The following is a 115,343-nucleotide window of genomic DNA, read 5'->3' on the forward strand; positions in this document are numbered from 1 at the left end:
ATCGCTGACTCTCCTTCCTCCACAAACACGGGGAGCCACTCACGTATTTGACGGTACACATCATCCACCTGCTCAGACATCCCATAATGACCAAAGTAAATGCGATTTAGCTTGCGTGCTTCAAAACGGCTTAGAGACGCTAGCATGGCATCTGGGTCAAACTGATTCGGCGAAGTAGATGGCAGCACGAGGTGTATGCCATCCTTTTGAAGCTGTGGATAAAGTACACCTGCCGTATCCCCTGTGAACATGCCGCGGCTTACGGGATCGTAGATGCTGAAATGATGATTGGCATGTCCCGGCGAATCCACAAACTCTAACACGCAATTTTCTCCGATCTTCAGTGTATCCCCGTCGCCGCGAATCAAAAGCCTCTCCTCAGAAACTGCCACGATCGGATCGAACAATCGATCAAAATCATCGTGATAAACCGCTCTCGCCCCTGCGATCAGTCGGCTCGGATCTACGAGATGACGTGCACCTTTCGGGTGGACGACGACCTTTGCGTTTGGACAATCCTTCAAAAACAGTCCTACTCCTCCTGCATGATCCAAATGAATATGTGTCACAATGATGTATTTTACTTGTTCCGGCGTATAACCGAGCTTGGCAAGACCGGCCTTGATGTATGGGACGGAGGGGCTTGGTCCTGTTTCGACCAAAGTCAGTTCTTCTTCAGCGATGACATAAGTCCCCGTACGCTCTGGCCAGCCCATATCGAAACCGTCTATCAAATGAATGCGCTCCCCTAAGTAAATAGGCTGTGATGATTGCATGTAAATGCTCCTCCTTTTCAAAAATCATTTTGTTGCGAGAATATTTACACTTTATCACCTATTTGGGAGGCGCTGGTGAAAAACAACACAAAATCTTCATATTTTTATCGTAATATAAGGGCAGTAAAAAAATTCCATTACTTGGAGGGGTGCAAAAATGGGTCAGCTTTTTTCTGAGTTACGACCTGAGCATGAGACGTTTATCAAGAAGCAACGAATGTTCTTTGTTGCCTCTGCTCCAATGGACACAGATGGTCACGTGAATCTTTCACCGAAAGGGTACGATTCTTTTCGCATAATATCCCCTAATGAGGTCGCCTATTTGGACCTGACTGGAAGTGGAAACGAGACCAGTGCACATCTACAGGAAAATGGCAGGATTACGATCATGTTCTGTGCATTTGAAGGCCCACCTCTCATCATGCGCCTATTCGGCAAAGGAACGGTTATTCTCCCAGATACACCTCGGTGGGATGAGCTCGTAAATGACTTCCCGCTTCTGCCTGGTGCTCGTCAAATCATTACCGTAAACATACAGGAAGTAAAGACTTCTTGCGGCTGGGCTATCCCCTTCTATTCCTATTCAAAAGAACGCGAAACCCTTCAGAAATGGACTTTGGCTAAAGACGAGCAGGAGCTGCTTGCTTATCAAAAGGAAAACAACGTAGTCAGCATGGATGGCTTGCCAACACCCTTGGGACAAAAACTTTTCCCCGCAGTAGGTGGAGATAACGAAGCGTAAAACACAAAGAAGCTGCCTTTCTCGCAGCTTCTTTTTTGGAAACCTCTTTACTTGCTCGTATAAATCGCCACTGCATCGCGGAGAAACTCGGCTACACCTGGCTGCTCCTTGTCATAGTAAGCGGTAAAACGCGGGTCATCTACATACATCTGGGCCACACCTGCGTGGGCTTCCTTACTGTAGGTGTCCCAATAAAAACTCAGCCATTGACGGTGAAGATCTGCTGCTTTTTGCGCTAATTCATGAGCAGGATCACCTGTCGAAAATGCCTGCGCCAACGTCTCGTGCAGCTCTGCGTTCAATTTCTCCAGCGCGGCATATTGTTCTTCTGTCATGCCTTTGACCTTCTGATTCGATTTTTCGATTCGGTCACTTCCATATTTTGCACGAATTTCTTCTCCGTATTGCGCCTCGTTGTCGTCAATCAACTTTTGCTTGAAGCCTTCAAATTTTTGTTTGTCACTCATCGTTTTAGTCCCCTCTCTTTGTGCTAATGTCAAATCGACATTGGCGATTAACGCATCCAATTGCGCTCGCCTTTCCAGGAGCTTCTCGCGGTGCTCCAGCAGTGCCCGGTCAGCATCAAAGGTTGGTGAATCCAGGATCTCCTTGATTTCCTCCAAGCTCACCCCCAGCTCGCGGTAAAAAAGGATTTGCTGCAATCGATCAACCTCTTGCTGTCCGTAAATGCGATACCCTGACGAATTGATTCTCGCCGGCTTGAGAAGGTCAATTTCATCATAGTATCGGAGCGTCCGGGTGCTGACACCCGCCAGGAGTCCTAGCTTTTGCACCGTATATTCCATGTTCATTCCTCCTGACAAATTGATCGTACACATTTACGGACCGTCAATGTCAAATACATTTTCACAAAAATTGGCGTTACTTCATTTTCATTATTTGCTAAAATATAGGTAAAGCCATACAAGGGGGGACTTCGATGCTCTATATCATCGGCTTCATTGTAGCTATAGTCGGTGCCGGATGGGGATTAACAGGGCTGCTCAGTCTTAAAGCGAGAGATAAACATGCCATCACCCATTACACTGATGATGCTTATGCCCAGCAAACCTTGTTCCAGATGCATAACAACCCTACCCAAGGCATGTAAAGATAAAAAATGGCTGCCCGCATCGTGTGCATGGCAGCCACTTTTCTTTTTTACAGAGCTTGGAATGTATCAGTCAATACCGGTACGATTTGCTTCTTGCGGGAGACAACGCCCTTCAGAACAGCTTTGTTGTCCACCAATGTTACTTGATATGCTTTTTCTACTGCTTGTGTTGCACTGCCGAGTGCAATTGCAACAGAATCGTTATTCAAGATATCCGTTACAACAAACACGAACAGGTCCAAACCTTTTTCAGCGATGTTTGCGTTCATAGCTGCTTCCAGTTCGCTTTGGCGTGCAAGTACATCATTGACATCCACTGCATTAACTTGTGCGATTTCTACTTTCGCATTGCCCATTTGGAACTCTTTTGCATCCAATGTGAGCAATTGTGCGATTGTTTTGTCGCTCAGGTCTGCCCCCGCTTTGAGCATTTCCAGGCCGTATGCTTCCAGATTGACACCCGCGATTTCAGCCAGCTCATGAGCAGCCGCTACATCTTGCTCCGTGCACGTTGGGGATTTCAACAGCAACGTATCCGAAATGATAGCAGAAAGCATCAAGCCCGCCATCTCTTTTGGAATGTCTACGCCGTTTTCTTTGTACATTTTCTTCAAAATGGTAGTCGTGCATCCAACCGGCTCGGCACGGAAGTAGAGAGGATTGCTCGTCTCAAAGTTCGCAATACGGTGATGGTCAATGACTTCTACCACTTGCACTTGCTCAATGTCATTCGCGCTTTGTTGGCGCTCGTTGTGGTCTACAAGGATCACTTCATTAACTTCATTCGCCACTGTCTCTACGAGACGCGGTTCTTTTACTTGGAAGTAATTCAACACAAATGCCGTTTCGCTGCTGATTACACCCAGGCGTACAGGCTCTACATTTGCGCCCAGTTTTGTTTTCAAGTCAGCATACACAAGTGCTGAACAAATGGAATCTGTGTCTGGATTTTTATGACCGAAGATTAGTTTTTTTTCCATCATCCATACTCCTTAATCGTAATTTGGCTTCCAAATTATACCACATCTTAGCGGATATGCCCAAGATACATTATAGGTTCAAACTCGGTCGTTGGAAATAAGGTTTTGAAGAACAATCCGTAATGAATGGGAGGCGAAATAAAATGAGAGTGGCAGCTTTATATGACATTCACGGGAATGTACCTGCCCTACATGCAACATTGGCAGAACTCGAAGTTGTGAAGCCTGATCTTATTGTCATCGGGGGAGACACCATCTCAGGCCCAATGCCCGTCCAAACACTTGAAATACTCTTCCAATTGGAGACACCTGTGCAATTCATTCGTGGTAATGGCGATCGTGAAGTACTCCTCACTTTTGACGGTGAGGCTCAGGCCTTGGAAATGTCCGATTCTGTGCGGGAAATCACGTCATGGGTTGCGGAGCAATTGAGCCGCTCTCATCGTGACTTTCTGTCGCAGCTCCCTCTTACCTACACGTTAACACGCGAGAATTATGAGGACGTACTTTTCTGCCATGCCATTCCCACCAATGATGAAGATATTTTCACCCCACTCACTCCTGATACAGTTGTGGCCACTTACTTTGAGCGGACGCTGCAACGAATCGTCATCTGCGGTCATACGCATGTCCAATTTGAACATCGCCTTGGCGATCTGCTTATCCTCAATGCAGGAAGTGTGGGCATGCCGTTTGCCAACAAACCAGGGGCATATTGGTTACTTCTTGATGGTGACAGCTACGAGCATCGCTTTACACCCTATGACGTAGAGGCTGCTGCAAAACAAATCGCTTCCACGAACTATCCACAAGCTCAGAAGTTTGCCGAAGAGAATGTCCGAAAGATACCTACGGCTCAAGAAGCAATGGAATTTTTAGAGGCACTTGCACAAAAAAACCGGCCCTCTGTTTATTGAGGGTCGGTTGAGAAGGATAGCTGCCTAGATTAATCGTCCCAGTCTACATCCAATACAGCGCCTGTTGTAGCGGAAATCTCCAAATCGACTTCCTGTCCTTTAGCCGTTTTCACTTCTACTTCATACACATAGTGGTTATCATCATCATCCAGCTTCATGGATTTGATGGTGCCGTTCACTTTAGCCAGCGCGATTTTTTTCGCTTGTTCTACACTGATTTTCACCGGTTGTTTTTCCCACTGATCGTCGTTGTCGTCGTCATGATCATCGTCGTCATCGTGGTCAACTGTTTGCCACACATCGCCAGTCATCGCGTCGACGTACACATCAATCTCTTGCTGCTTATTTCTGATCTCTGCTTTGTATACGAGGAAACCGTCCTCTTCGTCCAGCGTCCATTCGATAATGGTACCAGGCTGTACATCCCGAACTTTTTTCAGTGCTTTTTCAGGCGTGATGCGCACGAGCTTCGCCCAGTTGTGTTTCACATCATCGTCGATTTGCAGGTACACGGCAGAAGTGTTCTTTTGCGGTACACTGTAGGATTGGTTGCTATGTGCAAAGGCTGTTACGCCAAGGCTCCCTACAATCAGTGCTCCTACCATGGTCATGACTACTTTTTTCATATGATCTCGCTCCTTTTTTCGACTGGGTTTGTTTGATCTCCTTTATCATAAAAAGGACAGATGAAGGAAAAAAAAGAGAGAGATTAGAATTTGATGAGAAAATAGAAGAGACCTCTCACAGCATTCATAATTGCCAGGGAGCCACAGCGATTAGCAAAAAGAGCGCGTGTTTTCTACTGGCAAAAACGAACCATACTGGCTTTAAATCGACGCAAATGAACCATTCGCGCTTTTGCGTGCTTTCCGCTTTTTTCCGTATAATGAAAGCAATCGAGAGGACAACAGTCGACTCGATGACATACGAAAGAGAGCGTGAATGGCAGTGTAATACATATCGTTTCTAATTACTTTCTATTTTTTCTTACATGAGAAGGAGAAACGATTTTTCCGTGGAATCACCACTTTTGAAAAACTTCTTTTTTTGAATCTATTTTTTCGTCACTTTGCATACGGTTGTCATGTCCGTTATGACTTTGGAAGTGAAAAACCCAGCACGTATTCAATTGGCATCACAAGCAACACAAGCTATCTCCTCTGCCAATACGGAATCAGGCAATCGGAAATGAAAAAAGGCACTCTACTAATCTTGTAGAGTGCTTCTTGTATGTTTACGCTAAACCAACATTCATGTAAAAAAGGAGTGACAGCAGGATGCGAAAAATGGAAGTACGTCCTTACGAAGCAAATTGGGCCAAATTGTTTAGAGACGAGGCGCTGTTGTTGCAAAGGATTTTCGGTGATTCCCCTATGATTCTGGCGGTTATGTAAAAGGGAAAGATTCACTTGCAAAAGCTCTGGAACAAAAAGCGCTTGTATGGAAATATTCTCAGAATGAGCAGCAGTAAATTTCTATTTTCCGAGATTGTTCTTAATGGCTTCCAATCCAGCGATTTCTCCCAGGAAGAACGTATCGCCTGCGAGTGTATCCATCGTGTAGACCTGGTTGTTTTTCACTGCTTTGAGGTTTTTCCAGACAGGATGATCCTTCCAGATATGAATCAACCCTTCTGGCTCCTCTGCTTTTGCTGAACGGCGGTTCTCCGCAATAAAGATATGATCGGGAGCAAGCTCACTCAACGCCTCGATTCCGATACGCCCTCCAATCTTGCCGTCCTCTGGCAATCCGGTTATCGGTGTTAATCCCACTTCCTTATAATAAATCGGGAAGTTTTTGGGATGCATTACCGTAAAATCCTTACCATTAGAAACGAGGAATAGCGCCGTTTCTCCTTTATGTTTGTCTGCTGCTGCTTTTGCTTCGCTTTTCAGCTTATTAAAATCGGACAAAACTTGCTTCGCCTTTTCTTCTTTACCAATTACTTCAGCGATTTTCATGAGGCGAGTGGGGACATCCACTGAGAAATCAATGACAATGGAATTAGCCATTTTGTTGAATTCCTCAAATCTGGAGCCTTTTCCGGTGCTAGTCATGACAATAACCTCTGGGTCCATCTCCAGCAAAGTCTCCAAATTCGTTTTTCCACCCAGATCCTTTACCGTTTTACCTTCCGCATACTTCGCAAAAATGGGTGACTTGCTTTTCGTCGACTCAAAGCCTTCCGATACAATCGGAGCAAAATCTAGCACGAGGAAGTAATCTGTTCCCATGATATCGACAGAAGCGACACGCTCCGGCTTTTTCTCCAATGTGACTTCCCCCATCGTATGCTTGATGGTTCGAGGATATACAGGCTCCCCAGCCCCAGCCCCAGCCCCTTTTGTATCGGGTTGTGATGCTCCTGCCTCAACCGTTTGCGCTTTATTGGCAGTGTTTGTGTCTGTAGTCGCCTGTCCTGCTCCGCACCCCGCCACGACGGCTGTGGCTAAGATTACAGACAAAATGCCTGATAATTTCTTTTTCATATCAATTGAACTCCTTTTATTCATCTCCTGATTTCAAACATGATTTACCCTTTTGTTCGGATCAACAAATACAGAAAATAAGGCCCCCCAATGAGGGAAATGACAATACCCGCCGGTACTTCTGTAACCGGCATAATGCTTCGCCCTATCGTATCTCCGGTCAACACGAGCAAGGAACCGACGAGCGCTGTAATGGGCAGCATGTATTGATGCTGGGGTCCGACCAATCTGCGCGCGATATGCGGGCCAAGCAAACCGATAAAGCCTATGCCTCCACCTGTCGCTACACTCGACGCAGCCAATCCAACCGCACCCGCCATCAAGGCCAGTCGCTCCCGTTGAAGAGATACGCCCAGGCTTGCTGCAATTTGTTCATTCATACTGAGCAGGTTCAGTACATTTGCCTTCCGATACACGTACGGCAGCAGGATCACCATCCACGGCATAAGCGCCAGCACGAACTTCCAATTGGAACCCCACAACGATCCCATCTGCCAAGTGACGACAAACTCGAGGTTTCGCGGATTCAACTGAAGTGTCAAAATAATGCTGATGGCGCTAAGTCCCGCCCCTACTGCAATCCCTGTAAGCAAGAGACGGGTAGGAGATATGCCGTGCCCTTTCTTGTATGCCAGCGTATAGATTATGGCTGCTGTGGCGGTGGCACCGATGAGTGCGAGAAACGGCATCAAAAAAGGCGGGGCCATATTCGTTGCGGGATATAAAGAGACGAACAACAATACGGCCAGTCCAGCACCAGAACTGATTCCAAGAATGCCAGGGTCAGACAGGCCATTGCGAGAGATTCCTTGCAGGATCGCTCCCGATATAGCAAGCCCCGCTCCAATCATGACCGCAATCACCATCCGAGGAAGCCTCAGCTCAAACAACACGAGACTCTGCTTTTTCGAACCCTCCCCCAGCAACGTTTGCAACACCTCGAAGGGCCCAATACTGTACGGTCCCGTGTTCAAGCTCAGGACAAAACCGACAAGCAAAAGCACTGCGAAAAGAAGGATCAGTCGGACACTACGGCATTTTCTTTTTTGGGAAAATTGATCGATGTCCACTACCACTCCCTCCTTTCCTTACGTGCCAGGTACAGGAAGAAGGGGACCCCGATAACAGCGATAATGGCGCCAAGCGGTGTCTCGTAGGGCATCGCTATCATTTTGGCTCCGATGTCTGCAAAAACAACCAAAACAGCTCCCAAGACTGCAGAGCATGGAATAATCCAGCGGTAATCAACCCCGACCAGAAAACGGACGATATGTGGGACAACAAGACCGACAAACCCAACACCACCAACTGTCGAGACAGAAGCACCCGCCAGCACCATGACGACAGCCGCCGACACCCCCTTCACCAGCCTTGTCTTTTGTCCGAGTCCCGCTGCGATCTCTTCTCCCAAACTTAAAATAGTAATGGAGCGAGATAGGATCATGGCCACAACGATTCCTCCGACAATCCACGGCATCATGACGGATACTTGAAACCACTCCGCTGTAGAGATCCCCCCTGCTGACCAGAATGCCAGATCGTAGTTGATCTGAAAGAGGAGAGAAATCGCCTGACTAATCCCTGATATGATTGAGCTGACGACTGCCCCTGCCAACGCGAGCCGCAAGGGGGTCAAACCGTTTTTGGAAAAATAGGCCAGACCATAAACAAGCCCTACCCCCAGACCCGCTCCGATAAAAGAAAAGAGAATAATAGACTCAAAAGGGAGTCCTGGGGCAAAAGCAAAAACGAGTACAAGTACGAATCCAGCCCCTGCATTAATGCCCATCAAGCCCGTATCCGCAATCGGATTTTTCGTAACCCCTTGCATGATGGCTCCCGCTACGGCAAAAGCGGCTCCCACCAGCGCTCCTGCCAAGGCACGCGGCATTCGCAGTGTTTGAATAATAACATGGTGCTCGTTGCTAGAATCATAATGAAAAATCGAATTCCAAACGGTAGCAAAAGAGATATTCGCCACTCCAGTGATAATGGATGAACCTAGTCCGAAAAGAATGGCGCAAATCCCTGCAACAATCAACACCGTGGCCATCCACGGCCTGGTTCGAAACGAAGCATTTTTAGTGATCGGCTGTGACAGTGACATTTCCCTTCTTATCCTCCAGAGCAACGTTCGAATGAATCACGGTCAGCTTGTCATTTGCAGCCGTTCTCGCTCGTGCTTCCGGGATGACCTCCGGAAAGCCAAGCTGAAGCATTCCTACGAGTTTTTCCTCCGCACGTACCCCTACCGCTTGCAAAAATCCTGCTTGATACGTGAACGGTTCCGTTTTCCAAACGACGCCCAAGCCCCGCTCCCACGCCGCGAGCTGAAAGTTTTGAATCAACGTGCAGGCTGCCGCATAATCCTCTTCCCGTTCTCTTTGCCGAGAGTCTTCATTTACGATAACCAAAAGATAGGCCGGGACGCGTAAAAGCAATTCCGGATCTCTTTTTTTCATGGCGTTTTGAAGAATGGCATCGACAACTACCCGCTTCCCTTCCTCCATATAAAGGACGAATCGCCAAGGCTCACGTAGTCCGTGGTTAGGCGCCCAGACAGCTACATCCAGCAACTCACGAATCAATTCCAGTGGAATCAGGTCTGGCTTGAATTTCTTTATGGTTCTGCGGTCTCGGATCGCTTGTGCAATCGGATACATTGATGGCTCCATCTCGTTCCCTCCAACAATAGTGATACTCATTCTCAATCATTATCACAAACTTGTGGGCGCAAGAAAATTGAAGAACCTGATTCCTTTTTTGTACATTCCTGTGACTCTGCAAGATGCGTGAGCGCCTCTGATATGGATTGCTCATGGCCGAGGGCGGAATAATGCAGCCAAGGATATACCCCAGCTCGATGTACATTTCCTTTTAATCGATGCTTGCGTACATCCGTTCGAATTTTCCTTTCGTCGAAAAGCAGAATATGATCAGCCTGAAAATCTTGAAGCTCATCCAGGCTCGCGATATCCAGAAAGGCAAAATAATCTGTTCCCACTGGAGGTCTTACCTGTAGGTCACCGTATAAAATATCGGAAATTTTCCGCCTTTTCGCACCAAATATACGGGCTCCACCATCCCACGCCCTCACTGCCATAACGGATTCATTTCCAATTTTTTTGCGGATACGCTCGCGAGCCGCAGCTGCTTTCAGATCATAATAATAGAGCCAACTGGTCGCCACCTCTGTAATTCCTAGCATGGCAGCTACCTGCTGCAAATGATCTCGCCAAGTCGTTGTTTTAAAGGGAATGAGCCAGGTCGGTGCAATGGTTTCCAATTGTTCAAGCCAAGGGGCAACCTGATCTGTTCCGACAATCAAATCTGGCTCCATCTGATGCAGACGGTACAAGTCAAATTCCAGTGTGGCTGCTTCCATCTGGGAGTACGGCCTCTTTTGCCGATGCTTTTCCCAAACAGGGATCAGATGTTGGATCGAAATCCCCAATGCGAGCAGATCACCGATGATTGCTGGATGGAGTACGGCGATTTTCTTTTGTAACGATTTCTTGAAGCGATAAGGGGGCACGCCAACGATCTTTTTAAACATCCGACTGAAATAGTACACATCCCGATAGCCCACTTCACTAGCTACCTCAGGAATCAGCACGTCCTGCGTCACCAGAAGCTGACAAGCCTTCTCCATTCGTTTCCGATTGATGAATTGCAAGGGAGTGAGCGAGGTGTACTCCTTAAACTGCTGGTAGAAAAGGGTCGGCGTCATTCCTGAGTAGCGAGCCATCTCCTCGATCTGAAAAGTCTCCTCACAATGCTGCTCCATATGCTCAGCGATCCCTTGAAGAAGTTGTTGACGATCTGTTTTTTTCTCTTGCAGCGTGATTCCAGCCATAATAGCTTGCCATAGCTTCAGAAAAAGAATCTGCATGGTTGCCTGATCGAAGCGATCTTTTCGCCATGCCAGATGCAATTGTTCGATGTGATGGTGAATTAAGGATATAGTTTCGATATGGTGCTTCCCCTGAATCGGTAGCATCACTTCGTTTATGAGCCACCCATCCCTTTCTTTTCTGGCATGAGCAGCAAAAAGCGCCACGTAACAAACATAGAGGTTCTCCGTAATGGGCAAGAGGGCGAGCCCTTCCTTCATATCCTCTGGAGATATGAACATGCAATCTCCCTGGTTAAGCATCCCTCCTGTCTTATCCAACCGAAACGATGCCCTGCCCTCTATTACCAAAATGATGATTTGTTCGCTTCTCTCTCTCGCTTCTACAAGCTTCCATTCTTTTGAAATGGACAAAACGTGCACATCATTTACAGTGATGACATTCGGATCACTAAATATGTCTGTTTTTCCCATAAATAACTCCTCTTGAATCATGATGCATCAAATGATAACAATTCTCACCAATTGTACGAGAGACTTGGCAAAACCGCAATTGCACTCGAGTGAGAAAAAGCAAAAAAACGCCAAGCGATCATCAAGATGACCACTCGACGTTTTCTCTTTCCACTTAAGTTATTCTCATGACACTCTTTGTAGACAACTATTTCTAAATGATCGTATATTTTAACAAAGCATCTCATATTTTCTACCTATGTTTCTACTAAAAAACTAACAGAAAGAGGTACAGGTATGCTGAGCAATCAAAAAGTAATCGTAACAGGAGCAGCTTCTGGGATCGGGAAAGCCGTAGTGATGCACTGCTTGCAAGAAGGGGCCGCTGTCATCGCGTGTGACCTCAATCAGGAAGCTTTGCTGGCACTGGAAGAAGAGATGGATCGAGCAGAAAGACTACATACGTATTGTGTGGATGTTAGCAAATATGAAGAGGTCGCGGCTTTTTTTGCGCATATCGAGGCAGAGCATGCGGATTGTACCAGTCTCGTCAATAACGCAGGCATTTACCTGGCGAAAAACATTCTGGACTACGACCTCGACACAATTGAAAAAGTGCTCGCGATTAATGTAAAAGGTTGCATTTATTTCTCACAGATGTTCGGAAAACTCCTTTTTCCTGCCCAAAAACGAGGAACGATCGTCAACCTGTCCTCTGTATCCGGAATTGAGGGCAGCTCGGATGCAGTCTACGGAACCTCGAAGGCGGCAATTCTCGGCTTGACGAAAAGCTGTGCAATGAACTTCGCTCCCTACATCCGGGTCAATGCGGTAGCACCCACTATGGTTGCTACACCGATGATGGACACCATTCCAGAATGGCGTCGGGCAGAATATCTCGCTCACGGCCTCATCGACAGCCCTGTAATGCCAGCGGACGTAGCAGATACCGTCGTTTTCCTGTTATCGGAGAAGTCCAAACACTACACCGGAGCGACTTTTGACATCAACAACGGTGGATATCTGCGGTAATAGCATGGCAAAGGGGCGTTTAGTGCCCTACCATCCAAGGGCGTTTGCCCCCACGACTGTGAGAATGTCCCCGCTGTGTCTGGCTACCGTGGTTATGGCTGCACCCTCCTCCTTCATGGGAATGCGAATGCTTCCGTACCACTTTTGGTTCCACGCCACGCTCAACACGTTGTCGCAGCGCTTGCGGTGTCATGATCAATCCTGGTGCGGCATACAAACGCTTTGACGGTAGCCGGCAATTGGGGCACGCAATGCTATCTGTAAGCTCGCTCATCTTCAGCCATTGTACAAATGGACCACATTCCTCGCACATGTAATCATATCTCGGCATCGTATTTGGCTCCCTCTTTCGCGTTCTTTTTCTTGGCTACTTCGGCAAGATATCTCGATCAAAAATGCTTGTCGGGATAGACAAGGTGCAGCATGCGTTCGGAATATCGACGATTCCCGCAATTCTTCCTTCCACCGGTGCCGTTCCCAGCAGCATGTACGCCTGCTCCCCTGTGAAACCCATCGCTGTTTTCAAATATTCGATGGCATTCAGGCATGCATTGCGGTAGGCAACATGCGCATCCATGTACAGCTGCTGCCCTGTCGTCTCGTGGACTGAAATTCCTTCGAAAACGAGGTATTCGGTATAGCGAGGCTCTACTGGACCCGGTTTGAATACAGGGTTGTTCACGATGTTATACTTGGCCATCCCGCCCTTGATGACGTCCACATGAAGATCCAGCCAACCAGCCATTTCAATACCGCCGCAGAAGGTCACTTCTCCGTCTCCTTGTGAAAAATGCAAATCGCCCATGGACAGCTTCGCTCCATTTACATAAACCGGAAAGTAAATGCGAGTGCCTTTGGACAAGTTTTTAATATCGCAGTTTCCTCCGTGCTCGCGAGGGGGGACAGTCCGGGCCGCTTCTCTGGCAATCCGATCAAACTCGGCTCCCTTTAGACTTCCCAACACGGCACTGTGCGGGGTCGGCAAATTCGCGAGTGGCGGCATTCGTTCAGGATTTGTCGCTACGAGGTCGCTCTCTCTTCGGTTCCAGCGATCCAACAGTTGGTGGGAAGGTGCGGTACCAATCAAGCCTGGATGAAGAATCCCAGCAAATTTGACTCCTGGCAAATGACGAGAAGTGGTGTAAATGCCGTGGAAGTCCCAGATCGACTTGGCTGCTTGCGAATAATGATCGACGAGGAAGCTCCCGCCGTTTTCTTTGGCGAAAATCCCGTTAAAACCCCATTCCGATTGAGGGAGTGCCCCGATATCGAGAATATCGACAACCAAGAGGTCGCCTGGCTCTGCTCCATTCACCCAGACAGGTCCACTGAGCACATGGACGCGATTGAGATTGACATCCCGAATGTCGGAAGGGTCATCGTTATTCGCGATCTGCCCGTCCGTCCAGTCCTTACATTCCATGCGGAAAACAGCTCCTGGATTCACGGAAACGGTTGCTGGAATGTCTGGATGCCATCTGTTGTGACCAGGTGTATCCTGCTCCTCCATCGGTTTGTTCAAATCAACTCGAAATAAAACTTCTGGCATGCTGCTTCCCCCTCACTTGTTCAAAATGCGTATGCCCTACATTCACAAAAAGAAGCAAATGACATGCCAATGCTTGCTGGACCTAATAAAAATTTGATAATACCGATTCTTTTGGCTACTTTCTCCTGTATACTTAATAGAAAGTGCTTGTCGCAAAACAGGTCATGCAGTTGATCTGCCCTTGACCCGGAAATGTCCCACCTCTCTTGTATCGCTTTCGTCATTGTGTGTCGTTTGTTTCCCTGCTTCCTTGTCGGACACCTGTCCCACGATCGAACAAACAAACTATAACAAGAAAGGGTGCGAGAACGATTTTTGAAGCCGGCATGCTACTCTCGTCTTTCGATTCTTCCTCCGTAACCGAGCGTTCCCATCATCGCGCGATCCCTCATGCTGTCTTTCACTCTCTCTATCAGCAATTACAGGCCTCCGCGAATCTTTCATCCTATGAATTTTCTCTGATTAGGGATGCGCTAATCCATTTGCTACAAAATGGCTCTTTGCCGCTTTTTCCGCTATCTCATTCCACTACGCGACATTCTTCTGCCCTTCAAACGAATCATGTGATTCCAGCACTCAGGCATCCCTCTCATTCTGTTCCCAATTGGAAGAGTCTTCTTTTCGCATGGGCGGAAAACAGCCAAGAATACCTCATCGCACTCAGTGACGAGCGCATCGTACTTTTTGCTAACAAGCGGGCACAAGAACGATTTTCGTTAGTTGAAGGCCTTGTGCTCGAGGCGGAATGGGAACAAGAACGCTTAACCAATTGGTATTTAGAAGAACTCGATCTGGGTGAGAAGACGTGGTATCGCCTTTTTCTTATTCGCCCAAGTATGTCAACCTTTTCAAAGACTACTAGCAGCGATTCTTTTTCAGAGATTCATACGAATAGCCCCCTCTATCAAGCTCAACTACATACAGCACGTATTGCTGCAAAATCGCTATCGAATACGTTATTGCTCGGAGAAACAGGCTGTGGCAAAGAAGTCCTGGCACGTGCCATCCACTCCTCCAGTTCGAGAAAAGACGGCCCTTTTCTTGCGGTCAATATCGCAGCACTTCCACGCGAACTGATCGCCAGTGAGCTATTTGGATATACAGAAGGAGCTTTTACGGGAGCAAAAAAAGGAGGACAACCAGGAAAATTCGAAGCAGCAAATGGAGGAACGCTATTTCTCGATGAAATCGGGGAAATGAGTTTGGAGCTTCAAGTGCTTTTGCTACGCGTCCTCGAAGAGCGCAAAGTGACGAGATTGGGCTCTCATGAAGAAAAGCCATTGGACATTCGGATTATCGCAGCCACCAATCGTTCTATAGAAGAACAGGTACAAAATGGGCAGTTTCGCGCAGACCTTTACTACAGGCTCAATGTCCTGCAAATACGCATCCCTCCTCTGCGCGAACGCAAGGAAGACATTGCAACCTTGGCTCACGAGTTCCTCCAGCAGCTACATACCCAATATGCTGGCGGTCCGACCGATATCTGTGAATCTGCCCTGGCGATCTTAAAGCAGCATTCATGGCCCGGAAATATTCGTGAGCTGCGCAATATCGTGGAACGGGCATTTTTACATGCGTTTGGTGATTCGTGGGTCACCTCTCACCATCTCCCGAGCGAATGGCAGCAGCAGTATGGGCTGCAAGAAGCATCCGGGGAACCTTTGCCATTATTGCGCGAATTAGAGCGACAGACGATCCAGCAAGCCATCACACAAGCTCCGTCCATCAGCGCCGCTGCCAAAAAGCTAGGTATTGCGCGAAGCACCCTTTATCGAAAAATGGAAGAGTTAGGAATCGGATAAGAAATTCGGGGGATGATCCTTAGCAGCTTGTCCCCCGAATCATTTTACAGATACCCTATTCGCCAGCGAGTGCTCGCCGTATCGTCATTCTTGCTTCCTCTGCTACTATCTCATCATTGTGATCAATGGCTTGCATCCAGAGCAGCATCGGAATGTACACCGCCATCATTCTCGCCAATATTTTTGTCTCTTCATCCACTTCTCCATACGTATGGAAAAACGATTGACGGGCTTGTGGCGGTAAAAAACTGTACGCCACATTTACATCCGCTCCTGGGTGACCTACATTGAGATCACCCCAGTCAATGATGCCTGATATCTGCCCGGCTTCATCTACCAGCATATTTTTAACATGCAAGTCTCCGTGCAGCAGCACTTCACGTGGACTTAATCGGTCGATCACGACTTGTCCTAAATAATTCGCGATCACATCCCGATCCTCTGCAGGAATATGTACAGCTAAGGTAGACAAAAACGTCTGCATCTTTTCTTTTCTCTGTGCAATGTCCAGGAGGTTCCTGTGATCATGCTCGATGCCGTTCTCCCGGGCACACTGGGACGGAAATGCATGCAAGCGTTTTAAAAACGTTGCAAGTGCCACTGCTGATGAAGCACGCTGCTCGTCGGTCAAGCCTTTTGGAAACGTTCCAGGCACATACGTGTACCCCAAGAAAGGGAATGGATAGTCGTTGGTTGGTTCCCCATAAAAAACCGGCTTCGGATACGGGATCGTCAGGAATGCCGCAAGCATTGGCAGCAGCACCCCTTCCTTCTTGATCAACGCAACAGCGACATTCCGCCTCGGAAAACGGAAGACATATTCGTCCCCCACTCGAAAGACCACGTTATCCCACCCACAGCCAATCAGCTTAATGGGCATGGAAGATAGCCGCGGAAACTGACGGAAAATGAGTGCACGTGCCAATGGTTCGGATACGTCCCAGTCAGCATCCCATGGATTCGAGTTGGTCATGATTTTCGTCCCCTCCCATTTGTCCTTTCATCTGCCGTGATGGGTGCTTACAGCTACGATTACGTAGATCGGATCTGATAGACACATCTCTTTCCGCCGATTGCCACGCATTCCGTCCGTTCTACGCTCGTCTGCAGTAACGCTCGGTAACAATTAAGCTCTCTTGCACAAATCATCTGATACCGATCTGCTACTTTAAAATAAGGACAATTGTGCTGCGTGATCACATATTCCTCATCACTGACCTGCTCCCATCTCGCCATAAATCCATTGTCATCTTGGATGCGCGCCATCTCTGCCACCTTTTCAGATAGCGCTTTTCCTTCCATCTGTCCCTCGTATTTCTGGATCATCTTTTCTTGTTGTCTTGCGAAAAATTGATCCACTCGGTCTTCCCCGTCTGCCAGCACGATATGCTCCATCAAATCCACGGCCAATTGCCCGTAATCATTCGGAAATTGTTCGTTGCCTTGCTGTGTCAACGAGTAGTAATGCATCGGTCTGCCTGCTTTTTGACGACCTACTCTGCACACAACAAAACCGTCTTTTTCCAAGTAGATCATTTGCCTGCTGACAGCTACCTTTGTGAGTTCCAGCCTGTTTTGTAAATCCTTTGTGCTGAGTTCCCCTTCCCTTTTCAGCAACAATAGAATGTATTCACGTGTTGACAGGTGTTTATATCTCTCCATTTTCTCTTCGCCCCTTTATTGGAAAAGAACGATACGCTCACAGTATATGTCCTTTGTATAACTAATTCAACAAACATGTTTATAAAGTGACCCTCTTTGTTCATCACAAAGGTTACGCAACTGCAATTTATTAAACATTTTAGTTGAATATATATAAATTAGTGCCTATACTATGATTGTAGTGCACGGTGTTTTTTTCCAAGAAGGATAGGTGAAAAGGATGAAAGCTGTATTCTCCCTTCTCCGTGAACGACAGGTCGAAGTGACTTATCAGGAGCCTTTAGCGGCACATACTACCTGGAAAATTGGCGGACCTGCGGATTTACTGATTATACCGAGCAGTAAATCTCAACTGATCATGGTCCTACAAATACTGAATGAACATCATGTCCCATGGATGGTGATGGGAAAGGGCTCCAACCTTTTGATCACAGACAAGGGGTATCGTGGCGCGGTCATTAAATTAAACAAGGCCTTGGACTATGCCCGAATCGTGGGCAATCAGATTTACGCAGGGGCCGGCTACTCCTTAATCAAGCTTGCAGCATTGGCAAACAAGCACAGACTCAGTGGCTTGGAGTTCGCAGGTGGAATACCCGGGTCTGTCGGCGGAGCTGTGTATATGAATGCAGGCGCCAACGGATCGGATATATCAGACATTTTCCATTCAGCTGAAGTGATCACACAAACCGGAGCCATTCGCTCCTTGCGTGCTGTAGATTTGGATTTTTCTTATCGCCACTCTTCCTTGCAAGATGCTAATGTAATCATCACGGAAGCGATTTTTGAACTGACTTTGCGCGATAGCGAAAGCATCAAGCTCCAATGGAACCAATATAAAGAAAAACGTTTAAAAACACAGCCTCTGCCGTTCGACTGTGCGGGCAGTGTATTCAGAAATCCACCGGGCCATTTTGCGGCAAAGCTCATCGAAGATGCTGGCCTAAAAGGTATGCGGTACGGAGGCGCGGAAGTATCGAGCAAACACGCCAATTTTATTATGAATACCGGCAATGCCACTGCATTTGATGTATGGACACTCATGAGACAGATTCAGGAAAAAGTTCACAGCCAATCTGGCATTCAGCTTGTTCCTGAAGTTGTAATCGTAGGTGAACTGTAAACATAAAAAAGGGAGGTCTCACGATGATTCAAATCAGCCAAGCTGCTGTCACTCGCATTCAAAATATGCTTGTACAAGAAAGCTCTTCTCTCTTCATTCGTTTTGGCGTGAAGGACGGCGGGTGTTCCGGAATGACCTACGGGCTCGGTTTTGATGATACTTATCAAGAGGGCGACTCCACAATCGAAATGGATGGCGTGAAGTTGGTCGTCAATCCGGAAAGTTATCCGTATGTCGATGGCGTCGAAATCGATTATAAAGAGACAGGAATGATGGGTGGGTTTACGATCCAAAACCCGAATGCGATTGCAACCTGCGGCTGTGGAAGCAGCTTCCGTACAGCCCTACATCGAGGACAAAGAGAAAAGTGTGAATAAATCACCAGACGAAAATGACTTGTCACCGATTGCAAACGAATGCTATTCTAGTGAAAAATTTCCCCCTATTACTTATGTAAGGTGACAATATGCTTTCATTTTCCAGACTAATCAAATGTAAACCCCCAATCCCGTAATCTCCCTCCTGCGCTGTTTGAGATTTTCGGAATGTAGGGGGAATGTACAAGTGAATACAAAAATCTCAACACCATCTTTGCTACTGTTGATCATTCTGGTGGGTTTTCCGCAAATTAGTGAAACGATCTACACACCTTCGTTACCTGATATCGCCAATAGTCTTCATGCCAGTAACAATACGATCCAGCTGACACTCAGTATTTACTTCCTCGGTTTTGCCTTTGGCGTGTTTTGTTGGGGAAGACTCTCTGACGCTATCGGCCGACGCCCTGCCATGCTCTGGGGAATTTTCGTTTACGGTCTGGGCAGCTTGGGTTGCTACCTCTCCGTTTCAGCTGACTGGTTGTTATGGAGCCGGTTCATTCAAGCTTTCGGTGCGAGTGCAGGATCGGTGGTAACCCAAACCATCTTACGAGAGAGTACCGATACCACCAAGCGTCATGCTGTTTTTGCTCAGATTTCAGCTGCTCTCGCTTTTACGCCTGCAATTGGCCCCTTAATCGGTGGTTGGGTGGATCAATCGTTTGGATACCAGGCTGTTTTCTTCACGCTAATTGCGATGAGCGTAGCGATTTTTGCTTACGCGTTTGTATCGTTGCCTGAGACCAAAACATTTACCGCTTCAAAGATAAACACGCTGGCTGTAGCCAAACGCCTTTTTACGGACAAAAGGATTTGGGCTTTTGGCTTCTTAATTGGGGCGACAAATGGCATGTTGTTCAGTTACTATGCCGAAGCGCCATTTATTTTCATTGCGTTTTTCGGCATGACGCCTGGTGTGTTTGGGTTCTTGGGGATTTTCGTAGCTTTGGCTTCTGTGATCGGGGCCATGCTCTCGAAAAAACAACTAACCAAATACCCCGCTGAGAACATTATCCTGATCGGCTCACTGGTGACAACGTTAGGAGCAGTATGCCTCACAAGTTTCACTTTGTATGGAGTGAGCCCGTCCGTTGTTTCGATGGCGATCATGGTAATCTCTATCTTTACCCTTTTGCTAGGGATTGGGATCATGATTCCAAACTGCCTGAGTTTAGCTCTTGTCCACTACAGCGATGTGCTCGGAACTGCTGGCGCTATTTTTGGTTTGATTTACTACCTCATCGTCAGTCTCATCACGAGTGGCATGAGCTATTTTCATAACGGCTCGCTGGTCACCATGCCAATCTACTTCTTGCTATTGGCAATCATGATGGTGCTTGTTAGTAAACAAATGACGGCCAGCCATACAACCAAATAGCCGATTCGCTCTTTTCAGCAACTTCAACACCAAAAAGCCGATTCTCTCATAGAGAAATCGGCTTTTTGCCTGTACTCGTCACTCCTCCCGCTTCGTCTCGATCGATAATCCTTCGACATGCTTGCGACTCATCATTTTACGTTTCTTTCGGTTCTCTTTTGTCTCAAAAACGATGTCCATGTCATAATCGGCCGGATACAGCTCTTTGCCCTCAATATGCAAGACGAGGCGCTTTTTGTTGATTTTATATTTCTGATTTTGAATCATGACGCCAACGATACCTTTGGAGTCCTCCGCAGCAAACACGATGCCGGTTCTCCCCAAATAGGAGATGAATACACTATCGCCAACAGCAAATGGTTTGTCACGCTTTGGCGTGGCTGGGGTATCTGCTGCTTTTTCGGAAATCTCCTGGGAAAGTTGCTCACGCGTTTCCTCTTCTACTGCCACTACCACTTCTTCCGGCTTTTCTATTATCCGTGACTCCACATAGCCTGGAGCCTCATACTCTTCCTGCTCGACGTCTTGGTATTGTTCCAGCCTCTCATTAGCGGCAGTCGTAGTCATGAATCCATTCCGAGTAATTTCCCGAGAACGCTGAATCATCTCAGACGGGATACCCAGCTTCAGTGCGATCAGGAATGCGTAGCTCTGGCCAGCTTCTCCGATTCGCAAGCGATACAGTGGCTGCAAGGTCTCCTCGTCAAATTCCATTCGTGCATTTTGGAAACCGGCAGTTGCGGAGGCAAAATTTTTGATTTCGTTAAAATGTGTATTCACGATTACTGTCGCGCCTCTTCGGTGCAGCTCCTCCAAAATCGCAATCGATAAAGCGACCCCTTCTCCTGGATCTGTACCCGTAGCCATCTCATCAATTAGAACAAGGGTCGAGGCGTCGGTAATCTTCAAGATTTCCAAGACATTATGAATATGCGCCGAAAACGTGCTTAACGCTTGCTCGATACTCTGCCCATCCCCAATATCTACAGCGATGTTGCGGAAAATGGAGAAACGACTGCCTTCCTGTACTGGTACTAGCAAACCTGACTGAACCATCATGGTTAACAGCCCAATGGTTTTTAGGGTCAATGTTTTCCCGCCTGTATTGGGACCTGTAATAATAAGCGATTTGTACTCTCGGCCAATTTTCAAATGCAGTGGCACCATTTTCGGACCGAGTAGCGGATGCCGTGCTTCCTTGACATCGAGGATTCCTTTTTCGTTTAGCTCGACGTTCGCGCCTCCGATTGCCAATGCGTACTTCGCTTTTGCGAAAAGGAAGTCATACATTCCAACGATCTCGACATTCGCGGTGAGTTCATGGGTATATTCTTCTGCGAACGCGGATAATTGCATCAGTACTTTTGTTACCTCGCGTTCTTCCTCTGCCTTGAGTGCTGTCAGCTCAAACTGTACGGCGCTGATCTCCGTCGGTTCCATATAGACGGTTTGACCGCTCGCCGACTCATCTAAGACACTGCCTGCCACTTGCTTGCGATGTTCTTTTTTGATAGGGATGACATAGCGTCCATTGCGTGTACTAATCACATTTTCTTGCATGATCGAACGATATTTGTTCATGATCGAATCCAATTGCCTTTTCAGGCGATCTTCAAATACGACAATTCGTTTGCGCACCTTCAACAAGTCTTTGCTGGCGGAATCGACAACTTGCCCATGACGGATGCACTGTTCGATTTCGTTCCTCAATTTTGTAGCGTCGTACATCGATGCTGCATAGGTGCTTACGCGTGGCGCCAATTGTGCTTTTGTTGCCATGTACTTCATGAGTTGTGAGCAACTCGTTAGGAACAAGTACAGATTCGTAAAATCGTTTACGCCAAATACATATCCCGTCCCTAGAAGAGAAAGGATCTTCTCCATCCCTTCCAGCGCGGGAATTGGTACACTAGCTCCATTTTGCAGGATGTTCTTGGCTTCAGCTGTTTCGTCCAGCTTACTACGCACTACTTTGACAGAGTCCATTGGCATCATTTGTTCTACATGCTTTTTCCCTGCGTACGATAAGGCGTATTCCATTACCTTTTCTTTGATCTTGTCGTATTCGAGACGCTGTAATGCTTTTTCATTCATGACTGATTTCTCCTTTTTATGAAAAATAAAAAAGGGCGAAGAATGAACAAATGTCATTCTCCGCCCTTTTTTTGGTATACCTAAACAAAACGCAACCAAATAAAAAACCGCGCTGAACACAGCACGGATTTTGGGCGCAATGATAGGGTTTTCACCTAAGGCATTGTATGATATCCGTTGTTCTTAACTAATTCCAAGGCCGATTATCACCCAGCACAAAGAAACTTTGCTACAGGGCAAAATTTCGAATGGTGAATCAAGACCTTTTGTATGGAATTGCTTTAGTTAAGAACGACCGCCGACATCAACATCTCTCCCTAGATATGGTTCCTTTCACTATAGCGCATGTGATCCTCTGCCGTCAATCCGCTTCGAATTTGTACAGCTTCACACCATAACCAGTAAAAATATCGTCAAGCTGTTTCCTCACCACATCCCAATCCCCGCCTGCTAATCCGCAGCCGATCCCGTATGGAATGGCGATGGTCAGATTTTCTTTTTTCGCGAGGGAGAGAACTTCTTCCAACCCTTTTTGCAGCATGTCATATTTCGTGTAGATTCCTTTTTTTCCATAACCGAGCTGTGCAAAAAGGTTGGCAATGTACTTCCCTTCCCCGACCTGGCAAAGTAGCACTTGTCCAAGGAGGTCGCCTCGTGCATCTGCATACTGCTCGCAATGACGCTTGTACTCCGTATAAACACTTGGATAGTTGGCCCTAATTTGCTTGGCAAGACCTGCCCCCATCACACCCATGCAGTTGACCTGCTGCACGATGATATTTTCTGTAGCTTCCAAAATATTTCCTGACACGACTTGTACCCATTCATTCATGGCACTCACTCCTTTTCCTTACGCTTCATGCAGGACTTTCTTTTTACGCCTAAAGAAGCGCAGACAAACAAAATAAAGCACAGATGCCGCTACGCCCAGGACATAAAACTTGAGAAGCAGCGTTAAGGTATGCATAACGATGAAAAAAAGCATCATCGTTGCGATGATTCCAGCTACGACGTACAGCATTGCTTCCAGTATGAGAAGGTGCCTTCTCTTGTTCAATGGCATTCGCTTCATGACCCAATCAATGATGATAGATTGCGGAATCCCTAACATAAACACCGTCGGGAACGTAAGCATCGCGACGGGAAGAACCGAGAATCGATCCTGAAAATACAGAAGGGCAGTTGCAAATGTAAATAAAAAACTCGCCACTATACCCGCCATAAACCTTTCAGCCATGCAGAACAATCACTCCTTCTTCCTGCTCACGAATAAACAGGTCTGGATAGTTCAGGACCAACCCATTTGTATCAACAGTGATGTTCTCCACGAATGTTCCAGCCTGGTATCGATAGACAGAAGAGTCCCCATTGCTTTCTAACAGCGTATATTGCTGCTGCACTTGTCTATACGTCAGCTCATGGGCCAAGAAATAGACTACTTGAATAGACTGTGGTTCCCATGGAGAATACGATAAACGGCGGATTGGCAGTGTATTTGTGAAAGGTGTACAAGAAATATCGATATCGATACAGCCAAAGAGCTCAGGAATGGGCTCACCCACCTCATTCGTCCAGTTTCCCTTGCCATCCGATGAGAGATGCAAAGCTCCTTCTTCGCCCATGATTGCCAGTGAAACCTCACGTGTGACCCAATTTGAATCCAGGACCATTTCATATTGGATTCTGGTTATACTAGCGTCATCCAGCCTTCCGATCACCATGCTATTTACGTGGATTCTGTTCGAGCCCTCCCGTATGCTCAAATGCTCATATCCTACACCTGTGGTTGGTTTCTAGATAACATTCGTTGGTAACATGCGAACCCCTCCGATCATTTGTTCCCCTTTTCTCATCCTATCATTTCTTGGATGAAAATGGTAGAGTCCTGTATAACCGGCTTGCACAACGCATACCTGAGTCATCTATGGAATAGGATCATAGTACCGGAAAATAATGGAAAGGAGACAATCGATGGATAATCCCTCCCTCTCCTTAACACAACCTGACATGCTGTCCATTATTCGCAATGGTCTCCCCAAAACCCACTCCCCCCTCCATATCATCATCGTCGGGGCTGGGATGGCTGGTCTTGTTTCTGCCTCGTTGCTAAAAGCAGCGGGACACAACGTAACGATTTTGGAAGCAGCAAACCGGATAGGGGGCAGAGTGTACACATTGCGCTCTCCATTTACCCATGGCCATTATCTGGATGCCGGGGCCATGCGTATTCCTCACACGCACGAACTTACCCTGGCATACGTGACGAAATTCGCTCTGCCCCTTCATCCGTTTATCAACAACTCTCCCAACGATATCCTCTCCGTAAATGGCATCAAAACAAGACGCTGGATCTATGAACGCAATCCTGACATCCTCCGGTTCCCTGTAGCCCCACATGAAAAAGGCCGTACTTTCAATGAATTAGCCGGGCAAGCCATTAAGCCTGTCATCGACTTCATCAATCTCAATCCAGCAACGAACTGGCCCATCATCGTCAAAAAATACGATCGATTTTCCATGGACCAGTTCTTGCGCTTCAATCCTGTTGGTCCTTCCTTATCCTCCCCCGCTATCGATATGATCAAGGTCATGACTGGCTTCGAGGGTTTCCCTGAGCTCGCCTTTCCCGAAATTTTACGAGACTTCATCCTGTTCGATCCTTCTACACGCTTTTACGAAATAGCAGGGGGATTTGATCAGCTACCACAGGCATTTCTCCCACAATTACAAGACAATATATATCTCCGGCATAAAATGACGCGAATCGTCAAGACGGGGAATCAAATGACCATTTCTGGCGTTCGTACCGACACAGACGAAATGTTTCAGATGACCGGCGATATCGCGATTATTACCATCCCTTTTACTGTCTTGCAGTTTGTTCAGGTCGAACCGTACGACCTGTTTTCCTATCAAAAATGGAAAGCCATTCGTCAACTCCACTATGTTTCTTCATCCAAAATAGGCGTTCAGTTTTCTCAGCGCTTCTGGGAAGCACAAGGAATAAGGAGCGGACAAACAGTAACGGATTCACCTATTCGCCTCTCCTACTTCCCCAATCACGGATTTGATCGGCCCGGGGGTGTCGTATTGGTCAGTTACACATGGGAAGATGACGACCTTCCTTGGCTCAGCATGCCGAAAGAAGTTCAAGTGATGCAAGCAGTAAAGCATCTGGCTGATATTCATGGAGAGCAGGTGTACAATACATTCGTTACGGGGGTCGCACATAATTGGGCATTGCAGCCCCATGCTGCTGGTGCCTTTGCCTTGTTCAAACCGTTGCAGGAGACGGAATTTGCTTCCCACATTGGTGCGCCTGAAGGAAAAATTTATTTTGCGGGGGAGCATATCTCGAATGAATATCACGGCTGGATTCAGGGGGCGATTGAGTCTGCTGTGCGCGTGGCTGTAGAGGTGGGCAGAAAATAAGCGGGGTTCTGTACGATAAAAGATTCCGTACATTCCCCGCCGTTTGTCGATTATGATTCTTTTACGAATTCCACTCATATTCTTTTCGAAGCAGCGCCAGCTTCACAAGATCAATGTACATCCCATTTTCAAATTCCGTTTCTCGATGGATTCCTTCCACCTGAAAGCCAAATTTTTGGAGCAAATGGATAGATGCCGTATTTCGTGTATCTGCATCTGCTTCTATTCTGTTTAGATGCATATGCGTAAACCCGTACGCGATAATGGGCCGCAGTGCTTCCGACATGATCCCCTTATTCCACCACGAAAAATTCAGATCATACCCAATCTCCGCTTTGTTATGTCCAGCATGATAATGTTTATAGCCGCAGCTACCAAGAAATTTTCCAGTGAAACGATCCGTGACCGCCCACCTGAGTCCCTGTTTTTGTTCAAATAAGTCTCGGTACCATCGAAGTTCATTTTCAGCATCTGCAATCGATTGAAATCTCGCTATTCCTACATATCTCGCCACATCTTCATGTGACAACACTTCAAAAATATCTTCTATGTCTTGTTGATCAGGTTGTCGCAGGATCAATCTGTCTGTTTCGATGACAGGGAATTGATCGAACATCGTCGAGCTACTCACGATAAGAACCTCCTCACAAACGTAGGACGGGACATTTTGGTTGCCTCATTCCCTTCCATAATCTAGTTCATGATATAGTTTATGATAGAAAGAAGCAATGTCTCGAATTGCTGAATCTGCTTGTGCGTTGCTCTTGTTGACGATGCCTTGATTCATATAGTTGTCGTGACAACTCTGTTCTACTCGTGGAGGATAGCAGAGTGATAATGCGTTCGTACTACAGCATCTTGCGAAAGTGATATTCCATCTCTCCAGCCATGGCTGCCGGAGTATCACCTGTTTCGCGGAAATCATGGGTATGAATCGTTTCAAACGGTCCAAAATCCGCTTGCTTATAAAACTCAAAACAAGGGAAGCCATCATGCGCTCCTTCGATCTGTACAAGACCATCCCTTTTCGCCGTAACTGATAATAAGTAGTCAACCGGAGGCGCATGCTCATTCAGGGGATTGCTCGCACTTGCGCTCATTTCAAAGCTCACTTCATCATCCGATTTCCATATCATATTCCTGCACAAAATGCCGTCCGTACTCGCTTTTCCCTTTCTCAGCTGAATCGAGCCATCAGGATTCGTGATCTTCTCTGTTGTGATTCCCGTGTTCTGATAGGTGAAAATTTCTTTTTTCATAAAGTCTACGACAACCTCTTGCTCCACTCTGGAACGCATGGCGTTAACTGCATGCGGGGTAAATTCACGCGAATCGCCTTCGAATTGAATGATTTTTCCTGTTTGCGAATCAGTTCTTGGTTCCGTCCATGACAGGGGGATAAATACACTCGCCCTGATTTTGATCAGGTTCACCATACCTTGGCACCTCCATGTGTCATTGTTCTTCTAAGACAAATATGTTATGTTTTGGTAAAAAAAGAACACCATGCAGATATCATCATTTCGTTGTCAACGCTGCTTATCATTACTTTCCGTGCAAAAAAATAGGATCTATCCTGATAAAGTAAGGTGGGATAAAGATGTTGCAAGAGAATGCCAATCTTCATGTTCCAGACAGATGTATCTTTCTCGTTACCGGGGTTATGGCTTCTGGAAAATCAACGGTAGCTCAGTTACTTGCTGAAAAGCTGAATCGAGGCGTCCATCTGCGTGGTGATTCGTTCCGACGAATGATTGTAAATGGCAGAGAGGAGTACATGCCTGAACCGTCAGAAGAAGCCATTCGACAGTTGCGGTTGCGCTACAAAATAGCAGCCTCTACAGCAGACACTTTTTTTGAAGCAGGATTTAATGTCGTTGTACAGGATGTTGTGATCGGCCCCTTTTTGGGCGAATTTGTTGAAATGATTCGGAACCGTCCGTTGTATGTTGTAGTACTCTCGCCAAGCGAAAAAGCAATTGAAGAGAGAGAAGCTTCCCGTTCCAAAACAGGGTATGGTGCTTGGACGATTTCCCACCTCAATAAAATCTTGCAAACCGAGACACCAAAGCTCGGCATGTGGATCGATTCTTCCGAGCAGGCACCTCAGGAAACGGTGGAGGAAATCTTACTCTCCATGAAAAAGCCTGAGTTCAGTGACATGCCGAACTCAGGCAACCAAATCGTCTAACTTCTTACACTGCGTACATCGTTGGCCAGAAGTACTCTACGCCTTCCGCGTACAAGAACGCTTGGAACTTTTTCAGCTCATCAGGAGTGTTTCGAACAGCGCGAGGAGTCAAGCCATATTGCAAGCAATAAGCTGTCAAATAACCAGCTACTTCACCAACGTTCCACTCTACTGGGTGGAGACGGAAGCATCCATTTGTAATATGCGTAACCCCAAGATTTTTGCCCGCTGGCAGCAGGTTATTTACACGCACAGGGATTAAGCTGCCCAACGGAATTTGGAACGGATAGGTAGACACATCGACGTAATTGCGGTTCGCTGTACTCGGATGTAGATCGATTCGGTAACTACCGACTCCAACGGAATCTTCGAAAGCCTCTGCTTTGCCTGTTTTGCGGACAAATGCACTCACATGCTGCTCCAATACGGTGAATTCGGCTTTGATCCGGCGGGATTCACGAATATACGGATACATCGCCAGCCCATCCTCTGTTCCTACTACATCCTTGCGCAGTCGCAGGCCTGGATACCCTTGTCCACCATCTGGGCGAGGAGCCTCTGTTTGCATCCAATACAGAAGGGAGAGACTCAGCTGTTTACCACCGTAAAGGTGACGCTGACGCTCTTCCTCTGGCACATCGATGATCGAGCCCAACCAGTAATCATTTTGCGGCCAGTTAACGAGCGATACACCACTCTTGTACAAACCGGTTTGGAAGTTTTTCGGATCAGCAACCTGACGATACGTAAAGAGCGGAAAATATTTAGTACCCGGGAACAGCTCATATCTTACAGATTCAGCAGTATTTCGCGGGTTGGAACCTGTCCAGCTGAGCAGCTTGTCCGGCCAAAAATCTGCTTTGTAGTTTCTCCAGAAGTCATACGTTTCCGGTTTGGCAATTGTATGATCTTCTCCCTCCAAATAGTCCATGGCAAAGACATACGTAAACGCCTGAATATCATTTGGCTGCGGCGGTCCGACAACAGCATTTGGCTCTCCCGTTTGATCAACTGATTCAGCGCCAAGCACATATTCGACGCCGGCTTGCGGGAGAACATCTCCACATTCTGTCGCGTCCAAGAAATAAGGTGCTACCAATTCATGAAAATCATGATGCTTCTTATCTTCGACCGTGATCGACAAGACATTATCGCCATCCATGCGAACGGCATGCAGCTTATGATTAGTCAGAATAGTAAGTCTACCACTGTTAATGTACGGAGCAAGCATCTGATAAAAAACAGCCAGTGCTACTTTTGGTTCGTGGCAAAGGCGACTTACGGAACCGTTACCAGGGTCAAGATTCGGAATGACGCGTGCTTCTGCCGTCATTGGGTAATGGTTGCGATAATAGTCACGCACGCTGTCACGGAATGTGCGATAGCTGCGCGTGCAACCAAACTGTTCGATCCATGGATGCTCATCTGGAGGTACCGCCTGACTCGTAAATTGACCGCCAATCCAATCGGTTTCCTCCGTCATAATGACTGATTTTCCTGATTTCGCTGCTGCCAGTGCTGCTGCGCAGCCACCAGTGCCTCCCCCAATAATCACCACATCAGCATGAAGTTCTCTCATTCTACTTCCCTCCACATTTTCTGATTTTTGGTTGTTTCTGTCAGTTAATACGCAAAAAATGACAATACGTTACAATTTTCGCAAAAAACACTAAATATTTTTTATCAGCTTCTACTTGTGCAAACTTTGTTTCTGGATCTATGCCCCTAATTTCCCCTCAGAGTGATGACCCTTTTCATCCCCTTCCAGCTGTCTCTTACCAAGCCTGAATTCCCCATCTCCACGCCAAACTTGTGTATTGAAGTGGAATCGTCTAAGCAAAAACAAGAACGTGTGTTCTTATACAAATATATACGAACAGGATGCGAACAGTCAAGAAATTACTCCCTTTTCTTTCTATTTTTTGTAAAAATACAAGCGACAGAAAGCACCGCAAAGTGAAGATAAGCACAAAAAATCCCTTCAGCGTGACTATCTCAGCATGAAGGGATTTTAAATCGTCTTTATTTAAACAAATTAATCGTGGTAATAATGATCGGCATCGCGAACACATCAATCAGGAAGGCACCAACGATCGGAACGACCAAGTATGCTTTTCGCGAAGGACCAAATCTTCCCGTTACGGCCGCCATATTCGCCATTGCGTTTGGAGTAGCGCCCAGACCATGGCCTGTAAAGCCTGCGACCATAACTGCGGCATCGTAGTTTTTGCCAAGCAAACGGAACAGGACGAAAATCCCGAACAAAACGATGAATACTACTTGAACAAATACGATCACGAGCATTGGAAGCGCTAGGTCGGCAACTTCCCACAGCTTGATGCTCATCAGTGCCATGGACAGGAAGATTCCGAGCGTCACATCACTGATCAGGTTGATGCTCTTCATGTCGATTGCTTTTGGATTGAGCTTATCTACGATGTTACGGACAATCACCGCTACAAACATCGCTCCCACATAACCCGGCAGAACAAATCCGGTTGCAGTCGAGAACAGCTCTCCCAAATACGTTCCCAATGCCATACAGAATGTAATCAGCAGGACTTGGATGAAGAAGGTATTCGAGTGAATCGGTTGTCCTTTTTCTTCTACTGTCTCTACTACTTCTTCCGTTTCCGTCGGCTTCAGATCGTATTTGGCAATTAAATATTTCACAGTCGGTCCGCCAACCAAGCCCCCTGCTACGAGACCAAAGGTAGCTGCTGCGATCCCAATCGCCAACGCAGATTGAATGCCCATGTCCTCAAGCGTTTGTCCAAAAGCACCAGCTGCTCCATGTCCACCTTCCATGGAGACAGCTCCTGCCATCATCCCGATCAATGGATGAATACCGAACACGGAAGCTAGTGACACACCGATTACGTTTTGTGCCAGAGCCAGAAATCCACAGGCGATCCAGTAAATAACGAGCAGCTTCCCGCCAAGCTTGATCAGCTTAAAGCTCGCTCCCAATCCAACAGTAGTAAAAAACGTAAGCATGAACAAGCTTTGCAAGGAAGTATCCAATGTAATTTGTAAAATTCCGGTCGCTTTCAAAGCTGTTGCAATAATAGCGAACAACAAGCCCCCAACCACTGGTGCCGGGATGCAAAACTTTTGCAAGAAACTAGCCTTTTTTACGAGGAAAGTACCTAATACGAGAAGTGCTACTGCGAGAAAAATCGTCGTTACTTGATTAAGTGCTAACGTCATAGTTGTCTCCCCTTAGTTGTTCTCTAGTAATCCCATGATGGCTTCATTCGTCAAGTAAGCACCTAGCTTTACGGTTCTTCCGTTTTCATCTAAAACCGGATTCACTTCACAAATATCAAAAGAAAGCGTTTTCTTATGAGTGGCAACGGCACGGATCAAAGTGCGAACAACCATTGGTGTTAAGCCGAAAGGAGATGGCGCACTTACTCCCGGTGCAAAGGCTGCGTTTAAAACATCTGTACATAGCGTCAGCATGACATGATCGTGTTTTTCAATGAATTCGCTTACAGATAAACTAATTTCATCCATTCGCGCGTCTGTCATCTCTTCTTCATACACATAGCTCACACCGAGCTCATCTGCTTTATCAAATAGCTCTTGCGTATTGCCATAGCGCTGAATCCCCAACACAAAATAGCTGCTATTTTTGTCATGCTCTAGTATTTGCCGAAACATCGTCCCAGATGAAGGCTGAACTTCATAGGAACGCAAATCGAAATGAGCGTCAATATTGATAATGCCCAGGGAAGCCTCTTTTCCAATATGCTTGCGGACACCGGCGTAATGTCCATACAATGTCTCATGGCCTCCGCCTAAAATAATGGGCGTCATGGCTTTGGAAAAGATTGCAGAGACGGCGTTCCCCAATTCTTCCTGAGCTGCTTCCAGCTCTTCGTTTGGACAAACAACATTCCCCACATCTACAATACGTTTCCCTTCCTCCACCTTCCAAGGAAGGCTTGCAAGCGCTTGCCGAATTGCGTTTGGAGCCTTGGCTGCACCTAATCTTCCTTGATTGCGCCTCACTCCCTCTTCACATTCAAACCCAATGATAGCGACTGTGCGATCCTCGGCAGCTTGCAATGTATCCAAGTCCGTTATTTCTACAATCTGATGGTAGCGAAAACTGCTTCTTCTCTCCGTATGGTCAGTCCGGCCGGTCCACAAATCTGCTGATACATTCTTTGGCAAGCTATTCATCCTTTCTGAACCTTTTGTTTATTGATTATATAATGACAAACTTATTATTTCTAATATATAATTCAAATAAATTGATAGCTTTATGCTATAAATAAGGGTAGGTGCCCCAGTTGGATATCAAACATTTGCACTATTTTGTGACAGTTTGTGATCAGTTGAGCTACTCCAAAGCCGCACAAAAACTGCATATTTCGCAGCCTTCCTTAAGTAACGCGATCAAAAATCTGGAGCAAGAAGTCGGCTCTCCACTGCTCGAGAGAAACACGAGAAAAATGGAATTGACGGATGCTGGTAAAATCTTGTACCAGAAAGCATTGCTGCTTCTTTCCCAAATGAACATGCTAAAAAAAGAGATGGAAGAAGTAAAGCTAACCGGGAGCGGCGATCTTATCATCGGCATCATAGAGTCCGTAAAGCATTGGATTCCAAAAGTCATTCGCGGATATCAGGGGCGTTTTCCCTCGATTAACATCAAGCTAATCGAGGTTCTGAGCGGGAAAGCTGTAAAGGAATCACTGCGGAAGTATCATACGCATTTGCTCATAACCAACCAATTCATCAATGAAGAAGATATTGAATCCATTGCTCTGTATGATGAGCGCTTAATGCTGGTGCTGCACAAGGATCATGCGCTGGCAGAAAAGGAATCCGTTCGATTAAAAGACTTGGCTAATGAGCCATTCATCATTAGTACAGAGGGATTTCAGACAAGGGAGGATATTTTAACGGCCTTTTCGTTTGAACAAGTCGACCCGCAAATCAAATTTGAGATTGAGCGCTTTGAAACTGCATTGACGTTAGTGAGGGAGAATTTGGGGGTAACGATTATTCCTGAGAACTATTTGTCTGGATCAACAGATGCTTCACTCGTTCGGAAAACGATTGATTCGCCTGCGTTGGAGCGGACGGTTTATTTGGCGTACTTGAAAAATCGTTATTTGGCCCCGGCTGTGCAGGCTTTTCTGGAGGAGGTTCGGGGAAAGTTTCCTTCCAAAACATAGCGAATACTCTCTCCTCGCTTGCATACAGCTTCTGCTCCATCTTGTCCTTGGATATGTAGAGGGATCAAAAAGATGATAGAAATACTTCATGCCATCTTTTCCAAATACTTTTACATGGTGAGTCAAACCATTACACAATTCCCACTTCTTTATATATAATTGGGAAAGTCTTGTAAATATTCAAAAGCAGGTGATCCTTTGATTCAAGTAGGCGATGCTTCATCAACCTTTTTTGTGTTCCTCCCGATCCTTCTCATCTTATTTTTAAACGTGATTAATATCGTCATCAGTATTTGGGCATACCGTGATGCGAGGAGACGTGGGAATAGCAAGGAGTTCTCCATCATCGTGCTGATTGCATTATTGTTTTTTCCCATTATCGGGTTGATCGTTTATTTGGTGATTCGGAAAGATAAGTTTTGAAAAGTAAGGAATTCTCTTTTCCTTCCTTTTTTATTTTGTCTTCGTATAACCTCTCTCTCATTTCCCGAAATAAAAAAAGCAGTCAAACAGGAATAACCTTCCTGCTCAACTGCTTGATCAGAAAATATGATTAGGCTCTCGTCACATTGAGGATCAGATCGTTCTCAAATCCACCGATTGAGATGTCAGAATAGCACTTGAGCATTTCTGTTAGCATCACCTTTGCTTCCAGTCTGGATAGTGGTGCTCCCAAGCAGAAATGGCAGCCTTTTCCGAAGGTTAAGTGCTTGTTGCTATTAGGTCGATGGATATCGAATTGATCTCCCTGTGCAAAGGTATGTTCATCACGATTGGCAGAACCGAGCCATGCCATGACGATCTCGCCTTTTTTCATCAGACTTCCAAACATATCCGTGTCTTCTTGAACCTTGCGCATCAAAACCTGTGCTGGCGGACGGAAGCGCAATACTTCCTCGATCGCTTGATCTACCAGTTGCGGATTCTCCCTTAATTCACGATAAACGCCTGGTCGATCCAGTAAAAAGCAGTAGAAAACACTGAACAAGAGCGTACTTGTCGTTACATTTCCGGCAAGCAGCAAACTGATTGCAATATCAATAATCTCAGGGTCAGATAGCTTTTGGCCTTTATATTCTGTTTGCGTTAAGTCGGAAAGGAAATCTTTTGTCGGGTTCTCTCTTTTTTCTTGAATGATCGGAGAGAGATAAACAGCCATTTCCTTCATGATTTCTTCCTTTTTGAGGTTAATATCCTCATACGTTTCGCGTGTCCCGGAAGCGATGAGAACATCTGACCATTGTTTGAACAGCATCCAATCGCTAGACGGTACACCGAGCAAATCGGCAATGACAATCACTGGCATCGGGGTTGCGAGATCACCTAAAATTCTGATGCTTTGCTTTTCTTTTACTTCCTCTAATAGATGACGTGAAATTTCTTGAATGCGCGGCTCCCACTCCTGAAGTGTTCGGGTTGAAAAGGCTTTTGTATAGAGAGCTCTCCTTTTTCCATGATCAGGCGGGTCCATCTCTGTGATGCCCTTTTCTTTCAATGCGAGGGAACCAGCAATTCGTTTGCCTGTATCGCTTGAAAAGAGGTGATAATCGGTCAGCACGCGCTCGACATCCGCATACAGAAATACGTTCCAAACCTGTTGCTTTTCATCATAATGTACCGGGCTATTTTTTCTCATTTCTGCATACCAGCCATAGGGTTCAAACTGTTGTTGCAGATTCTCCGCACCTGATATTTCATTGGGGAATACTACTTTATTCATTTCATTCACTCCTTATTTATATGGATGGGTATGTGCTGCAAGCTGGCTACTGTCTGTATGATTTGATATCCTCTATCATGGTATCGAGGAGTTTTTCTATTAGCCCAACGTCTGTGTTCGATTCAAAGAAGGAAATATTGAGGGTTATGCAATCTTGATAGGTACTGACTCCAAGCATCAGTCCTGGTGCGTAATAGGCTGGTGATACGATATATGCACCTGCGACTTTCACATCATCGAATGATAGCTGACTCATACTAATCATACCAAAATTTGATAGTATTGGTGTACTATTACCATCTGCTACAAGTTGTTTTCTTACATCCTGTATGATCTTCAAGGTGTGATGGAACTCTAAATTTTCCACAAAGGCAAACGTGTTTACCGCATCGTGCAGAATGTCTTTATTATCACGTTGACTCTTCATGAATTCCGCCACTTCTTCTACCTTATCTGCAAATGTCCCTGTTGCTTGATTCATTGTGGCATGAACAACTCCAGACAAGTTGTAAATAGCGTCTACCTTGCCCTTGGGTAAGAATTTTCTTACATTTACAGTCACCATGACTTTGACCTGCTCATCCGGAACATTTTCCATCTGTTGATATAAAGCTCGCATGTAGGCAGCCAGTACCACATCATTTACCGTGAACCCTTTTTGTTTAAATCCTTGCGCCAGCTCCAGCCACTCTTCGCCCGGTATTCTGCGAATGGCTTGTCTCCTTTTCGCTGGTTCTCCAGGCGTAAAAGGAAGTGTTGGCCCCTGCGGTTCGGGAGCTTGCGGCGTCCCGCCATTTGGGATACCCATTTCCTTGAACAAACGGCTCTGATCCCTCCCCTCAAGGTTTGGCTTGGGAACGTAGCGCGGGTCTTTGGCTAGCTCACTATAAAGCGAAGCTAACAAGTGAACATATTCGATCAACCCTGCACCATCACTGCATAGATGATTCAGTTTGATGCAAACGATATCTTTGGTCGAGGTCCGCAGAATGCGAATTTTGACCATCGCATCAGCATCGATGTCTATTGGGCTCGACAGCCACTCCTGTATGGCTTTCTCTGCGGAATCGGACTCACCGAGAAGTTGCAAGGAACACCAACCGCTTGACGCCAAATCGCTGCGTCGCTCCCAATAAGGGCGGACTGAATCTTTTATAAAGCGGCAACCAATGATAGGTTCCGCAATGGTGCTTGCCTCCATCGCTTGAAGCAATCGCTGTTGATTCACCTGTCCGTCCATTTCCAACACCATTTGAAGCTGGCAATCGGAAAGATAGCTGACCATGTAATTAAACCTGTCACTTCCGTTTGCAGGCAGTCGGTTTGGGATTGCCATGTTCTGATTTACCTCACTGACATTCATTTACGAAACACCCCTTTACCTACAATTTTTGAAAGAAAAACAGTCAGGAAAAAATATCCTGACTGTCCTTTTTATCAGCAAATCCCAGAGATTCTATCGAATTGATACCTTGTATTCCTCTAACCACATGTTTATCTGGACGAGATATTCGATCAGCTTCGTTGATTGAGCGAGATTCATAGGTGCTTTTCCATCCAGTACAAATTGGATTACAGACTTATTAATTAAAGGTAATAGAGGCGAATTAGGATTGGCTAGAATTTGTTTCATATGGTCCAGAATCGCATGGTAATACTCCGGATGATAGGTCATCGGATATGCGCTTTTGTTGCGATACAATACTTCCTGCGGCAAATATCCTTTGTACGCTCTGCGAAGCAAGCCTTTTTCGATTTGATCAATATTTTTTACTTTCCATGGGACATTCCACAAATATTCAACCAGACGGTAATCACAATAGGGAACACGTACTTCAAACCCCGTATACATGCTCATTCGATCCTTGCGATCCAATAGCAACGGAAGAAAACGCGTGATAAAGAGGTACGACATTTTGCGCTGTTGAGCTTCCAAAGCTGTCTCCCCTTCCAAAGGGTGTACCTCTGCAATCCCTTCTTCGTACCGCCTGCGAAGATATTCTTGTGGGCGAATCTTTTCGATGGCTTCTTCATTTAAAAATGAGCTCCACCCGTCATGCTCCATCCAAGGGAATTTCCCTGAGTTCAAGAATTTCTCCTTCTGAAACCAAGGGTACCCGTTAAATACTTCGTCTGCCGATTCACCTGATAGCGAGACGGTCGCTTTTTTCTTCATTTCCCGGCAGAACAAATAGAGCGAGGTATCCGTCTCCCCTAATCCTGGGAGATCACGCGCTCTCAACGGCATATGAAAATGAGTAATCAGATCTTGGGCGTTGAAGGTAATCTCTTGATGCTTGGTTTGTACATGCTCTGAGACTGATTTTGCCCATGGCGCGTCCAAACTAATGTGAAGCAAACCTTCTTCAAAATGCTGATCATTGTCAACAAAATCTACCGAATAGGTTTGCAACGTTTTCCCTTTTTTACGGAGCTCCTCAGCGGCTAAAGCAACCAAGCCACTAGAGTCCAAGCCCCCAGACAGCATACTAACCAATGGCAGGTCAGAGATTAACTGACGTTTTACCGTGTCTTGTAACAGACCGCGTATCGTTTCTGTCGTTGTCTCCATATCATCGGTATGCACCTTGCTCGCCAGTTTCCAGTATGGCCTTGTTCTGATTTGATCCTTCGTGACTGTTACACAATGTCCAGCTCGCACCTCCCTTACATTGCGGAAAATGCCAAATCCAGGCGTTCTCGCCGGACCGAGTCCGATAATATCCGCTAACCCATCCGCTTCTACCTCAGGCTTTACTTTTGGATGGGCGAGCAAGGCTTTCAGTTCAGAACCGAACAAGAACGAGCTCCCTCGTTGACAATAAAATAATGGTTTTACACCCAAGTGATCACGTGCTAAAAACAAGCGATGATTTTTTTCGTCCCAAATGGCGAATGCAAAAATTCCATTGAGATGACGGACACATTCCTCTCTCCATTCCAAAAAAGCGTGCAGTAATACTTCCGTGTCAGAATTGGTTTGAAAGGAGTGCCCAAGCAGCTCTAACTGGCGGCGCAGGTCCAAGTAATTATAGATTTCGCCATTAAACGATAAGACACACGTCTGATCTCCTTCTCGGTAGATCATGGGTTGCTTGCCGCCTTCCGGGTCGATCACGATCAGGCGCCGATGCGCAATCGCTGCCCGAGGAGACAACCAATACCCCTCTTCATCTGGCCCACGATGTTGGATCGCTTGAGCCATTTTGTGCAAAATAGCATGCTGGGATGTCAAATCGTCATCCCAATCAAGCCATCCCACAATTCCACACATAGTAACCTCTCCTCTTGTTCGCAAATTTAGTGTTGGGGATGATGCGTTATCGCATTGACTAACTCATTTACCTTTTGCTCTGGGTTTGCTACCAATCCTTCTAAAAGAGCATTCAAGTGCTGCAGCATCCTGCTAATTTCCTTATCGTTGAAGAAACGTCGATAGTAGTTGATATGCAGAACCAAAACTTGTTCATAGAAAAGGATTTCCACTCGTAATGGATGCTCCGTCTGCGCAACCGAATCATAGATGGTAGCGCCGAGGACATCATTAAATCCTCTAAAGACAGAAGAGAAATCAGGAAGCTGTTCGCTTACCAGATAGCTGTCAAATAAAAGCCGATCTCGTGGAATATCGCACCACTCGTATATTTTTTTCAGCGGAGTGTACTCGTATTGACTCGTCTCTACCACTTTCGACTGCATGTTTTGTAGCCAAGACAAGAACCTCATGTTTTGCTCAACGCTCACGCGAATGGGCAAAATATTGAAGAAAAGTCCGACAGAATGTTCGACCTCCATCATCGCTATGCTGCGACCGGAGAAGATCGTACCAAATACAACGTCTTCCTTGCCGCTGTAATGATGGAGCAGCAATGCCCAAGCCCCCTGTACCAATGTATATGGCGTCAGATGATACTTCTTGGACAAGGATAACAGCGCCGAGGAGACTTCTGGCGATACAATGAACCTTTCTTGAGAATAGGGAGGCTCCTCAGCAGACATATTCTTCTTACTCGCTTGTGCCCATTCAAGCGTGGAGCTGGTCATTCCTTTCAGATTCTTCTTCCAAAACAGCTCCGCATCCGTTAAGTCCTGCTGTTTTTGTAGCGCAACATAATCCCGATACGGATATACAGGCACAATATCAATCGCCTTCCCTTGGGAAAACGCTTGATAATATTCGAATAGTCTTTTAACGATCAACGTATAGCTCCAACCATCCTGCAACATCAGATTGAAGACATAAATAAAGTAGTAGACATCCTCTCCTACTTGAATAAGAGCAAGATGCGCATGTGGTGCTTTGCCCATCTCAAATCCTTTTTGTCTTAGCTTTTGAATATAGGATTGCAATTTTTCGTGTTGATTTTCTTCCGGAATGTCCCGCCAATCTTCCTGCTTGATGTGGATATCCACTTTCTCATGAACGATCTGCATCGGTTCATCCAGCTCTTCCCAGATGAAGGAGGTTCGCAAGGCAGGGAATTGTTGGATGAGATGCTGCCATGCATGCTCAAAAGCAGCTACATGGAAAGGGCCGCCCTCTATGCGAAAAGCATGATGAACCACATTCAAACCGGGTTCTGGATGATGCTTGTATCGATAGAGCATATTTTCTTGCATGATCGTCAGCGGATAAACATCCTCCATGTATGGGTTGTCTGCTTTTATCCGATCCAACTGATGCTTATCAAGAGTGGGTAACTCTACTGCTGTTGCCGTTCGCTTCGCACTTTGAGTGGAACCCCCACCTACAACCTCTGCCAGTTCGGCTATGGTTTGGAATTGGAAAATCTGCTGTGGAGTCATTTCCAAACCGAGTTGTTTTGCTCTCGCAACCACTCGAATGGTATGAATGGAGTCCCCGCCCAATCCGAAGAAGTTATTATGTATGCCAACCTTATCCAAGCCCAATATTTCAGCCCAGACATCGGCAAGAATTTTTTCCGTCTCCGTCGTTGGCGGTTCAAAATCCCCTTCCATTTCTGGCACTTCCATAAGCGGCGCAGGAAGCGCTTTGCGGTCCAATTTACCATTCATGTTCACGGGCATTTCCTTGATAAACTCAAAGATAGACGGAACCATGTAATCTGGCAGCTTATCCCGTAAATAACTGCGCAGCTCTGGAATGAACTGGCGAGCAACTCTGTCTGTCAAAGGATCGTTCGCATACGTTTCGATCGGTTGGTAGTTTCTCGCTGGACGATGCCACGCGGTGACCACTGTGTTACGCTGTCTTTTTTCTAGTAAATGCTCAGGTCGGAGCACAGCTTCATAGCTGCCATCCCCGCAATCGCCCATCCAAGCGATATCTACACGGTATCGAAGCTCAGCACCCAACCTCCAAAGCTCCTCCGGGTCTATTCCAGTGCTAGGATGGTTCTGATCTGTTCTCAGCTCTTCCACCGTTTTGAGAGCATCTGGGTCAGCAAGTAATGACTGGTATCGATTCGCCCTGTCCAACCGCGAATTCGGGATTTTCGTAAGTCCTAAGATTTGCGGTTTATATTTGGTCATGATTTGACGAAGTCCATCAATATTTCGGAATCCCTCCTCATGCCAATCCAGCCATGCAAAGTCTTCGATTGTCTGCACTTTTTTGCCGAGATGAAGAATCACATCATAGCGATAGCGAGTTAATTCATTATGATGACTTCCGCGCTTCAGCTTGATTTCTACATGGCTGATTTGATGCAACTGATCTTGAAGCGCATAGAAAAAGGCAGGATCGATAACCAGCTCCTGCTCTTGTCTCATTCGCTTTTGTACGCGGCGTTTCAATTGATCGGTGGTCAATGTCGCCGGTGACTTTTCCATCTCAACCTCAGTGAGGAAGGTTTGCAGTAAAGAAAGATTACGAACATCACCGACAAAGATTGCTCCTTTGTCATTCATGGCATGTATGGCCTTTTTCAGCACATCCAACAGGTAGTTCGCATCCGGGAAATACTGCACGACAGAGTTGAGCACGATCACATCGAACTTCTGTCCCTTTAGTCCACTAAAATCATCCGCATAGCTCTTACGCAGTGTGACATTGGATAAATCCTCTCTTTGGTTGATCAGATTCGCAGTAATATAATCCAAAGCCATCGAAGAAAAATCCGTACCCCAATACTGTTCACAATGAGGCGCAATTCGAGATAGCAACAGCCCTGTACCGCACCCGATCTCGAGTACCTTTTTCGGTTGCAAGGCAAGGATACGATCCACCGTCGAATGGACCCATTCACGCATTTCTTCCGCTAAAAGGGGTTGACCCGTATAACTGCTGTTCCAGCTGGTAATGTTGAAATCGGCTTCATATTTATTTTCATCATCATAGGCTTTATCAAAGACATCCTGCCATTCAGATACCTGTTCCGCAGGAAGTGCTTCTTCTGTTGCCACTTTCAATTTTTCCTTGGACTGAGAATCTGGCACGATATAAGATACCAACTGCTTATGCCCTGGTCGCTGCTCGGATTCATGAACGATCACTGCCGCTTTTTGTACATGTGGATGTTCATCTAGTACAGCTTCAATCTCACCCAGCTCGATACGGAACCCTCTTAGTTTGACCATAAAATCAATGCGCCCCAGATACTCGATCGTTCCATCCGGCATGTAACGGGCCAAGTCACCTGTTTTATAAAGGCGCGCTCCCTCTATTTTGCTGAACGGATCAGGGATGAATTTCTCTTCTGTCAGCTCAGGGCGGTTATAGTATCCGCGAGCCAGTTGCACGCCACCAATGTGCAGCTCACCGGCAACACCGACGGGAACAGGATTCAGGTGCTCGTCTAACAGATAGATTTGGGTGTTTGCCACAGGGCGTCCAATCGGCACTGATCTAAGCTTGCTTCCTTTTTGACACGCCCAGTACGTGACATCAATCGCCGCTTCTGTAGGACCATACAGGTTGTGCAACTCCGCATCGAGACATTCGAAAAAGCGCTCCTGCGTTGAATAAGATAAGGCTTCCCCACTGCAAATGACTCGTCGTAGCGTATCGCAGCCGCTAATTTCCGACTCCTCAAGGAACACTTGCAGCATCGAAGGGACAAAGTGCATGGTGGTAATTTTCTCTTTTTTGATCAGTCGTGCCAGGTAGGTCGTATCTTTGTGACCTTCTGGACGAGCTACTACCATGCAGGCGCCCGTCATTAATGGCCAGAAAAATTCCCATACCGACACATCAAAGCTGAAAGGCGTCTTTTGCATGACCCGGTCGGTTTCATTTAGCTGATATTGTTCCTGCATCCACAAAAGTCGGTTGACGATACCGCGATGAGTGTTCATCGCACCTTTTGGCTTGCCTGTAGAGCCTGAGGTGTAAATCATGTACGCCAAATTGTCGCTGTTGACTTCGATTTCGGGCGCCACATGGTTCTCCAGGTTGATTGTCTCCCAATCTGAATCGAGGCAAATGAGTTGTCCACCGTATTCAGGCAGCGTGTTCTTCAGCCCTTCCGCGGTCAAGAGGAAGGAAGGATTCGCATCCGTGATCATAAAAGCCACCCGATCTTGCGGATAGCTCGGATCTAGGGGAACGTAGGCACCGCCTGCTTTGAGGATACCTAACAGCCCAATAACCATTTCAAAGGAGCGCTCCATATAAATGCCCACAAGCGTTTCCGCTCGTACACCCTGTTTCTGGAGATAGTTCGCCAGTTGATTCGCCCGTTGATCCAATTCACGGTAAGTGAGTTGCTCCTCTTCAAAAATAACGGCTGGCGCATCTGGAGTTTTGACAGCCTGCGCTTCGATTATTTCATGAAGACACATATGTTGCTCTGGGTAGTACGTCTTCGTATCGTTCCATTCAACCAACAACTTTTGCTCTTCAGCCGCGGTCAAAATCGGCAGATCAGCAATCGGCTGGTTCGGATTCGCGACAATACCTGCCAGTACGATTGTAAAGCTCTCCAGTAGACGACTAATTGTCGATTCATTAAAAATATCGGAATTGAACTCAACGTCGAGGTCAAGGATATCTCCTTTTTCTACAACTTGAATCCAGAGATCAAACTTGGAAGTGTTGTTACGGAACTCTTCAAATTTGACCAAGGAAAAGCCTAATGCAGACATGTCCGATTTTTTCGGCATAGGAAAGTTCTGCAACACAAAGCAGACTTCAAATAGTGGATTTTGACTCATATTACGCTCAGGCTGTAATTCATCCACCAATCGTTCAAACGGTACATCTTGATGTCTGTATGCGCTGTTCGCCGTATCTCTCACACGTGACAGCAGTTCTCTAAAGCTTTGATTGCCGGAAACATCCGTTTTGAGAACCAACGTATTTACAAAAAAGCCGACCAAATTCTCTATTTCCACTCGGTTACGGTTCGCTACGGGCACTCCCACCCGGATATCATTTTGCCCGCTGTAACGGTGCAACAATATCTTTAACGCGGTGATCATGACCATATACAGCGTGGCATTTTCTTGCTCGCTCAGCGCTTTTATGGCATGGGAAAGGGAAGAGGGAATCTGTAGTTTTAGGCTTCCTCCTTGAAACGTTTGGATGGGAGGTCGTGTACGGTCTACTGGCAGCTCTAACGCGCTGCTTTCTTTTCCAAGGGTTTCTCTCCAGTAAGAAAGCTGTTTCTCCAGCACTTCTCCTTGAAGCCACTCCCGTTGCCAGATGGAAAAATCCGCATACTGGATCGGAAGCTCAGGCAATGGGGAAGGCTTGCCCGCGAGATATGCCTGATAAAGCAAAACCATCTCTCTGAAGAAAACCCCGACTGACCATCCGTCTATGATGATATGGTGAACGTTCAAAAGTAAGATATTCAAATCCTCGCCGAGTTTGAATAAAGTAACACGCAGCAAGGGTCCTTTGGTTAGATCGAAAACATACATGCTTTCCTCTTTCGCGAGTCGGCGAAACTCATCTTCTCTCTCCGCCTCGGGATATCCAGTAAGATCGACAAGGGGAAAAGGAATTTGCAAGGCAGGAGCAATGAGCTGATACGGCTCTCCGTTTGCGACTTGAAAGGTGGTTCGCAGTGCTTCATGGCGCTTCACAATCTCATTAACGCACCGCTCCATGATGTCTGTGTGAAGCTCACCCGACAGATGGAAGGCCGCAACCACATTATAGGCAGGACTGTTTGGTACCAACTGGTCTAAAAACCATAGTCTCTGCTGGGCAAAAGAGAGGGGCACGAAGCCCTCTCTTGAACGGCGCGGAATTCCCGTCTTTTTCGTCTCCAGTTTTGAGCCTTTCAGCTTTTCCAGCAAGGCCAGTTTCTTCTCGGAAAGCTTTGACCTGCTCTCGGCAAGTATCTCATCTCTTGATTTAGCTGATTCCTTATCATTAATCATCGGATTGCTCCTTCCTACCTGTTGATTCTGCTGCCGTACTTACGAGATGAATTCATCAGCTTAATAGCTCCAAAATTGCCTCTTCTGGAAGTTCATCAATAACAGCAATCAGTTCCTCTTCAATTAGCTCCGCCATTCCTGCAACAGTTGGCGCCGAAAAGAGATTGTCCAGATTCAAATCTACCGGGAAGCTATTTTTCAATCTGGAAATAATCTGAGTGGCCATGATTGAATCGCCGCCGAGGTCTTGGAAGTTTTTGTGGATGTCAACCTTTTTCACGCCAAGTACCTCTTCCCAAGCTGCAGCAATTTTTCTCACAAGTTCGTTACGTGGTGTATCGTCATCTTCAGCATGTATGACATCATGATGGATACCCGAGTTTTGGATTTCTGCCTCCCTCCCATCAGCTTCTTCCGCTTGAACACGAGTTACCTCAGTTGAGTTGGCTAAGTCTGCTGCTCTGTGTTCGTGTTTTTCTGCTGTCAGTTCGGAGGTGGCAGCAGCTTCTTGATGGGTTCGATTTCCTACGACAACTTTGGGTAAACGATAGCGTTCCTTGGTAAAAGGATAGCTCGGAAGACCTGATAGACGGCTCACCATTCCTTTTGGATAGAGCGCTTCCCACTCTATTTCATTACCATGAACCCATAGCTCCGCCAGCTTTTTGATTTTCTTGTTCAGAGCAAGATTGCGGATAAAATCCCTTCCCTCTTCTGTATCGCCGATCTTGATTCCACCCGTTTTGTTTATTTCTCCGATAAACAGATCAGCCGTTTTTGTCCCATTCCCTTGTATGAATTGCTCCAGCAGCGCAATGAGCTGATCTTTGCTGTGAACTACGATTGCTACTCGATGTGCCATGGATTCCCTTGCAGTCTGATAGGTATAAAGGAAATCCGCCAGTTTCACCTCAGGATGCTTCTCTACAAATACCTTTGTTTTCTTGGCATAGGCCACTAATTGCTCACGTGATTCAGCTGACAGCACGAAGACTCCCGTCGCTATCTCTTGACCTTCAACAGGAGCAACGGATCTTACCTTTGATCGATCAAACTCTTCAATTACCAGATGAGCATTGGTGCCGCTGAAGCCAAAAGAGCTGACCGCAGCCAATCGAGAGCCTTTGGAATTGGTCTGCCAGTCTTGCAGCTTGGTATTCACATAAACAGGGCTGTTTTCAAAATCAATGTGTTCATTCTCTTTGACAAAATGGATGGAAGGGGCCATCTTCCTGTTTTTCATGCTGAGTAAAACCTTGATGACACTCAACACCCCAGCCGCCGCTGTGGTATGACCGATATTGGCTTTCAAAGAACCAATTGCGCAGAATCGTTTCTTTGGCGTGAAGTGGCGGAATGATTCACTCAGTGCATGAATCTCTACAGGGTCCCCTAATTTTGTCGCCGTTCCGTGTGCCTCGATATATTGAATGTCTTCCACATCAATCTGTTTTTTCGCGTAAATGGATTTTTGCAGGTCGCTTTGTGCTTGGAAGCTAGGTACGGTAATGCCCAATGTCCGTCCATCCTGATTGGTTCCACTGCCACGGATGACACCATAGATGCTGTCGTTATCCCGTAATGCATCTTGCAATCTTTTTAAGATCACGACGCCAACGCCATCCCCAACGACAATCCCATTCGCACCATTGTCAAACGGGCGGCACTCCCCTGTAGGAGAAAGCATTCTTGCGTTACTCATCGAGATAAACGGAGCAGGGTGGGAGTAAATCGTAATTCCCCCTGCGATAGCCAGATTGACTTCTTCCGTCTTTAGCTTTTGGCAAGCAATATCGATCGCAACCAATGAGGATGAGCAAGCAGTATTCACAGCCAATGCTGGTCCTTTCAGGTCAAGGAAATAGGCGATGCGCGAAGCAAGTATACTCGTATCCGATCCGAGCATGCCAAAATGAGAGAAATCTTGTTCTACTGTCATTCCCGCCATCGCGCCAATGATAGTTCCAACGGGTTGTCCTCTCAGCATGGACGGGGTGTAACCTGCGTCCTCTAACGCTTTATAGCTTTCTTGCAAAAGGATGCGCTGCGTGACATCCATCGATTGGGCTTCGGTAGGAGAAATTTTGAAAAACGCCGGATCAAAATATTCAATATCCTCCATCGCCCCGTATTTAATCGGAATATCAACGAGCCCATTTTCTTTGAAAAAGGCGCGCCAGTCTGGGTTGGTCACTTCTTTGATGCAATCTTTGCCGTGACTGACGAGCTCCCAGAATTCATCCTGCCCCTGAGCACCTGCTGTGCGGCAGGAAATCCCAATGATCGCAATATCATTGGAAGCTGCTTTAGCCGGCTCGAAGGCAATATTTCGGGTTGGGACTCTCTTTGTATATACAGGCTTCTCTTCAAAATGTCTGATTGTCTGCGCTGATTGGTGCTCTGGTAAATGCGTCGCGATGTAGCTCGCCAATGCTTCCAGGGTATTATGTTCAAACACAACACTGGTCGGTAGTTTCAGATGAAACTGGCTATTGATAGCTTCGGATAATTGAACGGCATTGAGAGAGCCGATCCCCAAATCCTTTAGAGTTTCCACTTCTTCCAGCTCTTCTTGTCTCAAGCCTAAAACGGCAGAAAAAGCCTCAATCAGGCCCGTCTTGATTTTTGTCCGATCTGGAATAGACTGATCTGCCGACAAATTATGTTTTGATTCAGAATAATCAGATGAATCTGATTGATTTTGAGCATCCGACGCGAATGGTTTACTTGAACGGAGCTGGCTAGGCTCGCCTTGCTGTAAATGACTAGCAATATAGCCTGCCAATGAATCTAATGTATCGTGTTCAAACACAACGCTGGTCGGTAATTTCAGATTAAATTTGCTATTAATCATTTCGGATAAGGCAACGGCGTTAAGAGAGCCAATTCCCATATCCTTCAAGGTTACTACTTCATCCAATTCTTCAGATTGAAGTCCTAAAACGGTGGCAAAAGCCTCCACCAAGGATTCTTTGATGGTTTCTCTATTCCAAGGAAAGCTGTGATCATACTGATTCGGATTCGGGAGAGTTCTCGTTTGCTGTTTCGGATAAGGAATATAACCGCTGTTTACCATTTCCGCTAATGCTTCTGGATACGGTCTTTTCTTCGATATTTTGCTGGCATTCCATTCACAACGCTTCGGGTACGCAAGATGCGGAGCCTTTTTCAGCTTAAACAAACAATAGCTGATCCACCCTCGTTCGAGAGAGATGGATTGATTTACTGTGTTGATATACAAATCTTGAACGGCTTTAGGCAGATGCTTGATGTACTGTTCCACGTCAGGATCATGCAAGGCGTTAGCAATCTGCGGTGATACGTCGATGATTTCATCGATCACTAACTGATGCTCCGCCAAAAGCTCAATCCATTCCTGCACGGTGGGAATGCTGACTTCTACGTTCTGGTCTACGATCGGTCCTCGCGTATTGGCTATGTAATCGATCAACAGAACGGTTCCCTCTTCGTTGAGTGCAGAAGAGATATTGTGAAATAGTCCCTGTTTATTTCGAATATGGAAGCTCACTTCAATCCCGACGATAATATCGTAAAGGTCGGGAAAGGCATCCTTGGAGCTGTCTTTGTTGAAAATTTTCGCACGAGCCCCCAGATTCTTCTGCGCGATTCGTTGATTGCCAAGCTCTGCTTGCGCCTTGGTAATCGTAAATCCGTGGGTTTCGATATGTGGATAAAGCTCTGCTATTTGAATCACATCTGTCCCGTGACCGCATCCGAAGTCCAATACTTTTTTCACACGAGAGAAATTTTCTTTGCAAAAAAGTACCTGGCGCATCTCTACTTGCTTCTCTCTCACCATTTCTCTTTCCAACGGGTATTTTTCCGGGTTCAAAATGACACGGCTCATTGAAAAGCCTGGAATCTTCCTTTCAAATGGACATACGGTCAGGTAATCCTCCGAAAACTCCGCTTCGCTGCTGTTGGCGCTATATGTGTAAATTTCAACGGCTTTGTTTTCGAATTCTGGATGAGCGGATGTCATGCTCGTCTCCCTCCTAGTACGATTCGTTTGATTGCGTTCTATCCAGCACGTTCTCCTCTTAAATGGATAGGTTGGGAGCTTAGCTACTCGGGATAACGCCTTCCCTTCATGCAGCTTCTGCCAAGGGATGGGATTGCCTAGAACCCATAATGTTGCCAGTTCCCCTACATCTTTTGATTCGATTGCCAGCGTAACCCGGTCTGCCATCAATTCTTTGTTTTCCTTGAGATCGCCAAAAAAGCAATGTTCCGTCTCTTCTTGGTGTTCCAACCAGCGTTCCAGTTGCTTTAAAAGCACTGTTTGATTATGGGTGATAACTGCCAAACGGCAAGGCATTTCTTCTCTTCCGATTTGAAGAGTATAGGCTGTATTCGCAACATCCATATGCCTGTTCTTATGTAAATAAGCAATCCAGCGATGAATGTAAGCTTGCAATCTCTCTTTATTCTTGGCCGAAAAGACAAACAGCGCAGGTTCTGAATCGTTTACTCTCCTTGATGATGGAGTGCGGTTGTATTCCTCCACGATAAGATGGGCATTCACTCCACCGCCGCCAAAGCTGGTAATGCCTGCTCGTCGGGGGACTGTTTGCCCATCTACTGTGATCTGCTTCCATTCTGATACCTCTCGCTGCAATTGAAAGGGGAGTTGATCAAAATGAATATTCGGATTCAATTCGTCAGGAATCAGGGTTGGAACCAGCGTCTGATGCTGCAAGGACAAAATCACTTTCATTAGCTGCGACATGCCGGAAGCCGATTCACAATGCCCGATATTCGGCTTGACCGAACCGAGTCGATAGTCCCCTTCTGCTCCTTGACGGTTGTGATAAGCTTTCGTCACTGCTGTCATTTCGACGGCATCGACTATGTCTGATCCATAGGCGGAAGCTTCCAGATAACTAATGGATCGAGGGTCCAGTCCGCTTTCTTCCAACGCCTCTTCCATCACATCTGCAATAGGATTGGGGCTTGGTGTCATATAGCTATTGGCTTTGCCCTTATGGTTGACAGCGGTTCCGCGTATCACCGCATAAATATGGTCCAGGTCCCGCACAGCCTGATCGTAATCCTTGAGAACAACAGCACCTACTCCCTCGCCTGGCACAAAACCTATTCCACCTTTCCCAAAGGCAGCACTGTCAGAAGTATGCGAAATGAGCTGTCCCACAGTCAGACCGAAGTAGGTAAGCGGATGGGTGTACAGATTCACTCCACCAGCAATCGCCATGCTTCCCTTCCCGTTTCGGATGTATTCACATGCTTCATGAATCGCTACGAGAGCTGAGGAACACATCGTATCGATCGGCATACTCGGCCCCTGTAAGTTTAGGTAGTACGAAACCCGATTTACCATCGACGAATACGAGGTTGTCGGAAAGTGCTGGGTGGTTTCCGTGCTATACAAATGAAATCCTTGTTTCGTAATGCCACCAAAAACCCCTGTTCGCTTCCGCAGCTCCGCAGACATCTTCGACGAGGCATAGCCTGCATCTTCTAATGCCTTCCAACACTCTTCTAAATAAAGGCGCTCCTGGGGGTCTATATTTTCTGCTTCTCGCGGAGTCATATGAAAAAATAACGGATCGAACTGATCAAATTCCTCTAAGAAGGCACCCCATTTGCTATAGCTTTTTCCTTGGGAAATGGCATCCTCCCGATTTGGATGATAATACGCTGTCCAATCCCAACGCTTAGCTGGAATTTCTGAGATAGACTTTTTACCCTGAATTAAGTTCTCCCAAAACTCTTCCAGGTTGTTAGCTTGAGCAAAACGCCCACTCATGCCGATAATCGCTATTTTACCGGAGGACGCAGGCTTGGACGCCGTCCTTTGCGAACGAACAGCTGGCGCAAAGGATCTTGTTTTTCTAGGGTTTCGTTTCTCTCCGGTTTTCGGCAATGGGGCAAGCTCAACCTGATCTTCCGTTTGATTTGGCTCCTGCTTGTAATCATCTAATTCTGTGAGCGAAATCAGTGCTTCTCTTTGTGTCTCGAGTAAATGCTCGACTAAGTCATCTACTGTCTGATATTCAAAAAACAAAGTACCGCTGATGGTTTCGCCGAAAATTTTCCGAAATTGATTGATCAGTTGAACAGATAAAATGGAATCCATACCGTACGCCTCTAAAGGCTCAGAAGCATCCATTCGGTTACTCGGCATCTTCAGTGTTTCAGCGATCAGCTGTTTGATGTATTCCGTACTTTTTTCGCGCAGGACATCTTTGCTTGCCCTTCCTTCAGGAGCGAAAGGTATTTCCACTCTCTTGGCTTTTGGCTGTTCAGCATTTACGCTCGTCTTAGGTTTAGGCGGTTGTTTTATTTGCTGTTGGCGGATCACGCCGTCACTTTCGGTCACAATAATCTGCTGTCCCATCGCGTGCGCCTCTTCTGTTGGGAAAAAGACCGACTGAAATCCTTCTTCCTCCAATACTCTCTGCCACGTTGCCGAAGATAACCCAGGGCAGCCTGAAAGGCGCAGCTCTGGGTCTTCGTACAGCCACCAGCCCTCCAGCAAACCAAAGGTAAGATGGAGGAAGAGGGTGTTTTTACTCATTTCATTTAGCAAAAGCAAGCCGTTCTTCTTTAGAACGGCTTTCGCGTTACGCACGGTTTGGCGAATGTTTTTGGTGGCGTGCAGGACATTTGCGGCAATGACGATATCATATCCGCCCAAATCAATTCCTTGTCCAGTCACAGCGTCTTCTACGTTAAAAATCTGATAGGTCAAATACGGATTGCTTGGGCCATACTCTTTTTCTGCATGCATGAAAAAGGCTTTGGAGAGGTCTGTATAGCAATATTCCTGGATATGCTTTTCATACGCCTTTACCTTTTGGAAAACGACGGCACTGGTTCCTCCCGTACCTGCACCAATCTCAAGAATGCGAATTCGGGCCGCAGAATCCTGGTTGAGCCGTTCCTCTACAAAAGCAACCACTGTATCCGCGAGCACTTCATTGAAGTAGTCGGAAACTTTGTTATTTTTGTATACCTTTTCGACTAATTCCATCGATGAATTGGGAAAGATGACCTCTGTAGCCCTCACTTTTCCAGTGAGAATTTGCGGTAAAACACGCATGGTTGCTTCGACTAACTTGACTTGCGCATGCGTATCCGAATTTTTTAGCCAGACTCCTTTTTCTTGTTCCCATTCCTGCCAAACAGCCGTACTGGAAATGGGCGCAGTATCGATCACGGTAGATGTTTCGCTATCGTAAACGAGATAATCATTCCGGGCTAAAACAGAAGCCGTTTCTTCGAGCCACATGTCATATAAGTCAAGCAGGCCGCTTTTTCTTTTGAGATCGCTGAGCGTCTGATTCTTTTCTGCAAAGCAGCCAAGCGACTGCATTTGACCCCACAGTAACTTTAAGAGAAGCTCGTCCATTTTGTTCATACTAGGCACTCCTTCGGCTTACACGTATAGAACCGGTTTGTCCTGTTCTCTTGCTGGTTGAGATTTCTGAGTGGCATTGACTAGAAATTCAGTAATGTGTTTAAGCGTTGGATAGTCCATCATCGCAGCAGGTGTCAGTTCAAGCTTGTACGTCTGATTGATTTTGGTAGAAAACTCGGTGAGCTTGATTGGGTCGAATCCGTATTCTTTTAGTTCACTATCCGTATCGATTTCTTCGCTCTCTACCTTCAGAATTTGAGAGGCGAGCTGAATGATCGTTGCTTGTACGTTCTCAAACAAGCTGTCCGTGCCCGTACCTGCTTCTGATGCAAAATAGGCTGCTTTGGGCATCTCTTTTACTTTTAACTTGTTTTTAATGCTTGCCATGCTGGAGGAAATTTTGGTTGAAACGACTGCAACCGATTCCTGTGTATTGATTCCTTCCATCTCGAGTGGCTTGGTCGTTTTCATCAGCGCCAATTGATTCATGGGGCCTGTTAGCAAGGCTTCCAATGCTTCCATCCCTTCTGAAGGTTCAATCGAGCCAATGCCGATCTGTTCCATTCGTTCCTGATAGCCCTTGGACGCAACGATTCCAACACTGCCCCAGTATCCCCAGTTCATTACTTTCACCGCGCATGTCCATTCCTTGGCAAGCTGATGAGCGAAAGCATCTTTGAAGGCGCAGCCGGCAGCATAATTGCTTTGTCCAGGCGATTTCGTAAACGAGTTAATCGAGGAGAAAAACAGGACGAAATCCAATGGATCCTCGCCAAACACTTGGCTCATCCGCACACTTACCTCTACTTTTGGTACCAGTCCGGCTCGGAAGGTCGTCTCGTCCATATTCGCCAGACTTCTATCCAGGAGGACAATGGCTGAATGAATCACCCCGTTAATCTTGCCATGTTGCTTTTTGATCTCCTCATAAGCAGATTGCAGCGACTCGCGATCCGTAGCATCAGCTTCGATGTAGAGTGGTGCAGGTCCCAAGGCAGCAAGTTGATTTATTTTGTTCTGAATCGACTCATCTTTCATGCGACGACCGATCCAAATCACCTGGGCTTGATAGGTTCGGATCATGTATTCGCTCCACGCCTGTCCAATACCGCCCGCGCCCCCAATCACAACATAGACGCCATGTTGCCGGTAGACGGTTTGCTTCGTGAAAGGTCTCTGCACCGGCATCAACTGTTGGCGATACCACGTGTGTCCATGGTATGCCCAAGCGTTTCCATGAGCATCGGCAGGCAAAGTAAAAATATCACGGAGCGGCCACTCGGCATGCGCCTCCAAATCGACGAGTCTTACCTTCCAGTTCGGATATTCCTTCGCCATCGACCCGATCAATCCGTGGATGCTGGCATGCGTTGGATGGACTTTCTCTTTTTGGTAGATAGCCTGTGCCTGGACAGTAATGATCGTCCAGCCCAAGTCTCTCGTCTGATACCCCAGCGCAAGCAAAGCCTTGATCAAGCGGAAAACTTGAATAACGCCCCGCTCCTGCTCGTTCATCACGGACTCCTCTTTTACGGATTTCACACAGCTATCGGGAGCAACCCACATGATGTGATCGACCACACCCTGCTCTTCCAGCTTACTTGCGATGACCTCAATAGAATCATCTGACTGAAGCGGTAAAACAGTAGCTTGAGGGTAATGATGTTGAAGGAGACTTCTGTCCTTTTCTTCGGCGCAAACGATGACTACTTGATCACTCATTGATGGAATGACTTCCCCATTTTCTACAGACACGGCGTTCCATACTGGAGTGAGCATCGTGGTTCCCATCAGTGCGGGAGCGGAAGTCACTGTTTCCTGAGTCACGGTTTCCTGAGTCTCCCTCACCGTCGCACCTCGTTTTTCACTCCCCATTGAAAAGCCTCTCATCCTCACGCCTATTCTGCCTGCCTCATCACATAGATCGATATCGATTTTCTTATTCTCCGCTTGGGTATCTTCACTGTATCGAATCAGAGCATACAGCACAGCAGGATGATTCTCGTAAATCTCCAGCTCTTCAAGGACAAAAGAACCATCAGGTCGGATGAAGCTGATGCTGTCAGATGATGCAGCCTCCGTAATGAGATAACGAGATGACTGCAACAGAGACTCTAGCAGGCTAGGATGGAGAACGAATTGTCCTGCTGTTTCCATGGCAATCGAGGGCAAGGAGAGTTTTACCAGAACTTGTTCCCGCGCCCTGTATACCTCTTCAATCCCTTCAAAACTCAGATGATCAGCCATTCCACGTTCTTTTAACAGCTCGCAGCATTGTCTGGCAGTAAGCATCTCACTGCTCTCGGCTTGCAAGGCAGGTAGATCCAAAATTGGTGCTTCAACGAACGAAGTGAATTCGACCATACCTTGGCTGTGTACCACAGACTCGGTATCATCTTCATTCGATTTGCTGTAGATTTCATAGGAAAGCTCTCCAGTATCCTCTGGATGGATCCCCAGGTGTACCTGAACCAAATCGTCGCCCACCAATAGCGGTTGGTCTGTGACAATATGAGACATTCGGATTCCAGATAAAGTCCCCTCTCTATCTCCCGCTGCCTGCTTCACTGCCGCCCGTGCCATTTCCAAATAAGCAGTGAGTGGAAAGAAGCGCTGCCCGTTTCCAAGATGGTCAGCCAAGAACGGCTCCTGCCCTGTGAAGATGGAACTATATCTCAGCTCATAGAGGTCAGAAGTGTTCTTGTGAAGCAATGGATGGAGGATATCCCCTCTAACCGAAGATGATTCGTTCATACCTGCTGCCTTTGGCTTCTCAACGTCTATCCAATAACGCTCCCTGGCAAAAGGATAAGTAGGCAAGCTGACGCGCCGCGGTTTATCTTCGCTATATAGCTTATTCCAATCAAAAGAGACGCCCTTGACCCAAAGGTTCATCAGTTTTGCAAATTTCCCTTTGGCAATCCATGTCTCCACTGTTTGTTTCATATCTTCATCAGCAAAAAGAGCTACTGTGTCATGGTTGCGTTTCACTCGCCCACGATACAGCTCGGCAATGTTCTCTTCACCTTCTGCAAAATGCGTTAGTTTTTCCGCAAGCTCATCAACTGATCTGACGAGGACAGCCAAGCGTTCCTCCAGCGCTTCCCGTCCTACCTGAAGCGTAAAAGCGATATCAGCCAAATGGGCATCAGTGAATGATTCTTCCTTGATGGCCTTCAATAATCGATTCACTTGAGCCAACAGTCTCTCTTCGTTTTTTGCAGAGAGCACGATCACTTTTGGATGCTGTGGCTGCGAGCTATTCTCTGGCTGTCTATCTTTTTCGCGATACTCTTCGATGACAATATGGACATTGGCTCCTCCCGCCCCAAACGACGATAGCCCAGCGATTCTCGGATATTCCTTGGTTACTCCGTTGATTTCAATGATTGGTCTTTGCCACTCTGCCAGCTTTTGCTGAACCGCAAATGGTGTATCACTGAAATCAATGTTTGGATTCATGACCTCAGCGTGCAAGGATGGTGCGATTTGACCGTACTTCATTTGAAGCAATATTTTGGTCAATCCCGCAATTCCTGCGGCACTCTCCGTATGTCCGATGTTTGACTTGGCCGAGCCAATCGCGCAGAATTGCTTGTCTTTCGTGTGTTGTCCGAATGCACGAGTCAGTCCCGCAATCTCGATTGGGTCGCCCAAAGCGGTACCTGTACCGTGCGCTTCGATGTAGCTGACGGCACGAGCATCCACTCCCGCTCGCTGTAATGCCTCGTGGATTACCTGCGACTGTGCGATGGGGTTGGGAACGGTGTATCCATTCGTTTTGCCGCCTGCATTGAGCATGCTTCCCTTGATGACGCCGTATATGTGGTCTCCGTCGGCAATCGCCTTTTGCAGAGGCTTCAATACGATAGCTCCCACACCTTCTCCATCTACAAAACCGTCCGCTTGATCGCCAAACGACTTGCAGCGGTCACCAGCAGATAGCATCGTCGCTCCAGACAGTCGGATATAGTGAAACGGATCGACAATTAAATTGACCCCGCCAGCGATGGCACATTCACTTGTACCGCTGTACAAGCTTTCCAATGCCAAATGAATCGCCGTCAAAGAAGAGGAGCACGCCGTATCCACTGCTAGACTCGGTCCTTGGAAATTGAACAGGTAGGAAACTCGATTCGCAATCGACCAGTAGCTCGTTCCTGCTGGGTAATTTCCATTCATGACACCAACAAACACACCAATTTTTCTGCTTTCTCCCAAAGTGGCAGGAGTGTAGCCCGCATCTTCCATACTGGCGTATGCCGTTTGTAAAAATAGGCGCTCCTGCGGGTCCATCTGCTCTGCTTCGTTAGGCGAAATTTGGAAAAAGAGCGGGTCGAATTTATCGATATCCTCGATGAAACCGCCCCATTTGGTGTACATGTATCCTCTTTTCCCTTTTTCTTCGCTGAAAAATTCTTGCCAATTCCAACGATCCTTCGGCACTTCCGTGATGCAATTCTTCCCTTCTTTCAGCCGAGTCCAAAACTCCCAGACATCCCCCGCTTGCGGATAACGTCCTGCAAGACCAATGATCGCCACATCCTGTCTGGACGGCGCTGTTGTTTTTTCCGCTTCTGGATCAGGAACATGCAGGAATCGGCGAGACTTTGCCTTTCGAAATGTCGAGCCAGCTTGCTCTTGGGTTGTCTTTCCAGAAGCTGCTGAGTTGGTTAGTTGCATTTGAACAGGTTCTTGTTCTTCCATTCCTACTAATGCTAGTAAATCATCCGCTTGTGTTGTCATGAAATGCTCGACCAGCGCATCAATCGTTTGATATTCAAAAAAGAGGGTCGTGCTGATCTGATGCATTTTTTTCCGTAGGACATTTGTCATTTGCACAATCATAATCGAATCAATGCCATACTCCTCCAGGGCGGCAGAAGAATCGATCTGGTCAAATGGAATTTTCAGTGTTTCTCCGACCAATTGCTTGAAATAGGCTACGCTTTTCTCCCGAAGCATTGCCTCCGTGCTTGTTCCTCTGTCTGCATTTGAAGGAGTTGGTAAAGAAGAGGCTGAGGTCCCCATTGATTTCTGCTGTTGTTTGGACTTGCGGACAACGCCGTCACTTTCCGCAATTATCAACTGTGGATAGGAGACAACTCGGTAGCCCTCATCTCTCAATCCTTTCTGCCAACCTTCCAGAGGTAGTGTAAGACCTTCTGTGAGGTCTTTACGTACGTTTTCCTCCATCATCTCTTTTACTAGAAGCAGACCATTCCTTTTTAAGAGATTCTTGCAGTTACGCAGGGTTTGGCGAATTTGTTGAGCGGTGTGCAGGTTATTCGCTGTGATAATCAGGTCGTACTCACCAGCATCCAATCCTTGTTCACTTAACGCCGCTTCTGGATCAAAAGCTTCGAAGCTCACAAAAGATTGATAGGCATGTAATTTTTGTGAAAGGAAGGAACTCGTAGACTCTGTACCTGCTCCAAGTTCGAGAATCCGTATTCCCGCTGATTGGTCATGCTTCACTCTCTCCTTGATAAAGGCAGCCACTACATCAGCAAGCCCCTCATTTTCATGGGCAGACAGCTGTAGCGTGGACGGGTATATTGCAGAGTGAACATCCACCCATTCCTCTACCTTCATCCCTTCAATGACAACAGGCTTCGTGATCTTCATGAAAGCAATTTGATCCATGGCTCCTGCGAGAAGTGTCTCTATGGCTTGCATTGCTTCTTGCGGCTGAATCAGCCCAATGCCGATTTGCTCCAAACGACGATAGGTTTCTACCATCTCCTGATGAGTATCTTCTACTTGCCCACTGCTCCAATATCCCCAATTGATCAGTTTCACCGCATATGGCCATGCTTGAGTCAATTGATGAGCATAGGCATCTTTAAAGGTACAACCAGCCGCGTAGTTGCTTTGCTTCGGAGCTTTCGTAACTGCCATGAGTGATGAAAAGAACAAGACAAAATCCAACGGCTCCTTCTCAAACACCAAAGCGATGTTCACACTCACATCCACCTTAGACGAAAGCACTGCTCGGAAACCTTCCTCTTGCATGTTTTCCAAGCTTTCCTCCACCAAGACCATGGCAGAATGAACAACTCCGTCAATCCGTTGATACGTTTGCTTGATCTGTTCATAAGCTTGTTGCAAAGCGTCCTGCTGCGTTGCATCCGCTGCTATATAGTCTGGTGCTGGTCCAAAAGCGGCAAGTCTATCTATCTTGGCTTGAATCTCTTCATTTTTTTGACGGCGACCAATCCATATGATCTGAGCTTGATAGGTACGTATCATATATTCGGTCCATGCTTCGCCGATGCCACCAGCACCGCCAATCACCACATAAATACCACTCTGCTTCAATCGTGTCTGATCAATCGGAGGATGATCGACGGTGAGCAACTGCTGACGATACCATTCACCTTGACGATAAACCCACGGACGACCCTGACGATCTCTTGGCAGCCTCAACATATCATCCAGCGGCCATTCAGATTCGGCCTCTACATCCATGAGTCGAATCTTCCAGTTTGGATATTCCTTCGCCATCGAACCAATTAATCCATGAATACTGGCGTGGCAAGGATTCACAACATCTGTATGGCATATAGGCTGGGCTTGAACCGTGATGACACTCCACCCCAACTCCTTACTTCCATATCCCAAGTGAAGCAAGGCTTTAATCGTTCGGAAGCATAGAATCACTCCCTGATCTTGCCCCGCGATTAATCGATGATCCGCCAAGGAGTCTATCGCATCAAAAGGAGCGATCCACACCAGATGATCGATGGAACCAAGCTCTTCCAGTCGGTATACGATTTCCTCCATCGTATTCTCAGCCTGAATGGACAATACTTTTGCTCGTGGATAGTATTGTTGAATGGCGATCCTATTCTCTTCATTTCCGCCCACAATGACAACCTGCTCATCAGCAGTGGGGAAAAGCTGTCCCTTCTCAACAGGAGTCACATCCCACACAGCAGACAGCATGAGATTCCCCACAGGAGGCTCCAGAGAAGTTGCGGAAGAAGCGCTTTTCGAAGAAACATGGCTCGCTTGCTTCCCGTCCTCCAGCACTCGCATGGAATATCCCTTTATTCGTACACAAACCGTTCCTTTTTCATCGCATAAATCAATATCCAGCTTCTGCACTTTGTCGTCTGCGCTGCTGATGGCACTGTAACGAACGTACGCCCACATCGAGGATGTGCACTTGCCGTAGATTTCCACTTCCTCCATGGCAAAAGGCAAGGACGGCTTTCGGCTCGAATGACCATCCGCTGATGGGGTCTCTTCCCCAACCATCATGAGCCCGATCGATGCCTGCAAAGCCGAATCCATTAAGCTTGGATGCAGGACAAAAGGGTTTTCCATCTCGGAGACGGTGGCTGGCAAGGATAACTTGGCTAAAACTTGACCCTCCCCTACATACAAGGCGTCAATTCCTTGATGAGCCGAACCATAATCCATCCCTATTGCATGAAAAATGCTGTAGCATTGTTCGGATGAAAACGCTCGTTGATTGCACTCTGCTTGTAAGGATGGCAAATTCAACGCATGTTTCTCAGCAACAACATGAAGCATGACGCTGCCCTGACTGTGTACGACGGGTTCTGCATCCATCGCCTCCAACTCGCTATAGATTTCAAAAGTAATCTCACCATTCTCTTCGGGAACAAGACCGATATGTATCTGTGCAGGTTGGTCACCCACAACAATTGGCCGTGTCCAAACCACGTTTTTGAGTTGAATCTGGGCTGGTTCTTCAGTCAAGGCAGCCGTTGCTTGCTCTGCTGCTGCTCTCGCCATTTCCAGATAGGCGACTCCCGGCAAAATTCTCTGATTCTTCACGACATGATCTGATAAGAAAAACTCCTGACCTGTAAAGGTGGAACTGAACCTTTGTTCAGAAAAATCAGAAGTATTCCGCTGCAAAAGTGGATGAATGGCAGTTTCGCTCATAAATGGAGCTGCTGTCTTGCGGCTCACCGATTTACTTTTGCTCTCTGGAATCCAATAACGATTCTTTGCAAATGGGTACGTCGGTAAGGGCACACGTCTTGGTTTGTTATTCTGGTATAGCTGTTCCCAGTCCATTTCATTGCCTGTCACCCAACATTCAGCTATTTTTCTGATGTCGCCTTCTGCAATCCAGCTTTGGATAAGCTGTTGAGAGTCTTGGTCGTTGTTCGACTTCAAGCTCCCTATCCAACAATGATCGATCGTATTCTCGCCTCGCGAAAAAGCTTCCAATTTTCCGATCAGCTCGGGTATATCCTCGACGACAAAGGCTACTCGTTCTTTCATCGCTTCTCGTCCAACTTGCAAGGTATACGCCACATTTTCCAGATCGATTTGCGTTTCTCGATCAGCAAAAGACTGAATTTCCACTTCTATCTCGTCTCGATGGCTATCCATGAGAGAAGCGATGACAGAAGCAATGGAGCTGCCTTGATCGAATTCCTTGAAATCAAGCTGAATATGCAGCTCCTCTTGCAGTTTTTGCTTGAGCTGTGTGATTTGAACGAGGTCTACTCCGTATTCATGCCACTCTTGTTCGAACTCAATGCTGCTTTCTGCCACATGAATAATAGTGGATAACATTCTGCGAAGCTTCTTCTCCAGCATTTCTTGAAGCTGTTTTTGCTTCTCTTCCTCACTTGGTTGAGGGTGATTGCCAGATGATGCCCTTTTTAGAAAGTCCGCTACTTTTTGCGCATAGACTAGCAATCGTTCCTTATTCTTGGCAGATAGCGGAATCATCACTGGGTGATTTTTATGGGCAATGGCTTGCGCTTTCGGCTTTGTTTCAACTGGGATGTACTCTTCCAAAATTAGATGGGCATTGGACCCCGAAGCGCCAAACGAGCTTACCCCTGCACGTCTCGGAACGGACACTTCTTGACCATTTTCCATGATCACTGATTTCCATTCTTCTGTCCGCTGCTGTACATAAAAAGGAGATTGCGCAAAATGAATAAACGGATTCACTTCCTTGGCATGTAAGGAAGCAACGAGCGTTTTATGGTAGAGCTGAAGAACAGCTTTTTGCAAACCGCTGATACCTGCGGCAGATTCAGCGTGTCCGATATTTGACTTCACTGAGCCTATGGAACAAAACTGCTGATCCTCTGTATATTGACGAAACGCTTTCACCAATCCTTGAATTTCAATCGGATCGCCTAAAGAGGTTCCGGTCCCGTGCGCTTCCACATAACTGATCGTTCTCGCGTCTACACCGCTCTTTTCCAGGCATGCTGTAATGACTTCTGCCTGAGCAACAGGGCTTGGCACAGAAGGCCCGCTCACCGAACCGACGTGGTTTACACTGCTTCCTTTTACCACGGCATAAATATGATCGCCATCCTCAATCGCTTTGCGCAATGGCTTTAATACGACCGTACCGACGCCTTCTCCAGAAACATACCCGTCGCCATCCTTGCCAAAGGTATGACAATGACCATCACTCGAATGCATATCCATCATGCCGTATGACAAGTATTTGCCGGGATGCAAGGATAAATTGACCCCACCCGCCAATGCTACCTCACATTCTCCTCGCTTGATGCTCTCCAGCGCCAAATGCACAGCCGTCAGCGAGGAGGAACAAACGGTGTCAATCGCCATACTCGGACCATGAAAATTACAAAAATAAGAAACGCGATTGGCAATCGGCGCATAGTTCAAGGACAACGGGAACATTTCGCCCCGCGACATCGCTTCCGCTCCGATGAGGGAATAATCCTTGTGCATCACGCCAACAAAGACACCAACCTGCCGCCTGTTACTGCTCCCCCGAGGCGGAACAATCGTCTTCGGCGTATAGCCTGCATCTTCCATCGCTTCCCAGCATGTTTCCAAAAACAAACGCTCCTGGGGGTCCATCGTTTCTGCTTCCCGCGGCGATATTCTGAAAAAGGGAGAATCAAAGCAATCGGGGTCTTCAATAAACCCTCCCCATTTGGACATTTGCTTCCCAGAAGGGGATTTGAGTTCTCCAAACTGCTGCCAATCCCAGCGAGATTTCGGGACTTCTTTGATGCAGTCTTTGCCTTCTTTTAAATTCATCCAGAATTCATGGAGATTTCTTGCCTCTGGATAGCGACCTGCCATCCCGATGATCGCAATTTCTTCATTGGGAATCGCTGCGTGATTCTCAGAGGTTGCTGATGAAGCTCCAACTTTTGCAGGTTGCGGCAACTCTTGCCTGCCTTCCTGTTTCGTCAAATCAAGCCCACTGAATACGGAAGCATGATTCTCGGCCAGATAGGCGGCCAACTCAGCGATATTCGTATACTCAAACAATAAAGTAGGAGCCAAAGACACTCCTACTTTCGCTTCGACAGCCTTCACCACTTCCAACAAGCCTGGTGAGTTCAACCCCATTTCATAGTAACCAATCTGCGTATCAATCAACGCAGCCGGAACTTGTAATCGCTCTGCCAGCAGTTGTTGTAAAAAAGTTTGTGCTTTACTTACGACGACAGATTGCGATTCATTCGCCTCATGAACGGGTCCTTTCGAAAGAGACACCGGTTGCTTCGATGGTTGGAAATCGGCTCGAAGCGGAGGTACTTCGTTTTTATTGGAATGGATCAGGCCAGGATCACGAACGAGCTTGCCTGCAAAATTTTGCAAATGCGCAATTTTTTTGCCTGAACGATCAAAGAACTCCATCGTCATATACATCAGTTCATTTTTTCTTTGGATGGATGAAGTTTGTACTCTGGCAAAGCAATGCTGCTGCAATAGGGCGGAAGCACGAAAAGATTCATAAAAAAGCGGCAAAAATAGCCGTTGCTCTCCTTGTATAACCGAAGTGAACAATACCATCGAGCCGATCGCAGACCCATCGATCAAGGTCGGGTGAAACATGAACCCTTCCGCACTGGGAAGGGCATGTTTACCGAGTGAAATATCCATTACCGCCGTAGAATCTGTTTCGTAAATCGTTCCTTCTGCCTTCATAAAACCTGTATGGACCAATTCCTGACGACGGCATTGCTCATATACGTCATGAAGATTGATCTTTTTGTTTGCCGCTTGCTCTAGCATGGGAAGATCCAGCGTCTCATCGAACTGCGCAGAGGCACTTTGATGCATTTCAGCAGTGACATACAGCTTTTTCTCCAAGTCTAAAATGCCGTTACGCTGTGTCTGACCCTCCATCCGAATCTGCCACTGCCCTGTTTTGCCTTGCGTGCACTGAATGCTCAGCATGACATCATAATCTTGTCCCACCATGATCGGATGATAGATCGTTAGATTGCGAAGCTCAAGCTCGCGGTAATCATGACCATTTTCCCGAAACATTTGATACAACAGATCAATATGGGCTAATCCGGGCAACAGTTCCTGACCGTGCGCTTTATGATTTTTGAGGATTGGATGGTTGATCGTTAAGAGAAACTGATCATGCACGTTTATCCCTCCACTATTTGTCGCTTCCAAATACTGGTCGTATGGTTGGGTTTCTGACTCACATATGTCAGTGTTTTTGTTGGACGCCCTGCCTCTTCACGGTAAACGTCAAATCGGTTTAACGTCGGAGGTGCAATCGAATGTCGTTTGTTCGGACGTGAGACTGCCTCCTCCCAGGATTGTAAAACGACGTTGGCGTTCGTTCCCCCATCCGCAAAACAATTAATCGCTGCTATTCTGGGTGAATCGTTCCATTCAGAAAGCTGTCGTTGAAAATAAAACGGCGTTGACTCCATATGGAAATGGGTCATCGGCTCTTGCCCTGACAAGAACGGAACCAATTGTTGGTGTTTGAGCATCAGCACGACTTTTATCAAGCTGGCAATCCCTTCTGCACATAATGGATGACCGATGTTTGGCTTGATCGATCCTAATCCGCAAGCGGCCATACGAGATGAGCGATAGACAGACTGAATGGCTTTGAGTTCAAGTAAATCTGTAACCTCTGAACCAGAACCATTCGCTTCTATATAGCTGATTTGTTCTGGATTCACGCCAGCTTTCGCCAGTGCCGACTGCATAACTTCTTTTTGGGCTTGCAAATTCGGGGTGGCAGGACCTGCCGTTCGTCCATCATTGTTGACCGCTACTCCCTTGATGACGGCATGTATTTCATCACCATCAGCCAGTGCTTGCTCCACGGTCTTCAATAGAACCATTCCTACGCCTTCTCCCAATACGAGGCCGCCCGCACGCCTATCAAAAATATGGAAGACTGGCTCTTCGCTTAAAATCCCTCTTTGGTGGAACATCCGATGCGCTTCATCACCGTTTAATACGTTTACCCCGCCGACGATAGCAGCCTCAATCTCTCCACTGCGAAGGGAATGAATCGCCATATTCATCCCGACCAGCGCCGAAGAGCATGCGGTATCGATGACCATACTCGGTCCTCTAAGATCGAAGTACTGGGAAATATTTGTGGCCAAATAGTTTTGTCCCACAGTCATAATCGGATTTTGCGTTTGATGAAGACGCTCTTCACTTGGGCGGTGATTACTTCTTGCTCCGATGTAGACGCCTACCGCCCTTCCCTTGATGTCGTTCGATGTGTATCCTGCCTGATGCCATAGGTGAAGACTTTCCTCCAATACCAATAAGGCTTGCGGGTCCATGGCCTTGGCATCTTCTTTTGCAATCAGGAAGTAAGCAGGATCAAAAGCAGTTATGTTGTCCAGAAGTCCTGCATGATAGGAATTTTCATACCCCCAGCGTTCCTTTGGCACAGCCCCAATGGCTGAACGGCCCTCCGCTAACAACTTCCAATATTCATCCACGTTACGAGCACCCGGAAAACGGCAAGAGAGCCCCACTACCGCGATGTCAGACGGATTTGCCTGATTATATGGGGGAGCCTGACTACTCACCATCTGGCTTTTCTTAGTTTCCCTGCGGATAGGCTGACTCTTCGGATGGTCGCTCATTTCAGGAGAAGTCAGCGTCAGTTCGTCAGAGATGGAATCGCCGTGATTGCTGGTTAGCCATTCTGCAAGTGTTTCGATGGTGGGATATTCATATAAAATCGTCGGGTCCAAGTCCTTGCCCAACCATTTACTGATCTCATTCATCACTTGAGCCAGTAACACCGAATCGATCCCGTAGTCTGGAAACTCTTTGTCTATTTCCAATCTGGCAGGATCTATTTTCAGTTCCTTCGCAAACAGCTCAATCAGTCTTTTTTGTGCTGTCTTCTCAAGACCCACTGAGCTTTGCGTCGGCTTGCCTGCTGGTGGACGATGAGGCGACAGGTTCACAACAGGAGCTTCTTGCTTTTTGTGTTGCATCAATTGCTGGGGTTCCCACAGTTCCTCGTTAATGGCTGCCGGGAACACTACAGGACCAATTTTTTTCAAAAGAATATGATCCAGTAATCGCAGTCCTTGCTCGTCAGTGATGTGTACGAGTCCTGTTTGTTGATAGGCTTTGGTCGTAACTGCACCGATCCCGGTTTCCTTCCAGCTCGGCCACTGAATGCTGACGATCGGGCAAAAATCCGCATGTGCCGCTGCAAAAAAATCCATATAGGCATTGGCTAACGCGTAATCACTCTGCCCCGCTGCTAAGGACGGAATGATTGCCGAAACAGATGAAAAGAGAACGAAGAACTGTAAAGGCTCGTCCTTGCAGAGTTCGTATAGCGCATGCAGCCCTGCCACTTTCGGTTGTAATACCTGCTGAATTCCATCCGTCGTTTTCCGAATAAACGCCGGATTTTGATCATCGCTAAAACCAGCGCAATGAATCACCCCGCCAATCGGCCCCATCGTCTGTTTCAACTCGCGCAAATGCTGTTGCCAAGCCTCTTCATCGGTTAAGGATACAGAGAGGACTTCAACCTGTACGTCTTGCTTTTCCAAAGCTTGTACCGCCCGAATTTTCTTTGCTGCGGAAGTGCTTTGCGTCTCATAGGCTCCCCATTGCTCGCGTGGCGGCAGACTTTCTCTCCCTGTGAGCACCAGTTTTTTGACACCATGACGCTCTACAAAATGTTTGGCGCATAGATATCCAAGCCCTCGGGTGCCGCCTGTGATCAACAGAACATGGTTCTCAGGGAAAACAAACGCTGGTTCCTGACTGTCTGCTACCCTCTCTTCCTGAAGATAAGCCCTATAACGCTCACCCGCTCGATAGCAAACCTCTGTTTCCTGAGCATCGATAAGAAACTCTGCTGCAATCTGTTGCGCAAGTTCTTCTCCATCAGCCAATGGCTCCAAATCCACATGACGTGATTGCAGATGCTTGTATTCACTTTGCAGCATGCGGTATACCCCAACACGTGAGGCCCCCGTCAAATTGACAGAGTCATTCTGGAAGGATTCCAAGCCTTTTGTCACACCCAATAGCGTCAAGCCTTCCTTATGACCATTCTCAATGAGTTGTTGCAGCCATGGAATCCAAGCCAGCGAATCGGGATGCTGACGCCCACAACCGATCAAATCGATAATGCCATCATAGTTTTTCCACTCCGTCTCATCCTGGTGGAATCGTGATTCGAGCTCGTTCAGTTCCAGAATTTCACACTTGGCGAAATGGTTGGACAGTTGAATCGCCAAATGCTTCGTTTCATCCGTTGTGAAAATACCAATCGTTCGATGAGCTGCTTTGGTTGGCATCGCTGGGCAGGCCTTCCATTGCTTTTTCAAAATGCGCATGTCTGGCTGAACCGCAATCTGCTCATATGTGGATCGGGATGCTGCACCTGTAAATGACGTATGTCCACCAGGCACCCAATAAGCTTCTCGGCTAAACGGATAGGTTGGAAGACTAATCCGCCGAGGCTTTCTCTCCCCATACAAGCTGCTCCAGTCAATGTTTAGCCCTTTCACCCAAACGTCCAGCAATTTGCTGTATTTTCCTTTGTTCATCCAGGAATCAATCATTTGCGGCATATCATCATCGGCTGCAAAGATTGCCAAGGTGTCTTTATGACGTTTTACCTGTCCGTGGTACAGGTCTTCAATGTCCTTCTGTCTTCCTATGAATTGCTTCAATTTCTCTTCAAGCTCCATCATCGAGCCCGCAATCACAGCCAAACGTTCCTCCATCGGTTCTCGTCCCACTTGAAGGGTATAGGCCATTTCAGCTAAATCCGCATCAGACAATCCCTGTTCTGCAATGTATTCGAGCAGTCGTTGTACCCGTTGTTGAAGCTGATCTTCATTCTTGGCCGACAGGAGAATCAAGGCAGGATTTTGCGGACTTGCCATTATGGTAGCCTGCTCTTGCATTTTTGGAATGTATTCTTCAATCACGACATGGGCATTCGATCCGCCCGCACCAAAACTGCTCACACCAGCGCGGCGTGGAACTTCCCGTCCGTCAATGACAGGGCGTTTCCACTCCGCCAGCTCTTGCTGAACAACAAACGGCGTCACGCTGAAATCTATATTCGGGTTGAGTACTTCAGCATGCAGGGATGGTGCTAATTGTCCATGCTTAAGTTGCAATAAGACCTTCGTCACCCCAGCGATTCCCGCCGCACTCTCACAATGCCCGATGTTGGACTTCGCCGATCCAATGGCACAAAACTGTTTGTCATTTGTGTACACTTGGAAAGCCTTCGTTAGGCCCGTAATTTCAATTGGATCACCCAGAGAGGTACCCGTACCATGTGCTTCCAGATAGCTGATCGTCCGTGGATCGATTCCGGCTTTTTGAAAAGCACGTCCAATAACCCGAGCTTGGGCATTCGGGCTAGGCACATTGTATCCATTCGTTTTTCCTCCGTGGTTAACGGCGGTTCCTTTTATCACACCATAAATTTGATCTCCATCGGCAATCGCTTTCGCCAGAGGTTTAAGCAGGACTGCTCCCACCCCCTCGCCAGGTACATACCCGTCGCCGCCGATTCCAAAGCTTTCGCATCGTCCCTTGCTGGATGCGAATTTGCCTTGTCCAAGCATCAAGTATTTGTTGGGGTGAATGGAAATGTTGACACCACCTGCGATAGCAGCCTCACATTCCCCTTGCTGTAGGCTTTGGCAAGCCAAATGAATGGTTGTCAGGGAAGAGGAACACATCGTATCGACCGCCATGCTAGGTCCATGGAAGTTGCAGAAATAAGAAACCCGATTCGCAATGGAGGCTGGACTTCCTGCCAGCGCCATCGGTCTACCGAGCATCGTTTCCTGGGCTCCATAGAGCTGGTATTCTTCGTACATGACTCCGACGTAAACCCCGACATTACCGCCTAGACCCATGCCAGGTGTCGCGCCGAGCGATTCACGCGTATACCCTGCATCCTCTAACGTTTCATAGACGCACTCCAGGAACAAACGCTCTTGGGGGTCCATGATTTCAGCCTCTCTTGGTGTGATATTGAAAAATAACGGGTCAAATTGATCAACACCGTCCAGGAAACCTCCCCACTTGCTGTAGGTTTTTCCTTGCTTTTTCTTATCTGCATCAAAGAACAGGCTGTGATCCCAGCGCTCTTCGGGAATTTCTGTGACACAATCCTTGCCATCGCGCAGGTTACGCCAGAACTCGCTCATATTTCTAGCTTTCGGATAACGACCGGAGACCCCAATAATCGCAATGTCTAAGGCGTCATTTGCTGGTTTGGTTTCACTCGTCGTTTCCTTCAACACGTTTCCCCTGCTCCTGCGATTGTGGATGATCGGTTTTGCCGTTGCAGCAACCATCGTCTGAGCAACGCTCGACCTTTTCACAGGGGATGCCGTCGGTGCTTCTTTCTCATCCATCCCAAGGATACTCATCATTTGATCCCCGTGCGCTGCCAGGAAGTATTTTGCAATTTCTTCGATGGTTTGATATTCGAAAAAGAGTGTTTTCGACAACGAACCAAACGTTTTTTCTAATTCGTTTGTTAATTGCATGACCATAATCGAGTCAATTCCGTACTTTTCCAACAAGGCATCTGCTTCGATGCGGTCTATTGGCAGCTTGATCACGGAAGAGACCAGCTTTTTGAAGTAATAGATCGCTTTTTCCTTTGGCAAATGATGACTCGCTGGTTGTATGACGGTTGAAGCTTTGACTTCTTGTTCTGTTGTCTTCTGTCTTCCCACCACCGCTGCGTGGAGGCGTTGTAAATCTCCTTCCATGACCATCACCTGATCTTTTCGAGAAGCTACGGCTTCATAAAAAGCGCGAATGCCCGTCGCGGTGTGCAAGGCGATCATTCCGAGCCTTTGTTTCACCATCTCCTCAACTGCTTCATCTACTTGCATCCCGCCCTCTTTCCAGAGCGGCCAGTTGATAGAGACTGTTTGACCCTGACGTTGCTTTGCCTGCACCCGTTCATTCCGATCTTTCGCATAGCCGTCCATAAAGGCATTCGCGCAAGCATAGTCTGCCTGACCACTATTTCCTGCACTTCCTGCTATCGAAGAAAAGAGGACGAAGAAATCGAGAGGCTGATCTTTACTTGCCTCATCCAAATTTGTAAGACCGGCCACTTTTGGCGCTATCACTTGGTCCCATTCTTCTGTCGTTTTCTTGAGGATGAAGTTGTCTCGAACGACACCCGCGCTATGGATGATGCCGTGAAGACCTCCGAATTCCTGTTGAATACTTTGGATGAGCTGGATTACTTCCTGCTTGTCCGTCACATCAACTTGACGGTAGACAACCCTTGCACCTGATTTTTCCCATTCATGAAGCATCGCTTGTTTATCTTCACGCAGAGGAGAACGTCCTGTGAGAATTAAGGTTGCCCGTTTCGCTTGATTCGCGATTTCCCTTGCAAAAATCACCCCTAAACCGCCTGCTCCACCCGTAATCAAATAGGTTCCTTGATCTTTCCACGGAATAGTGACCTCATCATGCAATGGCTTGGTTTCACACCAGCCCAGTACATAACGTTTCCCCTCTTGATAGCGAATTCGGTCATCCATAGGATGGCACGCATTCTCTTGCAGCTTGCTTGCGATTTCTGCCGCACGTTCACCTGGGTTTATTTCAATGAATTGGCCGATTAGATTAGGATTCTCCTGCTGCGCTGTTTTCAGCAAGCCAGAAAGTCCGCTTAGGTATGATTGTTCCGCTTTGTCGGGAACGACGACCTGCACTAACACTTTGCCAAGTATCTTTTGTTGGAAGAGGCTTTGGATTTCCAAAAATACTTGGGAAGCATAGGCCTCGAACCTGTCGGCAATGTCCTCCTGTTGGGATTGCAAAGGAATCAAGCGCACTTCGTTCATCTGTGCTGAAATACTTGCAAGCGACGCTGCAAAACCTTCCACCATCATCACGATATGCTGTGCATAGGCAGGAGTCTCCGTTTCCTGAAGAACTGCTTGTTCCTTCCAGCAAGGATGCACCATCAACATTCCTTGGCCCTCTGTAGCTTCGAAGTCTGCCGCTTTACCATCCAACTTGCGAGACGAAAAGCGCTTCATTCTGACAAGAACATTTCCCTGCTCGTCACATAAGTCAATATCCAGCTTCTGTACATGATCAGAAGCGTTGCTGCCATCGCTGTAGCGAATATACGCCCACATCTGTCGCGTGCATGGACTGAAGATTTCCAGCTCATCCAGCGCAAAAGGCAAGATTGGCTTGAGCGTATCGAAATTGTTAGCGAGACTCTTGTCATCAGCCCCTATAAATAAGCCAATCGCCGCCTGCAAAGCCGAATCCATCATACTGGGGTGCAGCACAAACTGTTCTTCTGTCCCCAAAACAGCGAAAGGTAAAGACAGCTTTGCCAACACCCGATCCGTGCCTTTGTGCACTTCCACAATTCCTTGCAGCGCTGGACCATACTGCATTCCCATTGCTTTATAAAATTCATAGCATTGGCTGCCACTCAAAATGCTATGGCTACACGCGTCTTGTAGCATAGCGAGATCAAGCGCGGGCGTCTCGGCAACCGTATGGAATACGGCACTTCCCTGACTGTGCACAATCTCTTTTGCTTCATTTCCTGTATGCTCACTATAGATGCGATAGCCAATCTCTCCACTGTCTTCCAGTTGAAGACCAATGTGAACATCGACAGGCTGATCATCGACAGCAATTGGCTTGGCCCACACCATATTTTTGAGCGTCAAGCCATTCTGTCCCGCTTTTAGGGCTCCCGCTGACTGATCGATTGCCGCGCGTGCCATTTCGAGATAAGCAACACCCGGTAAGAGCTGCTGTCCATTCACTACATGATCTGCCAAGAAAAATTCCTGTCCACGGAAGGTAGAACTATACCGCTGTTCCAACAATTCAGACGTGTTTTTCTGGATCAATGGGTGAAGGAAGAGCGTCCCTTCTGATGTGGCTGCCACTTCGCGCGCAAATTGCGTATCCATCTGTGGAATCCAATAACGTTCTCTTGCAAACGGATACGTAGGCAAGCTAATGCGACGAGGTTTCTTCTCACCGTAGAGCTTATGCCAATCAACCACGCCTCCACTGACCCACAGATCAAGCAGCTTGGCGTATTTTCTTTTGCTTATCCAGGCATCGATTGCCTTTTGCAAATCTTCATCCGCTTCAAACACGGCGATTGTCTTTTTGTTACCTTTTACCTGTCCTCGGAATACATCTGTGATGCTTTCCTGTCCATCTACAAATTGCGTCAGCTTTTCCTGAAGCTCTTGAATGGAGCCGGCCATCACAGCCAGGCGTTCTTCCATGGCTTCTCGCCCAATTTGAAGCGTGTAAGCAATATCTGCTAAGTCCAGGTCAGAAATGGACTGATCCTTGATCGCAGCTAACAATCGCTGTGCCTGTTCGTGGAGCTGGCTTTCGTTCTTTGCTGACAGGAGAATGATCGCTGGATTTGCGTGACTTACATGGATCGCTGGACGTTTCTCATGGTCTGGAATGTATTCTTCCAAAACGATATGAGCATTCGAGCCACCCGCCCCAAAGCTGCTCACACCGGAGCGTCTTGGAAACTCCTGACCGTCAATGACAGGACGTTTCCATTCCGCCAGCTCTTGCTGGACGACAAACGGAGTTGCGCTGAAATCAATATTCGGGTTTAGCACCTCCGCATGCAAGGATGGTGCTAGTTGTCCGTATTTGAGCTGCAGCAGGATCTTCGTGATCCCGGCAATTCCCGCTGCACTCTCACAATGCCCGATATTGGATTTCGCTGATCCGATGGAGCAAAACTGCTTGTCAGTTGTGTACGCCTGGAAGGCTTTGGTCAAACCTGCGATCTCTATTGGATCTCCTAAAGAAGTACCTGTACCGTGCGCTTCCAAATAACTAATCGTCCGTGGATCAATTCCTGCCTCCTTCAAGGCACGCCCAATTACACTCGCTTGTGCATTCGGATTAGGTACGGTATAGCCATTTGTTTTGCCGCCATGGTTAATGGCGCTTCCTTTTATCACACCGTAAATTTGATCTCCGTCGGCAATTGCTTTCGCCAAAGGCTTAAGCAGTACCGCTCCGACACCTTCTCCAGGCACATAGCCGTCGCCGCCAAGTCCAAAGCTTTCGCATCGTCCCTTGCTGGAAGCAAATTTTCCCTGTCCGAGCATCAAATATTTATTCGGGTGAATGGAAACATTGACACCACCCGCAATTGCAGCCTCGCATTCACCGCGCAGCAAGCTTTGGCAGGCAAAATGGATGCCCGTTAGCGAGGAGGAACACATGGTATCAACAGCTACGCTAGGACCATGGAAATTAAAGAAATAAGAAACACGGTTCGCTACAGATGAGAAGCTTCCACCAAGGGCCATTGGTCTGCCCATCAAGGTTTCTTGTGCACCATACAGTTGATACTCTTCATACATGATGCCCACATAAACACCGACATTACCGCCAAGTCCGAACCCTTTAGACGATCCGAGAGATTCGCGGGTATAGCCTGCATCCTCTAAGGTTTCATACACACACTCCAGGAATAAACGTTCCTGCGGGTCCATGATTTCTGCTTCCAGAGGCGAAATGTTGAAGAACAGCGGATCGAATTGATCAACACCATCGATGAATCCGCCCCATTTGCTATAGGTTTTCCCCCGTTTGTTCTTATCCTCATCAAAATACAAACTGTGGTTCCAGCGGTCTTTGGGGATCTCCGTAATGCAATCCTTGCCATCGCGCAAATTGTTCCAAAACTCTTGCGTATTCCGCGCTTTCGGATAACGTCCAGAAACCCCAATGATCGCAACATCCAAAGCTCCTTTGGCTGGTTGGGTTTCCTTCTGTGTCGAAATGAACCGCGAGCCTTTGCGACTGCTTCCGCGCTGGCTGTTCCTTTGCCTTTTCGACGTGTTCTCTTCTTTTGTCACGGATGCTGTTTCTCTGGTAACAACTGTTTCCTGCTGTTCTGTAAGGCCCAAGATTTCAATGAATTTGTCTCGATAGGAGTCCAAGAAATAACCAATTATTTCGTGAATCGTTTGATACTCAAAAAATAACGTTTTCGGCAGCGAGCCAAAGCTTTTCTCTAATTGGTTGGTTAATTTCATGGATAGAATCGAATCAATTCCGTATGTCTCCATCGAGGCATCTTCTTCGATTCGATTCACAGGCAGTTGCAGCACCTCGGCAAATTCCTTTTTCACAAAATGAGTCGCTTTCTCGCGGAGCACATTTTGTTCTACAGTGGCGGTCGCTTGTTTTTCTTTTTTCTCTTCCCTGGTTGGTGTGATCGATGCCACTGGCTGCATCTGTTTTACCAGCATCTCTTCAAATTCTTCAAGTAAATAGGACGCAAGCTGCTGTAGCGTCGGACACTCCACGAATACATTAGGAATCAGCCCAATGTGATATTGCTGATTAAGCTTGTTGGCGAATTCAGTCAGTAGAACCTGATTAAATCCGAGTTCAGACAGCTCCACTCTGACATCAATATCCGTGGTAGGAACCTGTAGCAGATCCGACACGGTTTGCATCAAAGCAAATTCCACTTTTTGCAACAGATTGCTCGTATCCGCTGTTTCCGAAGCTTCCAATCGAACAGGAGCATGCTTCGATTGAGAACGGTTGACTGGTGTTTGCAAAACCAGTGTTTGCTTGAGCTTCGCCAGATCGCCTTCCATCACCATGACCTGAGCTTTTCCAGAGGCTAAGCCTTGGTACATAGCTCCAATACCCGTCGAAGTCTGCATAGCGACTACTCCCCTGCTATGCTCCAGCATGTCACCGGCCTCTGCGCCAGCCTGCATTCCGCCCTCTTTCCACAATGGCCAGTTCATGGACAACGTCTGTCCGTGACGTTGCTGTAACGCAACCAAACCATTACGATAGTGGGCAAATCCGTCCATAAAGGCGTTGGCGCACGCATAGTCAGCTTGACCGATATTCCCCAAGCTGCCAGCCACCGAGGAAAACAGCACCAGGAAATCCAGTTCTACATCTTTGCTGGCTTCATCCAGATTGATGAGACCCGTAACCTTCGGATGGAGAACCGTTTGGACCTCCTCCCTGTTTTTTCTGAGGATATAGCTGTCACGAAGCACGCCAGCACTATGAATAATGCCATGTAGTCGACCATAGTCCTGTTGAATCGTGCGGATCAACTCTGCCATTTCCTGTTTCTGCGTCACATCAACTTGGCGGTATTCAACACTTGCTCCCGATTCTTTCAATTCCTGAAGTTTGCCTTGCTTCTCTTGATCCAATGGGGAACGTCCTGTCAGAATCAAATTCGCCTGTTGAACCTTCTGTACAATTTCGTTGGCAAAAAGATAACCCAGTCCGCCTGCCCCGCCAGTGATGAGATAAACCCCACCGTGTTTCCACGGAATGCTCGTCTCTTGTGGAGCATCGAGTTCTACCCACTCAGCTACATATCGCTTTCCAGATTGATATCGAATCTGAACATCCAATGGGCAGCGTACATTCTCCTTTATTTTTTCAGCGATCCCGAATTCGTCGTCGCCCGATTCTATCTCGATTACCTGTCCAATCAGGCTGGGATTCTCCAAGTTTGCCGTTTTCAGCAAACCAGAGAAAGCGGTGAAAGACGGTAGCTCCGCTTGCAAGGGAACGACAATCTGAACCAATACCTTGCCGCGTACTTTTTGCTTGAAAATCCCTTGAATTTCCTCAACTACCTGCGTCGTATAATCAATGAAACGCTCGGCAACGCCTTTTTGCGTGGATCGCAAAGGAATGCAATGAACGCCATTCAAGCTGGCCTGGAGATTGTTCCAAGAATCGTGCTCCGGTTCTACCATCATCACGACTCGCTGTGTATAGTCAGGGGCTTCGGCCTTGCTCGCAACCGCTAGTTCCTTCCACTCTGGATGAACCAGCAGTGCTCCGAGCTTGCCTTTGGAATCCATCGTCGCTACTTCGCCTTCCAGCACTCGTGCCGAGAAGCCTTGCATACGTACGCAAACCGTTCCTTGATCGTCACACAAATCAATATCCACTTTCTGTACCTTGTCTCCCGAGCTATTGGCGCTAGCCTGTCGAATCCATACCCACATCCGTGAGGAAGTCTGGCTAAAAACGCTCAGCTTCTCCAGTGCAAAAGGCAGGATTGGCTTCAGATTCGCTGTATCGCCTGTGCCAAGCAATAATCCGATAGAGGATTGTAAGGCCGAATCCAGCATGCTCGGATGCAAGACGAATTCTCCTTGCGTCTCGGCAACTTTGGAAGGCATGGCTAGCTTGGCCAATACTTGCCCCTCTCCCACGTACACATGCTCAATTCCTTGCTGAGCTGGCCCATAGACAAGTCCCATTGTTTGAAAGGCGTCATAACACTCACTTGCATGAAGCGTGCGATAACTGCATTGGGCTTTGATCGCATCGAGATTATGCGTGGGTGCAGCAGTGATCCCTGCAAACACCACACCCCCTTGACTGTGTACCACCGATTCGGCCTGTTCGTCCTGCGGTTCGCTGTATATTTCATAGCGAAGGTCGCCGTTATCCTCAGGATAGATGCCGATGTGTACCTCAACAGGCGTATCTTCCACCACAATCGGTTGCGCCCATACTACATTTTTCAGCTCCATCACGTATTGCTCGTCTTCCAACGCTCCTGCTGCTAGATCCGCAGCAGCTCGAGCCATCTCAAGATAAGCAACCCCAGGCAGGATTCTCTTTCCTTTTACAACATGATCCGATAAAAAGAATTCCTGACCATCAAAAGTAGAGCTGAATCTTTGCTCACGGAGATCTGAAGTATTTTGATGCAGCAAAGGATGCAGGGAAGCAGTCAGACCAGGCGCACCTTTTATGTGAGTGGACGGCTGTGTCTTCGGTTTGGGCAGCCAGTAATTCTCTCTGGCAAAAGGATAGGCAGGCAAGCTGATCCGACGAGGCTTGATTTCGTCATAGAGCTTATTCCAGTCCATATTCAAGCCCTTCACCCAGAAATCGAGAAGCTTGGAGAATTTTTTGCGTTGCATCCATTTCTCAATTGCTTCTTGTAATTCCTCATCGCCTGCGAAGATGTCTGTTGTTTCTCTGCTGCGCTTTACCTGACCACGATAGAGGTCGGCAATGCTGTCATCACCTGCAAGAAAGCTTTGCAACTTCTCTACCATCTCTGAAAGCGAACTCGCCATCAGGGCTAGGCGTTCTTCCATCGCCTCGCGTCCCACTTGGAGCGTATACGCAATATCAGCAAGGTCCACATCTGTAAATGCTTGCTCCTCAATCGACGCTAACAGTCTCTGCACTTGTTCAACGAGACGCTCCTTATTCTTCGCCGACAGGACGATGATCGCCGGATTTTGCGGACTGACCGTGATCGTCGGGCGTTCCTTGACCGCAGGAATATATTCCTCAATCACAACATGTGCATTGGACCCACCTGCACCAAAAGAAGAAATCCCGGCAATTCGCGGGAATTCTCTCTTTTCGCCGTTCACTTCAATAAGCGGCCGCTTCCATTCAGCCAAGTCCTGCTGAACGACAAAAGGTGTTTTCGAAAACGGAATATTCGGATTCAACTCTTGCGCATGCAGGCTTGGAACCAGCTGTTGATGCTTCATTTGCAGCAAAATTTTTGCCACTCCTGCGATTCCAGCCGCCGCTTCCAAGTGACCAATATTGGATTTAACGGAGCCAATCGCACAAAATCCTGTATCCTGCGTATCCTTGCGGAAGGCCTGGATGAGACCCGTAATTTCAATCGGATCACCCAGCTCCGTGCCTGTTCCGTGCGCTTCGATATAGCTAACGGTTTTGGCATGAACACCTGCCTTATCCAGCGCCTGGCGAATCAGCTCTCCTTGAGCAGTTGGATTCGGTACGGTATAGCCATTGGTTTTTCCGCCGTGATTCACGCTGGTACCACGAATCAATCCGTAGATATGGTCGCCATCCGCAATTGCTTTTGACAGTGGTTTGAGCAGTACTGTACCTACTCCTTCTCCCGGTACAAAACCGTTTCCGCCTTGCCCAAAGCTTTTGCATTGTCCATCTACGGAAAGCATATGCAGCGCTGACAAAAAGACATAGCTGGAAGGATGCAGATACAGGTTGACTCCGCCGGCAATCGCCAGTTCACAATCCCCGTTATACAGATGCTCGCATGCTTCATGAATCGCCGTAAGCGAAGCGGAGCACATCGTATCAATCGGCATACTCGGACCTTGGAGGTTGAGGAAATAGGAAACACGATTCGTCAGTGAGCTAAACGAGGTGTGCGGGTAAATCAATTCACCCTGCTTCCATAAATCAGGTCCATACAAGCTGAACCCTGTTTTGGTAATCCCTCCAAACACTCCAACCCGTCGATTGTACTTTTCCGCAAGCTGTTGTCTCGTATAGCCAGCATCCTCCAGCACTTCCCAGCAAGACTCCATAAATAACCGTTCTTGCGGATCGAAATGCATCGCTTCCCACGGAGACATATTGAAAAAGAGCGGGTCGAATTCAGCGAATCCGTCTACAAAGCCGCCCCATTTGCCGTAGCTTTTTCCTTCTGCCACAGCTTTGTCTGGATCAGGCTCGAAAAAGTCATCCAGTGACCAGCGCTCTTCCGGAATTTCTGTAATGCAATCCTTTCCAGACTTCAGATTCTCCCAATACTCGTTCAGTGATCGCGCTTTTGGATAACGTCCGCTCATGCCGATAATGGCAATCGGCTCCCGCGCTATCTGCTTTCCTGATTGCACGGCTGTACTGCGAATCGGTTCATGGCTGGCTGTATCACGTTCGTTACGCACCAGTGGTGTTGAAGTTCCGCGATTGGCCGCACCCTGACGATCAAGCCCCGTCCACTTCATGCATTCCTGCCTATGATCAGCGACGAGATAATCTGCAAGGGTGTCAAGAGTCTGATATTCATACAAAATGGTCTTGGACAATTCGCTAAAAACATCCCCCAGCTTTTTATTCAGCTGGATCACCATAATCGAATCGATTCCGTATGTCTCGAACGGTTCATCGACAGCGATTTTACCTGCTCCCAGTCTGGTCTCTTGTCCGAACATCACCTTTAGCTGATAGAGCGTTTTCTCTTTTAACACGCCTGCATCGACTGACAGCTTCGCATCGTGCACCGGTGTGGAATCGAGCTGTGACACGACAGAAGTACCAAGCAACTGATCCTTGAGTGTTGGCAGATTGCCTTCGATAACCAGCATCTGCACAGTGCCGGAAGCCACCCCTTGATACAGCGCCTGTATGCCGCTTGCAGTCGGCATCGCGATCATGCCCCTACCCTCCATGATCTTCTCTGTCGCTTCATCAACACGCATACCGCCCTCTTTCCACAGCGGCCAGTTGATGCAGAGTGTTTGACCTTGTCGTTCGCCTGCTTTCACCAAACCATGACGATACTTGGCGTATTGATCCATAAAGGCATTGGCAGCAGCGTAATCAGCTTGCCCCGCATTACCAAAGCATCCCACGCCAGAGGAGAAGAGAATAAAGAAGTCAAGTGCCATATCCTTGCTTGCCTCATCGAGATGCATCAGTCCAGTAACTTTTGGCGCCAGCACTTGTTCCAGTTCATCCGCTGTTTTTCTCATGATAAAACTGTCGCGAATGACTCCCGCACTATGAATAATGCCTGTGAGACTGCCAAACTCTTGCTTGATGGCTTGGAATAAGTCTTCTACCGCCTGCTTTTGTGTGATATCAGCCCGACGATATTGAATATTGGCTCCCAGTGTCTTCCATTCATTGCATAAGGCTGTCTTTTCTTCATCCAAAGAAGAACGACCCGTGATAATTACTGTCGCTCCCTTCGTTTGCTGGGTGATTTCCTTGGCAAAAATCAAGCCTAATCCGCCCGCACCGCCCGTAATCAGATAAACCCCATCATCTTTCCAGACATGCTCCGCTTGCCCAGAAGCTTTCATTTCTGTCCAGCCGCTCACCCATCGCTTGCCATCCTGATAACGAATGTGCTTACTTTTCTCATCGTTGCTGTTTTGTTGGAGCTTATGGACCAGTTCTGCTGGTTTGTCCTCTGCTTGCACTTCAATGAGCTGTCCAATCAGCTTGGGATTCTCCAAGTGCGCCGTTTTCAGCAAACCAGAGAGGGCGGAGAAGCATTGCTGATCCTCTTTGGCAGGCACAACAAGCTGAATCAGGACTTTTCCCTTTGGTTTACTGGCAAGGATTCGCTGGATTTCCGTGAATACGTGGACGGTGTAGGTTTGGAACCGTTCTGCGATACTTTCCTGCTGTGATTGTGGTTGTAAGACCAGGCAACGCACTCCGTTCATTTCGGATTCGATACGCTGTTGGAATTCCTCTGCCCATTCACAAAGGATCACAAGATGCTCTGCAAAAGCAGGTGAACCAGCTTTTTGACTGATCTCCTGTTCGTTCCAGCACGGTTGGAGAAGAAGCGTTTCTGTCTTTGGAGTTGTTGAAGGGATTGGCGAAATCTGGACACTAGCCACTCCCGACTCTTTGAACACATTCTCAGGAACCCCATAGGACTCCTCAGCGAATGGATAGGTTGGAAGGCTGATACGACGCGGCTTTGCATCGTTGTACAGGACTTCCCACTCGATATCCAGACCCTTGCTCCACAGCTCGGCTGCTTTTTCTCCTTTGCCTTCTGCAAACAGCTTGGTAATCAGCTCACGATTCGTCCCATTCTTTTTCAATCGGGAGACTTCATGGCTTGCTTGTTTTACGTTTCCTCTAAAGCTACCCGCTATTTGTTCCTCTCCATGCAAAAAGTCACTCAGCTTTTGAATGAGTTCCGCTGTATTTTTGACAATAAAAATAGCCCTGCTCTCCATTGCTTCTCTTCCTACTTGGAGAGTATAGGCCAAATCTGCTAGATGGACTCGCTCCTGATTCCCTCTAAGAAAATCAACGAGCTGCTGGGCATACGCTTGAACACGATCATCGTTTTTGGCTGATAATGGCACGAAATAAACGCGATGGTTGTTATCATCACTCACGCTGACGCGCTTAGCTTCTGTCTCAACCTTCCATTGTTCAAAAATCGCATGAGCATTCGTCCCGCCAAGACCAAATGAACTTAACGCCGCTCTGTGGGGAACAGGCGCATCCTCCCACTTTTTGAGCGTGTCAACGACATAAAACGGCGATTGATCCAAATTGATATTCGGATTCGGCTTTTCATAGTTTAACGACGGAGGAATTTCATTATGGTATAAGCTCAGCGCTACTTTAATGCAGCCTGCTAACCCTGCGGCTGTATCGAGATGGCCAATATTGGTTTTCACCGAGCCAAGTCCGCAGTACTGTTTATTGGATGTGTATTGGGTATACACTTCATTGAGCGCCGCGAATTCTATCGGATCGCCTAAATAAGTGCCCGTCCCATGCGCTTCGATATAGCTAATCGTTTCAGGATGAACCTTGGTGTCATCTAATACTTGCTGAATCACCTCAGCCTGACCTTTTATACTTGGCGCATAAAAGCCGACTTTATCTGCCCCGTCATTGTTAATGCGAATTCCTCTCATGAGGGCATATATGTGATCGCCGTCCTTGATCGCATCGGAAGCTTTTTTGAGAACAACCACGCCGACTCCTTCTCCACCAATCATGCCGTCTGCCGACGCGTCGAACGTCTTGCAGTGACCATCACTGGAAAAGTTCAATCCAGCTTGATAGACATACCCTGTATAAGTCGTAGGGAAAATAGTTGCGCCGCCTACCAAAGCCACTTTTGATTCTCCCGATTGCAGGCTGCGATAAGCCAGATGCAAGCCAACCAATGAGGAGGAACAATTGGAATGGACGGCAAAGCTCGGCCCCTTTAGCCCCATTTTATGAGAAATCATCGTGGGAATCGTTCCACCTTGCGCCAAAACCCACGAGACATATTCATTGGGGTCTTTCATGACATTCGGTGATTCCTTGGTGAAATGCGGCAAGAGCGCTTGATAATAACTGTTGCTCGCCGACATAAATACACCCGTCTGCGGTACCTGCTTCGGTGTATACCCTGCATCCTCCAACGCTTTCCATGAATGGGTCAATAACAGTCGAAACTGCGGGTCCATAAATTCTGCGTCTCTGGCTGATAGGTGAAAAAATCCTGGATCGAAGTGATCCTTTCCTTCTATGGTGGACTGTACCGGGATAAAGTTCGGGTTCTGTAAGTATTCATCAGGCAGATGTAATTGATCGATCTCCTCATCAGAAAAGAAACGCACACTTTCTACGCCGTTTCGTAAATTCTCCCAAAACTCCCTATGATTTTTCGCTCCCGGGAAGTGGCAGGAGATTCCAATAATCGCGATGCTATCCTCATAGTATTCAGGATAAGTCTCCTCCACTTGCGCTACGCTATGCGCCGTTTCCTGATTCGGATTGACAAAATTCGTTTGCTCATCTAATTCCTTCTCTTTCTTTGCTGCGATATATTCGCTAATCTCTCGAATATTGACGTACTTAAACAGAGTGGTCACATTTAGATCGCACTGAAACTCTTCTGTCATTTTGGCGACAACCATGGTAGCGAGAATCGAGTCTCCGCCCACATCGAAAAAGCCATCTTCTGTACTGATCCCCTCAACATTCAGGACATCCTGCCAAATTTTCAAAGTCCTTTGTTCAATATCAGATTGCGGGAGACTCTGCTTCTTCGCCTGTGTGACTACCAGCTTTTGACTCAGCAGCTCTGTGCGATCCACTTTTCCATTAGCAGTTAACGGGATTTTATCCATGGAAACAAAAAATGCCGGAAGCATATACTCTGGCAAATTCGTTCTCAAATACTCCCGTAATTTTGAGGGCTCAAGCTGTTCATGGTTGACACCTGCTTTCGGAACATAATAAGCAACCAACCGTTTGTGATCGCCCTCTTCTTTCACCAACACGACAACGCTTTGGATCTGTGGATGAGCCATTAATTGGCTCTCGATCTCACCCAATTCAATTCGAAAGCCTCTAATTTTTACTTGATGATCGATTCGGCCTAAATACTCAATCGTTCCATCAGGGAGCCAACGTGTTAAATCACCTGTTTTGTACAACTTGGCTCCCGGTGTAAACGGGTTATCTACAAACTTCTCTGCGGTCAGCTCTGGGCGATTCAAATACCCGCGAGCCAAACCTTTTCCTGCAATACAAAGCTCTCCTGATACACCGACCGGCACGGGATTCATATGGCGATCTACGATGTAGAGTTGCGTATTTGCGACAGGTCTACCAATCGGTGTATTGCTGCTGACCAGTTCATTTTCAGAGCAGGAGAACCATGCCGCATAAATAGAGGCTTCCGTTGGTCCGTAAATATTTTCGATCTTCGCCTTTTGAAAAGTGGCAACCGTCCTTTTCACCAGCTCTTTTGGAAAGGCTTCGCCTGCAACCATCACATATTTTAGCGGACAATGCTGCAGGAATGGCTGATTCGCTGCAACACCGTTGACGAAGACATTCAGCATCGCTGGAACAAAATTGACATGAGTCACCCGATGCTTCACGATCGATTCCGCTAACATCTCTGGAGACTTCTCCCCATGTGGCGGGAGAATGACCAGATGCCCTCTACCGATGAACCAACCAAACAGTTCGGACAACGAAACATCAAACACATAGTTGGTTTTCAGCAGATAAACATCGTTCTCCATAACCGGATAACGGGATTCAAGGAAAAAGAGGGTGTTGATGATACTTTCATGACTCACCATGACCCCTTTGGGTTTCCCTGTGCTTCCAGATGTATAAATCACATAAGCAAGATTGGTTGGGTTTACTACCCGGTTAAGCGTTTTTTGTCGCTGGGCTGTCTGCTCAACTTCTTCCCAATCTCTGTCTAACACGATGCATTTCGTATTTTCTCCTGCGGCTGAAGATAACTGTTCCAGAAGGCGAGCCTGGGTAAGCAACAAAATGCTCTTGCTATCTTCCAGCATGTATGCCAACCGCTCTGTGGAATAAGTTGGGTCCAATGGAACATAAGCTGCGCCAGCTTTCAGAATGCCTAAAATGCCGATGACCATTTCCAAAGAACGTTCGACACAAATTCCCACTGTTGCTTCAGGACCTGCGCCCTCGGCCTGCAAATAGATCGCCAGCTTGGTTACCCGCTCATCCAGTTCACGGTAGGTCAATGACTGGTTCTCATAAACAACAGCCACGGCATTTGGCGTTTGCTGAACTCGCTTCTCGAACAAATCATGGATGCATAAAGCCTGTGGGAATGCCGCGTCAGTCTCATTCCACTCAACGAGCAGCATGTTTCGTTCTTCAGTAGAGATAAGTGATATCTCATCCAAAGCGATGTCAGGATTTTTGATGACTTCGTTTGCGATATTCTGATAATGGTCTGCCATCCGTTGAATCATTGCTTGATCAAATACATGCGGATTGTATTTCAGATTCAACACAAACTCAGCTTCCTGCTCAAACACCTCTAACTCAAATTCATACTCCCCCTCTTGATGAACACCCTCAATCAATTCGATGGCAAGCTTGTTTTGACATTTATCATAAAATCGCTGCAGGTTTTGCGATTGCAGAAAATTTTGGTACGTAAAGATGATATCGAAAACGGGTGAACTTCCATGAAGTCGAGGAATATTTGCCTCGCGAACCATCGCTGGAAAAGGATAGACAGCGTGATCCATCCCGTCAATCAGCGTAAGCTGCAATTCCCGAATGAACTGGGAGAAAGACTTATCCCCCGTTACCTGACTGCGAATGGGGATCATATTGACAAAATAACCGATCAAAGAATCGAATTTCTCTTCTGGACGTCCCATCGTCGGCATGCCGACAATCACATCTGTTTGACCTGTATAGCGATACAATAAGGCTTTAAAAATCCCTAACAAGAGAACAGATGGGTTCATGCGGTAATGCTTGGAGAGCTGCTTCACCTGCTGACTCCATTCTCGTGAAAATACATGCGTAAAAACCTGCCCCTCAAAGCTTGGTGCAGAAGAACGCGGGCGATCGGCAGGGAGCTCCAGCTGCGGAAGTGTCCCTGACAATTGCTCCAGCCAGTAAGCACGATGTTCCCCACCCTCCTCGCTTGCCATCATGTCCTGTTCCCATTTTACGAAGTCAGCGTAGACGGTTGAATTTTGTGTTACTTTCGACTGTTTTCCTTCAACCAGCTCGATATAGGCTTGGACCAAATCTTGTAGGAATAGCAAGGAGGAATGTCCGTCAAAGATTATATGATGGACTGTAATCAGGACATAATGCTCTTCTTCCGAACGCGACAATAGATGAATGCGGAGTAAAGAACCCTTTTCCAAAGAAAAGGGTTCTTTTACTTTTTGCCTGAGATAAGGCAATACTTCCTGAGACGTTAAGCTGGAGATGTCCTCCTGCTCAATGGCTAGCGATTGCTCCGGTCGTTGAAGCAGATACGGAACACCATGCTTTTCCATAATCGAACTCTGTAAAATCGGATGCTGTTTACTTACAAGGTGGCAAGCCTGTTTCAATAAGGCTACGTCCCATTTCTGGCGGATGCAAAAGCATAACGGAACATTATAAGCACTCATTGTAGGAGACATTTTTTGCAACATCCACAATCCTTGCTGCCCGACGGACAGAGGACTTGTAAACGATGGGGTTTCCAGCTCCAGAAGCTTCTCTTGCACTTCCGCAGCAGACAGCTTACCTTCTTTGTAAGCCATGAGGATTTCCCGTCGCATCATATCATCCCTCCTTTGTCGATTAACTGTTCGATCTCTTCCAAGCTTAGCAGGCCATCTTTGAATTTTTGCAGCAGCATATCGACTGCGAGATTCTCCGTCCGTTCACCGCTATCCTGAGACAATGTTTCGAAATCTGTAGTGGAAGCAATCTCTTTATGACTCCACTCTTTTATTTTTATCGCAAGTAGATGAGCCAAGGACTTCATCGTCGGATTCTCCAGCACTTCCCGCCCTCTGATCTTGATGTTCCAGCGCTGCTCTAAATGACGAATCAGCTTGGTAACCATGATCGAATCCATGCCATAGTCCAAGAAATATTTGTTTGGCTTGATTTGCCCTTCCGAAAGGTGTAATTCCCGCGAGAGAAATTGTGCCATATCCCGCTGGATGTTTTCCTCCGTTGGGCTGTCCGGGTTGATATCAATCGCTAACGTCGCTTTTTCCATAGGCTGATTGATCGTTTCAGTTCCGAGCTGCTGCTCACCCTCGGAAGTGGATAGCCAATAGCGTTCTCTGGCAAAAGGATAGGTAGGCAGAGATAGCATGCGACGCTCTTGAGGATGCAAGGATTCCCAAGGAATTTTACCTCCCTGCGTCCAATGAAGGGCAAGCTTGTCCAGGTTATTTTCTGCTAAAAGAACCTGCAACACCGTATCTCCTACCTTGCCTGAAAGAAGATTTCTCACTCCTGCAAGGTCTTCTTCGAGATCCCCTGTATAGATAGGAATCGATGCAGTTGGCTCGCTGCCTTGTTCGACCGCTTCCAAATACGCCTGTAATCCATGAATCAGTTCATCTTGATCCTGAACCACCATAGCCAGTCTGCATTCCATGGCTTCTCGTTTCACTTGGAGCGTATAGGCAAAGTCCGCCAAGGAAAACACTTGCTGCTGGGCAAAAGCAAGCATCTGCTTGGCAACAGCACGCAATCGGTCAGCATTTTTTGCCGAGAAAACCACGATCTGAGGTGAGGCGGCAGATGAAATGGATTTCATCTCTGTCTGTGGTGGAATATATTCTTCGAGAATCAAATGAGCATTTGACCCTCCTGCTCCAAACGAACTGATTGTCGCCCTGCGCGGAACCTCTCGTTCTTCCCCATTGATTCTTACTACGGGTCGCTCCCACTTTTGTCGATCTTTTTGCAGATAAAAAGGCGTTTCTGCAAAATGGACATGCGGGTTCAACTGCTCCGCTTTTATAGAGGGAACCAACTCCTGATGCTGTAGCTGCAAAATCACCTTGGTCAGCTGGGAAATCCCAGAAGCTGCCTCGGCATGACCGATATTTGATTTCACCGACCCAATCGCACAAAACTGGACATCGTCCGTCTGCTTTGAAAAAGCATTCGTTAACGCCTTCAGCTCAATCGGATCTCCCAGGAGCGAGCCATTTGCGGCGGCTTCCACATAACTGATCGTGCGTGGGTCGATACCTGCTCTAGCAAAATTTTCTTCGATCAATTGGGCTTGTGCGTTGGGATTAGGCACGGAAAACCCATTGGTACGTCCGCCATGATTAGTAGCGACTGATTTGATGACGGCTAAGATGGAATCTCCATCTTCTATCGCTTTGGCTAACGGCTTCAATAGTACAGCGCCTACGCCTTCTGCTGGCAAATATCCGTCTCCATCGCCAAAGCTTCTGCTGTCCGCGTGGCTTCCGATCATTTGTGCCTGACTTAAGCCCAGGTATTTCTTGGGATGGATCGATACATTCACGCCACCCGCGATTGCGAGCGAGCTTTCTCCCTTCATCAAGCTCTCGCAGGCATGATAAATGGCAATGGCAGATGAAGAACACGCTGTATCAATCGCCATGCTTGGACCTTGCAGATTAAAGAAGTAAGAGACCCGGTTGGCAATCGAATGATAGGAAGACAGAGAAATGATCGAACCCTTTTCCATATCCGTATCAAATGCGTGATAGGGCTGATACATTGCACCTACATAGACGCCTACTCGATTCTCATATTGACGTTGTAATACTTCTCGTGTGTGTCCTGCCTCTTCGAGCAGATTCCACACGGTTTCTAGGAAAAGACGTTCTTGAGGGTCCATCACTTCCGCTTCCCGTGGAGAAATATGGAAGAACAGCGGATCAAATTGATCGACACCGTCAATGAAGCCGCCCCATTTGCTGTATGCTTTTCCTGGGCTGTTTTTATCTCCGTCAAAATACAAGCTGTGGTCCCAGCGTTCCTGCGGAATTTCTGTAATGCAATCCTTGCCTTCCCGCAAATTGTTCCAGAACTCCTGTATATGGGAAGCCTTCGGATAGCGACCCGAAACACCAATAATGGCAATGTCGCGTTCAGATGTTGTTTGTTTATTTGCCTGCTCATGCGTAACAAACCGTGAGAAACGACGGCGATGGTCTGTTATGGAGTCAGCTGCAGGCAGTACATGAGAAACATTTTCTACTGCACCTGTCTCTGCGGTTTTCCCAGCCCCCATGATTCCAATAATTTTGTCCCGGTGATGGGCAAAAAGATAGTCTGTCAAATCCTCTATGTTTTGGTATTCATAGAGTAATGTTTTCGACAGCGATCCGAATGCTTTTTCCAATTGGTTGGTCAATTGCATCGCCATAACCGAATCGATTCCGTATTTCTCCAATGAAGCATCCTCATCGATTTTATATGCGGGGAGCTTGATTACAGCAGAAATTTCCTTTTTCAAATACTCCCTTACTTTTGCCCGAAGCACATCTTGTTGCCCAATGGAAACAGGCTGTTCTTTCTCCGTTTTTGCGGAGGTGCTTGCACTCTTTGCTCGTTGGAACTGTCGGATGAACCGATCAGTGTAGGCATCCATCAAGTGTTGCGAGATAGCAAAAAGCGTCGGGTACTCAACCAATACAGAGGGAGTCAGTTCAAGCTCATAGGCTTGATTCAGCTTGTTTGTAAATTCGGTTAGCTTTATCTGGTCAAAGCCGTATTCATTGAGCTCAGCGTGGATTTCTATATCCTCTTTCTCAACCTTGAGCAAATCAGCGACCATTTTCAGCAACGACGCTTGGACCTCGCTTTGCAAGCTGTCCGAATGAGCTGTTGAGATCACGGAGGTTTCCGTTGCTCCCATCAGCCTTTGCTTCATCCGTACACGGTCACCTTCCATGACCATCAACTGATCTTGTCCAGAAGCTAACCCCCGATACAAGCAGTCGATACCCGAAGCCGTCCGCATAGCCACCATGCCCAGGTCGTCCCACAATCTCTTTTCTGTCTCTGCGTCTACCTGCATTCCGCCCTCTTTCCACAGAGGCCAATTGATGGAGAGGGTCTGACCCTGCCGTTCTCCTTGCTGGATCTGTTCGTTGCGGTAAGCGGAGAAGTTATCCATAAAGGCGTTGGCCGTCGCGTAATCTGCTTGGCCCATATTGCCCAAGCTTCCAGCCGCTGAAGAAAAGAGCACAAAGAAATCCAGATTCAGTCCCTTTGTCGCTTCGTCTAAATGAAGGAGTCCCGCAACCTTTGGCGCGAGAACGGCTTGTACCTCTTCTTTCGTTTTCTTCAGGATAAAGCTGTCTCGAGTCACACCCGCCCCGTGAATGATCCCGTGAAGATCGCCAAACTCTGTTTGAATGCTTTGGATCAAATCCTCTACGGCCTGTTTCTGCGATACATCCACTTGGCGATATTCGATTCTTGCCCCGTTGTCCCCCAGCTTGCGCAGCTTTGCTTGCTTCTGTGCAGTCAGCGCAGAGCGTCCCGTCAAAATCAAGGTGATGCCACGGGCTTGCTCCGCCATTTCTTCGGCAAAAATAAGTCCCAAGCCACCTGCTCCGCCCGTGATCAAATATATCCCGTTGTCTTTCCACGGCATGCTTGCTTTATGCTGTGCGGCCGCAGCTTCACTCCATCCCGCAATAAATCTTTTCTCTAACTGATAGCGAATCTGGCAATCTGCAGGGCAAAGGCTGTTTGCTTTCAGCTTCTCCGCCAATCCCGCTGAATCTTCTGTCGAATCGATTTCGATCAATTGTCCGATTACTTTTGGGTTTTCGATCTGTGCCGTTTTCAAAAGACCAGCTAATCCAGCGAACAACCGTTGTTCCGATCGGAGAGGAACCACAATCTGTATCAGCACCTTCCCCTTTGGTTTTGCTTGAAGAAGGGCTTTTATTTCTTCAAACGCTTGAACTGCATACGCTTGGAATCTTTCCGCTATGCCTTGCTGATCGGATTTCAGCACGAGGACTCTTGCACTGTTTATCTGAGATGAAAGGCTTTCTCCAGAAATCTTCCCAGGTTCGCAAAGCATCACCACATGCTGTTCATATTCAGGAGCATTGGCTTCCTTAGGAATGGCTTTTTCGATCCAAGCAGGCTGCAACATCAGCGTACTTGTGATTTTGCCTGCTTCACCTGTACCTTTGCTTTTTGCACCTCCGGCAGCTTTTTCACCTTCGAGCATCCTTGTTGTGAATCCCTTCATACTTACACAAACCTTGCCTTGCTCATCACATAAATCAATGTCGAGCTTCTGTACTTTTTGCGTAACTGCATTGCCGTCACTGTAGCGAACCAACGCCCATACAGCGGTTGTAGAAGCACTGTAAATGTTCAATTGCTCCAAGGCAAAAGGCAGGGATGGCTGAAGGTCGGAAGTGCCCATCATGAAACCAAGCGATGCCTGTAATGCGGCGTCCATTATACTCGGATGGAGGACAAATTTTCCTGCTGTATCCGTAACAGAAGAAGGCAAGGCCAGCTTCGCCAGCACTTGTTCTTTCCCGACAAACAGCTCCTCAATCCCCTGGTGTGATGGACCGTATGCCAGTCCTATCCCTTGAAATGTTTCGTAGCATTGGCTAAAGCTGTAACTACTCTCTGTGCACTGTGCTTGAATGGCAGAAAGGTCGAGCGCTGGCGCCTCCATAGCTGATCGTAGTACTGCTCTTCCCTGGCTATGTACTACTAGATTCTCCTCGGCTTCTCTTGGCTGGCTGTAGATTTCAAAAGCGATTTCACCATTCTCTTCCGGGTATAGTCCCGTGTGTACTTGGATCGGCGCATCTTCCACTATTACTGGTTTCGCCCACACGATATTTTTCAATTGAATCGCCGACTGGTTATCAGATCGGACACCTGTTGCCAAATCCACAGCCACTCGTGCCATCTCCAGATAAGCTACCCCTGGCAATACCTTTTGCCCCTTCACGACATGATCTCTAAGGAAAAACTCCTGCCCTGTAAACGTCGAGCTGTGCCGTTGTTCCGAAAGTGTAGATGTATTTTCATGCAGCATGGGATGAAGGGTACCCAGTGCTCCTGCCCCGATATAACCAATGGCTTGTGACTTCACCTTTGGCAGCCAATAGCGCTCTCTTGCAAAAGGATAAGCAGGTAGGCTGATTCGACGAGGCTTCGTATCCCCGTAGAGCTTGTTCCAGTCAAAAATCAGTCCCTGTACCCACATCTGCAAAATCTTTGCATATTTCCCTTTAGTGATCCATGTATCGATTGCCTGTTGTAAATCCTCATCTGCGGCAAAAACATCCATCGTTTCTTTATTCCGCTTTACCTGACCCATGAACAGGTCTTGTCTGTCATCCTCGTCTTCCAAATAAAACGTTAGCTTCGCTTCAAGCTCGGAGATCGACTTGACGATCACAGCGAGCCGCTCTTCCATCGCTTCACGTCCTACTTGGAGCGTGTAGGCAATCTCTGCTAGATCGTCGTCCGTCAGCATTTGCTCCCGAATAGCAGACAACAACCGTTGCACCTGCTCCCGAAGACGGTCTTTATTTTTCGCTGACAATACGATGACTGCTGGATTTTTTGCCGAGATGCTGAATGGTTGGCGTTGTTCCTCTTCCCTGTATTCTTCGATTACGAGATGAGCATTTGCTCCTCCCGCGCCAAAAGAGGATATCCCCGCAATCCTTGGATATTCTCTCGTTACCCCGTTGATTTCAATCACGGGACGCTTCCATTCCGCCAGCTCTTGCTGCACCACAAATGGAGTCTTGCTGAAATCAATGTTTGGGTTAAGTGTGCTGGAATGGAGGGATGGGACTAGCTTCTTGTATTTCATTTGCAGCAATATCTTGGTCAACCCTGCTATCCCTGCCGCACTCTCACCATGCCCGATATTTGACTTGGCCGAACCAATCGCGCAGAACTGATTCTCCTTTGTGTATTCCTGAAAAGTCTTCGTCAATCCGGCAATTTCAATGGGGTCTCCCAATGAAGTCCCAGTACCGTGTGCCTCTATATAGCTGACTGTTCTCGGATGAATGCCTGCTTCTTCAAAAGCTCGGCGAATCACCCTTGATTGAGAATGAGGATTGGGAACCGTATAGCCGTTTGTTTTTCCACCATGATTAATGGCGCTTCCTTTTATCACGCCATAGATGTGGTCTCCATCAGCGATTGCTCTTGCCAGTGGTTTGAGCAATACGGCTCCGACTCCTTCGCCTGGTACATATCCGTCGCCACCTTCTCCAAAGCTTTCGCATCGTCCTTTGCTGGAGGCGAACTTGCCCTGCGACAAATACAAATATTTGTTTGGATGAATAGAAACATTCACACCACCTGCGATCGCAACCTCACATTCGCCGCGCTGTAAACTGTGACACGCTAAATGAATCCCCGTCAACGAAGACGAGCACATCGTATCGACCGCCATGCTCGGACCGTGGAAATTGCAAAAATAGGAGACGCGGTTCGCGATGGAAGCCGGACTTCCCGCAATCGTAAGCGCTCTGCCCAACGCCTGTTCAGCGGACGCATAGAGCTGGTATTCCTCGTACATAACGCCTACGTAAACACCTACATTCCCCCCCAAGACTTCGAGCTTGCCCAGCGTTTCGCGCGTATACCCTGCATCCTCTATCGTTTCATAGACACACTGTAAAAATAACCGCTCCTGTGGGTCCATCAGCTCTGCTTCCCGTGGGGAAATATGGAAGAACAGCGGATCAAACTGATCGACACCATCTATGAAGCCGCCCCATTTGGAATACGATTTACCGATCTTGTCCTTCGTCTCATCAAAGTAGAGACTGTGATCCCAACGGTCTTTTGGGATTTCGGTAATACAATCCTTGCCGTCGCGCAGATTTTTCCAAAAATCATGTATATTCGACGCTTGCGGATAGCGTCCAGAAACACCAATAATGGCAATGTCCAACGCTCCATTTTGTCGTTGGGTTTCCATACGAAGGGACGCAAACCGTTGAGACTTGCGCTTTTTGTTCCTACGCCCTGGCTGCTGTACTGTCCTCTCATCCGCAATCGTTGCTTCTGGCTCTTGCGCGAGCGTGAGAGGGGCTTCCGCATTTTCCCCCATCCCCAGTGTGCGCATCAGGCTTTCACGATAGTTTTCAAGGAAGTACCCTGTTAACTCTTTTATCGTTTGGTATTCAAAAAATAGCGTTTTGGGTAACGAACCAAATTGCTTTTCCAACTCCTTGGTCATCTGCATAGCCACAATGGAGTCGACACCGTATTTTTCCAACGAGGCGTCTGCTTCCATTTTAGCAACTGGCAATTTGATGACGGAGGAAAGCAGCTTTTTAAAATAATGGGTTGCCTGTTCCATCAGTGAGGTGGAATCTACGGCCTTCTCCTCTGCAAAAGAAACGGAAGCTTTTGGCGCTTCTCCTTCTGATTTAACAGATTCATTTGCGATCTTGCGCGTAGAAAAGCCCTTCATCCGCACCCGGACATTCCCGTTCTCGTCGCACAAGTCGATATCAAACTTCTCCACTTTATCTCCAGCTTTACTGCCCTCCCTGTAGCGAATGAGTGCCCACATGGAAGCGGAGCAAGCACCGACGATCTCCAATTCCTCAAGAGCAAAGGGAAGTATGAGCGAAAAATCACTGGTTGCCATCATCAAGCCAAGCGACGCCTGTAGAGCTGCGTCGATCAAACTCGGATGCAGACCAAATTGTCCTTGAGTTTTCGCAACGGAAGAAGGCAGAGACAGCTTCGCCAACACCTGCCCCTGACCGATCAAAATTTGCTCGATCCCACGATGTGCAAGCCCATAGTCGACTCCCATCTTTTTGAAAACCTCATAGCATTGTTCCGCGCTGAGTATGTTTAGGTTGCACTGTTCCCGCAGTGCGTTGAGATCGAATGGAGGAATATCTGGAACGGGGCACAACACGGCACTCCCTTGACTGTGTACAGTCTCTACCGTTTGATTTTGATCTTCCTTGCTCTCACTGTAAATTTCAAAAACAATTTCACCATTCGCCTCAGGATAGAGTTCGATATGAGCCTGAACAGGCTCTGAACCAACAGCCAAAGGTTGCGTCCAGACCACATTTTTAAAACGAAGTCCTTCCTGTTTTTGCTCCGAATCAAGACCTCCCGCCGCCACCTGTATGGCTGCTCGTGCCATCTCCAGATAAGCCGCACTTGGCAAGATACGTTGACCCTTGATGACATGGTCACTCAGGAAAAACTCCTGTCCCGTAAACGTGGAACTAAACCGCTGCTCCATGAAATCCGATGTATTCTGGTGCAAGAAAGGATGAATCGCCCCCACCCCTGCGCTGCTGTTACCAGGAGACTTGGCTTCGATCCAATAAGGTTCCTTGGCAAAAGGATACGTCGGCAAACTGATACGTCTCGGTTGCTCTTCCTGATAAAGCTTGTTCCAATCGATCGATAAGCCCTTCACCCACAGGTCGAGAAGCTTGCTGTATTTACCGCGTTCCATCCATCTCGCAATCGTTTCTTCCAATTCATCATCGGACGTCAAAATATCCAGCATTTCCTGATTTCGGTTTATCTGACCACGGTACAAATCACCAATATGCTCTTGCCCATCTACATAGGCTGTTAGTTTTTGTTGCAACTCCTTCACAGAACCTGCGATGACAGCAATACGCTCTTCCATAGCTACACGTCCTACCTGAAGCGTGTACGCCATGTCGGCTAAGTCCGCATCGGTTAATCCGTGTTTCTGGATAAAAGCTAACAACTGCTGTGCTTTTTCATACAGCCTTTCCGCATTCTTTGCTGACAAAACAAAAATAGCCGGGTTCTGGAGTGTGATTTTCAAGCTGGATCGCTGTTGCTCTTCCGGAATATATTCTTCAATAATCACATGGGCATTGCTTCCTCCTGCACCAAACGAGGAAATCCCTGCAATTCGCGGGTATTCATTGGTTGTGCCATTAATCTCAACAATCGGTCGTTTCCATTCCGCCAACTCTTGCTGAACCACAAACGGAGTCTTGCTGAAATCAATATTCGGATTGAGCGTGCTGGAATGCAAGGATGGCACTAATTGGCCGTGCTTTAGCTGCAACAATATTTTCGTTACGCCAGCAATCCCTGCCGCACTCTCACAATGTCCGATATTCGATTTCGCCGATCCCAATGCGCAGAACTGCTTGTCCTGGGTGTCTTTTTCAAAGGCGCGAGTAAGTCCAGCAACCTCGATCGGGTCACCCAGCTCCGTTCCTGTTCCGTGTGCTTCCAGATAACTGACCGTTCTTGCATGTACCTTGGCACGTTGCAAGGCATCTGCCACTAACTGCGCCTGCGCCTGCGGATTCGGGACGGTATAGCCATTCGTTTTCCCACCGGCATTCATCATGCTTCCTTTGATGACTCCGTAAATATGGTCGCCATCGGCAATCGCCTTATCCAAAGGCTTCAAGACGATTGCGCCCACACCCTCTCCATCCACAAAGCCGTCCGCCTGATCGCCGAAGGACTTGCATTGATTCGAAGGAGAGAGCATCGTCAAGGCTGACAATTTCATATAGTGGACAGGATCGACAATGAGATTGACTCCCCCTGCGATTGCACACTCGCTTGTTCCGCTATACAAGCTTTCCAAGGCGAAATGAATCGCTGTAAGAGAAGCGGAGCAAGCGGTATCGACCGCCACACTTGGACCTTGGAAGTTTAATAGATAAGAGAGACGATTCGCGATCGACCAATAAGTGGCTCCCGTCGGATAATTGCCATTCATCACGCCGACAAAAACGCCTACTTTTCTGCTTTCACACAGAGTTGCAGGCGTATATCCAGCGTCTTCAATACTCGCATAGGCTTCTTGTAAAAATAACCGTTCTTGCGGGTCCATCTCCTCGGCTTCTTTGGGAGAGATTTGAAAAAATAAGGGATCGAATTTATCCATATCCTCGATAAATCCGCCCCATTTTGTATACATCGAATCCTGTTTGCCTTTTTCTTCGTCAAAATAGCTCTTCCAATCCCAGCGATCCTTAGGGATTTCTGAAATGCAGTTTTTCCCCTCTTTTAAACGATTCCAGAATTCATCCACATTTTTCGCCTGGGGATAACGCCCGGAAAGTCCGATGATCGCCACATCCCGCACTACAGATGAATGCGTAATGGATTCCTTGCTCGCTTGTTCGTGAACGGATAAAAAGCGTCTCGTTTTTCTCACAGGAAGATTGGTGTACGCAGTTGAAGCAGAGTCGGTCATACCCTCATTCTCTAGCTCGTTCGGGTACGCTTCGTCAATTGCTTCTTGTGCTTCTACTCCTGTTACCTTGAGCAACGCTTCCTTTTGCGTCTCTATGAGATACTCTACCAAGGCATCAATCGTCTGATACTCGAAAAATATCGTACTGCTCATATTCGCAAAATCTTTACGAAGCGAATTGGTCAATTGCACAACCAGAATCGAATCAATTCCATATTGCTCTAATGGTGCCGATGATTTAATCTGTTGGGTCGGAATTCTGAGCGTTTCGCTAATTAACTTTTTGATATAAGCCGTGCTTTTTTCGCGAAGCCATTCCTCCGTGACTCCACCTGACTTTTTCGCTGGTGTTGTGCGTACTGGCACTTGTTTTTTGAGTGGCTTCGCCTTCAAATTTGAGGCTTGCTTTTTTGCAGGCGAATACGCAACTGTTCCCGCCGACTGCCTCGGTTGGCTACTGCGACGAATCACCCCATCGCTTTCTGCCACAATAATCTGCTGGCATAAATCCAGATGCTCTTCTGCTGGCAAGAAAACAGATCGATACCCTGCCTTTTTCAACACCTTTTGCCATGTTTCCACTGTTAACAGAGGGCAGCCGGGAATACGCCATTCTGGATCATCATAGCGCCACCAGCCATCCAGCAAACCAAACGTCAAGTGAGCAAACAAGGTATTGCTCGTTAACTCATTCAGAATCAGCAAGCCATTTTTCTGTAACGTTGTTTTGGCGTGTAGCAAGGTTTGACCAATATTTTTCGTCGCATGCAATACGTTTGTGGCAATCACCAGATCATAGGAGTCCGCAGCGATCCCCTGTTCCTCAACAGGCTTTTCCACGTTAAAAATCCGATATGTGAGATATGGATTTTCGGCTCCATATTCTTTTTCGGCGTGAAGTAAAAAGGCTTGCGAAAGATCGGTATAACAATATTCCTCGATATGTTTCTGAAAGGGTTTTAGCCTTGGCAGTACGATCGCACTGGTTCCACCTGTACCTGCCCCGATTTCCAAAATTCGAATCCGGGCGGAAGCATCTTGCTCCAAACGCTGCTTCACATAGGTAACAATCGTATTGGCGAGCACTTCGTTAAAGTAGTCCGCCACTTCATTGTGTTTATAGATCCCTTCCACCAGTTCCATCGAGGAATTCGGGAACATGATCTCTGTAGCTGGAATCTTTCCTAACAAAATCTCTGGCAGTACGCGCATGGTCGCCTCTACGAGAATCACCTGAGCTTTACTATTCGGATCGTTGAGCCATGCTGTTTTTTCTTGTTCCCATTTTTTCCATGCTGAATCGAGATGAATAGGGGTGGTATCGTTTGCGAGGAGTGACTCTCCATCGTACGCAAGATACTTATGTTGCACGAGAACGGCTATACTTTCTTCCAGCCATTTGCCGTACCTGTCATGCAATTTGGCTTTGCATTCTGCTATTGTCTGGTTTTTTACCGTGAACAGCCCGATTGACTGTAATTGACCATAGAGTAGTTCACTGAGAAGCTTATCCATTGTATTCATTTATAAGCCTCCATTTCAGATTGTCTGCGTTGAGACGAAAACTCCAGTTTGGGCATATCATTCTTTACACGTTCGATGTGGGATACCAGTTTTTCTGGATAGATGTAAATGGATTTATCCGGATTTATCGTAAGCATGGCCTGTGATTTCGTGATTTTCACCAACGCGACTTGATTCATCGGTCCAGCAAGCAGGCTTTCCAAAGCCGTCATTGCTTCACGAGGTTCAATAGAGCCTAGTCCTGCCTGTGCCATCCTCTCCTGATAATCTTTGGTGGCAACAATGCCTACGTTCGCCCAGTATCCCCAATTCATCACCTTCACTGCACTGAGGCTATGCAACGAAAGCTGGTGCGCGAATATATCTTTAAACGTACAACCTGACGCATAATTGCTTTGTCCAGGCGACTTGGTAAATGAATTGATCGATGAGAAGAACATCACAAAATCCAACGGCTCCCGATCAAATACTTGAGCAATCCGCACGCTAACATCTACCTTGGCCGAAAGTCCGGCACGGAAGCGCTCTTCGTCCATATTCGCGAGACTTTTATCTAGCAGGACAATTGCGGAGTGAATGACTCCGTTCACTTGTTTGTATCGCTTTTTGATCTCTTCATAAGCAAAATACAAGGACTTGCGATTCGTGGCGTCCGCCGCAATATAGACAGGAGCAGGTCCGAGCTTGGCAAGTCGATCCACTTTGGCTTGGATCTCTGCATTCTTTTCTCGGCGTCCTATCCAGATGATTTGCGCTTGATACGTGCTGATCATGTATTCGCTCCAGACTTCTCCAATACCGCCAGCACCTCCAATCACAACATAGACACCACCCTGCCTGTAAGAGGCCTGTTCCCATTGCGGTTGACGTAGTGGAATCAATTCCTGACGATACCATTTCCCTCCGCGATAAACCGTTGCATTCCCCTCGGCATCTGGCGGAAGTGTGAAAACCTCCTCCATTGGCCAAGCACGATCCGCTTCCAGATCAACAAGTCGAATACGCCAGTTGGTGTATTCTTTTGCCATCGAACCGACTAATCCGTAAAGACTGGCATGAATAGGGTTGACCACATCGTTTTGATGAATCGGTTGCGTCTGGAAGGTTACGAGACTCCATCCTAGCTCCTTGGTATCGTAGCCCAGCTTGAGCAGCGCTTTCAGCAAGCGAAACACATGAAATACACCGCGCTCCTGCTCGATGATCAGGGCCTCTTCTGCCAGGTACTCCAAATCAATCCATGGAGCAATCCAGATGATATGATCAATCGAACCAACCTGCTCCAGCTTTATCGCTAATTCATCTATACTTTCCGCGGGCGTAATCTCCATAACAGCTGCCTGAGGATAGCGTTGTTGAACAAGGCTTCGGTTCTCGTCATCCGCACAAACAATCAGAATACGATCAGTTGCAAGTGGCGTTTCCGAACCACGGTTCACTACAACCTCTTCCCAAACAGGGCTGAGCAGCATAGTTCCAATCAGCGATTCGCTGGAGGTTTCAACCGGCACCTTTATTGCTGTAGGATCGGTTTGGATCTCTCTTTCCAGTACCCGGGATGTGAATCCCTTCATCCGTACACAAATCGCTCCACTGTCGTCACATAGGTCTATATCATATTTTTCTACCTTATCCCCTGCTTGGCTGCCGTCACTGTAGCGCACGTATGCCCACATCTCGGTTGTGCACGGGCTGATGATTTCAATCTCCTCCAGGGCAAAAGGCATCACTGGCTTGCGTTTTGCCATACTGTCGGACGACATCACGTGGCGGGAAGAGAGCGTCAACTCTACAGACGCCTGCAAAGCTGAATCCATCAAACTTGGATGCAAAACAAACTGCTCCTCTGACCCGGTGACCGATAACGGTAAAACCAGCTTTGCCAAGACTTGTCCACGCCCGACATATACCTTGTCTATTCCTTTATGTCCGCGTCCATAATCAATTTGAATCGCTCTGAAGAACTCATAGAATTCCTCGGATGAAATCACCTGCTCGCCGCACTGCTCTTGCAAAACGGGCAAGTCAAGCATGGGCAACTCCGAGCGCGGAGCAAGCACAGCATTTCCTTGACTGTGTACCACGATCTCGGCATCACTGCCCTCTGCTTCGCTATAAATTTGGTAGGATACCTCACCGTCTTCTTCGAGTACGAGTCCCGTATGTACCCGAACAGGCTGATCGCCTACAACGATTGGACGAGCCCATACGACATTGTGTAGGTTAATCGCCGTGTCCCCATGGATGTTTTCTCCTATTGCGTGCTCCATCGCGCTTCTTGCCATCTCCAGATAGGCAACTCCCGGCAACACCCGCTGCCCTTTGACTACGTGATCTGCCAAGAAAAACTCTTCTCCCGTGAAGGTGGAGCTAAACCGTTGCTCGGAGAAAGTAGAAGTGTTCTGATGTAGCATGGGATGGATCACGGACGCTGTGATGATAGTTGCCGCTCCCCTTGCATTTGCTTTTGCTTCACTCTCCAGTACCCAATGCCGTTCCTTGGCAAAAGGATACGTAGGAAGTGGAATACGAGAATACTGATCGTTCGCAAACAGCTTGTCATAGTCTAATCTATATCCCTGCACAAACAATTCCGCGATCACAGATAGCTGCTCCAAATATTCGCTCGCCTGACTCGCCACATGCAGATTCTCGATGCTTTGATTTCCATAACGTTTCAAGGCGGTTTGTTCACGATGATCTTTTTCATTTAATTCGGAAACAAAAACCTGAGATGCTCTTCCTGTTTCCAACCACTTTTTCAAAAGCTGGACAAGCTCGGCTGTATTTTGAGCAATGCAAGCAAAGCGGTGATGGAAATGCTTTCTTCCTACTAGCAGCGTATAGCTGATATTTCCACAATCCGTCTCCGGTGCTTTTTCACAAAAGGAAAGCAATTGGACAACCTGCTGGCGTAGCTGCTCAAAAGTGCGCGCCGACAGCACAAGCAAATAGCCAGGCCTTTTCGCGTGAATCCGCTCTATTTGAGGGGCCTCTTCGATTACCATATGCGCATTTGTACCGCTGGCTCCAAAGGAACTGATCGCCGCACAACGTTTGACTTGCGGCTCCACCGACCATTCCTTCAGGCTTGTATTGACATAAAACGGGCTGCCATCAAACGTAATGTTTGCGTTCCCTGTTTCAAAATGCAGGGATGGTGCGATTTGTTTGTGTTTCAATGACAAAAGGATTTTGATGACCCCTGCAACACCTGCTGCGATCTGTGTATGACCAATATTCGTCTTGATCGATCCAATCGCACAAAATTCTTCTTTATCCGTATAGGCCCGAAAAGCGCGAGTGAGCGCTTGATACTCAATCGGATCTCCCAGCTTGGTTCCTGTTCCATGAGCCTCGACCATCGTAATTTGCTCAGGATTGATGTCAAATGTATCGTAGACTTTGCGTTCCAAGCGCTCCTGAGATTTCGCACTCGGCGCAGTAATCCCATTCGTCGTCCCATCCTGATTGATACCCGAGCCTCGAATGACACCGTAAATATGGTCACCGCAAGCCATCGCTTCCGACAGACGTTTCAGTACAACGACACCAGCGCCTTCCCCCGTTGCAAAACCATCAGCCCGCTCATCAAACGTATGGCAGCGTCCCGTCGGTGACAGCATACCTGCCCGCTTGGCAGACAAATAGAATCCTGGCGTTGATTGAATGAAGACACCACCTGCCAATGCCATGTCGACCTCACCTGTCCGCAAGGCTTGACACGCCATATGAATCGCCACCAACGAGCTGGAGCAAGCGGTATCAATCGTGACGGCAGGTCCCTGCAAGTCCAGGTGATAAGCAACCCGAGCTGGCACAATGGACTCCATATTACCCCAGAAGGCTTGGGCAGGAGGGTTCTCTCCCACGAGACGGTCGTAATCACCTTTGGCGCATCCTGCGTAGACGCCGCATTGGACTCCTTGCACCCCTTGACCCGCATAGCCAGCATCCTCCAACGCTTTCCAGGATTCCTCCAAAAAGAAGCGTTGCTGCGGGTCCATATAGTCAGCTTCCAGACCGGATATGTTGAAAAACAGCGGATCAAACAAATCAATATTTTCAACAAGTCCGCCGTATTGATAGCCTTCCGCGTCGTCCAGGCCGTACGCCGATAAATCCCAGCGTCTCACTTTCGTAAGTAAATCCGATCCGTTCACCAAGTGCTCCCATAAGTCGTCAGCGTTGCCAGCGGAGGCAAACGTACCGCTCATCCCAATAATGGCAATGGGTTCAGTGAGGTACGAAGCTTTTTCTGACATGCTCCCTGTTTCCGCTGAAAGCATTGGAGCTGCTTGAATGAATGGCTCGGTCTGAATAGCAGAGACGGACTCTTCCCTCTGCTCGGATAGACTGATCTTCTGCCCTAACGCTCGAGCAATGACCTCATTGTACTCTGACAAAATATAACCTGTAAGTTGATTTACCGTACTGTAATCAAAAAGAATCGTCGTCTCAATTTCAATCACCAACGCTTGATTGATCTCTTGCACCAATCGAACGCCAAGAATCGAATCCAATCCATAATCTCTGAAAGGCTCGTCCACATCGATCGAATCGACCTCGACTTCCAATGCGGTAACCAGCTTTTCAATAATCATATCCTTCACATAATCCGTCACCGTCTGCTCGGTCACCACAGACTCGCTTGGAATGTATTGCGGCGCTGGCTGCGAAGAGACTTTTCCTTCTGGTTTTGCCTGCTGTTCAGTCTCGCGCGCGATAGGCGAAACAGTCGCTCCGACACGAACACCAGGGTGAAGGACGCCATCGCTTTTTCCAATGACGATCTGTTGTCCCAGATCATGCGCTTCCCGAGCTGGAAAAGAGATCGTGTGAAATCCTTCCTTTTCCAGTACTTTTTGCCAACATGCCGGGGTTAAGGCAGGAGAACCAGGAATACGTACATCTGTATCTTCAGACAGCCACCATCCCTCCAAAAGACCAAAGGTCAGATGAAGGAACAAGGAATTACTGCTAATCTCATTTAAAAGAACCAATCCGTTTTCTCGTAAAACCGCTTTGGTATGGCGCAAGGTTCTGTGAATATCTTTGGTGGCATGCAACACATTCGCCGCAATCACCAGATCGTAATAGCCCTCTCGTACTCCTTGCTCCGCAAAAGGCGCCTCCACATTAAAAATTTGATAGGTCAGATACGGAACATGCGGTCCATATTCCTTTTGTGCGAACATCAAAAATGCTTTGGAGATGTCCGTATAGCAATATTCTTCGATAAACTCCTGATAAGGCTTCAGCTTTTCAAAAACAAAGGTGCTCGTTCCACCCGTCCCCGCACCAATCTCTAGGATGCGAATTTTTGCAGAGGGTTCTTTTTTCACCCGTTCTTCCACATAGGTTGCGACTGTTTCCGCGAGCACTTCATTGTAGTGATCTGCCACAGGGTTATTTTTATAAATATGTTGAACCAATTCCATTGACGAACCCGGAAACATGACATCTGTAGCAAGTCGCTTGCCTGTAACAATGTGCGGGAGAGATTTCATCGTAGCTTCCAGCAATCTTATCCGCACTTCCAGATTGGCATCTTCTCGCCATGCCACCTTACGTCGATCCCATTCTTCCCATACTGCGTCTACCTCGATCAAAGTCGGATCGACCACCAGGCATTGCTCTCCATCATAGCCATCGAGATAGCCGTGACGAGTTAACATCGCTATACTTTCTTCCATCCATTTTTCATAACGCGGAGGGAAGCCTGTTTTTGCCTTGAGGTCGGCGACATTCACACTCTTGGCAGTAAACCACCCGATCGACTGCATTTGCGCCCATAACAGCTTGGCGAGAAGCTTGTCCATCTCCTTCCACAATTCGGGATGGGTATTGGGCAAGCGATCCGGTCGCTCTGTTTTGGGCAGCCAATAGCGTTCCCCTCTAAAAGGATAGGCGGGCAAAGGCACTCGGGTGTATTTGCCGTTGTTATAGAAGGAACTCCAATCCAGTTTGTATCCTTTTACAAATAAATCGGCAAGCGTGGACAGCATTTCTTTCCTTGACTGGTTGGTTAGCGAACGGTTCTCTGCTACTTCAGCCATTAACTTTTCTCCGAACTCTTTCAAGCTCGCATCTAGCCGCACAGAATCCGCTTCATCCTGGACAAAATAATCAGCAGCTGTTCCCGTTTCTTTTACTTCCGTGATTTTTTGCCGTAATTCCTCTGCGTCCTTGGCAATAAACATGCAACGGTGCGAAAAATGACTTCTTCCTGTGAATAAGGTATAGGAAATATCTTGTTCGTGAAAACGTCCCGCTTCTTTTGCTAACCACCGGGACATTTCATCCAGTTTTTGCGTGAGAGCTGACTCGCTCTTCGCTGAAAACGGGAACAAGTAATAAGCTCCTGCTTGCTGATTGCTTGATTGCGGCTGTACCGTCGGCGCTTCTTCCAGAATCAGATGACAATTGGTTCCGTTCGATCCTAGAGCGCTCACACCTGCTCTTCGCGGAGTGGCATCACTGGTATTCCATTCCATGAGCTCGGTATTGATGAAAAAGGGACTTCCGCTCAATTTGATATGTTTATTGACTTCTTTGACGCTGATCGTCGGAGCGATCTTTTTATATTTCATCGCCATGACGACTTTAAACAGACTCGCCAGTCCCGATGTCATCGTGGCATGACCGATGTTGGGCTTATGTGACCCAATCGCGCAAAACTGTGCTTTATCCGTAAAAGAACGAAATGCTTCAATTAACGCCTTCACTTCAATAGGGTCACCCAGCTGCGTTCCAGTCCCATGCGTTTCGATATAACTGATCGTCTCCGGATCAACCCCTGCCTTTTCATAGGCATCCACAATCAATTCTTTTTGGGCAAGCATGCTGGGTGCGGTAATCCCGTTTGACTTTCCTGTCTGATTCACCGTTGAGCCTTTGATGATTGCATAAATATGGTCGCCATCTTCCACTGCTTTCGCAACTGGTTTCAGTACGACCGCTCCAACGCCTTCTCCAAACACCATGCCATTTGCAGCATTATCAAAGGTGTTGCATGTTCCATCCGGTGAGACCACCCCCATTTGGGAGGACATCACAAAAAATTCAGGGGAGCTGTGAATCGCCACGCCGCCTGCAAGAGCCATTTCGGTTTCTCCCCTGCGAAGACTGTCGCAAGCCAAATGAATGGCTACCAAAGCAGAGGAACAAGCTGTATCAACAGCAAGACTGGGGCCTTTGAGATTGAAAAAATAGGAGAGTCTTGCCCCTAGCATCGACATTTCATTGCCTAGCATCGTTTGTGAAGAGACACCTTCGGCCAACATGGATTTTTCTTTGTAGTCTGATTGGCGTCCCCCGACAAATACACCTAATTTTCTCCCCGATAACTGTTCAACCGAGTATCCGCTATCTTCAAAAGCTTTATAGGACTCTTGCAGGAACAACCGTTGTTGAGGGTCCATACTTTTTGCTTCATCAGGGGTAATATTGAAAAAGGATGCATCAAATTGATCAATGTCCTTGAGAAGACCGCCGTAATATTGATCTGCTTCCCAGCCACTGCGTGTTATTTCCTCGATACAACTGTCCCCGGACGCAAGATGCTCCCAAAACTCTTCAACCGAATCCGAGCCAGCAAATCTGCCAGCTATACCGATGATCGCGATATCGGAGTGACGAATTTCGTTTGCGAAAACAGTAGGCAGGATTTGGCTCTCGTCTGCTGCCATCTCGGTTGCAAATTGCAGAGAGATATATTCCGCCAGCTCACCCACCTCTGTATAATCAAAAATAGCTTCTACGCCAAGATTGATCCCCAAGTCAGCATTGATTGCTTCTATTAATTCGACCGCTAATACAGAATGGATGCCGAGCTCGATGAAGCTTTTATCGAAATTCAAGGCTTCCACAGGTGTATCCAATAGGTGAGCAATGATTTTACCTATCTTGCTCGCAATCGTTGATGAACCGTTATCGGACTGGGTACGACTTGCTGGCTGATATTTTTCGAAAATATGCGCGGCTAGCAGCTTGGTATTCTCATGATCAAAAACGACCTCAATCCCCAAGTCAATGCCTAGCTTCCTATTCATCATCTCTACCATTTCTACTGACAATACCGAGCTGATACCCAATTCCACAAAACTTTTATCGAAATCCAAGGGATTCGTCGTATCTTTTAACAAGTCGGTCATTACTTCTTTCACTATGGTTTCCACATCATGTAATGAATGAAAAAGTACCTTCATACTCGACTCCCCCCTTTCTTCTACACCGTTTTCTCACCAACAGCCATGTACAGCTGTCTGAGAATGGAATGACCTTCCGTATTCAGCATGTTTCGCCATGCCACAGATAGCTTGCCCAGCGCCTTACTGGACAAATAACCGTCACGCACCAACTGCACAGGTATGCCTACACCCTCCGACTTTAGAAACATTTCGTACCCGAGAAGCTCACTGTGAGCGCAAATGACTTCGAAATCTATTTTTCCGAGTCCGCCTTGTTTTAGCACCGTTGGCAGTTCACGACCGATTTTCGGGTTGCCACCTTCCGCATAGCGTGCCGCACAGTAGGCATCATATAGCTCTCGCAATTCTGGTACATGTGGGGTGGTCATGATATGCATCTCGAAATCATTGTCGATGAATACCGCTTTGCCACTTGGTTTTAACAACCTCGCTACTTCACGAACCGCACCAACTGGGTCGGGCAAATGTTCCAATACGAGTCGCGTAATGGCAAAATCATAGGAATCGCTGGGTAAGCCCGTTTCCATAATCGATCCCGCGATGATCTCAAATCGATCCGATTGCGTTTTTGTCAAATAGTTTTGGGAATAATCAACGAGAAGAGGATCGATCTCCAATCCCGTCACTCTGCCATTTGGAAACGCCTGCATGACCTTTTCCATCACGAATCCCGGGCCCGAGCCCAGCTCTATGACCGACATCCCATCTGTCAGACCAAACTCGATATAATGCTTCAGCTCCTTATCCCAGAACAGCTCCACCTGCGATTTCAAGCGTTCTATTTCTACCTCAACATTCGTTGCAATGTTTGCGATTTGATAAGAACCTTCCATGTTATTCCCTACCTCCGCTGTTCAGATATCGATTCGTTTAAAAAAGCCAAAATCTCGCCCGCAACAGCTTCCCATTCAGGATCAAGCATCATATCGTGACTGATATTTGGGAAAAGAACAGGCTCGATTCCGTATGCTTTGCCAATTCGGCGCGTTGTTTTCTCAGAAATCATCCGATCCTGCTTGGAGCCGATAACCAGCATCGGAGCTTTCGCACTGATGGTTTTTGGAACAATTTTTCCATTCATCTCAGTTCTTGCTTTCAGTGATTCCGGCTGCAAGAGCTTCACCCACTCGTCCTTTTTTTCCATCGGCAGCTCCTTGGAAAAAAAGACATTGGCAAGCAGCGAGGCATCTCTTTTTTCGTTATATGTAAACAACTGCATAGCTTCTTTAAAATTTTTGAACATCAATCGGAATAGGTCACGCATCCCGCCATGTGGAGGAATCGAGGCAACGAGTACGGTACCCGAGATTATATCTGGATACTGGTGCAAGATCTTCTGCACAATTCCTCCGCCCATGGAGTGCCCGATTAGGACTGGCTTGTTTTTTAGACGACCTATCACTTCAAGAACATCATCCGTGTAATCCTGTAGGGTGTAGGTATGAAGATGGTCAAAGCCGTCACTTTCACCGTGCCCACGAAAGCTCAGCGCATAGGAAGAAAAGCCTTTGTCCGCAAAATAAGGAAGGAAGTTTTTTTCCCAACACCATGCTCCATGACATGCTCCATGCACAAAAAGAAGAGGCGCTTCGCTAGAAACGCCCTCAGGATGGTATTCTACTAGTTCCAAATTCATTTTCGCCGTTCCTTTCTTATTTGAGAGTCATTCTTCTTTACTTGCTCGAACCTGTTAAGGCGTTGATACGCTGATTCAAAAGGTTGGCTGTCTCCTTGATCAGCATTTCACCGATTTGATCAACATGACGAGCTCTCCAGCTTTCAACAGCGGTTCCCTTCACCCATTGATTAAAAGAACCTAACGCAGGACCGCAGTAAATCTGATAATCTACTTTATAGCTTTCGGCCCCATCCAAAGCCCAGTCAAAACAGCGGTTAAAATACCATTTGAAAAGTAGCGCCATCTTGTATTTAGGCGTTCGTTCCGCTCTTTTCAGTTCCTGAGGCGGGCAAGTCGTTTTTATTTGTTCATACACTTCTTCAAAGCTGCGTTTAAAATACTTTTCCTGAAGCTGCTGCTTGGTTTTCTCATCGATTTCATCAAGCGAGTTGTATTGACGATAAAGGTCGTGCAATTTGTTCGCTCTCGCTGGAAAAAATAAGCCTTTTTTCAACACCTGAATTTTGGCTCCCATTTCAAACATCTCACCCGCTGGGGCATACTCAGTGTCTTGAACATTGGCCAACTGCAATGCATCCTTCACCGACTCGCTGGTCGCCGCCTCCACTGTGCACTGGTTAATCGAACCTGTGACAATATAATCTGCCCCAAGCATAAAAGCGACCGCAGCAGCCTCAGGAGTTCCAATCCCACCTGCAGCCCCGATTCTGATCGGCTTACGGTATCCGTACTTTTGCATGAGGTTATCTCGGAGCCTGATCATTGCAGGCATCAAAGCAGAAGCTACGCCGTGATCAGTATTCCCTCCTGAATCCGCCTCCACCGTTAACTCATCCGCCATCGGAACTTCTCGTAACAGACTCGCTTCTGCCCTTGTAAGCTTTTGTTCTTGCACTAATTTTTCTATCAAGTACTCAGGTGCAGGACTTAAAAAGGCTTCTGCTACCTCAGGCTGAGATACCTTGGCAAAAATCTTGTTTGCCGCCTCCACTTGCCCGTTCATCCCTCGTCTTAATCCTTTAGCCCGATAGATGATCAACGCAGGGGTAATCGCCATAAACGCAGATGCTTCAATCACCCTCACTTGATAGGCAAGATACAGATCAACGATTCTTTCTTCCATGGATGGATCACTTGGATGATGCAACAAATTCATCCCGTATGGCTCCCCTTGCTGTAGTTCACGTTGAATCTGTTGGATGGCTCGCTCGATTCTATCCAGCTGCAAGCCACCGCTTCCGAAGAAGCCCATCATCCCGGCTTTCCCCATTTTTATGACCAGCTTTTCCGATGAAATTCCCTTGTACATCGCTCCTGCCAGGTAGGGATATTTCAGATTGTAGTCCTGTTTAAATTGCTGATTTCCCAGCGAAGAAGCGGTAATCCCTTTTGGCTGCTCCACGTTGTTCGATATCTCTTCCGCCTGTACAGTGATAGCAACCGGCTTTGCCTCTTGTTCCATGTTTTCCTGCTCTTCTTCCACGTCTATGATCAGCGGCTCTGCTTCATTTCGGATCGTAGTAACCAACTTGGTCAACACAGTACCAGGGCCGACTTCTTCTATTTCGTTTTCCCCCACGGCCAGGAGATATCGAATGGTGTCATTCCACTTCACTGGGTGTGTAATTTGTTCAACCAAATTCCGTTTCACATCGTTCTGCTTATAGGGTCTTGCATGAACATTGGAAATCACAGGAATGGTCATACTGGAAAACGCGAACTGATTCAAATAGTTCTCGAAGCTCTGCTTCGCATCACTCATGTAACGGGAATGGAATGCTCCGCTCACCTTGAGCGGTATGTATACTTTTACGCCCGCTTCCTGAAAAATGGGGTTGGCACGGTCGATATCTTCTTTCCGACCTGCAATCACAAATTGGGAGGGAGAATTGTGATTGGCAATATCGATGCTGGTCAGATTATTTTCATGTAATACGCGTTCCACTTGCCCCAAAGTAAACCCGATCACAGCCGCCATCCCTCCACCGACGGCCTGACTCATCAACTCGCCTCTTCTTTTCACCAAATGCAGTCCTGTCTCAAAATCAAATACCCCTGATGCAAAAAGCGCGTTGTACTCACCCAAGCTGTGCCCCGCCACATAGTCAGGTTTTTTCCCGGTTTCCTTCACTTTTTTCAGATAGCTAAGCGCATTTACCACGTACAGAGCAGGCTGGGTAAATTGCGTTTTACCTAATTGTTTGTCCGGATCATGCAGACATAGTTCTTTGATGGAATAACCTAATATCTGATCAGCTTTGGCCGTTATTTCTGGAAACTCATCAAAAAGAGAGCCCCCCATTCCTTTTATTTGGGAGCCCTGCCCTGGGAAAACATATGTGGTCATTTTTCTGCCATCCTTTCTATTTGTTTTCAAACTTTTCTTTGAGAATAACTGCTTAATGCGCTCTACATTTTCGCTATCCTTTTTAAATGGCGTGATAATCGAGTAGCATTCTGACTGTGAATCTTGCCGCAGATTTCGCTTTGTAAAATTACTCAAGTTTCCTGCTGGCCCCAAATCCAAATAGATGTAGCTTTGCTGTTTCTCCAGCTCTTGGACAGCTTTTGGAAGCTGCATTGGCTTTCGCACCACTTGCCAAAAGTAGTCAACTGGTAGTTCCTTCATAATTTCACCATGAACACACGATACGAAGGGAAGCTGGGGAATTCCAAATGATTTCTGTTTCAATACCTCCCGATAATGTGGCTCAGCCGGATCGATGTAAGAGGAGTGAAAAGCGTAAGATACGGGTAGTCGTTGACAAATAATCCCTTTGCCTTTGACATAATCCTCCATGCGTTGTAGCTGATGACTGCTTCCGGCAATGACAAAATGCGAATGAAAATTTACCGCTACCAACTCGCTATTTCGATGCAAGAGCGGCTCTTGGTCATACAAATCGGGATTGTGGAGAATCGCAAGCATACTCCCTTTCTGACAATACGTTTCGTAAAGGGTGGCTTGTTCAACCACGAGTTGCAGCAATTCTTCCACGGGCATGATCCCACACACAGCCGCCGCCGCAAACTCCCCCAAGCTGCTCCCCAGACAATATTCGGGCTTTATTCCGCTTTCCATGAGAACCTGGGCCAGAGCGTATTCCACCATAAAAATGGCGGGATGCGTATAAAGGGTGCGATCAAATAGGTCATCTCGTCGCTTCGTGTCATCATATAACTGGGCAAGGACAGACTCCCCGATCAGGGTATGTACCTTTTCATCTAACCGAAGCATCCATTTGCGAAATACCGGATTTTGATCAAAAAGGTCTTTTCCCATTTGGTAGTACTGAGACCCCTGTCCAGAAAACATAAACACCAAAGGCTTTTCCATGTATGATGCACCCCTTGTTTTTATAAAAGGTTTTTATAAAGAAAACTCCCCACAGCCTGGTCAATTGACCGCTAATGGGGAATTCATAAGCGATTTGTCATGGATTGTTCTATCTCCTGAAGTAGATCCTTTACTACAGCAACACTCCACTCCGTTTTTTTCGGATAAGTGATCGAACATACATAGTCACCAAGAATATAGGAGGCAGTACGGTATTGTGGAAAGTTGTCAAAAAGACTAAACACAACCTCATCCCTTACCTCTACTTGGCTTATTTCATAGATATGAAAAGAAGTTGTTAAGCCAGTCTTCAAAACTTTGGATAACGCTTCCTTGACCGTCCAAAAAAGAGTGAGGGTCGTTTCATAGGAATAAGGCAAGGATGACAACAAGCTGCTCTCTTTCACAGTCATTTGCGTCTCCAGAACTTTATTTCTATCAACGCTAATTCTCTCCATATCAATCCCCATCGGTAGTTCCTCCGAAAAAGCAATGGCAGCGGCAAAATCATCACAGTGGGTGATACTCACTTGGACATTGGTTGTATTCGGCAGGCTTGCAACAGGGTGATGAAAAATGCCCTGTTCAATACATATGCGATCTAAGCTGTCTTCTCCAGTCAAAAACGAAATGGCTCTTTTGGCGACATATCTCCCTGTCAGGTAGCTTTTTACTCTCCGCTCAAATTCCAGACGAAAATAGTACTCGAATTCTTTGGGGTGCAAGAATTTTACTATTTTCAAAAAATCTACGGGAAGAGAAAAGTAGCCCATGCACAAACTGGCACGAAACTCTTTATCTGTACTTTTTATAACGAATTCTTTCGTAAAAATCTGTGGGAACACATGCAATCCAATCTCCGCCTTCTCTCGTTCTACGACTATGCCAAAGGGCAGAGCTTCCCCGGTTCGTGGGTAAATAATTACACACTACCGTTTCTCCGTATGACCTCCCTCGTTCCTTTAACGTGCCGAAACATCGATTAAATTCCCTAAGAGATTTTACTTTCGAAAAGAAGCTTATGTAGCTGATTCTTTCTATTTATACAGAATGTTACAACAACCGCATTTATTGCATAACGCGAAAGAATTGGATATATTTAGTATAATACCACAAAATTTGAGAATTCATCTACTCAATCATTCCTATTTTTGAGAAAGCAGTAAGCACTCCAAATACTTACGAATCTACTTCATAATGAAAGGATTGCTCATCTTGAAATGGTATGCCATCTTTGTAGAATCCGGTAAAGAAGAAGTCGTTCAAAAGTACCTCAAACTCTATTTTAATGAGCAGTCTTTAAAGTCCGTTGTGCCGAAGAGATTGGTTCCTGAGAAAAAGTCAGGCATTGTGTATAATGTCCTAAAGAATATTTTTCCTGGATATGTACTTATTAAGACTGAAATGACTAACGAAATGTTCCACAAAATCAAAAAAATTCCTAGAAGCTTGCGTTTGGTCAATAACGGTAGTTACTATTCGCAAGATCAGGGCGCTTATTATTCGAGCATTGACGAAAAAGAAATCACCCCGATACTCCAACTCATGGGGAACGGTGAGGTTGTCGATTATTCAAAAGTTTATGTAGAAAATTCAAAAGTGATCGTAGAGTCTGGCCCCCTCAAAGGACTGGAAGGCATTATCAAAAAAGTGGACAAGCACAAAAACAGGGCTAAAATATTTTTATCCTTCATGGGAGTAGAGAAAACAATTGATGTGGGAATTGAAATTCTTTCAAAACCTTTGTAATGGGGTGCGTCGCGTACGCGCCCTTTTCCTTTTTCTTCCTCATCACTTTATTGTTCGACATTGTAACCTCCCCTCCTGTCCGACAAGCAGTCATATATTTTCCTTATACAAGCACGCATTCCATCGTAAAAACATAGGCTCATGGTAGGTGTCATTCGAATAAGATTGCCCTGCTTTCAATCGGGAGGGGCAGACAAACGTTCGATGTACGATCCATCAAAAGTGTTAGTTCCTTATTCTTGTTTGGAAAGGAAATTGTCTACATGGTTTTCTCGGACGAAGACAACATGTTTACTAGTCAGGCTGCCATTTTCCTTGCAGCCATCTGCTATCAGACTTATCTACTATATTTTGAAGGGGAGCTTATCTTACCCAAAGGTTTTCAACTCCGTTACACCATTCGAGCTTCGGCTGACGTAGAGAATCCAACTGAACATATGTATGGTTTTGTGGCCGAATCAAAAGATGAAATCATCATTGCCTTCAGAGGGTACGCAGCATATCCGGCAGACCTTTTGGCAGCCTATGACATCCTACAAATTCCCTATCCTTTTGTTACAGAGGCAGGGAAAACCTCACGTGGATTTACATGCCTGTATCAGTCAACACGAGATCGGTTACTCAGAAAAATAAATCAGTTTTCTGCATCAAAAAAGCTGTTTATTACTGGCCACAACTACGGTGGCGCACTGGCTGTACTGGCAGCTTTAGATATTGCGGTAAACACGCAGTTTAGACACCCAATCGTTTATACCTATGGCAGTCCGCGTATTGGTGACCCCCACTTCGCTTCTCGCTTCAATAAAGTCGTTCCAAATAGTCTGCGGATTGTCAATATTCACGACTCTTTCCCTACCTTCCCCGATCAAAAGTATCCGCCTCCTTTTACCCAGGAAGGCATCTACTATCAACATGTAAAAAACAAGTTTCCGATCTCGTTTCAACTGAATAATACACCTCGCAACGATAGTATCGCCTGCTATTTCCAAAGCCTCACTCAGTTTGACCCTGATTACGCCCAAACGCTCTGTGTGGAAAATCCGGGGTTTTGTCCCGATACCGATACGTGTATTCCGTTTCAAGGGAAATGCTAGCTTTCACAACCTTGAAACCTAGAAAGGGAGACACATGAATGATCGATCGTATATATAACAGCAAAGATGCGATTTTACTTGCGGCCATGGTCCATCAGGCCTATCAGCTTTTTGAAGCAGATTCTCTTGTCTTGCCAAAAGGGTACCTTCAGCGCTTGACGATTCGAGCATTGGCTGGGGTTGAGACGCCGGAGCCAGAGGTATTTGGTTTTGTAGCCGAGTCATCAGATAGTATCGTGGTTGCTTTTCGGGGAACACGCACGTTTAACGACAATGAGTCTGATCAAGATTTGTATCAAGTCCCCTATGGTTTTGTCAGAAAGGCAGGAAAGACCCACCGCGGGTTTACTTGCATTTATCAATCCGCACGAGATGAATTAATTCGGGAGTTGAGCAAGCTCTCTAGATCGAAAAGACTATTTGTTGCGGGGCACAGTTTAGGGGGAGGTTTGGCCGTACTTGCTGGCTTGGATATTGCCGTGAATACGAGGTTTACGCGACCTTTTGTGTATACGTATGGGAGCCCTCGTGTCGGAGATCCTGTCTTTGCTTCCCGGTTTAATGAGACTGTAGCGAACAGTATTCGGATCGTGAATGTTCATGATATTATTCCGACTTTGCCTTCCAAGGTGTACCCTCCTCCGTTTACGAAAAAAGGATTGTACTACCAGCATGTGGATCGGAAGTATTTGTTGGATTTTCAGTTGAATAGTTTAGCAGTAAGGAATCATGAAATTGTTTGTTATTTTAAGTTTCTGGCGCAGGAGGAGCCCGGGTTTACGGAGAGGCTGTGCGTGGAGAATGAGGGTTTTTGTCCGGATACAGGGATGTGTGTGCCGTTTTTAGGGGGATGTTGATTCCATTGAATCACTCTCTTTTTTTATGCCCTGTTTATCCACGCCGGAGAGTAATCTCTTAAAAAACTTATTGATAATCATTTTCAACAAGACTATAATGGTTATAATTTCCAAATATTTACTTTCGCTCTTGAATGAGCAAAAAAGGAGGCATTACGATTATGAAAAAAGCTATTTTAGCAGGGGCATTAGGTATCGCAGTACTTACTGGTGGATATTTGCCAGGATTGGAAGTCTCAAAAGCTAGCGCAGCAACAACGGCTTTAGACATGCAAGAGGTTACGAAATACTATTCTCTGAGTTCATACGAAGTGACGCAAAAAGAATCTTTTTCGCTTAAAAAGGGAGAAGAACTGACGATATTTGTAAACAATTCAGGATTCCCGATCTCTTATACAGTCTTTGATGCGGATAATCAAGTGATTGGTACATACCCTGCTAATTCACCGTACGGACGCGTCTTCCAAGTAGAAAAAGACGGCAATATTTCTGTACAATTTCAAGCTGGAGCGAATTCTTCCTATATGAAGAAAATGAATTTTACAGCTAAATTCTCACTTTCTAAGCGTTAGGCGTATGTAAAAATAGTAAGGGGCTGTCTCAAAAGTCGCTTTTTCCACTAAGAGACAGTCCGCTTACATTCATTACTGATTCATAAAACAAAGTTGTCGACGCTAAGGAAATAGGCTCAAAAAACAAGAAACCCCCTTGTCTACCAAGGGGGTGAGATAAATTGTAACGCTCTGAAAGAAGCAGTCTATAAGTACCATACAATCATACATGAATGATCCGTTTATAAAGTTAAAATTTACAAATGGGGCAACCATTTTTCCCCGTTCGATTGAAGTCGAGTGGGAAATGGTCTGTGTCGCTCATTGCTCCTTATTTCTTTAATTCTTCTGGAATTTCAGGTTTCCCCACGAATCCAAAGGATGCTGTAGTTACTGCCAGTACCGCAACGAATGAAGCAATTGCTGAAACATGCTTCGCTACGAACATCATCGCTTTATTTCTCATCTTTTCCACCTCCTTTCAGTGGAATTAGCGTCAGTGCTTGCACAAAAAAGGTTTTAACCAGTGTCTCGCTTTCTATGAAAAATAATGAACTAACGATGGTAATTGAGATGATCTTGAGGAGTACAGTCTGATTCTGTTTGAATAGTCGTGATTGCATTTCCATATCTTGCGGAGCAAAAAGTGCTACCAGGACTAATGTGATGATAATAATCGGGGTGACAAAATCATTAGGTAGAGGAATAAGAGGGATGAATACAGCTCCCACTATACTTGTCATGGTGCAGTATACAGACGATGAATAGTGAAATCCTCCTGAAAATTGACGTAGTATCAAAAATCCGGCCAATGTGAGTAATGTTCCCTGAAAGGTCCCTACCACGAGTGAAATGATGAGGCTAATCGTAATGATGAGCAGCATGTTTATGATGAGGATTAGCCCAAATTTCATGGTAGGGACTGACTTTGTTTCATGTGGATTGATCGACTTTAGTTGTATGGCTATTCTTTCAGCAAGAGTTTCAATCATATTCCCCATCCCTTTTTATAGCCAGCCATGCCAGTATCGTGATTCCGATTGCCATCCCAAAGAAAATCCACACTAAGGAAGCAATTCCATATGTACTTGCTAATTTAAACAAGACCGTTATCAATACACCTGTTACAATGATCAGTGACAAAATCACCATGTTGATTCTATGGTAAATAAAGAAAGGCGCTCCGTCTCTGACAAATGTAAATTGCAGTCCAAATTTCCTAAGTCCATAGCATAATGCAAAGGTAAGAAGTGCGGAGATTGTCTGGAATATGAACCCCGTGTTGATGGTTCGATCCTCTAAAGCTTCAATTGTCTCTAAGGTTCCTATGACGGTCAGGAAGAACACTTCCATCATCTGAATCCCCAAGTAGATTCCTGCTGTTATAATAGTCATTAAGGCAGCATGTCCCCAATTCACGTTCCATACCAGGATTAATGCCCCAAAGATTATGACGACTTGAGCTATGGTTGCATAG

53 protein-coding genes and 1 pseudogene (2 of these 54 cut by a window edge) are annotated in these 115,343 nt (G+C 46.9%); 16 read left to right on the plus strand and 38 right to left on the minus strand.

From position 1 onward, the window contains the following. A protein-coding gene (locus FO446_RS19110) for an MBL fold metallo-hydrolase (protein WP_232773749.1) crosses the window boundary here: on the minus strand, window positions 1–776 show its 5' portion. 169 nt of this gene lie to the left of the window's left edge; only the first 776 of its 945 coding nucleotides appear in the window; it begins with the start codon at window positions 774–776; its stop codon lies beyond the left edge, outside the window. Window positions 777–933: 157 nt separating this feature from the next. On the opposite strand from FO446_RS19110, the gene FO446_RS19115 reads away from it, so the two are divergent. Continuing rightward, the gene (locus FO446_RS19115) at window positions 934–1,518 is read left to right on the plus strand and encodes a pyridoxamine 5'-phosphate oxidase family protein (RefSeq protein ID WP_237898786.1); all 585 of its coding nucleotides are present in this window, start codon (window positions 934–936) and stop codon (window positions 1,516–1,518) included. Between the two features lie 47 nt (window positions 1,519–1,565). On the opposite strand, the gene FO446_RS19120 is transcribed toward FO446_RS19115, so the two are convergent. Then, complete coding sequence (locus FO446_RS19120; RefSeq protein WP_221869064.1) at window positions 1,566–2,324, minus strand: MerR family transcriptional regulator; 759 nt, start codon at window positions 2,322–2,324, stop codon at window positions 1,566–1,568. Window positions 2,325–2,458: 134 nt separating this feature from the next. On the opposite strand from FO446_RS19120, the gene FO446_RS19125 reads away from it, so the two are divergent. Continuing rightward, window positions 2,459–2,629, plus strand: a complete 171-nt coding sequence (locus FO446_RS19125; protein WP_016738742.1) for a hypothetical protein — start codon at window positions 2,459–2,461, stop codon at window positions 2,627–2,629. 50 nt (window positions 2,630–2,679) lie between these two features. On the opposite strand, the gene FO446_RS19130 is transcribed toward FO446_RS19125, so the two are convergent. Beyond that, on the minus strand, window positions 2,680–3,612 hold the full coding sequence (locus tag FO446_RS19130) for a manganese-dependent inorganic pyrophosphatase (protein WP_173608389.1): 933 nt from the start codon (window positions 3,610–3,612) through the stop codon (window positions 2,680–2,682). Between the two features lie 143 nt (window positions 3,613–3,755). Between FO446_RS19130 and FO446_RS19135 the strand changes: the two genes are divergently transcribed. Next, entirely contained in the window at window positions 3,756–4,529 is a 774-nt protein-coding gene (locus FO446_RS19135; protein WP_173608283.1) for a metallophosphoesterase family protein, read from the plus strand. 29 nt (window positions 4,530–4,558) lie between these two features. Here FO446_RS19135 and FO446_RS19140 read toward each other — a convergent pair whose 3' ends face one another. The 6 genes from FO446_RS19140 to FO446_RS19165 all read right to left on the minus strand — a co-directional run bounded on the left by FO446_RS19140 (window position 4,559) and on the right by FO446_RS19165 (window position 11,345). After that, window positions 4,559–5,155 carry a PepSY domain-containing protein gene (locus tag FO446_RS19140; protein ID WP_232773752.1) on the minus strand — a complete coding sequence of 199 codons (597 nt, stop codon included), beginning with the start codon at window positions 5,153–5,155 and terminating at the stop codon, window positions 4,559–4,561. Window positions 5,156–6,004: 849 nt separating this feature from the next. Continuing rightward, on the minus strand, window positions 6,005–7,018 hold the full coding sequence (locus FO446_RS19145) for an ABC transporter substrate-binding protein (protein ID WP_237898793.1): 1,014 nt from the start codon (window positions 7,016–7,018) through the stop codon (window positions 6,005–6,007). A 44-nt stretch (window positions 7,019–7,062) separates the two neighbouring features. Continuing rightward, window positions 7,063–8,088, minus strand: a complete 1,026-nt coding sequence (locus tag FO446_RS19150; RefSeq protein ID WP_232773754.1) for a FecCD family ABC transporter permease — start codon at window positions 8,086–8,088, stop codon at window positions 7,063–7,065. Beyond that, window positions 8,088–9,125 carry a FecCD family ABC transporter permease gene (locus FO446_RS19155; RefSeq protein WP_221869060.1) on the minus strand — a complete coding sequence of 346 codons (1,038 nt, stop codon included), beginning with the start codon at window positions 9,123–9,125 and terminating at the stop codon, window positions 8,088–8,090. The genes FO446_RS19150 and FO446_RS19155 overlap by 1 nt, the downstream gene beginning before the upstream one ends. Next, window positions 9,100–9,693 (minus strand): nitroreductase family protein, encoded by a 594-nt coding sequence (locus tag FO446_RS19160; RefSeq protein ID WP_173608289.1) that lies wholly within the window; start codon window positions 9,691–9,693, stop codon window positions 9,100–9,102. Before FO446_RS19160 ends, FO446_RS19155 begins: the two co-directional genes overlap by 26 nt. Window positions 9,694–9,725: 32 nt before the next feature. After that, window positions 9,726–11,345, minus strand: a complete 1,620-nt coding sequence (locus FO446_RS19165; protein WP_237898795.1) for an AraC family transcriptional regulator — start codon at window positions 11,343–11,345, stop codon at window positions 9,726–9,728. Window positions 11,346–11,621: 276 nt separating this feature from the next. Here FO446_RS19165 and FO446_RS19170 point away from each other — a divergent pair, with 276 nt between their 5' ends. After that, window positions 11,622–12,356: an SDR family NAD(P)-dependent oxidoreductase gene (locus tag FO446_RS19170; protein WP_237898796.1), complete on the plus strand. Its 735-nt coding sequence runs from the start codon at window positions 11,622–11,624 to the stop codon at window positions 12,354–12,356. 19 nt (window positions 12,357–12,375) lie between these two features. On the opposite strand, the gene FO446_RS19175 is transcribed toward FO446_RS19170, so the two are convergent. Both FO446_RS19175 and fmdA read right to left on the minus strand, forming a co-directional pair. After that, window positions 12,376–12,687 (minus strand): FmdB family zinc ribbon protein, encoded by a 312-nt coding sequence (locus tag FO446_RS19175; RefSeq protein WP_173608292.1) that lies wholly within the window; start codon window positions 12,685–12,687, stop codon window positions 12,376–12,378. 36 nt (window positions 12,688–12,723) lie between these two features. Next, entirely contained in the window at window positions 12,724–13,905 is a 1,182-nt protein-coding gene (gene fmdA, locus FO446_RS19180) for a formamidase (RefSeq protein WP_106782843.1), read from the minus strand. Between the two features lie 482 nt (window positions 13,906–14,387). Here fmdA and FO446_RS19185 point away from each other — a divergent pair, with 482 nt between their 5' ends. Next, entirely contained in the window at window positions 14,388–15,710 is a 1,323-nt protein-coding gene (locus tag FO446_RS19185; protein WP_173608294.1) for a sigma-54 interaction domain-containing protein, read from the plus strand. A 55-nt stretch (window positions 15,711–15,765) separates the two neighbouring features. Here the strand turns inward: FO446_RS19185 and FO446_RS19190 are convergent, their stop codons facing one another. Both FO446_RS19190 and FO446_RS19195 read right to left on the minus strand, forming a co-directional pair. Beyond that, on the minus strand, window positions 15,766–16,683 hold the full coding sequence (locus FO446_RS19190; RefSeq protein WP_237898798.1) for a phosphotransferase: 918 nt from the start codon (window positions 16,681–16,683) through the stop codon (window positions 15,766–15,768). A gap of 59 nt (window positions 16,684–16,742) precedes the next feature. Further along, on the minus strand, window positions 16,743–17,372 hold the full coding sequence (locus tag FO446_RS19195; RefSeq protein WP_173608296.1) for a helix-turn-helix transcriptional regulator: 630 nt from the start codon (window positions 17,370–17,372) through the stop codon (window positions 16,743–16,745). A gap of 220 nt (window positions 17,373–17,592) precedes the next feature. Between FO446_RS19195 and murB the strand changes: the two genes are divergently transcribed. From murB to FO446_RS19210, 3 genes are all read left to right on the plus strand, one after another. Then, window positions 17,593–18,495: a UDP-N-acetylmuramate dehydrogenase gene (murB, locus tag FO446_RS19200; protein ID WP_237898803.1), complete on the plus strand. Its 903-nt coding sequence runs from the start codon at window positions 17,593–17,595 to the stop codon at window positions 18,493–18,495. 23 nt (window positions 18,496–18,518) lie between these two features. Next, window positions 18,519–18,872: a HesB/IscA family protein gene (locus FO446_RS19205; protein WP_221869055.1), complete on the plus strand. Its 354-nt coding sequence runs from the start codon at window positions 18,519–18,521 to the stop codon at window positions 18,870–18,872. A 187-nt stretch (window positions 18,873–19,059) separates the two neighbouring features. Next, window positions 19,060–20,250, plus strand: coding sequence for a multidrug effflux MFS transporter (locus FO446_RS19210; protein WP_237898804.1), 1,191 nt, complete (start codon window positions 19,060–19,062; stop codon window positions 20,248–20,250). A 78-nt stretch (window positions 20,251–20,328) separates the two neighbouring features. Here the strand turns inward: FO446_RS19210 and FO446_RS19215 are convergent, their stop codons facing one another. The 4 genes and pseudogenes from FO446_RS19215 to FO446_RS19230 form a co-directional block, all read right to left on the minus strand. Further along, a complete protein-coding gene (locus FO446_RS19215; protein WP_173608300.1) occupies window positions 20,329–22,344 on the minus strand; it encodes an endonuclease MutS2 in 2,016 nt (671 codons plus the stop codon). A 361-nt stretch (window positions 22,345–22,705) separates the two neighbouring features. Beyond that, window positions 22,706–23,176: a macro domain-containing protein gene (locus FO446_RS19220; RefSeq protein ID WP_173608301.1), complete on the minus strand. Its 471-nt coding sequence runs from the start codon at window positions 23,174–23,176 to the stop codon at window positions 22,706–22,708. Window positions 23,177–23,194: 18 nt separating this feature from the next. After that, complete coding sequence (locus FO446_RS19225) at window positions 23,195–23,581, minus strand: hypothetical protein (RefSeq protein ID WP_173608302.1); 387 nt, start codon at window positions 23,579–23,581, stop codon at window positions 23,195–23,197. Further along, window positions 23,574–24,161, minus strand: a pseudogene (locus tag FO446_RS19230) (putative glycolipid-binding domain-containing protein). Before FO446_RS19230 ends, FO446_RS19225 begins: the two are co-directional and overlap by 8 nt. Before the next feature lie 154 nt (window positions 24,162–24,315). On the opposite strand from FO446_RS19230, the gene FO446_RS19235 reads away from it, so the two are divergent. Beyond that, the gene (locus tag FO446_RS19235) at window positions 24,316–25,776 is read left to right on the plus strand and encodes a flavin monoamine oxidase family protein (protein ID WP_173608303.1); all 1,461 of its coding nucleotides are present in this window, start codon (window positions 24,316–24,318) and stop codon (window positions 25,774–25,776) included. A 61-nt stretch (window positions 25,777–25,837) separates the two neighbouring features. Here FO446_RS19235 and FO446_RS19240 read toward each other — a convergent pair whose 3' ends face one another. Continuing rightward, window positions 25,838–26,407, minus strand: a complete 570-nt coding sequence (locus FO446_RS19240; RefSeq protein WP_237898805.1) for a GNAT family N-acetyltransferase — start codon at window positions 26,405–26,407, stop codon at window positions 25,838–25,840. Between the two features lie 217 nt (window positions 26,408–26,624). Then, complete coding sequence (locus FO446_RS19245; RefSeq protein WP_221869049.1) at window positions 26,625–27,212, minus strand: DUF3238 domain-containing protein; 588 nt, start codon at window positions 27,210–27,212, stop codon at window positions 26,625–26,627. A 164-nt stretch (window positions 27,213–27,376) separates the two neighbouring features. On the opposite strand from FO446_RS19245, the gene FO446_RS19250 reads away from it, so the two are divergent. After that, window positions 27,377–27,967, plus strand: coding sequence for an AAA family ATPase (locus FO446_RS19250; protein ID WP_173608306.1), 591 nt, complete (start codon window positions 27,377–27,379; stop codon window positions 27,965–27,967). Window positions 27,968–27,971: 4 nt separating this feature from the next. Here FO446_RS19250 and FO446_RS19255 read toward each other — a convergent pair whose 3' ends face one another. The 3 genes from FO446_RS19255 to hutG form a co-directional block, all read right to left on the minus strand. After that, entirely contained in the window at window positions 27,972–29,546 is a 1,575-nt protein-coding gene (locus FO446_RS19255) for an FAD-dependent oxidoreductase (RefSeq protein ID WP_173608307.1), read from the minus strand. Window positions 29,547–29,989: 443 nt separating this feature from the next. Further along, complete coding sequence (gene gltS / locus FO446_RS19260) at window positions 29,990–31,177, minus strand: sodium/glutamate symporter (protein WP_047068478.1); 1,188 nt, start codon at window positions 31,175–31,177, stop codon at window positions 29,990–29,992. Between the two features lie 12 nt (window positions 31,178–31,189). Beyond that, entirely contained in the window at window positions 31,190–32,158 is a 969-nt protein-coding gene (gene hutG / locus FO446_RS19265) for a formimidoylglutamase (RefSeq protein ID WP_173608308.1), read from the minus strand. A gap of 110 nt (window positions 32,159–32,268) precedes the next feature. Between hutG and FO446_RS19270 the strand changes: the two genes are divergently transcribed. Together FO446_RS19270 and FO446_RS19275 are read left to right on the plus strand one after the other, a co-directional pair. Then, window positions 32,269–33,159: a LysR family transcriptional regulator gene (locus tag FO446_RS19270; protein WP_173608309.1), complete on the plus strand. Its 891-nt coding sequence runs from the start codon at window positions 32,269–32,271 to the stop codon at window positions 33,157–33,159. A 198-nt stretch (window positions 33,160–33,357) separates the two neighbouring features. Beyond that, window positions 33,358–33,582 (plus strand): PLDc N-terminal domain-containing protein, encoded by a 225-nt coding sequence (locus FO446_RS19275; RefSeq protein ID WP_173608310.1) that lies wholly within the window; start codon window positions 33,358–33,360, stop codon window positions 33,580–33,582. Between the two features lie 130 nt (window positions 33,583–33,712). Here FO446_RS19275 and FO446_RS19280 read toward each other — a convergent pair whose 3' ends face one another. The 13 genes from FO446_RS19280 to FO446_RS19340 all read right to left on the minus strand — a co-directional run bounded on the left by FO446_RS19280 (window position 33,713) and on the right by FO446_RS19340 (window position 110,238). Then, complete coding sequence (locus tag FO446_RS19280) at window positions 33,713–34,879, minus strand: cytochrome P450 (protein WP_173608311.1); 1,167 nt, start codon at window positions 34,877–34,879, stop codon at window positions 33,713–33,715. 46 nt (window positions 34,880–34,925) lie between these two features. Beyond that, window positions 34,926–36,242: a condensation domain-containing protein gene (locus tag FO446_RS19285; protein WP_237898807.1), complete on the minus strand. Its 1,317-nt coding sequence runs from the start codon at window positions 36,240–36,242 to the stop codon at window positions 34,926–34,928. A gap of 93 nt (window positions 36,243–36,335) precedes the next feature. Further along, window positions 36,336–38,153: an asparagine synthase (glutamine-hydrolyzing) gene (gene asnB / locus FO446_RS19290; protein WP_221869045.1), complete on the minus strand. Its 1,818-nt coding sequence runs from the start codon at window positions 38,151–38,153 to the stop codon at window positions 36,336–36,338. 26 nt (window positions 38,154–38,179) lie between these two features. Next, window positions 38,180–44,191, minus strand: a complete 6,012-nt coding sequence (locus FO446_RS19295; protein WP_237898815.1) for a non-ribosomal peptide synthetase — start codon at window positions 44,189–44,191, stop codon at window positions 38,180–38,182. Window positions 44,192–44,246: 55 nt separating this feature from the next. Continuing rightward, window positions 44,247–51,593, minus strand: coding sequence for a beta-ketoacyl synthase N-terminal-like domain-containing protein (locus tag FO446_RS19300; RefSeq protein WP_237898820.1), 7,347 nt, complete (start codon window positions 51,591–51,593; stop codon window positions 44,247–44,249). Window positions 51,594–51,611: 18 nt separating this feature from the next. Further along, the gene (locus FO446_RS19305; RefSeq protein WP_237898822.1) at window positions 51,612–62,972 is read right to left on the minus strand and encodes an SDR family NAD(P)-dependent oxidoreductase; all 11,361 of its coding nucleotides are present in this window, start codon (window positions 62,970–62,972) and stop codon (window positions 51,612–51,614) included. A gap of 2 nt (window positions 62,973–62,974) precedes the next feature. After that, entirely contained in the window at window positions 62,975–84,475 is a 21,501-nt protein-coding gene (locus FO446_RS19310) for a non-ribosomal peptide synthetase (protein ID WP_237898825.1), read from the minus strand. Further along, window positions 84,472–96,426: an SDR family NAD(P)-dependent oxidoreductase gene (locus tag FO446_RS19315; protein WP_237898833.1), complete on the minus strand. Its 11,955-nt coding sequence runs from the start codon at window positions 96,424–96,426 to the stop codon at window positions 84,472–84,474. The genes FO446_RS19310 and FO446_RS19315 overlap by 4 nt, the downstream gene beginning before the upstream one ends. After that, entirely contained in the window at window positions 96,423–104,636 is an 8,214-nt protein-coding gene (locus FO446_RS19320) for an SDR family NAD(P)-dependent oxidoreductase (RefSeq protein ID WP_237898838.1), read from the minus strand. The genes FO446_RS19315 and FO446_RS19320 overlap by 4 nt, the downstream gene beginning before the upstream one ends. Window positions 104,637–104,656: 20 nt before the next feature. Further along, on the minus strand, window positions 104,657–105,472 hold the full coding sequence (locus tag FO446_RS19325; RefSeq protein WP_237898839.1) for a methyltransferase domain-containing protein: 816 nt from the start codon (window positions 105,470–105,472) through the stop codon (window positions 104,657–104,659). Window positions 105,473–105,480: 8 nt separating this feature from the next. After that, window positions 105,481–106,275 carry an alpha/beta hydrolase gene (locus tag FO446_RS19330; protein ID WP_221869037.1) on the minus strand — a complete coding sequence of 265 codons (795 nt, stop codon included), beginning with the start codon at window positions 106,273–106,275 and terminating at the stop codon, window positions 105,481–105,483. 37 nt (window positions 106,276–106,312) lie between these two features. Then, a complete protein-coding gene (gene fabD, locus FO446_RS19335) occupies window positions 106,313–109,615 on the minus strand; it encodes an ACP S-malonyltransferase (protein WP_237898841.1) in 3,303 nt (1,100 codons plus the stop codon). 83 nt (window positions 109,616–109,698) lie between these two features. Next, window positions 109,699–110,238, minus strand: a complete 540-nt coding sequence (locus FO446_RS19340) for a 4'-phosphopantetheinyl transferase family protein (RefSeq protein WP_232773767.1) — start codon at window positions 110,236–110,238, stop codon at window positions 109,699–109,701. Between the two features lie 592 nt (window positions 110,239–110,830). On the opposite strand from FO446_RS19340, the gene loaP reads away from it, so the two are divergent. The 4 genes from loaP (at window position 110,831) to FO446_RS19360 (ending at window position 113,887) form a co-directional block, all read left to right on the plus strand. Further along, window positions 110,831–111,364 (plus strand): antiterminator LoaP, encoded by a 534-nt coding sequence (gene loaP / locus FO446_RS19345; protein ID WP_173608323.1) that lies wholly within the window; start codon window positions 110,831–110,833, stop codon window positions 111,362–111,364. A 263-nt stretch (window positions 111,365–111,627) separates the two neighbouring features. Then, window positions 111,628–112,458 (plus strand): lipase family protein, encoded by an 831-nt coding sequence (locus FO446_RS19350; RefSeq protein ID WP_173608324.1) that lies wholly within the window; start codon window positions 111,628–111,630, stop codon window positions 112,456–112,458. A 38-nt stretch (window positions 112,459–112,496) separates the two neighbouring features. Next, window positions 112,497–113,315: a lipase family protein gene (locus FO446_RS19355; protein WP_173608325.1), complete on the plus strand. Its 819-nt coding sequence runs from the start codon at window positions 112,497–112,499 to the stop codon at window positions 113,313–113,315. A 161-nt stretch (window positions 113,316–113,476) separates the two neighbouring features. Beyond that, entirely contained in the window at window positions 113,477–113,887 is a 411-nt protein-coding gene (locus FO446_RS19360) for a hypothetical protein (protein WP_173608326.1), read from the plus strand. Between the two features lie 310 nt (window positions 113,888–114,197). Here FO446_RS19360 and FO446_RS19365 read toward each other — a convergent pair whose 3' ends face one another. The 3 genes in view from FO446_RS19365 to FO446_RS19375 are tightly spaced (each overlapping or abutting the next) and all read right to left on the minus strand, a layout consistent with a single transcriptional unit that may run on beyond the window. Next, window positions 114,198–114,332 carry a cyclic lactone autoinducer peptide gene (locus FO446_RS19365; RefSeq protein ID WP_173608327.1) on the minus strand — a complete coding sequence of 45 codons (135 nt, stop codon included), beginning with the start codon at window positions 114,330–114,332 and terminating at the stop codon, window positions 114,198–114,200. Beyond that, window positions 114,322–114,858, minus strand: coding sequence for an accessory gene regulator ArgB-like protein (locus FO446_RS19370; protein WP_173608328.1), 537 nt, complete (start codon window positions 114,856–114,858; stop codon window positions 114,322–114,324). The genes FO446_RS19365 and FO446_RS19370 overlap by 11 nt, the downstream gene beginning before the upstream one ends. Continuing rightward, on the minus strand, window positions 114,851–115,343 hold the 3' portion of the coding sequence (locus FO446_RS19375; RefSeq protein WP_173608329.1) for a hypothetical protein. Its footprint extends 164 nt past the window's final position; only the last 493 of its 657 coding nucleotides appear in the window; the start codon falls outside the window, past its right edge; the stop codon is at window positions 114,851–114,853. The genes FO446_RS19370 and FO446_RS19375 overlap by 8 nt, the downstream gene beginning before the upstream one ends.

Origin of the sequence: Brevibacillus brevis (assembly GCF_022026395.1) — a bacterium.
Classification (GTDB): Bacteria; Bacillota; Bacilli; order Brevibacillales; family Brevibacillaceae; genus Brevibacillus.

Bases quoted from the DNA above. Each gene is read 5' to 3' on its own strand.
- FO446_RS19115 (WP_237898786.1), top strand. From the start codon at position 934: ATGGGTCAGCTTTTTTCTGAGTTACGACCTGAGCATGAGACGTTTATC.
- FO446_RS19120 (WP_221869064.1), bottom strand. From the start codon at position 2,324: ATGGAATATACGGTGCAAAAGCTAGGACTCCTGGCGGGTGTCAGCACC.
- FO446_RS19125 (WP_016738742.1), top strand. From the start codon at position 2,459: ATGCTCTATATCATCGGCTTCATTGTAGCTATAGTCGGTGCCGGATGG.
- FO446_RS19130 (WP_173608389.1), bottom strand. From the start codon at position 3,612: ATGGAAAAAAAACTAATCTTCGGTCATAAAAATCCAGACACAGATTCC.
- FO446_RS19135 (WP_173608283.1), top strand. From the start codon at position 3,756: ATGAGAGTGGCAGCTTTATATGACATTCACGGGAATGTACCTGCCCTA.
- FO446_RS19140 (WP_232773752.1), bottom strand. From the start codon at position 5,155: ATGAAAAAAGTAGTCATGACCATGGTAGGAGCACTGATTGTAGGGAGC.
- FO446_RS19145 (WP_237898793.1), bottom strand. From the start codon at position 7,018: ATGAAAAAGAAATTATCAGGCATTTTGTCTGTAATCTTAGCCACAGCC.
- FO446_RS19155 (WP_221869060.1), bottom strand. From the start codon at position 9,125: ATGTCACTGTCACAGCCGATCACTAAAAATGCTTCGTTTCGAACCAGG.
- FO446_RS19160 (WP_173608289.1), bottom strand. From the start codon at position 9,693: ATGGAGCCATCAATGTATCCGATTGCACAAGCGATCCGAGACCGCAGA.
- FO446_RS19165 (WP_237898795.1), bottom strand. From the start codon at position 11,345: ATGGGAAAAACAGACATATTTAGTGATCCGAATGTCATCACTGTAAAT.
- FO446_RS19170 (WP_237898796.1), top strand. From the start codon at position 11,622: ATGCTGAGCAATCAAAAAGTAATCGTAACAGGAGCAGCTTCTGGGATC.
- FO446_RS19175 (WP_173608292.1), bottom strand. From the start codon at position 12,687: ATGCCGAGATATGATTACATGTGCGAGGAATGTGGTCCATTTGTACAA.
- fmdA (WP_106782843.1), bottom strand. From the start codon at position 13,905: ATGCCAGAAGTTTTATTTCGAGTTGATTTGAACAAACCGATGGAGGAG.
- FO446_RS19190 (WP_237898798.1), bottom strand. From the start codon at position 16,683: ATGACCAACTCGAATCCATGGGATGCTGACTGGGACGTATCCGAACCA.
- FO446_RS19195 (WP_173608296.1), bottom strand. From the start codon at position 17,372: ATGGAGAGATATAAACACCTGTCAACACGTGAATACATTCTATTGTTG.
- murB (WP_237898803.1), top strand. From the start codon at position 17,593: ATGAAAGCTGTATTCTCCCTTCTCCGTGAACGACAGGTCGAAGTGACT.
- FO446_RS19205 (WP_221869055.1), top strand. From the start codon at position 18,519: ATGATTCAAATCAGCCAAGCTGCTGTCACTCGCATTCAAAATATGCTT.
- FO446_RS19215 (WP_173608300.1), bottom strand. From the start codon at position 22,344: ATGAATGAAAAAGCATTACAGCGTCTCGAATACGACAAGATCAAAGAA.
- FO446_RS19220 (WP_173608301.1), bottom strand. From the start codon at position 23,176: ATGAATGAATGGGTACAAGTCGTGTCAGGAAATATTTTGGAAGCTACA.
- FO446_RS19225 (WP_173608302.1), bottom strand. From the start codon at position 23,581: ATGGCTGAAAGGTTTATGGCGGGTATAGTGGCGAGTTTTTTATTTACA.
- FO446_RS19235 (WP_173608303.1), top strand. From the start codon at position 24,316: ATGGATAATCCCTCCCTCTCCTTAACACAACCTGACATGCTGTCCATT.
- FO446_RS19245 (WP_221869049.1), bottom strand. From the start codon at position 27,212: ATGGTGAACCTGATCAAAATCAGGGCGAGTGTATTTATCCCCCTGTCA.
- FO446_RS19250 (WP_173608306.1), top strand. From the start codon at position 27,377: ATGTTGCAAGAGAATGCCAATCTTCATGTTCCAGACAGATGTATCTTT.
- FO446_RS19255 (WP_173608307.1), bottom strand. From the start codon at position 29,546: ATGAGAGAACTTCATGCTGATGTGGTGATTATTGGGGGAGGCACTGGT.
- gltS (WP_047068478.1), bottom strand. From the start codon at position 31,177: ATGACGTTAGCACTTAATCAAGTAACGACGATTTTTCTCGCAGTAGCA.
- hutG (WP_173608308.1), bottom strand. From the start codon at position 32,158: ATGAATAGCTTGCCAAAGAATGTATCAGCAGATTTGTGGACCGGCCGG.
- FO446_RS19280 (WP_173608311.1), bottom strand. From the start codon at position 34,879: ATGAATAAAGTAGTATTCCCCAATGAAATATCAGGTGCGGAGAATCTG.
- FO446_RS19285 (WP_237898807.1), bottom strand. From the start codon at position 36,242: ATGAATGTCAGTGAGGTAAATCAGAACATGGCAATCCCAAACCGACTG.
- asnB (WP_221869045.1), bottom strand. From the start codon at position 38,153: ATGTGTGGAATTGTGGGATGGCTTGATTGGGATGACGATTTGACATCC.
- FO446_RS19295 (WP_237898815.1), bottom strand. From the start codon at position 44,191: ATGATTAATGATAAGGAATCAGCTAAATCAAGAGATGAGATACTTGCC.
- FO446_RS19300 (WP_237898820.1), bottom strand. From the start codon at position 51,593: ATGAACAAAATGGACGAGCTTCTCTTAAAGTTACTGTGGGGTCAAATG.
- FO446_RS19310 (WP_237898825.1), bottom strand. From the start codon at position 84,475: ATGATGCGACGGGAAATCCTCATGGCTTACAAAGAAGGTAAGCTGTCT.
- FO446_RS19315 (WP_237898833.1), bottom strand. From the start codon at position 96,426: ATGAATACAATGGATAAGCTTCTCAGTGAACTACTCTATGGTCAATTA.
- FO446_RS19320 (WP_237898838.1), bottom strand. From the start codon at position 104,636: ATGAAGGTACTTTTTCATTCATTACATGATGTGGAAACCATAGTGAAA.
- FO446_RS19325 (WP_237898839.1), bottom strand. From the start codon at position 105,472: ATGGAAGGTTCTTATCAAATCGCAAACATTGCAACGAATGTTGAGGTA.
- FO446_RS19330 (WP_221869037.1), bottom strand. From the start codon at position 106,275: ATGAATTTGGAACTAGTAGAATACCATCCTGAGGGCGTTTCTAGCGAA.
- fabD (WP_237898841.1), bottom strand. From the start codon at position 109,615: ATGGAAAAGCCTTTGGTGTTTATGTTTTCTGGACAGGGGTCTCAGTAC.
- FO446_RS19350 (WP_173608324.1), top strand. From the start codon at position 111,628: ATGGTTTTCTCGGACGAAGACAACATGTTTACTAGTCAGGCTGCCATT.
- FO446_RS19355 (WP_173608325.1), top strand. From the start codon at position 112,497: ATGATCGATCGTATATATAACAGCAAAGATGCGATTTTACTTGCGGCC.
- FO446_RS19360 (WP_173608326.1), top strand. From the start codon at position 113,477: ATGAAAAAAGCTATTTTAGCAGGGGCATTAGGTATCGCAGTACTTACT.
- FO446_RS19365 (WP_173608327.1), bottom strand. From the start codon at position 114,332: ATGAGAAATAAAGCGATGATGTTCGTAGCGAAGCATGTTTCAGCAATT.
- FO446_RS19370 (WP_173608328.1), bottom strand. From the start codon at position 114,858: ATGATTGAAACTCTTGCTGAAAGAATAGCCATACAACTAAAGTCGATC.